This is a genomic window from Thermodesulfobacterium hydrogeniphilum, assembly GCF_000746255.1.
Lineage (GTDB): Bacteria > Desulfobacterota > Thermodesulfobacteria > Thermodesulfobacteriales > Thermodesulfobacteriaceae > Thermodesulfobacterium > Thermodesulfobacterium hydrogeniphilum.
On the sequence record NZ_JQKW01000001.1, the window covers coordinates 1 to 82,179 of the forward strand.

75 protein-coding genes and 2 pseudogenes are annotated in these 82,179 nt (G+C 30.6%); 42 read left to right on the forward strand and 35 right to left on the reverse strand.

The features are described 5' to 3' along the window. The 4 genes and pseudogenes from CC87_RS00005 to CC87_RS00015 all read right to left on the reverse strand — a co-directional run. A partial coding sequence (locus CC87_RS00005) for a hypothetical protein (RefSeq protein WP_038054805.1) occupies positions 1–211 on the reverse strand: 211 nt, incomplete at its 3' end. A gap of 108 nt (positions 212–319) precedes the next feature. Then, positions 320–784 carry a KUP/HAK/KT family potassium transporter gene (locus CC87_RS09385; protein WP_425427659.1) on the reverse strand — a complete coding sequence of 155 codons (465 nt, stop codon included), beginning with the start codon at positions 782–784 and terminating at the stop codon, positions 320–322. A gap of 60 nt (positions 785–844) precedes the next feature. After that, positions 845–2,150, reverse strand: a pseudogene (locus CC87_RS09390) (KUP/HAK/KT family potassium transporter); the annotation flags it as partial. A 7-nt stretch (positions 2,151–2,157) separates the two neighbouring features. Then, on the reverse strand, positions 2,158–3,360 hold the full coding sequence (locus CC87_RS00015; RefSeq protein WP_038054807.1) for a bifunctional 3,4-dihydroxy-2-butanone-4-phosphate synthase/GTP cyclohydrolase II: 1,203 nt from the start codon (positions 3,358–3,360) through the stop codon (positions 2,158–2,160). 88 nt (positions 3,361–3,448) lie between these two features. Between CC87_RS00015 and murJ the strand changes: the two genes are divergently transcribed. The 7 genes from murJ (at position 3,449) to CC87_RS00050 (ending at position 9,697) form a co-directional block, all read left to right on the forward strand. Next, positions 3,449–5,005, forward strand: coding sequence for a murein biosynthesis integral membrane protein MurJ (gene murJ / locus CC87_RS00020; protein ID WP_051920342.1), 1,557 nt, complete (start codon positions 3,449–3,451; stop codon positions 5,003–5,005). A gap of 156 nt (positions 5,006–5,161) precedes the next feature. Next, entirely contained in the window at positions 5,162–5,821 is a 660-nt protein-coding gene (locus CC87_RS00025) for a YkgJ family cysteine cluster protein (protein WP_169740250.1), read from the forward strand. Next, positions 5,821–6,594 (forward strand): iron-sulfur cluster-binding protein, encoded by a 774-nt coding sequence (locus CC87_RS00030; protein ID WP_038054812.1) that lies wholly within the window; start codon positions 5,821–5,823, stop codon positions 6,592–6,594. Before CC87_RS00025 ends, CC87_RS00030 begins: the two co-directional genes overlap by 1 nt. Next, a complete protein-coding gene (locus CC87_RS00035) occupies positions 6,578–7,435 on the forward strand; it encodes a dihydroorotate dehydrogenase (RefSeq protein ID WP_038054913.1) in 858 nt (285 codons plus the stop codon). Before CC87_RS00030 ends, CC87_RS00035 begins: the two co-directional genes overlap by 17 nt. A gap of 15 nt (positions 7,436–7,450) precedes the next feature. Beyond that, positions 7,451–8,335 (forward strand): Hsp33 family molecular chaperone HslO, encoded by an 885-nt coding sequence (gene hslO / locus CC87_RS00040; RefSeq protein WP_038054814.1) that lies wholly within the window; start codon positions 7,451–7,453, stop codon positions 8,333–8,335. Next, complete coding sequence (locus CC87_RS00045) at positions 8,332–8,622, forward strand: LapA family protein (protein WP_038054816.1); 291 nt, start codon at positions 8,332–8,334, stop codon at positions 8,620–8,622. Before hslO ends, CC87_RS00045 begins: the two co-directional genes overlap by 4 nt. Position 8,623: 1 nt before the next feature. Beyond that, a complete protein-coding gene (locus tag CC87_RS00050; protein WP_038054818.1) occupies positions 8,624–9,697 on the forward strand; it encodes a serine hydrolase domain-containing protein in 1,074 nt (357 codons plus the stop codon). Positions 9,698–9,709: 12 nt separating this feature from the next. Here CC87_RS00050 and proC read toward each other — a convergent pair whose 3' ends face one another. Then, positions 9,710–10,531, reverse strand: a complete 822-nt coding sequence (gene proC / locus CC87_RS00055) for a pyrroline-5-carboxylate reductase (protein ID WP_038054820.1) — start codon at positions 10,529–10,531, stop codon at positions 9,710–9,712. Between the two features lie 304 nt (positions 10,532–10,835). On the opposite strand from proC, the gene tmcD reads away from it, so the two are divergent. From tmcD to nrfD, 7 genes are all read left to right on the forward strand, one after another. Next, positions 10,836–12,092, forward strand: coding sequence for an electron transfer complex subunit TmcD (tmcD, locus tag CC87_RS00060; RefSeq protein ID WP_038054822.1), 1,257 nt, complete (start codon positions 10,836–10,838; stop codon positions 12,090–12,092). A 21-nt stretch (positions 12,093–12,113) separates the two neighbouring features. After that, the gene (gene tmcC, locus CC87_RS00065) at positions 12,114–12,785 is read left to right on the forward strand and encodes a TmcC family electron transfer complex membrane anchor subunit (protein ID WP_038054824.1); all 672 of its coding nucleotides are present in this window, start codon (positions 12,114–12,116) and stop codon (positions 12,783–12,785) included. A gap of 21 nt (positions 12,786–12,806) precedes the next feature. After that, entirely contained in the window at positions 12,807–13,703 is an 897-nt protein-coding gene (locus CC87_RS08955; protein WP_051920343.1) for a 4Fe-4S dicluster domain-containing protein, read from the forward strand. A gap of 27 nt (positions 13,704–13,730) precedes the next feature. Next, the gene (locus tag CC87_RS08960; protein WP_051920344.1) at positions 13,731–14,231 is read left to right on the forward strand and encodes a heterodisulfide reductase-related iron-sulfur binding cluster; all 501 of its coding nucleotides are present in this window, start codon (positions 13,731–13,733) and stop codon (positions 14,229–14,231) included. Between the two features lie 11 nt (positions 14,232–14,242). Continuing rightward, the gene (hmcA, locus tag CC87_RS00075; RefSeq protein WP_038054826.1) at positions 14,243–15,913 is read left to right on the forward strand and encodes a sulfate respiration complex hexadecaheme cytochrome HmcA; all 1,671 of its coding nucleotides are present in this window, start codon (positions 14,243–14,245) and stop codon (positions 15,911–15,913) included. Between the two features lie 141 nt (positions 15,914–16,054). Further along, positions 16,055–17,086, forward strand: a complete 1,032-nt coding sequence (locus CC87_RS00080; RefSeq protein ID WP_038054828.1) for a 4Fe-4S dicluster domain-containing protein — start codon at positions 16,055–16,057, stop codon at positions 17,084–17,086. Further along, complete coding sequence (gene nrfD, locus CC87_RS00085) at positions 17,073–18,290, forward strand: NrfD/PsrC family molybdoenzyme membrane anchor subunit (protein WP_051920345.1); 1,218 nt, start codon at positions 17,073–17,075, stop codon at positions 18,288–18,290. The genes CC87_RS00080 and nrfD overlap by 14 nt, the downstream gene beginning before the upstream one ends. Before the next feature lie 6 nt (positions 18,291–18,296). Here nrfD and CC87_RS00090 read toward each other — a convergent pair whose 3' ends face one another. From CC87_RS00090 to CC87_RS00100, 3 genes are read right to left on the reverse strand one after another with little or no spacing between them, the layout of a single operon-like run. Next, a complete protein-coding gene (locus tag CC87_RS00090) occupies positions 18,297–19,235 on the reverse strand; it encodes an inorganic phosphate transporter (protein WP_038054830.1) in 939 nt (312 codons plus the stop codon). A 13-nt stretch (positions 19,236–19,248) separates the two neighbouring features. Then, positions 19,249–19,890: a TIGR00153 family protein gene (locus CC87_RS00095; RefSeq protein WP_038054832.1), complete on the reverse strand. Its 642-nt coding sequence runs from the start codon at positions 19,888–19,890 to the stop codon at positions 19,249–19,251. A gap of 14 nt (positions 19,891–19,904) precedes the next feature. Continuing rightward, positions 19,905–20,306, reverse strand: coding sequence for a CBS domain-containing protein (locus CC87_RS00100; protein WP_038054834.1), 402 nt, complete (start codon positions 20,304–20,306; stop codon positions 19,905–19,907). 145 nt (positions 20,307–20,451) lie between these two features. Between CC87_RS00100 and CC87_RS00105 the strand changes: the two genes are divergently transcribed. The 4 genes from CC87_RS00105 (at position 20,452) to CC87_RS08500 (ending at position 25,246) form a co-directional block, all read left to right on the forward strand. Continuing rightward, positions 20,452–21,465 (forward strand): DUF445 family protein, encoded by a 1,014-nt coding sequence (locus CC87_RS00105; protein WP_038054836.1) that lies wholly within the window; start codon positions 20,452–20,454, stop codon positions 21,463–21,465. 140 nt (positions 21,466–21,605) lie between these two features. Beyond that, positions 21,606–22,973 carry a (Fe-S)-binding protein gene (locus CC87_RS00110; RefSeq protein ID WP_051920346.1) on the forward strand — a complete coding sequence of 456 codons (1,368 nt, stop codon included), beginning with the start codon at positions 21,606–21,608 and terminating at the stop codon, positions 22,971–22,973. A gap of 85 nt (positions 22,974–23,058) precedes the next feature. After that, positions 23,059–24,270, forward strand: coding sequence for an inositol monophosphatase family protein (locus tag CC87_RS00115; protein WP_156955545.1), 1,212 nt, complete (start codon positions 23,059–23,061; stop codon positions 24,268–24,270). Then, positions 24,257–25,246 (forward strand): diguanylate cyclase, encoded by a 990-nt coding sequence (locus CC87_RS08500; protein ID WP_051920347.1) that lies wholly within the window; start codon positions 24,257–24,259, stop codon positions 25,244–25,246. Before CC87_RS00115 ends, CC87_RS08500 begins: the two co-directional genes overlap by 14 nt. Here the strand turns inward: CC87_RS08500 and CC87_RS00125 are convergent. The 4 genes from CC87_RS00125 to CC87_RS00140 are packed head-to-tail and all read right to left on the reverse strand — an operon-like array spanning position 25,191 to position 29,684. After that, complete coding sequence (locus tag CC87_RS00125; RefSeq protein ID WP_038054838.1) at positions 25,191–27,179, reverse strand: ribonuclease catalytic domain-containing protein; 1,989 nt, start codon at positions 27,177–27,179, stop codon at positions 25,191–25,193. The two genes, CC87_RS08500 and CC87_RS00125, sit on opposite strands and share 56 nt — an antisense overlap. Continuing rightward, entirely contained in the window at positions 27,157–27,900 is a 744-nt protein-coding gene (gene hisA / locus CC87_RS00130; RefSeq protein WP_038054841.1) for a 1-(5-phosphoribosyl)-5-[(5-phosphoribosylamino)methylideneamino]imidazole-4-carboxamide isomerase, read from the reverse strand. Before hisA ends, CC87_RS00125 begins: the two co-directional genes overlap by 23 nt. Position 27,901: 1 nt before the next feature. After that, the gene (locus CC87_RS08505; RefSeq protein ID WP_051920348.1) at positions 27,902–28,558 is read right to left on the reverse strand and encodes a hypothetical protein; all 657 of its coding nucleotides are present in this window, start codon (positions 28,556–28,558) and stop codon (positions 27,902–27,904) included. 34 nt (positions 28,559–28,592) lie between these two features. Further along, positions 28,593–29,684, reverse strand: a complete 1,092-nt coding sequence (locus tag CC87_RS00140; protein ID WP_038054843.1) for an SLC13 family permease — start codon at positions 29,682–29,684, stop codon at positions 28,593–28,595. A 213-nt stretch (positions 29,685–29,897) separates the two neighbouring features. On the opposite strand from CC87_RS00140, the gene CC87_RS00145 reads away from it, so the two are divergent. From CC87_RS00145 to CC87_RS00180, 8 genes are all read left to right on the forward strand, one after another. Continuing rightward, positions 29,898–30,803 carry a CBS domain-containing protein gene (locus tag CC87_RS00145; protein ID WP_051920349.1) on the forward strand — a complete coding sequence of 302 codons (906 nt, stop codon included), beginning with the start codon at positions 29,898–29,900 and terminating at the stop codon, positions 30,801–30,803. Next, positions 30,781–32,877, forward strand: coding sequence for an acetate--CoA ligase alpha subunit (gene acs, locus CC87_RS00150; protein WP_245605469.1), 2,097 nt, complete (start codon positions 30,781–30,783; stop codon positions 32,875–32,877). The genes CC87_RS00145 and acs (CC87_RS00150) overlap by 23 nt, the downstream gene beginning before the upstream one ends. 23 nt (positions 32,878–32,900) lie before the next feature. After that, positions 32,901–33,953, forward strand: coding sequence for a DRTGG domain-containing protein (locus CC87_RS00155; RefSeq protein WP_038054845.1), 1,053 nt, complete (start codon positions 32,901–32,903; stop codon positions 33,951–33,953). A gap of 10 nt (positions 33,954–33,963) precedes the next feature. Further along, positions 33,964–35,277 (forward strand): amidohydrolase, encoded by a 1,314-nt coding sequence (locus CC87_RS00160; RefSeq protein WP_038054929.1) that lies wholly within the window; start codon positions 33,964–33,966, stop codon positions 35,275–35,277. A gap of 156 nt (positions 35,278–35,433) precedes the next feature. Further along, positions 35,434–35,832, forward strand: coding sequence for a CBS domain-containing protein (locus CC87_RS00165; protein ID WP_038054847.1), 399 nt, complete (start codon positions 35,434–35,436; stop codon positions 35,830–35,832). Between the two features lie 57 nt (positions 35,833–35,889). Continuing rightward, positions 35,890–37,866, forward strand: a complete 1,977-nt coding sequence (gene acs / locus CC87_RS00170) for an acetate--CoA ligase (RefSeq protein ID WP_038054848.1) — start codon at positions 35,890–35,892, stop codon at positions 37,864–37,866. A 73-nt stretch (positions 37,867–37,939) separates the two neighbouring features. Continuing rightward, positions 37,940–39,103: an iron-containing alcohol dehydrogenase gene (locus tag CC87_RS00175; protein ID WP_038054850.1), complete on the forward strand. Its 1,164-nt coding sequence runs from the start codon at positions 37,940–37,942 to the stop codon at positions 39,101–39,103. A gap of 84 nt (positions 39,104–39,187) precedes the next feature. Beyond that, on the forward strand, positions 39,188–40,234 hold the full coding sequence (locus CC87_RS00180; RefSeq protein WP_051920350.1) for an NAD(P)-dependent oxidoreductase: 1,047 nt from the start codon (positions 39,188–39,190) through the stop codon (positions 40,232–40,234). Here the strand turns inward: CC87_RS00180 and CC87_RS00185 are convergent. Both CC87_RS00185 and CC87_RS00190 read right to left on the reverse strand, forming a co-directional pair. Continuing rightward, positions 40,225–40,887: a 2,5-diamino-6-(ribosylamino)-4(3H)-pyrimidinone 5'-phosphate reductase gene (locus CC87_RS00185; protein WP_038054852.1), complete on the reverse strand. Its 663-nt coding sequence runs from the start codon at positions 40,885–40,887 to the stop codon at positions 40,225–40,227. The genes CC87_RS00180 and CC87_RS00185 overlap by 10 nt on opposite strands. After that, a complete protein-coding gene (locus CC87_RS00190; RefSeq protein WP_038054932.1) occupies positions 40,880–41,506 on the reverse strand; it encodes a CDP-alcohol phosphatidyltransferase family protein in 627 nt (208 codons plus the stop codon). Before CC87_RS00190 ends, CC87_RS00185 begins: the two co-directional genes overlap by 8 nt. A 139-nt stretch (positions 41,507–41,645) precedes the next feature. Here CC87_RS00190 and CC87_RS00195 point away from each other — a divergent pair, with 139 nt between their 5' ends. Then, the gene (locus CC87_RS00195) at positions 41,646–42,284 is read left to right on the forward strand and encodes a DedA family protein (RefSeq protein WP_051920351.1); all 639 of its coding nucleotides are present in this window, start codon (positions 41,646–41,648) and stop codon (positions 42,282–42,284) included. On the opposite strand, the gene lolA is transcribed toward CC87_RS00195, so the two are convergent. Further along, on the reverse strand, positions 42,268–42,918 hold the full coding sequence (gene lolA, locus CC87_RS00200) for an outer membrane lipoprotein periplasmic chaperone LolA (protein WP_156955546.1): 651 nt from the start codon (positions 42,916–42,918) through the stop codon (positions 42,268–42,270). The two genes, CC87_RS00195 and lolA, sit on opposite strands and share 17 nt — an antisense overlap. Further along, the gene (locus CC87_RS00205; protein WP_038054855.1) at positions 42,857–44,932 is read right to left on the reverse strand and encodes an FtsK/SpoIIIE family DNA translocase; all 2,076 of its coding nucleotides are present in this window, start codon (positions 44,930–44,932) and stop codon (positions 42,857–42,859) included. Before CC87_RS00205 ends, lolA begins: the two co-directional genes overlap by 62 nt. Positions 44,933–45,058: 126 nt before the next feature. Here CC87_RS00205 and CC87_RS08510 point away from each other — a divergent pair, with 126 nt between their 5' ends. The 5 genes from CC87_RS08510 (at position 45,059) to CC87_RS00230 (ending at position 51,789) form a co-directional block, all read left to right on the forward strand. Continuing rightward, on the forward strand, positions 45,059–46,177 hold the full coding sequence (locus tag CC87_RS08510; protein ID WP_051920352.1) for a sensor domain-containing diguanylate cyclase: 1,119 nt from the start codon (positions 45,059–45,061) through the stop codon (positions 46,175–46,177). Positions 46,178–46,311: 134 nt separating this feature from the next. Further along, positions 46,312–46,950, forward strand: coding sequence for an EAL domain-containing protein (locus CC87_RS00215; protein WP_038054857.1), 639 nt, complete (start codon positions 46,312–46,314; stop codon positions 46,948–46,950). Positions 46,951–46,972: 22 nt separating this feature from the next. Next, a complete protein-coding gene (locus CC87_RS00220) occupies positions 46,973–48,931 on the forward strand; it encodes an aldehyde ferredoxin oxidoreductase N-terminal domain-containing protein (RefSeq protein ID WP_038054859.1) in 1,959 nt (652 codons plus the stop codon). 190 nt (positions 48,932–49,121) lie between these two features. After that, positions 49,122–50,057: a hydrogenase small subunit gene (locus tag CC87_RS00225; protein ID WP_038054861.1), complete on the forward strand. Its 936-nt coding sequence runs from the start codon at positions 49,122–49,124 to the stop codon at positions 50,055–50,057. 34 nt (positions 50,058–50,091) lie between these two features. After that, positions 50,092–51,789, forward strand: a complete 1,698-nt coding sequence (locus CC87_RS00230; RefSeq protein WP_038054863.1) for a nickel-dependent hydrogenase large subunit — start codon at positions 50,092–50,094, stop codon at positions 51,787–51,789. Between the two features lie 47 nt (positions 51,790–51,836). Here the strand turns inward: CC87_RS00230 and hypD are convergent, their stop codons facing one another. From hypD to CC87_RS00275, 9 genes are all read right to left on the reverse strand, one after another. Next, on the reverse strand, positions 51,837–52,961 hold the full coding sequence (gene hypD / locus CC87_RS00235) for a hydrogenase formation protein HypD (protein WP_038054865.1): 1,125 nt from the start codon (positions 52,959–52,961) through the stop codon (positions 51,837–51,839). Then, positions 52,924–53,163: a HypC/HybG/HupF family hydrogenase formation chaperone gene (locus CC87_RS00240; protein ID WP_038054867.1), complete on the reverse strand. Its 240-nt coding sequence runs from the start codon at positions 53,161–53,163 to the stop codon at positions 52,924–52,926. The genes hypD and CC87_RS00240 overlap by 38 nt, the downstream gene beginning before the upstream one ends. Before the next feature lie 4 nt (positions 53,164–53,167). Continuing rightward, the gene (locus CC87_RS00245) at positions 53,168–53,767 is read right to left on the reverse strand and encodes a CDP-alcohol phosphatidyltransferase family protein (RefSeq protein WP_038054869.1); all 600 of its coding nucleotides are present in this window, start codon (positions 53,765–53,767) and stop codon (positions 53,168–53,170) included. Further along, positions 53,755–55,290, reverse strand: a complete 1,536-nt coding sequence (locus CC87_RS00250) for a YifB family Mg chelatase-like AAA ATPase (protein ID WP_038054871.1) — start codon at positions 55,288–55,290, stop codon at positions 53,755–53,757. The genes CC87_RS00245 and CC87_RS00250 overlap by 13 nt, the downstream gene beginning before the upstream one ends. A gap of 96 nt (positions 55,291–55,386) precedes the next feature. After that, positions 55,387–55,755, reverse strand: coding sequence for an ATP synthase F0 subunit C (gene atpE, locus CC87_RS00255; RefSeq protein ID WP_038054873.1), 369 nt, complete (start codon positions 55,753–55,755; stop codon positions 55,387–55,389). Between the two features lie 85 nt (positions 55,756–55,840). Continuing rightward, positions 55,841–56,593 (reverse strand): F0F1 ATP synthase subunit A, encoded by a 753-nt coding sequence (gene atpB, locus CC87_RS00260; protein WP_038054875.1) that lies wholly within the window; start codon positions 56,591–56,593, stop codon positions 55,841–55,843. 18 nt (positions 56,594–56,611) lie between these two features. Further along, a complete protein-coding gene (locus tag CC87_RS00265; RefSeq protein WP_038054879.1) occupies positions 56,612–57,046 on the reverse strand; it encodes a hypothetical protein in 435 nt (144 codons plus the stop codon). After that, the gene (locus tag CC87_RS00270; RefSeq protein ID WP_038054881.1) at positions 57,034–57,303 is read right to left on the reverse strand and encodes an AtpZ/AtpI family protein; all 270 of its coding nucleotides are present in this window, start codon (positions 57,301–57,303) and stop codon (positions 57,034–57,036) included. Before CC87_RS00270 ends, CC87_RS00265 begins: the two co-directional genes overlap by 13 nt. Before the next feature lie 131 nt (positions 57,304–57,434). Further along, on the reverse strand, positions 57,435–61,631 hold the full coding sequence (locus tag CC87_RS00275; RefSeq protein ID WP_038054883.1) for an acyl-CoA dehydratase activase: 4,197 nt from the start codon (positions 61,629–61,631) through the stop codon (positions 57,435–57,437). A 168-nt stretch (positions 61,632–61,799) separates the two neighbouring features. On the opposite strand from CC87_RS00275, the gene rlmD reads away from it, so the two are divergent. After that, positions 61,800–63,095 carry a 23S rRNA (uracil(1939)-C(5))-methyltransferase RlmD gene (rlmD, locus tag CC87_RS00280; RefSeq protein ID WP_038054885.1) on the forward strand — a complete coding sequence of 432 codons (1,296 nt, stop codon included), beginning with the start codon at positions 61,800–61,802 and terminating at the stop codon, positions 63,093–63,095. Here rlmD and CC87_RS00285 read toward each other — a convergent pair. After that, positions 63,016–63,840, reverse strand: a complete 825-nt coding sequence (locus tag CC87_RS00285) for an RNA methyltransferase (RefSeq protein ID WP_038054887.1) — start codon at positions 63,838–63,840, stop codon at positions 63,016–63,018. The genes rlmD and CC87_RS00285 overlap by 80 nt on opposite strands. A 479-nt stretch (positions 63,841–64,319) precedes the next feature. On the opposite strand from CC87_RS00285, the gene CC87_RS00290 reads away from it, so the two are divergent. The 8 genes from CC87_RS00290 to CC87_RS00325 all read left to right on the forward strand — a co-directional run bounded on the left by CC87_RS00290 (position 64,320) and on the right by CC87_RS00325 (position 72,125). After that, positions 64,320–66,320 (forward strand): CoB--CoM heterodisulfide reductase iron-sulfur subunit A family protein, encoded by a 2,001-nt coding sequence (locus tag CC87_RS00290; protein WP_084222145.1) that lies wholly within the window; start codon positions 64,320–64,322, stop codon positions 66,318–66,320. 14 nt (positions 66,321–66,334) lie between these two features. Then, complete coding sequence (locus tag CC87_RS00295) at positions 66,335–66,883, forward strand: 4Fe-4S dicluster domain-containing protein (RefSeq protein WP_038054889.1); 549 nt, start codon at positions 66,335–66,337, stop codon at positions 66,881–66,883. 19 nt (positions 66,884–66,902) lie between these two features. Beyond that, on the forward strand, positions 66,903–67,799 hold the full coding sequence (locus CC87_RS00300) for a CoB--CoM heterodisulfide reductase iron-sulfur subunit B family protein (protein ID WP_038054935.1): 897 nt from the start codon (positions 66,903–66,905) through the stop codon (positions 67,797–67,799). 1 nt (position 67,800) lies between these two features. Next, positions 67,801–68,220: a hydrogenase iron-sulfur subunit gene (locus CC87_RS00305; RefSeq protein WP_156955547.1), complete on the forward strand. Its 420-nt coding sequence runs from the start codon at positions 67,801–67,803 to the stop codon at positions 68,218–68,220. Beyond that, positions 68,213–69,190: an NADH-quinone oxidoreductase subunit B family protein gene (locus tag CC87_RS00310; RefSeq protein ID WP_038054891.1), complete on the forward strand. Its 978-nt coding sequence runs from the start codon at positions 68,213–68,215 to the stop codon at positions 69,188–69,190. Before CC87_RS00305 ends, CC87_RS00310 begins: the two co-directional genes overlap by 8 nt. Positions 69,191–69,192: 2 nt before the next feature. Beyond that, positions 69,193–70,659 carry a Ni/Fe hydrogenase subunit alpha gene (locus CC87_RS00315; protein WP_038054894.1) on the forward strand — a complete coding sequence of 489 codons (1,467 nt, stop codon included), beginning with the start codon at positions 69,193–69,195 and terminating at the stop codon, positions 70,657–70,659. 43 nt (positions 70,660–70,702) lie between these two features. Next, complete coding sequence (locus tag CC87_RS00320) at positions 70,703–71,149, forward strand: hydrogenase maturation protease (RefSeq protein WP_038054896.1); 447 nt, start codon at positions 70,703–70,705, stop codon at positions 71,147–71,149. A 136-nt stretch (positions 71,150–71,285) separates the two neighbouring features. Continuing rightward, positions 71,286–72,125 carry a molybdate ABC transporter substrate-binding protein gene (locus CC87_RS00325; protein WP_038054898.1) on the forward strand — a complete coding sequence of 280 codons (840 nt, stop codon included), beginning with the start codon at positions 71,286–71,288 and terminating at the stop codon, positions 72,123–72,125. 210 nt (positions 72,126–72,335) lie between these two features. Here CC87_RS00325 and amrA read toward each other — a convergent pair whose 3' ends face one another. From amrA to CC87_RS00355, 6 genes are all read right to left on the reverse strand, one after another. Continuing rightward, a complete protein-coding gene (amrA, locus tag CC87_RS00330) occupies positions 72,336–72,887 on the reverse strand; it encodes an AmmeMemoRadiSam system protein A (RefSeq protein WP_038054899.1) in 552 nt (183 codons plus the stop codon). 1 nt (position 72,888) lies between these two features. Beyond that, positions 72,889–73,689, reverse strand: coding sequence for a DsbC family protein (locus CC87_RS00335; protein ID WP_038054900.1), 801 nt, complete (start codon positions 73,687–73,689; stop codon positions 72,889–72,891). A gap of 35 nt (positions 73,690–73,724) precedes the next feature. Further along, positions 73,725–74,252 (reverse strand): nitroreductase family protein, encoded by a 528-nt coding sequence (locus tag CC87_RS00340; RefSeq protein WP_038054901.1) that lies wholly within the window; start codon positions 74,250–74,252, stop codon positions 73,725–73,727. Next, a complete protein-coding gene (locus CC87_RS00345) occupies positions 74,218–74,928 on the reverse strand; it encodes a flavodoxin family protein (RefSeq protein WP_038054902.1) in 711 nt (236 codons plus the stop codon). Before CC87_RS00345 ends, CC87_RS00340 begins: the two co-directional genes overlap by 35 nt. Next, positions 74,928–75,833, reverse strand: coding sequence for a spermine/spermidine synthase domain-containing protein (locus tag CC87_RS00350; protein WP_038054903.1), 906 nt, complete (start codon positions 75,831–75,833; stop codon positions 74,928–74,930). The genes CC87_RS00345 and CC87_RS00350 overlap by 1 nt, the downstream gene beginning before the upstream one ends. An 81-nt stretch (positions 75,834–75,914) precedes the next feature. Next, a complete protein-coding gene (locus CC87_RS00355; RefSeq protein WP_038054905.1) occupies positions 75,915–76,835 on the reverse strand; it encodes a DnaJ domain-containing protein in 921 nt (306 codons plus the stop codon). Between the two features lie 393 nt (positions 76,836–77,228). On the opposite strand from CC87_RS00355, the gene CC87_RS00360 reads away from it, so the two are divergent. Next, positions 77,229–79,841, forward strand: coding sequence for a plasma-membrane proton-efflux P-type ATPase (locus tag CC87_RS00360; RefSeq protein ID WP_051920353.1), 2,613 nt, complete (start codon positions 77,229–77,231; stop codon positions 79,839–79,841). A gap of 1 nt (position 79,842) precedes the next feature. Here the strand turns inward: CC87_RS00360 and CC87_RS00365 are convergent, their stop codons facing one another. The 3 genes and pseudogenes from CC87_RS00365 to CC87_RS09075 all read right to left on the reverse strand — a co-directional run. Next, a complete protein-coding gene (locus CC87_RS00365) occupies positions 79,843–80,397 on the reverse strand; it encodes a deoxycytidylate deaminase (protein WP_051920354.1) in 555 nt (184 codons plus the stop codon). Between the two features lie 2 nt (positions 80,398–80,399). Beyond that, the gene (locus CC87_RS00370) at positions 80,400–81,638 is read right to left on the reverse strand and encodes a serine hydroxymethyltransferase (RefSeq protein WP_038054907.1); all 1,239 of its coding nucleotides are present in this window, start codon (positions 81,636–81,638) and stop codon (positions 80,400–80,402) included. A 74-nt stretch (positions 81,639–81,712) separates the two neighbouring features. Beyond that, positions 81,713–82,179, reverse strand: a pseudogene (locus CC87_RS09075) (hypothetical protein); the annotation flags it as partial.

The following is an 82,179-nucleotide window of genomic DNA, read 5'->3' on the forward strand; positions in this document are numbered from 1 at the left end:
TTCCTTCACCGAGGGCTATAGAGTAGATAAGAGAGAGGAGATAGTGAGAATCAGAAGGACCTCTATTGCGTTGTTTGAGCTTTATGTTTTGATCGAGGAGTTTGGGGAGACCGAGATATGAAGCGAAACGAGCGAGAAAAGTAATGCCACCTTTTGAGGTAAGAAGTTCATCAGTGAAGTCAATTTCAGGTTTTGGTGGTATAATATTCATAGGGGCACCTCCTGGGTGAAAGGTGTTATTTGGCTATATAATAATTTATACCCCAGGTTTGGTGCCCTTCCAACCTATTTTATCAGGGAATTTTGGGATATACTAAATCTAAATTTCTACTCTTGTTATTACTCCATGAATTTTTTCAGGAGGAAAATTATAAAACTCTACAAAACTTGGAAAAGCTTTTTTCATAAAAGCAAAAATATTCCAGAGAGTCTTTTTTGATTTTATACTTTCTACTCCATAAAAAATTATTCTGTTTTCTATATTTATTCTTTTTAACTCTTTTTCTATATCTAAAACCTCCATGTATCCATATTTTATCTCTGCATGTTTCAATCCTGTGCAAAGATCATCCTTTAAAGAAGTTTCTATTCCAAAAGGTTCTTCTTTTTGTACCAAAGAAAGAAAGACATTTGTTTCATAAATTATACCATGGTCAAATAAAGTTTTCACAATATAGGGTGTTACTTTGCTAATATCACGAATAAGAAAAATAGCAGTTCCTTTTATTTTGGGATAACTCTTATAAATTTCACAGAATTTTGTTATAAAAACTTCAAAAGGCATGAATTTTAAAGTTTTATATAATTGTTTTTGTCCTGAAGTGTATATTAATATAGTTGATAAAGGAATACTTGCAAAAATTAAAGACCAATAAGCTCCGTGAGGGATTTTATAAAAATTTGATATCCAAAAAATTGTATCTATAAAAATAAGCAAAATAGAAATAAGAGTATGGAAATATTGTTTTTTATGGAAATAAATAATAGCTAAGAATAAAGCAGTAATAATCATTACTATGTTTACAGAGAACCCATAAGCGGCTGCCATATGTCCAGATTTTTCAAAAATTAAATACATAAAAATTACACCTATCATTAGACCCCAATTAGCTGAAGGAATATAAATCTGAGTGCTTATGTTAGTAGAGGTGTGCTTTATATAGAGCATGGGAAAAATGCGAACGTTAATAGCTTGAAAAACTATAGAAAATACACCGCTTATTAAAGCCTGTGAAGCTATAATACCTGCTGAAATCACCAGAATTAAAAAAGGTATATATAAAGTGTTCCCAAGAAGCTCCTTTGCAGATAAAAAGAAAGGGGAAGCATGGTTACTCAGAGGATAGGACAAAACATAAGAGGTCTGGCCAAGATAATTACATACCAAAGCAAAAAAAAACAAAAATCCAAGCCTTTCTTATAGCGTCTCTTCCTAAATGCCCCATATCTGCATATAAAGCCTCTCCTCCTGTAGCTGCTAACAATACTTCAGAAAGAGCTATTAAACCTCTAAAAGGATGGTGCAAGATGAATTCTATAGCATACCAGGGATTAAAAGCTTTTAAAACATGAGGATTTTTCAAAATATAATGCATTCCTATTAACCCTATGCTCAGAAACCATAAAAACATTATAGGTCCAAAGTACTCACCTATTTTCCCAGTTCCTCTTTTTTGTATAGAAAAAAGAAACAAAGTTATAATTATAGCAATCATAATTATTTCAAATTGAGCAAAGCCTTTAAAAGCAGGGATCAATTTTAAGCCTTCTACAGAGCTTAATATGGTAATTGCTGGAGTAATTACTCCATCACCTAATAAAAAACTCAATCCTATAAAAACCAATATTCTATAAATTTTGCGAAATTTTATATTATGAGTAAGTGAATTAGCTATTTCTCCTAAAACAACTGTTCCGCCTTCTCCTCTTAAACTTAAATTCATAGCAAGCCAGGCATATTGAACCGTCACAAGAAGTAAGAGAGTCCATATTATAAGTGAAGAAACTCCGATTAATTCCTGAGGAGATGGTTTTGTTAATAAAATTATTATAGCTAAGGTATATAAAGGACTGGTGCCAATATCACCAAAAACAGCCCCTATTGCTCTTAAAACAGGAATAAAAGAAGAGATTTTAAAACTTTTAATCATTTAAAATTTATTTTAAACAAGAAATCAGATGTCCCAATTTTTCTTTTTTAGTTTTCAAATATTTATAATTTTCTGGTCTTGGTGGAATTTCAAGAGGAACTCTTTCAATTATTTTCATACCATATCCTTCAAGTCCTACTATTTTTCTGGGATTATTAGTCATCAGACGCATCTGTTTTACTCCAAGGTCCCTTAATATTTGAGCACCAATCCCATAATCTCTCAGGTCAGGTTTAAAACCAAGAGCAATATTAGCTTCTACAGTATCCTTGCCTTGATCCTGCAATTTATAGGCTTTTAATTTATTTAAAAGTCCTATACCTCTTCCTTCTTGTCTTAAATAAAGAAGAACTCCCTTTCCTTCTTTACCTATTAATTCCATAGCCTTATGAAGTTGAGGACCGCAATCACATCTTAAAGATCCAAAAACATCTCCTGTAAGACATTCAGAATGAACTCTCACCAAAACAGGGTTATCATCTATTTCCCCCATTACAAGAGCTATATGAGTAGCGTTATCTATAAAATTGCTGTATGCAATGAGTCTAAAAATTCCGTATTTGGTAGGAAGAAGTGTTTCAACTTCTCTTTTAACCAGAGATTCATTTTTGATACGATAAGCAATAAGATCTCTAATAGTGATTATTTTTAGACCATGTTTTTCTGCAAATTTTTCGAGATCTGGAAGTCTTGCCATGGTTCCGTCATCTTTCATAATCTCGCATATTACACCAGCTGGTTTAAGCCCAGCAAGTCTGGCAAGATCAACCGATGCCTCAGTATGTCCAGCTCTAACCAGCACCCCTCCTTTTCTTGCAATAATTGGAAAAACATGCCCTGGAGTAATAATATCCTCTGGTTTACTGTTATCATCTATTACCAATTTTATAGTATAGGCTCTATCATGAGCAGAAATCCCTGTAGTTATACCATGTCTGGCATCTATAGAAACAGTAAAAGCTGTCCCAAAAGGATCCATACCTCTTCTTGGTTGCAAATTTAATTGCAATCTATCAGCTATTTCCTGTGTAATAGCTAAGCAAATTAAACCTCTTCCATACTTTGCCATAAAATTTATAGCTTCAGGTGTAACCTTCTCAGCAGCTAAAATAAGATCACCCTCATTTTCTCTATCCTCATCATCTATCACTATAATCATTTTACCTTGTTTTATATCTTCTAAAGCTTCTTCTATAGTGCTGACAGGCATATATAGTATCACCTCCGACTTTTGTTTTAAAAATTTAAAAATTGTTTTAATATAATAAAACCCAATAAATTTTTAGCAAGAGAAAAAAATGAAAAAAATAGAAAGTATCACTAAATCTGCAAGCTCAGTAACCATAGCTGTTTTTATAAGTCGCATTCTTGGCTTAGTAAGAGAACAGATCTTGGCATATTTTTTTGGTGCTGGTAAAAGCATGGATGCTTATGTGGTAGCTTATCGTATTCCTAATCTTTTAAGAGATCTTTTTGCAGAAGGAGCCCTGGGATCGGCTTTTGTAAAAGTTTTTAGCTCAAGCTTAGAAAAAGAAGGAACATCCAAAAGCTTTAGAATAGCTCAAACTCTTATTTCTAATTTTTTAATAATCCTTTTTATAGTGGTATCTTTGGGGATAATCTTTTCCAATCAAATTGTTTCTCTTATTGCCCCTGACTTTAAAAAGGATCTTGACAAATTTGTGCTTACTGTAAGGCTCACCCAAATAATGATGCCTTTTCTTTTATTTATAAGTCTTTCCTCTATTCTTGCAGGTATGTTAAATTCTTTTAGGATTTTCTTTTTACCTGCTCTTTCTTCAGGCCTATTTAATTTTACTTCTATTTTAGTTGGGGTAATAGGGTATTTTCTTTTTGTTAGATTAGGTATAGAACCAATTTATGCTATGGCAATAGGTGTTATTTCAGGTGGTTTTTTACAATTTTATTTTCAGTATCCTTTAGTTAAAAAAAAGGGATTTTCTTTTTCTTTTTCTCCAAATTTTAAAGATCCCTATTTTAAAGAGATTTTAAGACTTATTTTCCCTGTCATTTTTGGCCTGTCAGTTGTTCAAATCAATATTTTCATCAATACTTTTTTTGCCACTTCCTGCGGAGAGGGAGCGATCTCATGGTATTCCTATGCCTTTAGAATAATGTATGTTCCCTTAGGACTTTTTGGAATAGGTCTTTCTCAGGCACTTTTACCAGAGCTCTCCAAACAAATTGCCAGGAAAGAGTTAGTTTTAGCAAAGGACACCTTTTATAGGTCTTTAATAGTTTCCTTAAGTTTATCCATACCTTCTGCTATAGGACTATATGTTTTATCTCACCCTATTATTACTGTGCTTTTTGAAAGAGGAAATTTTACTGCTTATGATACCTTACAAACTGCTGGTATTTTGCAAATTTTAGCTATTGGGCTTCCATTCTATGGACTTTCTAAAACTGCTGTGCCTTTATTTTATTCCTTGGGTAGAACTATAATTCCTGCTTTTGGAAGTGTAATCGCTGTAATTACCAATGTGATTACAATTTTGCTTACTATAAAAACCTTGGGCATAAAAGGAGTAGCACTTGGAACAAGCTTGTCTTTGGTTTTTCAATCTTTTTTTCTGTTAATAGTAGCCTTTTTAAAACTAAAAGCTCCTGATTTTAAATTTATGATAAAAAGTTTTTTAACTCTATTTGTAGCTTCTTTTTGTTTAATAAGTGTTTTAAAGATTTTAGATATTTTTATTGATAATGTAATACTGTTTCTGGGTTGTTCATTGTTTTTAGGAGCACTGGTTTTTATAGGTATATGTAAAATTTTAGGCCCAAGAGAAACCTATATGTTTTTTATAAGATTATTCAAAAATTTTATAAAAAAATAGCCTTGACGAGCTTCTAAAAAAAATTAAATTTTCTAAAGAATAAAATTTTTAAGGAGGAGAAAAATTAATACAGTTTTAGATTTTGCTATACCCGAGAAAGTAAAACTTCTAAAAACACTTTATGATTATATAGATAAAACTTATAAAGAATATCCTTTGGTTTGCAAGCCAGGATGTAATTTGTGTTGCACTCAGAAAGTTTATGCTACATCAATAGAAGCTTATTATATTTTGGATATTCTTTCAGAAGAAGAGATAAAAATTTTGGAAAAAATAAGCAATTATCCACGTCCTAAGATTACCAATAATCAAACTATTCTTTGTTATATGCATGGTACAGAGCCACCTCAAGAAGAACTGTTAAAAGATTTAAAACCCTGCCCGTTTTTAGATGAAAAAGGTCTTTGTAAAATTTACGAAAGACGCCCTCTTATGTGTAGACTTATGGCTTCAATTGTTCCATGCAGTCAGGGTATGGCAGAACTTCCACCTTTTCTTTTTCAAATAAGTACTATAGCTATGCAACTTGCGGAAAATATAGATATTGGCGGAGTTTATGGAAATATTTTTGATCTTTTGAAGTTTTTACATTATTATAAAAAAGGAGAAGCTGAAGAGGTCCCAGATTACCTTTTAAATAACTTAGAGGTGGATGAGCTTCCTATTTTACCTGAAGAAAAAGATCTGAGAAAATGGGTGGGAACATTATATAGAACCCCTGTTGAAGAGAAAATAACCTTTAGAGATCTCTTAAGAGAATTGAGAGAGGAATTTCAAAGTTATGAATCTTTAACTTTCTTAAGGGATATAATTTAATGCATTTTGGGAAGGTTTCAATTCATAAAAGAGAATCTGAAAATATATACTTGCTTGGTATAGAAACCTCAAAAGAAATTATAAAAAACTTTCAGCCTGGTCAGTTTATAAAAATAAAAATTAATTATAGATTAGATCCTCTGATTCCAAGACCTTTTACTGTTCATGCTGTAGAAGAGAACAATTTTTATATTCTTTATCAGATAAAAGGAAAAGGAACAAAGGCTTTGAGTAAGTTAAAAGAAGGTGAAGAAGTAGAATTTTTGGCACCTCTTGGAAAGCCTTTTCCTGTGCTTCAGAATTATGTTATCTGTGCTGGAGGAATAGGAATAGCTGGCTTTGGATATCTTTTGCAATGTGCAAATTCTAAGAATAGATTTAAGCCACCTGATGCAATCTTTTACGGAGCAAGAAGCAAATCAGAACTTGTTCGACTGGAATTTTTGAGTGAATTTAAAATTCCTTTGGAAATAGCTACAGATGATGGATCAGCAGGTTACAAAGGTTTTATTACAGACTTGATAGAAGAGGAATTAAAAAAAGAACATAAAGATATTTTAGCTTGTGGACCTCTGCCTATGCTAAAAAAAATAGCTGAAATTGGGAAAAAATATAAAGTAAGAACCTATCTAGTTATGGAAACTTTTTTAGCTTGTGGAATAGGATTTTGCAGAGGCTGTGTAATTCCTTTGAAAAAAGGCGGCTATATACATCTGTGTGTGGATGGACCTACTTTTTTGGCAGAGGAGATAGATCTTGAGACTATCAGTTAATTTAAATGGCTTAAAATTAAAAACACCTTTGATGCTTGCTTCAGGAACTTGGGGACTGGGAGATAATATTGATAAATTCTTTACTAAGGAAGAAGTTGAAACTTATATAGGAGCTTTCGTTACTAAGGGGATTTCTGTAAATCCAAGAGAGGGAAATCCTCCTCCCAGACTTTGTGAAACGCCCTGCGGTCTTATAAATTCTATAGGTCTTGAAAATCCCGGTATAAAGGAATTTAAAGCCAAATATTTACCTATGTTGAAAATCTATAATATTCCTATAGTTGTCAATTTGCACGGAGAAAAAATAGAAGAATTTTTAGAGCTGGTAGAAGCATTAAAAGAAGAAGAGATAGAAGGAATAGAGCTCAACATTTCCTGCCCAAATGTTAAAAAAGGTGGTATTTCTTTTTCTTCAGATCCAAAAGCTGTAGAAGATTTGGTAAAGGAAGTAAGAAAATCTTGGGACAATTTTTTTGCTGTTAAACTTTCTCCAGTAGGAGCAGTTTTTGAAATAGCTGAGATTTGTCAAAAACAAGATGTAGATGCTATAGTAGTTGCAAATACCTATCCTGCTTTAGGAGTAATCAATTTAAAGCCTTTAAAAATTATAAAAGGTGGGCTTTCAGGTCCTGCTATAAAACCTTTAACTTTAAGACTGGTTTATGAACTTTCTCAAAGGATTGATATTTCTATAATTGGATGCGGTGGTATAATCTCAGGAAAAGATGCCTTAGAATACCTTTTTTGCGGAGCAAGAGCCTTTCAAATAGGAACTGCAAATCTTATAGACCCAAGAAATGTTATAAAGATTATAGAGGAACTGAAGACTTTTGAAATATAAAAAGAGGATTAAAAAATGGCTTATGTAATCAGAGCTTTACCTGTTAAAAAAAGTTTTAGAGCCTTTGCTGTGGAATGTAGAGATGTGGTAGAAACTGTTAGAAAATTGCAGGGATTAAGTCCTGTGGCTTCAGCTGCCCTTGGAAGAGCTTTAGCAGGTGCAGCTCTTCTTTCCGCAGATTTAAAAATCGGTAAAATCTTTATTCAAATAAACGGAAAAGGTCCTTTAGGAGAGATCTTGGCAGAAGGAGATTATCAGGGAAATTTAAGAGGAACAGTTCAACATCCTGATGTGTATATAGAAATTAGAGATAAAAAGTTACCTGTAGGAAAGGCTGTAGGCAAAGATGGTTATATTTCAGTAACAAAAGATCTCGGACTAAAAGAGGTTTATCAAAGTTCTACCAAGCTTGTTTCTGGAGAAATAGCAGAAGATTTAGCCTATTATCTTACTGTCTCAGAACAAATACCCTCAGCTGTGGCTTTGGGTGTTTTGGTAAATACAGATGGAAGCATTTTAGCAGCAGGAGGGTATTTAATTCAAAAAATGCCAGATGCAACCGAAGAAGAAATAGAAGAGCTGGAAGAAAAGTTAAAAAAATTACCACCTGTTACAACTCTTTTATCCCAAGGAAAAGCACCAGAGGAAATTTTAAATATGATTTTTCCAGAAATAGAAATCTTGGAAAAAAGAGAGCTTCAGTATAAGTGCACTTGCAATATGGAAAGGGTAGAAAATAGTCTAATAGCTCTTGGCAGAGAAGAACTGGAAAATTTTATAAAAGAAGGGAAACCTGTAGAGGTAATTTGCCATTTTTGCAGAACCAAATATACTGTTTCTTTAGATAGAATAAAAGAGCTTTTAGAAGAAATAACTAAAAAGGAGGAACAGAAGAAATGATATTTAGATTAATTTTATGGATAGTTATAATTTTATTGATAGTTTTTTTTGTAATTTTTAATGTAGAACCCAGGGTTCAAGTTCATCTCTTCCCAGGAGCTACCTTAGAAAACATACCCTTAGCTTTAGTAATTATTATTAGCTTTATTTTAGGACTCCTTTCAGGAGTGATTTTATCTCTTTCTCAAATCATTAAATACAAATTAGAAATAAGAAAATTGCAAAAACAAAACAAATGGAAAGCTGAAATTCCATCTGAAACAAAATCAGAAGAGGAAACCAACTGAGGTGCTTACCAAGCTTTTTGAAGTCATTAAAAAAGCTGTAGAGGATGAAATTTTCCCCGGAGCAGTAGCAGGAGTATCTTATAAAAATAGAAGATACATTGTAGGCGGAGGTTATAGAGCTTTAGTTCCTTTTTTAGAACCAGTAGAAGAGGATAATATTTTTGATCTTGCTTCTCTTACCAAGCCTTTAGCTTTAGCTTTCACTTTTATGTATCTTTTGAAAAAGGATCCTAAAATTGATTTATATTCTCCTATAGGTGAATATTTACCTATTAAAAAACCTTTATCAGAAATTCCTGTTTACAGGTTTTTAAATCACACCGCTGGTTTAAAGGCTTGGTATCCTTTTTATGAAGAATTATGGCAAAATAAAAGTCTTGATAAATTGGAAAGGTTGATAAAAAAGATAGAAGAATTACCTCTGGAATATACTCCAGGAACCAAAAGTGTTTATTCAGACCTGGGATATTTTCTATTAACTTATTTATTAGAAAAGGTATACGAAACAGATTTTGAAAACCTTTTTGAAAATGCAAAAAAAATAATAATTTTCAGTAAGAAAGCTCTTTTAAGTTTTAAGCCTCTTGAAAAAGGTATAGATCAGGAGAAAATAGTTCCTACTTCTGTATGTCCATGGAGTAAGAAAATTTTAAGAGGCTTGGTAGAAGATGAAAATACCAGAGCTATTGGAGGAGTTTCAGGAGTAGCAGGACTTTTCGGTAATATTTATGGAGTCCTTGATATTCTGGAATTTTTAGTATCTGCTTACAAAGGTTTAGATAAAGAACTTCCTTCTGAAATAGTTTCTAAATTTATAGATTTTAGAGAAAAAAATTTAGAATATACTCTTGGATTTATGCTTCCCAGTGAAGAGGAAAGAGAGTTTTTAAAAGATAAAATATCTTCTCATACTTTAAGACATACAGGTTTTACAGGTTGTTCTTTTTTTGTAGATTTTGAGAGAGAAATAATTATAGTCTTATTGTCTAATAGAGTTCATCCAGATAGAAATAATATTAAAATTAGAAGATTTAGGCCCTATTTTCACAAAATAGTAGTAGAAAATTTATTGTAATAATATTTTGAATTATTTTAAAAATTCGCTTAATTCTTTACTTCTAAGGTAAGCTTTGTATACAGCAGAAATAATAATTCCAGAAAATCCCTTTTCATAAAGTTCATTTAAAGCAGATATAGTGGTTCCTCCTGGGGAGGTAACCATAGATTTTAATTGATAAGGATCTTTTTTTGCTTTAGTCATTAATTCCACTGTTCCTATAATAGTTTGCAAAGCAAGCTTTTCAGACAAAGGACGGGGAAGTCCTGCTCTTACTCCTGCATCAATTAAAGCCTCTATAAAAAGAGCTACATAAGCAGGCCCACTTCCTGAAAGAGCTGTTACAGCATCTATTAAAGACTCATCTACAATTACAGTTTCTCCTATAGTAGAAAAAAGAGTTTCAGCTATTTTTAAATCTTCATCAGTAGCAAAAGTTCCTTTAGCAATAGCACTTATACTTTTATGAACCAAAGCACAACTATTTGGCATTATCCTTATTAGTCTTGTTTTGTAAGGGAGAATGTTTTCATAAAAACTTATGGGAAGTCCAGCAGCTATGGTTAAAATAAGATGATTTTCTGTAATAAAAGGTTTTATTTCTTCCAGAACTTCTTTCATTACTTGAGGTTTTATAGCTAAAATAATAAGGTTTCTGTTATTTACAACTTCTGGGTTATTATCTGTGAGAGATATTTTGTAGAAATCATCTAAATACTGTCTTCTTTCTAAAAAGGGTTCTGAAACCAGTATTTTTTCTGGGGTAAATATATTTTTGTCAAGAAGTCCTTTTATTATAGCTTCTGCCATCTGACCACCACCAATGATACCTATATCTTTTAAAAGTTGCATAAAATCCTCCTATAATTTAGATTGTTTATTTTTAATATTATAACGTTTTTGTTTTTTGACAAATATTATTTAATTAATTGTTGATTATTTTAATATTATAACATTTTTGTTTTTTCACAAATATTATCTAAAATAAAATTATCTAAAATAAAAAAAATAAGAAAAAAAATTAAAAATCTAAAAAAAATAAGATAATATAAAGATAAATAGTTTTTATTTGGACTTAAAGTTCTTTGACTTTTAAAAATAAATAAATAAAATTCTTTAATTTGAAATAGGACTGGTTTAAATAATGGGAGGATTTATGGAAGAGAAAATAGATTGGGGAACAAAAGAAAAGGTTATAGCAGACATTAACAGTTGGAAGGGGAGGTTTATTGATATAAGAGAGTTAACTCCATCTCATGATGGAGAAAAAATTGCTGCTATAGTTCAACCTGAGACTCGTAAATTTACTTTATGTATAAATGGGAAATTACAAGAGAACCTGTTTGATAGGATGTATTCACTTAGATTTAATTTAGAAAATCAGCCTATCTGTCTTGTTTATGCTGACTTTCAATGGACTGTTCTTGTTGGGGATACAATGTGGGAAAACGGTTTTGATATGATGTGGAATCTTACTTTAAGTCCAGATACTAAAAGTATAGCTGTTAATATAAGAACTGCTGAGATGACAAGTGGAGTATGTTTAAATGATGTTCCTTGGGAAAACACTTTTTTTGAAGCAAGTGATGTAGTTATCAGTCCAGATGGCAAGAGAACAGCTTCACATGTTCAGATCAGACAAAGAGAAGAGCTTAATATACACTGGTTTTACCAGAAAAATTTTACTGTAGCTGTAGATGGAAAAGCTTGGGATAATTCTTTTTTAACGACCTGGGGTGCTACATTTAGTAGTGATAGTCAACATGTAGCTTCAGTTGTTATGACAAGTGATGCAGCTACTTATAGTATTGCAGTAGATGGTATTCCTTGGGATAAAGAATTTAGTGGATGCTGGGAACCTATTTTTGTCCCAGGAACTTTAGATGTTATAGCACCTGTTGAAACTCCCCGAGGTTGGACTTTGGCAGAGAATGGAGCTATTATATGGCCTTATTTTCACCAGGTTTATTCTCCTAAGGTGAGTCCTGATGGTAAAAGATTAGCAGCTATAGTAGTGCCAGAGGTTGGTAAATGGACAGTAGCTATAGATGGTAAGCCCTGGAAAAATATTTTTAACCAAATGATTTTTAATCCAATTTTTAGTCCTGATGGTAGTAAAGTAGCTACTATCGCTAAACATAATAATAAATATTTAGTAGTAGTAGATGATAAAGTCTGGCCGGATTCTTTTGAAAATGCTTGGGATCCTGTTTTTTCACCTCAGGGTGACAAGGTAGCACTTAGAGCTGAAAAGAAGGGTAAATTTTTTATTGTGGCGAATGGAAAAATTGGTAAAACAGCTTATGAATGGTTATGGGATCCCATTTTTAGTCCCGATGGTTCTAAAATTCTTATAAGAGGAATAGAAAACGGTAAATATGTTAGAAGAGTGCTTTCTATTGATGAAATATAAAATTAAGAGAGGGATGAGAATATGGGTTTTTTAGAGAGTGTAGCATTTTATAATTTTTTAAGAGGCCCTATGGTATGGTTAACTTTTATTATTTTTATTTTAGGAAGCATATATAAAATCTTTTATCTAATTAAGCTGGGTAAAGAAGAAAGAGTTATCTTTCCTTTTTTGAGTATGAAAGCTACTATTAAATCTGTTTTGCACTGGTTAATACCTTACGGTTCAAGAAACTGGAGATTAAGACCCTTTTTTACTATTTTAACATCTCTTTTTCATATATGTTTAATATTTACTCCTATTTTCCTTTTGGGTCATAATCTTTTATTATATGAATCTTGGGGAATTTCCTGGTGGACCTTACCTGAAGCTTTAGCGGATATAATGAGTATTGTAGTAATAGTAGGGTCTGTTTTATTCTTTTTAAGAAGAATTTTTAGTCCTACAGCGAGATTTGTCACTACTTTATCTGATTATATTTTTATTGGTATATGTTTTTTTACTTTTCTTACAGGATTTTTAGCTCATCATCAATTACTTCTTTCTTATAGAGCTATGTTAAATTTACATATAATATTTGGTGAGATTATGTTAATATGTATTCCTTTTACCAGACTTGTTCATATGTATTATTTCTTCTTGACAAGAGCTTGGATGGGTTCTCAATTTGCATGGTGGAAAACTAAAGATTGGTAAAATAAAAAGGGGGATTTGAATATGAATGAGTTTGCTATTGAAAGATATTTGAATAGGATAATAGAGGAAAGGGAACAGGGAGAAAAAGAGAAATATGTTAGTCCTTATTTTCCAGAATATGTAAGAGAAGTAGTTCCTGACATGGGACTTGATGAGAGGGTTTCCCAATTAACCACTGAACAAATAGAAAGAGTAATTAAAAGAGTAATAGGAAAACAGACAGCTAGGTTAAAATCAATTATAGAGACTTGTATGCATTGTGGTCTTTGTTCAGATGCATGTCAGTGGTACATTTCCAATGATAGGGATCCAACTTACGCACCTGTAGCTAAAATTAGGATGACTCTTGGAGAAATGATAAAGAGAAATTTCAAGGTAGATCCTGAGTTTATAAAATTTTGTGCAAGAGTGGTTTTTACTGAATGTAATATATGTCATCGTTGTAGTATGTATTGTCCTTTTGGTTTAGATATTACTGCAATTATTAGATTGGTAAGAAGAATTTGTTTTATTTTGGGTGTAGTTCCTCAACGTCAACTTGACCAAGCTCAGACTCATATAACATTTTTGAACCAGGTATGGTTATCGCAAAATGATTATTTAGATACACTTTTCTGGCGTGAAGAAGAAGGTATTTATGAATTAAAAAATCTTAGAATACCTATAGATAAAGAAGGAGCAGAAATTCTATGGTTTCCGTTAGGAGCAGAGCCTAAAACAGGTGTTGATCACATTGATAGATTTGCCAAAATAATGGCTGTAGCAGGTGTTGATTGGACTATGACTTCTAAGGATACTTGGGATAGTAGTAACATGTCCATGTTTATTAATGATTATTTTACTATGGAAAGAATTGTAAGAGGTCTTTATGAAAATGCTAAACGATTGCGAGTTAAACGAATAGTTTTAACGGAATGAGGGCATCCAAGGTACGCCACAAGTTATGTGGCGGCGCAGTTATTAGGATTTAAAAATTTACCTTTTGAAGTTTTGCAACCAGCAGAATTTTATTATGAACTTTTAGTAACAGGGAGACTAAAAATTGATCCAGCTAAAAGAATTAAAGAACCTGTTACTGTGCAAGATCCTTGTAATGTTATTAGAAGAGCTGGAGCAGCAGAAAAGCTTAGATATGTTATAAAAGCAGCTTGTGAGGATTTTAGAGATATGTATCCTAATAGAGAACATAACTTCTGTTGTAATTCAGGAGGGGGACTTGCAGCTTTATCTAATTGGAGTGCACATAAAGGAAGAGGTAATAGAGTAAAAGCTGAACAAATTTTAAGAACAGGAGCTAAAATAGTAATAACTCCTTGTCATAATTGTCATACTGGAATTAAAGATGTAATAAATTATTGGAAATTACCTGTAAAAACTATGTATTTAGATCAGTTATTAGTAAGCACTATGGTAATTCCAGAAGAGTTAAAACCTGAAGAAGGATAAGGAGTAAAATTATGAAAAAAGAGACATGGTTTTTACTATTATTAGGTACTGTTTTGTATCTTATTGTTATAATTTATGGAATAAAACAAGTTTATACTGCACCTATTCCGCCTTCTAAAAAAGTAGAAGTTGTTAAGTCTGGAAATAAAATAGCAATAGCTCATAGTGAAATATTTGGGGTGTTACAAAGACCACCGGTTATTTTTGATCATCAAAAACATGTAGAAGTAATTGAAAAAGAAGGAAAAAAAGAATGGGATACTTGTAAGACCTGTCATAGAGTAAAAAGAGATAAAAAAGATAAAAAAGAATTTTTAGTTTTTGATTTTCCTAAGGAGATTAGTAAAAAAGATTATAAAGGTTATATGAATGCTTATCATAAGGAATGTATAGGATGTCATAAACAAAGAATGAAAGAGAATAAGAAGACAGGACCTGTTACCTGTGGTGATTGTCATAAAGAAAATGTTAATATAGCTAAATTTAAATATCCTGTTATGGAATTTGATTTTAAACTTCATGATGAGCATGAAAAGAAACTTAAAGATAGAACCAAAAATAAAACTGTAAAAGAAACTTGTAAATTATGCCATCATACTTATGATTTAAAAACAAAAAAATTGGTATACCAAAATGGAACAGAAGAATCTTGTTATTATTGTCATGATTTAACTGTCAAAAAGAGAGGTCCTGAACTTTCAAAGATCTTAAAAATAACTTCTAAAGAAAATGATAATATTAAGAAAGTTTCTCATATTAGATGTCTTAACTGTCATCTTGAGATTAAGAAAGAAATAGCTCTTTCTAAGGTTAAGGCAGAAAAAGTTCCACCTATAAAATGTGTAAAATGTCACACTGGAAAATATAGAAGTATTGAAGATCTCAAAAATATTCCTCGTCCTGATAGAGGACAGAAGGATATTATATTTATAAATGTCAAAAATGCTAAAATGAAAGGAGTTCCTTTTGATCATAAGGCGCATGAATATGCTCATAAAACCTGTCGTGAGTGCCATCATGAACGATTAAAACCTTGTAAAGATTGTCATACTCTTAAAGGCAGTCCTAAAGGAGATTATATTAATTTAGCTGAGGCTTATCATTCTATATTTTCTGATTATAGTTGTGTAGGTTGTCATAATAGGAAGATAGCTCAAAATAAAGACTGTATGGGATGTCATATTTTTATACCTGCTATGGATGTTGCTGCCAAGACCCCTGATAAAGAGATGTGTGCTAAATGTCATACAGGTAAAAAGCAGGTGGTATTACCATCTTTAATTTCTACTGCTAAGCTTGATCCAAAGGTGGTAAAATCTGATATAGAAATAAAAGTTCTTGAAAAAGATTTTAAGCCTGCAAAATTTCCTCATCGTAAAATTATAGATGATTTAGTAAAAGTGTCTAATAATGACAAATTAAGCAGATATTTTCATGGAAATCTACAAACTGTATGTAGAGGTTGTCATCATCAAAGTAAAAAGGAGGCAGAAGTAGGTAATTATAAACTACCTGCTTGTATTAATTGTCATTCTATAGGGTTTGATCCTTTGAATCCTACAAAGCCTAAATTGATGGCTGCTTATCATCAGCAGTGTATAGGTTGTCATGATGCTATGAAATTAAAAAAACCTACAAGAAGATGCACAGATTGTCATGCTAAAAAAGAAAAAAATAAATAAGGAGATAGGGATATGTATATAATTGAACAACTTTTTACAGGGCATGGTTTTGAATATGTAGTAGCAGTTACAGCAATGTTTATTTTTATCTTTATATATTATCTTCTTAATAAACCAGCTTATTAAAGAGGGGGGATTTATATGAAATTTAATAGAAGAGATTTTTTGAAAAAAACAGGGATACTCGCAGGAGCTCTTCTTACAGGTACTCCTGCAGTTTCTCAAGCATATAAAAAGGATAAAAAAGATGTAGATCTTTCTATTTATTCTACTGATAATAAAGCCAATTCAAAAGTCTGGGAAATATATGAAGAAAGGAAAAAAAAACATATACCACCTCCCAAGGAACCTTATGGAGTGTTAGTAGATGTATCCAAGTGTATAGGATGTAGAAGATGTGAGTGGGCTTGTAATAATTGGAATAAAAATCCTAATAGACCTATAGAGGAATTTGAAGCTTCTGTATCTCAAGAACCTTCAGTATTTGATAAAAGAAGAAGACCTCATGCAGGACAATTTACTGTAGTTAATAGATTTAAGACTAAAAGTGGCAAAACTGTATATGTTAAAATTCAATGTATGCATTGTGTTACTCCTGCATGTTATGCTGCTTGTTTTGTAGAAGCTTTTAGAAAGACACCAGAAGGTCCGGTTATTTATAATCCTCATGTATGTATAGGATGTCGTTATTGCATGGTAGCTTGTCCTTTTGATATTCCATCTTATGAGTATTATGATCCTTTAACTCCGGAAGTTACTAAATGCACTATGTGTTACGATAGAATTGTAGAGGGAAAGGTACCAGCTTGCGTAGAAGCTTGCACTGCTGGAGCTTTAACTTTTGGTAAAAGGAGTGAGCTTATAAAAATAGCTAAAGAAAGAATTGCCAATAATCCTGGTAAATATGTTAATCATATATATGGAGAAAAGGAAGTAGGTGGTACAAGCTGGTTATATATATCACCTGTTCCTTTTGAAGAAATAGGTTTTAGAACAGATTTAGGAGAAGTTCCAATTCGTCAATATAGTGATCAATTTTTATTTATGGTAAAAATGTTTGAAATAGTAGGAGCTTGGCCTTTAGTTTTTGGAGCTTATTATCAACTTTCTAAACATAAGAAAGGACACAATTCTACAAATGAAGAGAAAGGAGAAAGCCATGGAAAGAAATAAGAATTCTTCTTGGTTTAGAGAAAAAATTCTTATGGGAAAGACTTTTGGAGAGTATATTAGAGATTGTTTAACTCCTTGGAATATAATAGCTTTGATATTTTTGATTTTAGGAATTTATGCGATGATTTATAGATTGGTAGCAGGGTTTGGCCCTACTACCAATCTTTCTGATGAATATCCATGGGGTTTTTGGATTGCTTTTGATATTTTAGTAGGTATTGCTTTAGCAGCTCCAGGTCTTACTATTGGGACAGCTGTTCATTTGTTTGGTTTAAAAGATTATCATCATTTTGCCAGACCTGCTATTTTGTCAAGTTTGGTTGGATATATTTTTGCAGTATTTGCTCTTTTATTTGACCTTGGTAGGTATTATCGTGTATTTTATTTAATTGGTTGGTCTTGGGGTTTTAGTTCTATTCTATTCCTAATTGGTTGGCATTTCTTTCTTTATATTAACATTTCTATAATTGAATTTGCTCCTGTAGTATGTGAATGGTTAAATTTAAAAAGAGCAAGGGAATTTTTTAATAAACTTGCTATTTGGGCTACTATTTTTGGAGTAATAATTGCTGGAGGTCACCAGTCTGCACTTGGTGGTTTATTCTTGGTAGTTCCTTCAAAATTACATCCACTTTGGTATTCAGCTTTATTACCTCCATTTTTCTTACTTTCAGCAATTTGTGCAGGAATATCTGTAGTCATTTTTGAAAGTAGTATTACTCATAGAGCATATAAACACTTAATCAAAGACTATGATCCTGTAGATTTTGATGCTAAAATAATAGGATTAGGAAAGGCTGTTGCATATGGGCTTTATATTTATTTAATTTTAAAACTTCTTGATTTTGCTCATTATGAAAAATGGCATTATTTAAAAGGTTTTTATGGTTTCTGGTATTTATTTGAAGTAATTGGCTTTTTCCTTATACCTGCCCTTATTTTGACTTATGCTGTAAGATATAAACAAGCTTTTTGGGTCAGAATCAGTGCTGTTTTAGTTATGTTAGGAATTTTACTGAATCGTTTTAATGTGTGCTTATTAGCTTATAAATGGTATTTACCTGCTTCTCAGAAATATTATCCAGCCTGGACAGAGGTTGCTTTAAGTGCAGGTGTTATTACCATGTTAATTTTAGTTTATAGATTTATTCTTAATCGTATGCCTGTGCTTTATGAACATCCAGAATTTAAATCTGAACATTAAAAATTATTAAAAGATTAAGATCAATTTAGTAAAAAGAAAAGAAATTGTGAAGGCACTTAAAAGAGTAAGAAGCCAATTTATAGCAATTCTTTTAATAAGATTTAATTTAATAGTTTGTAATCCTTTGGTTATACCAACACCACTAAGTGCACCTATAATACAATAAGTAGTAGAAACAGGCATACCAAATAATGTAAATAAAAATATACAAATACCAGCACTAAATTGGGCTATAAAACCAGAGAAAGGATCAAGAGGAATAATCCCTTTTCCTACGGTTTCTATAACTCTATAACTCATAGTTATTGCACCTAAGAAGATAAAAAAAGAAGCTAAAAAATAAAGAAGTATTATATTTATAGGAATTTTTATATAAACAATAGGACCAAGCACTGTGGCTAATTCATTAGCTCCGGTGTTATAAGAAATAAGAGAAGCACTTAAAAGAAGAAAAGACCTTAGAAGTTTTTCAACTTCAAAAAAAGGAATTTTAGAGATCAATTTTTCTGCAAGAATATATAAAAAAAATCCCAATATACAAGCTATAAAAGGAGATATTATCCAAGAGATAAATATTTTAACTAAGGAAACAAAATTCACAGAATGATTCAAAGCAAATCCGGAGCCAATCAAACTCCCTATAATTACTTGATGAGTTGAAAGAGGCAATTTTTTCCAATTAGATAATAAAATCAAAAAAGAAGAAATTATAAGAGCTAAACTAATTATAAAAGGACTTGCTTCTATTAAGTTTTTTCCTACAGTTTTCATTACTTTATCACCATTTAATAAGACACCAGTAAAAACAAGGATTCCAAAAAGAAAAACAGCTTTTTTAAATCTTATTATTCCAGCTCCAATAGAAATACCAAGAGCATTAGAAGCATCATTTGAACCTATTCCAAAGGCAATAAGAAAGCTTGAAATTATGGCAAGTTTTATCATAAGAACTAATTTTTTATTTTAAACTTAGATCAAGGATATAAAGATAATCACTTGCATCTTCAATAATATCGCTTATACTTACTAATGAATCTACAAACTCTGCAATTGTTTTTCCTTCCCAAAAGTTAACCTGTTTAGCTAATTCTGAGTTTCTTAATTTCTCACTAATATCCAATTTTATGTCATCTACCTTTTTTTCATAGATTCTAATAGCAAGTTTTTTTTCTCTGAGATTATCCTTTTTTGTTAAAGCTTCAAATCCCTTTATAAGAATTTGACACATTTCAACATTTATATCAGCTACCTTTATACATTCCTCTTTTATTTCTTTATAAATGTCAAGTTTAAAATATCTAAAATCAAAAGCGCAAAGATTAAGATAATTAAAAGCTTTTTCAGTAATTTCTATAAAAGCACAAAGGTTAGGTCTAATATAAGGTAAAAAAGCTCCTTCATAAATCATAGATATAATTTCTCTTTTTAAATAATCTGCTTCTCTTTCAAGATTTTCTACACAATAAGTTTCCTCTATATATTCTTTTGTAAGAACTTCCTTTAAACATTGAGTAGCTGAACAAAGAGTGTTTAAGTAATCTTTAATTTTTTCAAGAACTTTTTTTTCTAATTTTCCACTACCCCAAAATTTTTCTAACATATTCTTACCTCATTTTATTTTTTAGCTTTTTCAATTAGAATTTCAGCCAAAATATCAAAAAAAGAGACCAAACCTATAATTTCATTATTTTCATTTTTAACAAAAACTCTGGCTATATTGTTTTTTAACATCAAATTTAATATCTCTTCTATATTTGTATCCTTAGAAACAGCTATAATAGGTTTAGAAGCTATATTTCCTATTTTAATCTTAACAGGGTCTAATTTTTGAGCTAACACTTTAAATATTATATTTCTTACGGTAACTACTCCATAATCATCTTTTGAGTCTTTGGGTAAAACTAAAAGAGAACGAATTCTTTTATCTATTAATCTCTCTATAGCATCATAAACTGTAGCATCAGATGAAATGGTTTCTAATTTTGTATTCATGATCTCACTTACTTTCTTTTCCATAAAGCCTCCTTTTAGTTGTTAATTTTTATAGAAATTTTATTATAAGAAAAATACCTCAAAAAACAACTTTTACTTAGATTTTTTAAAGAAAAAATTTAAAACCTATTTGAATTTTAATTAAACTTTTTATAATTCTAAAATTAGAATGTTTGCCAAAAAGAACTTTAAAAATTACCAAAAAAATCAAATAGGAAATATTTCTTTGATTATTGCCTGTTCAGGTTTTTTGACTCTTGAAATTTTTCATATTTTTTGGGGAATAGATGGTTTTTTATTTAGACTTTTAATGACAGGCTTTGAGGCATCTACTGTAGGTGCCTTTGCAGATTGGTTTGCTATAAGCGCGCTTTATCGCAAAATACCTATTCCGCTTATAGGAAGACATACCAATATAATTTTGCGTAATAGGGAAAAACTTGAAGAAGGTATTGTAAAGGTTGTCTTAAACGAATGGCTTTCTAAAGAAGCATTGAAAGAAAAACTAAAAGAGACCAATTTAGTTTTAATATTAAATGATTTGTTTTCAAAATGTGATGGGGAAAAAGTTGTGGATAAACTTAATCTTTATGAAGATGAAATAAAAGCAAAAATATGTGAGGTTATCATCTCTTACTTAGAGACTCAGCTTGAGAAAGAGGAATTAAGAGATTATCTTATACAATTTATTAATAAAACCTTTGAAGAAAATAGTATGCCTAAAAAATTTTTTATAGATCTGGGGAAAAAATTTAATCTTATAAATGCTGAAAAAATTAGTGAGAAGATTTTAAACCTTCTTAAAGAGGAAATGATTAAAATAAAAAATGATCCATCATCTAATTTAAGAATATCTTTAGAAAATCTTATTAGCAAAGTTTTGAGAAAAATCCCTGATTTTTTAAAATCTGGCTTTGCAATTCTTCAAAAAGAGCCTCAAAAATTAGAAGAAATAAATAATTTTTTAAGAGACTTTTTAGAACCTGTTATAGATGATTTACAGCCCAAGATAGGAGAAATTGTAAGAACAAGCTTGAAAAAGCTTTCTGATGAGGAACTTATAATTTTTATAAAGCAAAAAATTGATTATGATTTACAATATATCAGACTTAATGGAGCTGTAGTTGGAGGAATAGTAGGTATAATCTTGGCATTGATTAAAGAATTTTTTCATATGTTTTAAAAATCAAATTATAAATCTCAAATATAAAACTCCTTATATAAAAATCCTAAATTATTAATGTTCATTTTATTGAAATTTTTTATTTGACATATCAATAAAGTATTTTTATTAATTATCAAAAAATGCAGGAGGAGGAAAAAATGGAAAAAACTTTGGGTAATAAATCAGAAATAGCTGAAGAGAAATATGTAAGTCCTTATTTTCCTGAATATGTAAGAACTCGTATAGATGATCCTGGATTAGATGAAAAGATTAAAGGACTTACTTCTGAAAAAATAGAAATGGTAATAAAATCAGTAATAGGAAATTCTTCTGCGAAGATAAAAGCTGCTATAGAGACTTGTATGCATTGTGGTCTTTGTTCAGATGCATGTCATCATTATTTATCCAATGATAGGGATCCAACTTACGCACCTGTAGCTAAAATTAGGATGACTCTTGGAGAAATGATAAAGAGAAATTTCAAGGTAGATCCTGAGTTTATAAAATTTTGTGCAAGAATAGTTTTTACTGAATGTAATGCTTGTCACCGTTGCAGTATGTATTGTCCTTTTGGAATTGATATAGCAGCTTTAATAGGAAAAGTCAGAAGGATATGCTTTTTACTCGGAATAGTTCCCTATATTTTAATGGATACAGCTCAAAGCCTTGCTACAACCCTTACCCAGCTCTGGATTTCTCAAGCAGATTGGATTGATACTGCTCAATGGATGGAAGAAGAACTAAGTGCAGAGATTAAAGAAGCTTACATTCCTATTAATAAAGAAGGGGTTGATGTGTTGTATATTCCTTTAGGAACAGAACCTAAATTAGTGCCTCAGTATATAGCAGTTATGGCTAAAATTATGTCTTATGCAGGAGTTAATTGGTCCTATTCTTTACATGATTATGCTCAAGCAAGTATGTTTGTCCAGGATTTAATTACTATGCAAAGAATTGCTAAAGAAATTTTTGAAGAAGCTAAAAAATTAAGACCTAAAAAGATGGTAGCTACAGAATGCGGACATGCACTTTATGGCACTTTTATAATGGCTCCTCCACTTTTAGGTTATAAAAACCTACCTTTTGAGGTATTACATGCTGTGGAATTTTATTATGAACTTGTAAAAACAGGGAGATTAAAGATCGTTAGAAAGATCAAAGAGCCTGTTACTGTACATGAACCTTGCAATTTGGTAAGAAGAAAGGGTGCTGGAGATAAATTGAGATATCTTGTTAAAGAAATGTGTGAGGATTTCAGAGAAATGTATCCTAGTGATGGACACAATTTCTGTTGCAATGCTGGAGGATCAGTAATTGCATGTGGGCCTCCTTGGAAAAAAGCAAGGGTTAAAAATGCAAGAGTAAAAGCAGAACAAATTAAAAATACAGGTGCTAAAATAATTATTGCTCCCTGTCATAACTGCCATACTCAAATACATGATTTGATAAAAGCTTACAATATTGATGCTGAGGTTAAATTTATGTGGGATATATTGTTTGAAACTATAGAAACTCCTTTTGTTTAAAAAATAATTATTTATTATCTATTATAAAAATAAATTCAAATCTTATTCCTCTTGAAATTTTAAATAATCATAATATTTTTAAGTTATGAATTTAGAAAAGATATTTCCTTTGATTAAAATTTTAGTAAAAGATACAGGAAAATTTTTAAAAAAAGCTTTTTTTTCATCTCCCGAAGTATATCATAAAGGAATTATAGATTTAGTTACTTCTGCAGATTTAGAATCTGAAAAGCGTTTAAAAGAAGGTATAAAAGAAATAACTCCAGATATATTAATTTTAGCAGAAGAAAGTTATACAGGTAAAGAAGAAATAAAAAACGAATATTATTGGTTGATAGATCCTTTAGATGGAACAACTAATTTTGCTCATAAAATCCCCTGGTTTGCTATTTCTGTTGCTTTGATGAAGAATAAAGAGCCAATTTTGGGGATTGTTTATAATCCTATTACAGAAGAATTTTTTTATGCATTAGAGGAAAAAGGAGCTTTCTTAAATGAAGAGCCTATTAAGGTTTCAGGAACAGACAAATTAATAGATTCTCTTTTATGCACAGGTTTTCCAGTTTCTAAGATTTTAGAAAAACCAGATCTATTTATACCTCTTTTTAAAGATTTTATGACAAAATGTCAAGGGGTTAGACGTTTTGGCTCTGCAGCTTTGGATCTTGCTTATGTGGCTTGTGGAAGATATGAGGGTTTTTGGGAACCCTATTTAAAACCATGGGATACAGCCGCAGGTTCTCTTTTGGTGAAAGAAGCAGGAGGTAAAGTTACTGATTATTTTGGCAATCCCTATAATCCTTTCTTGAATACCATAGTTGCTTCCAATAAGAAAATTCATGATCAGATGATAGAAATAACCTCAAAGTATCATCCTGAGTATTTTAAACTTCATAAAAATCCTTTTCCAACTGTTGATATTATTATAGAAGTAGAAGATAAAATTGTCCTTATTTACAGAAAAAATTATCCTCAGGGATGGGCTTTACCAGGTGGTTTTGTTGATTATGGAGAAACTTTAGAAGAAGCTGCTATAAGAGAAGCTAAAGAAGAAACTAATTTGGATATAGAAATTTTATATCTCTTAGGATGTTATTCAGATCCAAAAAGAGATCCCAGATTTCATACTGTTACTACAGTTTTTGTGGCTAAAGGAAAAGGAGAGCTTAAAGGTCAGGATGATGCTAAATTAGCACGGTTATTTAAAGTAAATGAAATACCATGGAATGAATTGGTTTTTGATCATGCAAAAATTTTAAAAGATTATCTTAATAAAAAATTATATGGATCTAAATAAATGGATTAATCTTATAAAAAAAGATCTTAAGGAAGAAATAAGAGTAGGAATTAATGATCCAGAAATAATAGTTGAATTATTTTTAGAAGAGATCTTAAAAGAGTTTGATATAAAAATTGATAAGATAAAAGATATTAAAAGTTCAAAAAATATTTTAAATTATGATTTTTATCAAATATTGATCTTAGTAAATTCTGAAAAAGAGGAAGACTTTTCTATTGTTGAAGAAATAAGGAAAAAAAGTCCTTTCACTAAGATTTTGATAGTTTCAAATTTTTTAAAGGAGAAAGATATAGGGAGATATTTTGAAGAGGGAGTAGATGAGGTTATTTTTAAGCCTTTTAGTTTAAATGAATTTAGAGCCAGATTAAATAAACTTTTTAAAGAGTATTATTTAGATAAAAAGTTACAAAAAATTGCTATAGAGGATGGACTTACAGGAGTTTACAATAGGCGCTTTTTTGATGAAACTTTGAAAGAAGAGGTATATAAAGCTTTAAGACAGAAATATCCTCTTAGTTTGATAATGATAGACCTTGACAATTTCAAATGGTATAATGACAATTTGGGGCATCAAACAGGCGATAAATTGCTCAAAAAATTGGGAAGAGCTCTTATTAGTAGCGTTAGAGATAAAATAGATAAAGTTTGTCGTTATGGAGGAGATGAATTTACTATTATTTTACCTTATACTTCTTGGAAAGAAGCAGTTATTGTGGTAAAAAGGATTTGTAAAAACTGGGAAAAAGAAAAAGATTTTAAACTTACTACATTATCCATAGGAATAGCTCAGTTGATAAAAAGAGGATCTTTAGAAGAATCTTTATTGGACTTACTTAAAAGGGCAGATAAAGCCATGTATCAAGCTAAAAAAGATAAAGATAAATCAGAAAATAAATGGAAAGTAGATGAAGATAGTATCAAACTAATTTTAAACGAAGCACCTCAAGACGAGGTTGAACTTTTTCAATCTTAACAGTAATTTCCTGTCCAGGTATAAGATTTTTTTTAAAACCTATGAGGTCTCCTGTAATATTATAATCCACTAAATAAATTTTAGCCTTTTTATTTTGCACATTTAAAACAAGTCCTTTTAAAGGTTGATTTTGCATATAGAGTTGCAAATATTTTAAAAGAAAATATTTTTCTCTTTTATTTTGAATAAGAATAGCTCTCTGTAGATTATTGGTTAATTCTGGAAGAATTTTTAAGATTTCTTCTTCTGATAGAGGTTTTAATCCTAATAAAAAGAATTTTAATTGGTATTGAATTAAAAGATCTAAAAATCGCCTTATAGGAGAAGTTAGAGTGGTATAACAATCAACACCTAATCCTGAATGATAGGCAGGTTGAGTGGATAACTCAGATTTGGCTAAAAATTTTAACTGTAAAAGCTTGGAATAAAGATTTTCTTCAAAATTTTCTATAATTTCAGAGGGTTGAGGTTGGGAGCGATAAATAGCAGGAATGTGATTTTTATATAGAAACTCAGCTGTTAATGTATTTATAAGAATCATAGCTTCAGCAATAAAATAACGAGCCGGTGTCATAACAAGCTTTTGAACTGTGATTTCCTTTTTTTCATTAATTTTTATTTGAATTTCAGGTAGAAAAATAGCTAAAGCTCCTTTTTTTTCTCTTTTCTTTTTAAAATACATAAAAATAGAATAAAGTTTTTGCCAGAACTTATTTCCTTGAGAGAGATAATCATCTACATCTTCATAGGTGAGTCTTTTTTTTACCTTTATAAGGGATAAAATCGGTTTAAAATCAAGGATATTATATTTTTGATCCAGAATAATTTTAAAAGTAATAGCAGGTCTTAAAGTATCCTGTTTCAAGCTAAATTTTCCATGAGAAAGGGGAAAGGGTAGCATAGGGAAAATCCCATCTGGCAAATACAAAGTAGAAGCTCTTTCTAAAGCTCCTTCCCATAAAGCAGATCCTGGTTTTATAAAACCAGCCACTTCAGCTATATGAATATAAAGTATGTATTGATTTTCATTTTCTTCAAAACTCAGGGCATCATCAAAATCTTCGGTATCTTTAGCATCAATTGTAAAGGTTTGTAAATGGGTTAGGTCTTCTCTATCATCCAAAGAAAATGAAAGATTTTCAAGTTCCTTCGCTTCTTTTAATTCTTTTTCTGAAAAAGTTAATGGATACCTTGTTCTTAAAATTTCTAAATTTTCATCCTCATCAAAAACTTTTATTTTTACCAATAATTCAAAAATCTTATTTTGATTAGCCAGGTTTAGGCGTTTAAGCACTTCTTGAACCAGCTTTCCAGAGGGAGTTTGGTTTTCCCATAAAACATAACCTTTTAGTGCTTCAATCCAGAAATTTCTAACTCCTTGGTTAAAAATTTCTATATTTCCTTTTTGTAGAGCCTTTATAAATTCTTCTCCTTCATTAAGTTTTTTTAATCTTTCAAGCTCGCGCTTTTTTTGAAGAAGTAAACGTTCAACTTCTTTTTGAGATAAAATCCCAAGTATATTAGGTTCTTTAAGTTTAAAATAAAGTTTTTCTTCTAAGGTTTTTCTAATAAAACCTGCTATTTCATCTTCATCAGGATCTCTTCCCAAGATTAAGTCTACTAAATCCTTGGCAGGAATTTCCTCGGTTTCATTAACTATAATTTCCCAGATTTCTTTTAAATCAAAAGTTTCCTTTAATTTTTCTCTATTTTCCTGTTTTTCTTTAAGAGCTGTAATAATTTGATTTAAATCTTTTAAAGATTTAGGTTTTTCTTCATAAGAAATAAGAGCAGAGTAATTGATAAGTTCTTCTTTGCCTGAGGGTAAAATAATATGAAGCCTTTTTTCTTTAACCTCTTTTATGTAGACCGTGGTGATTTTATTTCTATAAAAAATATCGGCGAATCTATTATTCAGAAAAGTTAGATCCATTTTCAGCTATCACCAAGGCCTCTTTAAGATTTAAAGTACCTTCATACAAAGCTCTTCCTGTAATAGCTCCCATTAAACCTTTTTTTTCATAAGGTTTTAGTTTTTTAATATCTTCTATAGTTGAAACTCCTCCTGCTAAAATAATAGAATGAGATGAAACCTCAAGAGCCTTTTTTAAACGTTCCAACTCTATTCCTTTTTGTGTTCCGTCTCTTTCTATAAGAGTAAGAATAATAGCAAAAAGTTCAAAATTATTTAAGAATTTCAAAAATTCTAAATAATTTATTTCTGAAATTTTTAGCCATCCTGAAATAGCAATTTTATCACCTTTTACATCTACACTTACTATTATTTTTTGAGGATATTTTTGGGTAATTTTTTCTAACCACTGAGGAGATTCAATAGCTTTGGTTCCAAGAATTACCTGAGAAATTCCATTTTCTAAATAAATTTTAATATCTTCTTCTGTTCTTATTCCCCCTCCTACTTCAACAGGAATATTTACACTTTGAGCTATTTTTAATATTAGATCTTTGTGAATGGTTTTTCCTTCTTTAGCTCCGTCTAAATCTACTATGTGAAGTCTTTTAGCACCTTCTTTTTCAAAAAAAATAGCGTATTTTAAAGGGTTATCTCCATATATTTTAGTTTGGCTATAATCTCCTTGAAAAAGTCTAACGACTTTATTATTTCTTAAGTCTATAGCTGGGATAACAAACATTTTATTCCTCTTTTAAAGGAAAGGTTTGAAGGACCAAATCCAAGCCATTACTGGCTAATTCTTCTGCAGTAAGCCATTTAAATTTTTTATAAATTCTGATATCTAAAATATTTTCACTTAAAGGTTGTTGAGTTTTGTCAAAATATCCATTCCATAAAATTTTTCCTGTAAAACCATCATAAAGCACCAGAGCAAAAGCTACACTGGCGGGTTCTCTTACAGAAAAAGAACTTCCTTCTCTTTCTTTAAATCTGTAAATTCTTCCATAGAGTACAGCTTGAGTATCAGTTTTTTTAGCAAGATTTTTTATAATTTCAGGTAAGCTTGAGGTTTCTTCTAAAATTTCAGCCATAAGATTTTCAAATTCATTTTGAGATAAATATTTGAACTTATAAACCAAAGAGAACTTTACTAATTTTAAGCGTAATAACCGATTCATTGTTTCTTTGGCATAAGGCTCTATATATCCTGGGATAATATTTTTTACTGGGCAAAAGAAAATATTTTCTGTTTTTTCAGGGCAGGTATCAAAAGGTAATACCAAAATAGACTTTATATTTTCAGCCATTTCAGGAGGCAAATACTGTCTTTTTGGTTGAGAACAGCCGTTTAAGATAAGAATTAAAAAGGATAAAAAAATAGTTCCAAATAAACGCATATAAAACCTCTATATAAATTTTTATAATTTTTTATTATATCATACAAATTTTTAAAATAAAATACAAAGCTATACCTAAGAAAAAAGCTATGTATTCTATAACATGAAATTTCAATAGAAATATACCAGAATTTTTAGTATCATTTTGTGCAACATAGATTTTATATACGATTAAATTAGCTAAGGATCCAAATAAACTGCCAAATCCTCCCACATTAGTTCCCCAAAGAAGGGCTTTCCAGTTTGTTGTAAATTTTGCAAATAATAATGCTACTGGTACATTACTCATAATTTGACTGGCAAGGGCAGAAAACAAAAATATATGGGTAGAATGAATAATTTCAGAGGATAATAAAAACTTTACATTCTCAGCAAAACCAAAAAAACAGAAAAAAGTAAATAATAAAGCATAATCAATTTTTAGAGATTTTCTATTAAAAAGTAATGCATAAATGATTATTAAAATATTAGTTGAAACCGGTAAAATATGGAGCACTGTTAATAAAACTATAATAAATAAAAATATATAAACATATACACTTTTTTTGTTTAAATTTTTTTCAATGTTAAGTTTCTTAGTATAATTATTATCGGTTTTTATAAAAAAAGAAAAAACTATAAGAAATAAAAGAAAAAATAATGAAAAAGGGGCAATAGCAGTAACAAAAACTACTGGATCTAAATTATAAAACCAATAAATAAAAAGATTCTGTGGATTACCAAAGGGAGTTAAAGCTGACCCTGCGTTAGCAGCTAAGGTTTCAAAAATAACTATAATATCTTTATGTTTTATTTCAAGTGATAAGGTCAAAGGCACAATTACAATTAAAGCAACATCATTGGTGATAAATATTGAAAGGAAAAAAGTAGCTGTTATCAGTTTTAATGGAATAGCTTTTCTTTTTTGAATAATTTGAGAAACTTGTGATATAATACCACTAAGTTCAAGACCTTTTATAGTGATAAAAAGTGAAAACAAAATAAATAATATCTGAAATTCACTTAAAGAATAAACCGGTAAGCGCTTCACATAAATAGAAGTTAGGATCAGACCAATTAAGGATGAGATTAAAAGCCATTCTTTTAAAATAAAACCTATTAAAGTGCTTTCTGTTTCTTTTTTCATAATTTTTTATATCATACATAATTTTTAAAAAAGTGGAGAGTTATAAAATTACAAACGATTAAATTTTTTAGTAGATTTTTAAAAAATATTGTTAAAATTTTAAATAAAATTTTAACATTGCTTAAAATTTTAAAGTATTTTAATATTTGACAAAATTTTAAATTAAACTTAATATTTAAATATTAGAACATAAAATAATATAGGAGGTATATTATGGGACAATCAAAAAGTTTATTGTATCCTTATTTAAAAGAAGTTAAAACAATACCTCCTAAGTCTCCGATTATAAATGCTTTAAAATCTATGGTAAATATAGGATTTAGAAGAGTTCCTGTAGTAGATCCAGAGATTCAAAAAATTATGGGTATTATTACAGCTACGGATTTGTTAAATTTCTTAGGAGGAGGGGAAAAGAGCAAGATAATTTTAGATAAATACGAAGGGAATTACTTTAAAGCCATAAATGAAAAAGTTGAAGAAGTAATGACAAGGAATCCTATTTGTATAAACGAAAATGGATATGTAGAAGATGCCATAGAAATTTTAATAAAAAAGAACATAGGAGGTTGTCCTATTGTAGATGATGAAAATAGAGTAGTAGGTATGTTTACTGAAAGAGATGCTTTAACATTTTTGATTTTACAACGTAAATTAGATGGATATGTGAAAGGATATGCTAATTTTAATTTGATAACTATTACACCTAACACTTCTGTAAAGGAGGCTCTTAATGTAATTATTTCTAAAAAAATTAGAAGACTTCCTATAGTTGAAAATAAAACCATTAGAGGAGTTCTTGTTACTATGGATTTTTTAAAATATTTCAGTAAAAATGTATTTGGGGATTTACAAACTGGAGACATTAATGAAATTTTAAATAAAAGTGTAAGAGAAGTTTTTATAGATTCACCTTTTGAAATAAAACACAGAAAATTGCTTGTATTTAAAGATGATGATAAAATTTTAGATGTAGTAAAAAAAATGATAGAAACAAATAAAGGCTTTGCTCTTGTTACAAGAAATGATTGTTTAGAGGGGATTATTACAGAGAGAGATATAGTTAGATTTATTTATCAAATGATAAAAGGGGAAGAAGATGTTGTTAAACTTTATTTTTAATCCTGAAACTATTGCTGTTATTGGGGCTTCTGAAGATGAAAAGAAAATAGGACATGTTGTTTTAAAAAATTTAGTTCAGCAGGGATACAAAGGCAAAGTTTATCCTGTTAACCCTAAGAGAAAAGAAATTTTAAATATAAAGTGCTATCCTTCGGTTTTGGAAATACCAGAGAAAATAGATTTAGCTATTATTGTGGTTCCTGCAAAAGCAGTTCCTTTTGTGATGAAAGACTGTGCTCAAGCAGGTGTAAAAGGTGTAGTGGTTATCACAGCAGGATTTAAAGAAATAGGAGAAGAAGGGGCAAAATTAGAAAAGGAAATAACAGAAATTGCAAGAAAAGCAGGAATAAAAATGGTAGGTCCTAATTGTTTAGGAGTTATCAATACTTTAATTAATATGAATGCTACATTTGCACCAGATTTGCCTCCTAAAGGAAAAATTTCTCTTTTTTCTCAATCAGGAGCTTTAGGTGTAGCTTTAATAGATTGGGCTATAGAAAATAAGTTTGGATTTGGAAAATTTATAAGTCTTGGGAATAAAGCAGATTTAAATGAATGTGATTTTTTAGAATATTTTGGAAATGATCCTGATACAGATATTATTTTAGGATATATTGAAGATGTTAAAAACGGGAAAAGATTTTTAGAAGTAGCCCAAAGAGTTGCTAAGATAAAACCAGTTATAATTATAAAATCAGGAGCTACAGAAGCAGGTGCCAGAGCAGCTTCTTCTCACACAGGAGCTTTAGCAGGTTCTGATAGAGCTTTTACAGAGGCTTTTAAAAAAGCTGGAATCATAAGAGTAAATGGAATTCAAGAACTTTTTGATATAGCAGAAATTTTTAAAGTGAAAAAATTCCCTAAGGGTAGAAGACTTTTGGTAATTACAAATGCAGGGGGTCCTGGGATTATAGCAGCAGATACTGCTGATAAATTAGGAATTAAACTTGATCCTATGAGTAGAGAGTCCATAGAGACTCTTATAGATAAACTTCCTCCTACAGCTTCTTTATATAATCCTATTGATGTAATAGGTGATGCAACTTCGGAAAGGTATAAAGTGGTTTTAGAACAAGCTATTAAAGATCCCGTAGTAGAAGGAGTATGTGTTATTTTAACACCTCAAGCAGTTACAGATGTAGAAAATATAGCTAAAGAAATTGCAGATAAAAGCCAAAAAACAGACAAACCTATTTTTGCCTGTTTTATCGGAGGTAGAAAAGTAAAAGAAGGAATTTCACTCTTAAAAAAAGTGGAAATTCCCTGTTATCAAGATCCATCTACAGCTATAAGCGCTTATAGAAAGCTTGTAGATTTTATAGAATTCAAAAATAAAAAAGAATTAGAGTATATTAAGATAGATATTCCAGAAGAAAATAAACAAAAAGTGAGTCTTATTTTAGAAGCTCTTCAAGATGCAGGTGTTACAGCAGTAGGGGATGAAAATGCTACCAAAATATTGTCTTTATATGGATTTAAATTTCCTAAAAGGTCTCTTGCCAGAACTCCAGAGGAGGCTGTAAAATTAGCAGAAGAGATAGGTTATCCTGTTGTTATGAAAATCTCTTCACCTCAAATTCTTCATAAAACAGATGTGGGAGGGGTTAAACTTAATTTAAGAAATGCAGATGAAGTATATAATGCTTTTATAGATATCACTCTTAATGTTAAAAGATTTATGCCTAATGCTTATATAAAAGGAGTAATGGTTTGTGAAATGATTACAGAGGGTAAAGAGGTAATTCTTGGTGTTACTTATGATAAAACTTTTGGACATATGATTATGTTTGGTTTAGGAGGAATTTATGTAGAAGTTTTGAAGGACGTTTCCTTTAGAATAGTTCCTGTGGCTAAACAAGAAGCCTATGAAATGATAGAAGAAATAAAAGGTAAAAAGCTTTTAGAAGGGGTAAGAGGAGAAAAGCCCTGTGATAAAGAGGATATTGTGGATAAAATTTTAAGGTTATCTCAGTTAGTTATGGACTTTCCTTTAATAAAAGAGATAGATATAAATCCTTATGTAGTAAAATATAAAGGTGGAATAGCTTTAGATGCAAGAATAATAATAAGTTAAAAATAATTAGGGGGGATTTTAACATGAAACCCATTTTTTTAATTTCAAATAGACCTTTTACTGGAAAAAATTCCTTAGCTTTAGCTCTTGCTTTAATTTTAAAAGAAAAAAAATACAAAGTGGGATATATGAAAATTTTTGGAAAAGTTCCAATAAAACAAGAGAATAAAATAGTTGATGAAGAAGCTTTTTTTATTCATAAAATGTTGGAATTAAAAGACCCTGTGGAATGGAGTTCTCCTTTTGTGTTTACTTATGAAATTCAATATAAACTTTTTGAAGAAGATGGATTTAATTTAGAAAATCAAATTTTAGAAGTGGTAAATAAGCAAAAGGATAAAGATTTTCTTTTTATGGTAGGAGGAGACAATATTTTTGAAGGATATAGTTTAGGAATTGATAGTTTTAGATTGGTAAATAAATTAAATGCCAAAGCTTTGGTAATCCAAAATTGGGAAGGGGAAACTTCCATAGATGATATTTTAGGTATAAGAGATATGTTAAAAAATAATTTTATAGGAGCTGTATTTAATAAAATACCTCCAGAACAATATATTTATATTCAGGAAACCATAATACCTTTTTTAAACTCACAGGGTATAGATGTTTTTGGTGCCTTTAAAAGAGATAAATTATTGGAAGCGATAACAGTAAGAGACCTGTTAGAGGTAGTAAATGGAGGTATTGTGTGTTGTGAAGACAAGCTGGATGAACTTATAGAAAATATTAGTATAGGTGCTATGGATCCTGACAATGCATTTAAATATTTTCTAAGAACACCAAATAAAGTTGTAATTACAGGTGTGTATCGTACAGATATTCAGGTATTAGCTTTAGAAACCTCTATTAAATGTTTGCTTCTTACAGGTGGTTTACATCCTAATGAAATAGTGATAAACTTAGCTAAAACTAAAGGTGTACCTATAATTGTTACTACTTTGGATACCTTTACAACAGTGGATAGAATACAAAAAATTTTTGGTAAAACTATGTTAAAAGAAAAAGGTAAAGTTTTAAGAACAAAAGAAATGGTTGCTAAAGGATTTGCTTTGGAAAAATTTCTTAAAAAATTATAGAAATAATAATATGGAAGGAAAGATTATATCAGCTAAATGGATAATTCCTTCTGCAGAGGATAAGCCTTTAGAAAATTCCTGTTTGGTGATAGAGAAAGATAAAATTATAGATTTGGGATCTAAAGAAAAAATTGTTTCTAAATATCCTAATTTTCAAATAGAATCTTTTGAGAAAGGTCTTATTTTTCCTGGATTGGTTAATGCTCATACTCATGTTCCTATGACCATTTTAAGAGGTCTTGCCGAGGATCTTGCTTTGATGACATGGCTTACTCAATATATTTTTCCTGTAGAAGCTAAACTCAAAAGAGAATGGGTTTACTGGGGAACTAAACTATCTCTTATAGAAATGATCAAATCTGGAATAACTTTATTTTGCGATATGTATATTTTTGAACCTGAGGTAATAAGGGCTACAGAAGAATCAGGGTTAAAGGCACTTTTAGGAGAGGGGCTTTTTGACTTTCCTTCTCCTGGATATGGACCTTTAGAAAAAGGTTTGGGTCTTACAGAGGATTTATTAAAAAACTTTCAAAATCATCCCAGCATTAAAATTGCTGTATCTCCTCATACTCTTTATACCTGTTCTCCTGAAACTATAAAAAAGTGTTTAAAAATAGCAGAAAAATATAGTGCTAAATTTCATATTCATTTATCAGAAAATAAAGAAGAAGTGGTAGAAGTCCAGAAGAAATATGGTAAAAGACCTGTAAAATTACTTTACGAATTAGGGGCTTTTTCAGAAAATCTTATAGCTGCTCATTGTGTTAAACTAACCCCCGAAGAAATAGAATTGTTAGCTGAAAATAAGGTTAATATAGCTCATTGTCCAGAAAGTAATTTGAAATTAGGTTCTGGAATTGCACCTGTGCCTGAGTTATTACAATATAAAGTAAATATAGCTTTGGGAACAGATGGACCAGCCAGTAATAATGATTTAGATATATTTTCAGAAATGAAAACTGCTTGCCTGATCCAGAAAGGTTTAAGAGAGAATCCAACCATAATTACAGCTAAGGATGTATTTAAAATGGCTACTGAATGGGGAGCTAAAGCTCTTGGTTTTGAAAATTCAGGTAAACTTTTACCAGGGTATAAAGCGGATTTAGCTGTTTTAGACCTAAACAATCATTCTTTACAGCCTGATTATAACCCTTTAGCACTTTTGGTTTATAGTGCTAAAGGAGGTTATGTTTCTGATCTTATGGTAAATGGTAATTGGATAATGAAAAATTATCAAATTTTAACCTTAAATGAAGAAGAAACAAAAGTAAAAATAGAAGAGATTAAAAAAGAAGTTTTATCCATTATTTCTAATCTTTAAAAATTGGTTTTAAAAAATTCCATAACTTTCTAATAAATTATTCCATTATTTCCGAACAAGTGAAAATTATAACAAAAATATTGAAATTTGAGAAAAATGAGAAAGATTAGTATTATAGGTTATGTTGGTTATTTTAACAAAAAGGAGGAGGTTGAAATGATAGAGATTGAGAAAATTAGAGTAAAAGATGTAATGAACACCCCTGTAGTAACCATTTCAGGGAATGCTACTGTTAAAGAAGCAGCAGAAAAAATGGTTAAAACTGGTTACAGAGGTCTTGTAGTAGAAAGAGTTGATGAAGAGGATGCTTTTGGAATTATTACTTTGGCAGATATTGTTTATAAAGTTATAGCAAAAGGCTTACCTTTAGAAAAAGTAAAGGTATTAGAAGTAATGACCAAACCATGCATCACAGTCCCAGATTATTATGATATTAAGTATGCTGCCAAACTTATGGCTATGGCTAATATTGTAAGACTTCCTGTTATGTCTGGCAATGAATTAGTAGGTATCGTTACTCTTAGAGATCTTATTAAACCTTTTATAGGAAAATGATTGGAATTAAAAAAAATAAAATAAAATAAAATAAAAAATTTAGACAGGAGGTGAAAAATGCCGGAACTTGAATCTTTATTAAAAGAAAGTAGAGTTTTTTATCCACCTCAAGAAGGTAAAGATCAAGCTTATATTTCTTCACGTTATCAATATAGGCAAATTTATCAATATTCTTTAGAAGATCCTGATGAATTTTGGGCTGAAAGAGCTAAAGAATTAATAACTTGGTTTAAATACTGGAACAGAACCTGTTATTGGGATTTTTATAAACCAGAAATAAAGTTTTTTGAAGGTGGAAAACTTAATGCCTGTTTTAACTGTGTAGATAGACATTTAGAAGATCCGGCTGTTAAAAATAAAGCCGCTATAATATGGCAGGGAGAACCAGATAGAGAAATAAAAGTTTACACTTATCAAATGCTTCATAGTGAGGTATGTAAATTTGCTAAAATATTAAAGAATTTAGGAGTAGAAAAAGGAGATAGAGTTACTATTTATCTTCCTACTATGCCTGAAGCTATAGCAGCAATGCTTGCCTGTGCACGCATAGGTGCTATTCATAGTGTAGTATTTGGAGGATTTTCAGCTGAGGCATTAAAGGTTCGTATTCTTGATGCTCAAGCAAAAGTTTTAATTACTTGTGATGGAACTTATAGAGCAGGAAGAAGAATTTCTCTTTTAGATAGAGCAGAAGAGGCTGTAAAAGATTGTGATTGTATAGAACATTGTATAGTAATAAATCGTTTTGGAGATCCTATAGAGCTTAAAGATAATAGATGTATTTTATACGATGATCTAAAAAAAGATTTAAGCATTTCTGAATATTGTGAATATGAAGTAATGGATGCAGAAGATCCTCTTTTTATTCTTTATACTTCAGGGACCACAGGAAAACCTAAGGGGGTTTTTCACACAACAGGAGGTTATTTAGTTTACGCTGCACATACTACACAATGGGCTTTTGATTTAAAACCTGAAGACATTTTTTGGTGCACAGCTGATATTGGATGGATAACAGGACATACCTATGTAGTATATGGGCCTTTAGCTCTTGGAGCTACAGTATTTATATATGAAGGAGTTCCTACTTATCCCAATCCTGGAAGGTGGTGGGAATTGGTAGATCGTTATCAGGTTACTATCTTTTATACTGCTCCTACTGCTATTAGAGCTCTTATGCGTGAAGGAGAGGAATGGCCTAAAAAATACAATCTTTCCAGTTTAAGACTTCTTGGAACAGTAGGAGAGCCTATTAATCCTGAAGCCTGGCTTTGGTATTATAAAAATGTAGGACATGAGCGCTGTCCTATTGTAGATACTTGGTGGCAGACAGAAACAGGTGGGCATATGATAGCACCTATTCCTTATGCTGTTCCTCAAAAGCCAGGTTCTGCGACATATCCTTTGCCTGGAATTGAACCAGTGATTTTAAGATCAGATGGAACAGAAGCAGATATTAATGAAGGTGGTCATTTATGTATTAAAAGAGCTTGGCCAGGTATGGCAAGAGGTGTTTGGGGTGATCCTCAAAGATTTAAAGAAGTTTATTTTAGCAGATTCCCAGGATATTACTATACAGGAGACGGAGCTCGGAAAGACGAAGATGGATATTTCTGGATTATGGGAAGATTGGATGATGTTATCAATGTTTCAGGACATCGTTTGGGAACCATGGAGTTAGAATCTGCTTTTGTAGAACATCCTGCAGTAGCAGAGGCAGCTGTAGTAGGATTTCCTCATGATATAAAGGGAGAAGGTATTTTTGCTTATATTGTATTAAAAGAAGGTTATGAACCTTCTGAAGAGCTCAGAAAAGAATTAGTACAACATATTAGAAAAGTTATTGGACCTGTAGCTACACCTGATTATATTCTTTTTGCTCCAGGTCTTCCAAAAACAAGAAGTGGAAAAATTATGAGAAGAATTTTAAGAAAATTAGCTGCTGGTCAATATGAAGATCTGGGAGACACTACTACCCTTGCTGAACCAGAAATTGTAGAAAAATTAAAAGAGCTTAGAGAGAATTTAAGTTAAATATTGTTAAATTTTATAATCTAAAGACCTATAGGGAGAATCCCTATAGGTCTTTTTATTTTTGGAGGTGTTTATGAAAAGTTTTGAGTTTCAATTACCTACTAAAGTAATTTTTGGAAGAGATGCCTTAAAAAAAATTCCCAAGGAAGTTTCTCAAATAGGTAAAAAAGCTTTATGGGTTTATGGTAAAGACTCTATTAAACGGTACGGACTTTATGAAAAGATAAAAGATTTATTAGAAAAATCTAAAATAGAGTATATAGAATTTGGAGGGATCAAATCTAATCCTCTTTTATCTAAGGTCTTAGAAGGTGTAAAAATAGCAAAAGAAAACAAAATAGATTTTATTTTAGCTACAGGAGGAGGAAGTGTTATTGATACTGCTAAAGCTATTGCCTGTGGATATTATAATGAGGAAAAGATCTGGGATTTTTATGAAAGAAAAGCATTTCCAGATAGAGCTTTACCCTTGGTTACAATTTTAACTATAGCAGGAACAGGTTCAGAGCTCAATAATATAAGCGTAATAGTAAATGATGAAACAAGATTAAAACTTTCTATGAGTTCGCCTGTTTTATTTCCTAAGATCACTTTTTTAAATCCTGATTTAACTTTAACAGTGCCTCCTGATTATACAGCTTATGGTGCCTTTGATGCTTTTTCTCATGTCTTTGAAATTTTTATAAGCAGAGAATACAAAAAAGAATGTCTCACAGAAGATTTTATGATTATGCTTATGAAAAACATTATAAAATGGTCTGTAAAAGCAGTAAATAAACCCGATGATTATGAAGCCAGAGCTAATATAATGTGGGCTTCCTCTTTGGCTTTGTGCGGTCTTACAAAATCCGGAATAGGAAGATATAGATTTATTATCCATGCTATAGAACATACTTTAAGTGGAATTTACGATTTACCTCATGGATTAGGATTGGCTATTCTTACTTTAGCTTGGTTGAAAAAAAATAAAGAAAAAGATATGGTTAAAAGATTTTTTGAAAAGGTTTTTGATTTAACTATAAAAAAAGATAAATCAAAATTAGATTTAGGCATAGAACTTTTTGAAAGCTGGTTAAAAGAATTGAGATTACCTTTGAATTTAAAAGATCTGAAAATTCCTAAGAAAGATCTGGATTATTTAGTAGATAAGGCTTATCAAATTTTTACCATCTGGAAAGTAGAGGAATATAGCAAGGAATCAATTAAAGAGATTTTAGAGACTGCCTACTCAAATTAAAATCATTCTAATTTTCAAAAATAACTTGTCTTTTAAATTAATTTAGTATAAGATAAATATTATAAAACATTTTAGGAGAATCTTATGTCGTATAAAGTATACTTTTTTGAAATAGAAAAAGCTTGGGAGAAACAGTTATATCTTAAAAAACTAAAAGAAAAATTACAAGATCTTTTTGAAGAAATGGATATAACTTTTACCAATGATTTTTTAGACGAAAATACCTGTCAGAATTATCAGGATGTAGATATTGCTGTAATACAAATAAAATCCCATGTTACGGAAAATGTAATAAATCAATTACCTAATCTGAAATTTTTGATTACAAGAACTACAGGAACAGATCATATAGATATTTTAGCCTGTCAGAAAAAAGGTGTAATTATAGCTAATTGTTCTCACTATGCTTCAACTACTGTAGCTGAATATACTATAGCTTTAGTTTTTGCTTTGGCCAAAAAATTAAAGCCAGCTATTGAAAAGAGTAAAGTTTTAGATTTTTCCAAAGAAGGATTATTAGGAATAGATCTTATTGACAAAACCATAGGTATTGTAGGCACAGGGAGAATAGGAAGTGAGGTAGCAAGAATAGCTCATGGAATTGGTATGGAAATTTTGGCTTACGATATTTCTCCTTCACAAGAATTGGCTAAGAAATATAATGTTAATTACGTAGATTTAGATACTTTATTAAAAAGATCTGATGTTATAACGATATTGATTCCTTATTATCCCAAAACTCACCATTTAATAAATAAAGACAATATTAGATTAGTAAAAGATGATGCTATTTTTATTAATACAGCCAGAGGTCCTATAGTAGATACAGAAGCTTTAATCTGGGCTTTACGCAACAATAAATTACAAGGAGGAATTGCTTTAGATGTTTTTGAAGGAGAAAAGGTACTTTTAGAAATATCTAATTCACTTAACAAAACTTTTACATTAGAAGAATATGAAAAGGCTTTAAAAGTTTTATATTTATTAAAATTTCCTAACACAATCTTTACACCGCATGTAGCTTTTTATACAAAAGATGCTATTGAAAGAGTTATAGACTGGGTGGTAGATAATATTTACCAGTTTCTTACTTATAAAACATTACCTAATAAATATAGGTTTTATTTTTGAACTTTCCATTCACTAATTAAAAATTTGTCAATTATAAAATGATTAACAATTTCCAACCTGAGAATTTTTTTAAGACTTTTAAAACCTTCTCCACCTACTAAAGTAGGAACATTTTCTCCACCTATAATAACAGGTAGATGTATAATTCTAATTTCATCTATATAGCCTTTTCTTGCAAGTTCCCAATTTATAGAAGCTCCACCTTCTACCATAAGTTTTTTTATTCCTCTGTTATAAAGTTCTGGAAGGAGGATATCAAAATCTACCAAATCTTCACCTGCGATAATAACTTCAGCACCCAATTTTTTAATTTTTTCTATTCTTTCTTGAGGTGCTCTTTTGGTGGTAACTATAATAGTAGGAGCTTCCTTAGAGAAAATGCTGGCATTTAAAGGAACATTAGCAGTAGAACAGGGAATAATACGAATTGGATTTTTACCCTCTACATATCTTACAGTAAGACTTGGATCATCAGTTCTTACAGTTTCGCATCCTACCATGATACCATCAACATTTGCTCTAATACTGTGGAGATATTTATAAACTTCTGTAGTCATTATACTCATAAGTTCTTTGCTTGAAGCACCTCTATACAAAGTTAATTTACCATCTATAGTAACTTCTGAAGTTATAATAATATATGGTCTATTCATCATAGGTTCTCCCAAAATTTTTATAAAGATAAATTATTCTGCTTAATAGAGAAAACAGAGTAAGTATAGTAATAATTTTTATACCATAACTTAATCCTATAGGAGCATTCAATTTTTCTAAAATAGTAAAAATAATAAGACTTATATGAGTTTCTGGTCTGCCAAAGAATCCTACATTTTCTAAAGGATCTTGGATTTTTCCTTTAACTTTTACTTGATACCCTATTTCTGCATATACTACAGGCTTAATAAAGGAATGCAAAAGAGAAGCTGTTACTGCTACAGTTGCCCAAAAAGGATCAGTATAAAGATAACCTACTATTCCAAGAATTAAACCATCTACCCATTTATCTGCAATCCAATCAAAAACTGCCCCAAATTTAGTGGGTTTACCTGAAAGCCTTGCAACTGTTCCATCTGTTAGATCTAAAATCCCTGAAATAAAGAGAAAAGTTGCAGCAATAGTGAGATTTTCATAATAATAAGCTAAAGCAGAGGCTGTTCCAAATAAAAGCGAAAAAAAAGTTATTAAATTTGCAGGAATATTTAATCTAAAAAGAACTACTCCAACAGGTGTATAAAATTTTTTTAAAACTTCTCTTTTTTCTGTTAAATTCATAAAATAAAATTCTATTATTAAAAAAATAAAAGTCAAGCATATTGTATAAGAATCAACTTTTTCTAAACTTGTTATTTTGACTTTTCTTTGTAAAATAGAAAAACATCTTTATATTTAAAAAATAATACCTTTAAAGTGTATGGAAATAATTTTTCAAATTATTCACTATTTATTATCTTTTTTTGAAAGTAGTAGTTATTTAGGAATCTTTTTTCTTATGCTTTTAGAATCTACTTTAGTTCCTATCCCAAGTGAATTAATAATCCCTCCTGCAGCCTATTTAGCTTATCAAGGAAAGATGTCTTTAATAGGAGTGGTAATTTCTGGAATATTAGGTAGCCTTGTAGGAGCATTAATAAATTATTATTTAGCTTTAAATTTTGGTAGACCTGCTTTTTTACATTTTATTAAAAAATATGGAAAGTATGTACTTTTAACAGAGTATTCTTTCCAAAAAATGGAAAAATTTTGGGATAATCATGGGCATATCAGCACATTTATTGGAAGACTTCTTCCTGGATTAAGACATGTCATTTCTATTCCTGCAGGTTTTGCCAGAATGGAATTATTTTTATTTTGTCTCTATACCACCTTAGGAGCTTTTCTTTGGTGCAGTTTTTTAGCCTTTTGTGGCTATTTTTTTGGTAAAAATGAGATTTTGTTGAAAAAATATATACATAAAGGCTCTTATGGAATAGTTATTTTTTGTATCCTCTTGATAGGATTTTATGTATGGTTTAAACTTAAAAAGACTGAAAAGACTAATAACCATTTATGATTTGAATATTCTCAGAGAAGTTCAATATAAAAAGCTTATTATCTAAGTTAACATTATATCTTATTTGATTAAAAATTATTCTTATCTTTTCTCCTGTAGAATTAATGAAAGTGAATTCCTTTACTTCTCCTGTATTTGGACTTACAACAAAAGAGATTTTTTCTACTTTTTTGTCCTTGTAGGCTGGTAAAAAGCTGACTTTCCAAAAATTTTTATTTAAAACTTTAAAAGATTCTAATTTAAGGTCTTCTTTAATATTTCCTCTTCCACTCATAAAACCAAGAGCTAAGCGAGAAGAGATCGCCTTTCCTGAGGGATATACAAAGGCTTGTTTTTCTTCAGGATAATAAATATATATATTATCTCCATCAGAAATTATTAAGAATTTTTCAGGGCTTTTGTATTCCCAGCGAAATTTTCCAGGCTTTTTAATCCAAAGTCTACCTGTTCGTATTTCTTTGTTTCTATCAGGGAAATATGTTTCCTGTAAAAAATCAGCTTGAATAGTTTGAATATTTTCATAAAAGTGTTGTATTTTATTTAAAATTTGTTCAATATTTTGAGCAGGTAACTTACAAGGGTTTACGAGGGCCCAGCACAGGACGAGGACGAACACCATCACTCGGACCAACAATTCCTTCCTCCTCCATTTTTTCTACTAACCTCGCTGCTCTATTATAACCTATTTTTAATTTTCTTTGAAGCATGGAAACAGAAATTTTTCCATATTGATAAGCAATCTTTAAAGCTTCCTCATAAAGCGGATCATCTATATCTGTTCCTTTAACATTTTCATTTTCTTCTTCAATCTCAATATTAGCTAAATATTTTGGCTTACCTAAGGATTTTAAATACTCTGCTAATTTTTTTACTTCTTTTTCAGAAATATAAGGGCCATGAATTCTTTCTAAATAAGAGGAACCCGGTGGCATAAAAAGCATATCTCCTGCTCCAAGAAGTCTTTCTGCACCCTGAGTATCAAGTATAGTTCTGGAATCAACCTTAGAAGTAACCTGAAAAGATATACGAGCAGGGAAATTTACTTTTATAAGACCTGTAATTACATCCACAGAAGGTCTTTGAGTAGCAACCAATAGATGTATTCCTGCTGCTCTTGCCATTTGAGCAAGTCTGGTAAGCAGAGTTTCTACTTCTTTAGAAGATACAACCATCAAATCTGCCAGTTCATCTATAACCATTACAATATAAGGCATTTTTTCCTCAAAATTTTCATTATAAGATTCTAAATTTCTGGCACCTACTTCTTCAAAAATTGTATATCTTCTTTCCATTTCATTAACTAACCATCTTAAAGCTTTGGTTGCCAGTTTGGGTTCTAAAACTACAGGATGAAGTAAATAAGGAATATCTTCATATACAGAAAGTTCTATCCTTTTAGGATCTATCATTAAGAATCTAATTTCTTCTGGAGTGCTTTTATAAATAAGACTTAAAATTACACTGTGTAAAAAAATACTTTTTCCTGAACCTGTGCTCCCTGCAATTAAGAGATGAGGCATTTTTCTTAAATCAGTTACTATTGGATTTCCAGAAATATCTTTACCAAGTGCTATAGTTAAAGGAGAATTGGATTTTTGGAAAACTGGGCTTTGTAAAATTTCTTTTAAATAAACCCATTCTCTTTGAGGATTGGATATTTCAATTCCAATAACACTTTTTCCTGGAATGGGAGCAACAATTCTTACACTTTTAGCAGAAAGCCCTAAAGCAAGATCATCTACCAAGCTTTGAATTTTACTTATCTTTATTCCAGGAGCAGGTTTGAATTCAAAAACTGTAATTACAGGTCCAGGGAAAATACCCACTACTTCACCCTCTATACCAAATTCCTTCAATTTAGAAACAAGAAGAAGAGCCCTTTCTTTTAATTCTTCAGGCTTGATTTTATAAGAAAAAGATGGAGGATCTTCCAGAATTTCCAAAGGAGGAGGTAATTTCTTAGGAAGATCTTCTGGTATTTCTTCTGTTTCAGATTCCTGATTATTTTCAATTTTTTGTTCTATAGTTGTTTTATATTTATTTTCTTCAAGATCGGATTCTTTTTGAAAATCAGATTTTTTAGAAACTGTATCTTTATTTTTAAAGAAAAAATAATAAATCTTTTTTAAAAAAGATTTAAAATTGAAAATAAAGACTTTTTTAGGAAATCGTAGCCCTATAAAAACAGCAATAATAAACAATAATATAATAAAAAGAAAAAATCCCAAAGTTCCAATAAAAGAAATCAAAAAAGAGGATAATTCTCCTATTAATCCTCCATTAAGAGGATATTTGTTAAAAAGATAGGTATTTTTAATTCTAAGAATTCCAAAAAGGTAGGTTAAACTGAGGGAAAAGCAGATTAGAATAAGAAACAAACTTCCAAAAATTCTTTTAAAAGAAACTCCGAAAAGATATAAAATTAAACCTAAAATCATAAAAGGAGGGATGAAAACCGAGGAAAACCCAAAAATAAAGTATATTAAAGAAGATAAATAAGCTCCTAATACACCTCCTAAATTTTTTATTTCTTCTGCTCCAAAAACTCCAATACCAGGATCATAGGGATTAAAGGAATATATAGAAATTGTTAAAAAGCTTATGATAAAAAGGATTAAAATGTATATAATAGTTTTTTTATTAAACATAATTATAAATTATAAAAATTATTTACTGTTTATATAGGTTTGAATATTTCAAAAAATTTTTATAGTATTATAATTATAAATCTCTTTTTTTGAAATAACAATTTATTAAACCAAAAATAATTAAAAATGAAATATCAAATAGCTTTTTATATTAACAGAAAAATTTTAAAATCAAGAACAAGGGTTTTTATTTTTTCAATATTTTTAACTTTAGCTATTTCAATTTCCACTATATTTGTTGTTACTAAATGCATTTATGATCAGGCTTTATCTCTTTCTACTTTGTATATTCATCATGAATTAAATTTTTTTGAAAAATTGATAGATCTTTATTATCCTGGAGAATGGGAGATTAGAGATGGTAAACTTTATAAAGATGGAATTCAAATAAATCATAATTATCAAATAGTAGATCTTTTTGAAAAACTTTCTGGGGATACTGCAACTATATTTCAAAATGATACCAGAGTTACAACTACTATAAGAGATAGTTCAGGAAAAAGAATTATAGGAACAAGAGTTAGCAAACCCGTAGCTAAAAGAGTTTTGGTAGAAGGGAAAGATTATTACGGTATAGCTGATATCTTAGGTAAAAAATATATAACAGCGTATAGACCAATTAAAGACAAAAATGGTAATATTATAGGGATTTTATATACAGGTGTACCTCTTTCATATTTTGATGATATAAAAAGAAAACTTTATTTTATAATAGGGGTTCCTTATCTTCTTTTGGTAATAATTTTTATAATAACTATATTTTTTATTTTACAATGGGCTAAAACTCAAAGTTTATCTATAACAGATCCTTTAACAGAGATATACAATAGAAGATACTTTATAGAAAGATTAAAAACTGAGATGGAAAGAGCTAAAAGGTATAATATCCCTTTGTCTTTAATTATAATTGATTTAGATGATTTTAAAAAAATAAATGATACTTATGGTCACATGGTAGGTGATAAAGTTCTCAAGGCTGTAGCTCAAACCTTGAAAAATAGACTTAGAAAGACAGATATTTTAGCTCGTTGGGGAGGAGAAGAATTTATTATTTTATTACCCAATACTCCTCCTGAAAAAGCGGTCTTTTTAGCTGGAGATTTAAGGAAAAAAATAGAAGAAATGAAAATTCCTGGTGTTAAAAAAATTACAGCAAGTTTTGGAATTACAGGATATTGTATAGGAGATGATATAAATTCATTAATAAAAAGGGCAGATGATGCCATGTATGAAGTGAAAAAATAGGAAAAAATCAAATTTACTTAAAAAAATGTGAAAAATAACATGTATCAATAAATCAAAAGGTTCTAAAACTTGATATAAATGTTAAAATTAAAATTATTAAAAATTAAATTTTTAAAAATTTTTTAAAATAAAAAATGAATAAAATAGAAGAATTTTTAAAAAAAGAAGAATTTTTAAAAACTTTAAATGAATATATTAATAGTTTTTCAAGGGAAAATATATTCTTAATTTACCTTGATATAAATGATTTTTTCTTAATTAATGTTAATTATGGATTTGAAGTAGGGGATCTTGTTTTAAAAGATTTTGCTAATTATCTAAGAAAGAGCTTTGAAAATTTTGATATTTTATGGGGTTGGCTAAGTAATGATCAATTTATATTAGCTGTTTTTGAAATTACTGAAAATTCCTTAGTTAATTTTTTAGATGCCTTTCAGTTATTGGATGAAGAATTAAAAAATAAAAAAATAAAATTGGCTATAGATGATTTTGAAGCAGGTTATGCTTCTTTTTCTTTTTTGCTTAAAATAAAAGCTGATTTTTTAAAAATTGACGGAGTTCTTATTAGTCAAATAAATAAGTCTTTTAAATATAGATCTGTTATTAAAGGGATAGTATTTTTAGCTAAGGAGCTTGGTTTAAAAACCATTGCAGAATTTGTAAAAACTAAAGATGAAATAGAAATATTAAAAAACTTGGGTATAGATTATTTACAAGGTTTTTTTCTATCAAGGCCTTTATCTTATGAAGAATTTAAAAAAGTTGTTAATTAAAAAATAAAAGGAGAATAAGTCTATGGTTACTTATAAAGTTTTATTTATAGATGTAGAAAAAAAAGACTGGAAAATCAAAGAATATCCTATACCTCCATATTTAGGGGTAGTAGATATAGGAGTAAGAATTCATTTAGAGGAGTTAGAATCTTGGAAATATGATATCTTAGATTCTAAGAATGCTTTATTTTTAGGAACAGGGCCTTTTGCAGGGGGAAAAATATTTGGAACTCATAGAATGGTAGCAATATTTAAAAGTCCAGAAAGCTATGGTCTTCATGTTTCTGAAGTAGGAGGTGTGGGTTATAAATTTATAGGATCTGGAATTAATGGAATTGTTATTATAGGTAAAAGTCCTAAGCCTGTTTTGATTTTTATTGAAGGTAAAGAAAAAACAGAAGTTAATTTTAAAGAATTGGAGGAAGAAGAGCTTTACCAAATTTTCAAAGAATATAAAAATGAGACAGGAGCTTATGCTTTAACTTTATGGTTACTTGAAGAATATAACAAATTTTTTTTAGAAAATAATGCCAGAGCCATAGTAGTAGGACCTGGGGCATTTCAAACCAGATTAGGGGCACTTGTTTCTATAGATGTTAACCCTGCAAAAAAGGAACTAATCATAGGAAGTGAAGATTTTGCAGGGAGAGGAGGAGCTGGTTCAGTTTTAGCTCAAACTCACAATGTAGTGGCTATTATCGCAGGAGGAAATATAAAACCTGATTTGCCTAAAACATTTTTGAGTATTAAAGAGTTTAATAAATACTTTAAAAGTATTACAGGAAGAGATTTTATTTCTGCAGTTAATTCTGCTACTGTTAAATATAGATTTAATCCTAAAATAGGAACAGGAGGAACTTTTGGTTCAAATTACCCTCATTATAAAGAGTGGCTTTTAAGTTTTGGTTATAACAGCATTTACTTGAAAAAGAATTTTAGAAAAAAAATAGCAGAACTTATTCTTGAGAATTATTGGAAACCTTTTAAAGAAAAAACTTCTGAAAGATCCAAAGCTTGGAAAACTTGTGGGGAGCCTTGTCCAGTAGCTTGTAAAAAAATATGGAATACCAAAAAGGTGGATTATGAACCTTTTCATGGTATAGGACCGTTAATAGGGGTTTTTGATTTAGATATAGCTTCTCACATAGTTGATTTTATGGATAAAACAGGTATTGATGCTATAGGAGCAGGTCATATTGTTATCTTTATTTTAGAAGCAATAAATAAAGGCCTATTAAAACCTGAGGAGGTAGGTATTACATGTTTACCTAATTTGGATCCTTTCATTCTAAATCCTGAAAGATGGAAAATAAATGGAAAAATAGCTTTAGAAATTTTAAGTAATCTAATAGAAAAGAAAACCGAGGTTTTAAAACTTATAGCTGAATTAGGTTTAAGAGAGGCTATTCAGAAATTGAATATAAAATATGAAGAAAGAATAGAAAAAATAGGACTTTCTTTTTATGATATAGCTATTTATCAACCCTATGGAGAAAAGGGATATATGACACCTAATTTTTACTGGACTCCTGGATTTGTTCTTCCAATTTTTGTTACAGGAAAATACTGGACTGAATATTCTTTAGCTTTTGGCTCACCAGAAGAGTTTGCCAAGTTAGTATATGAAAGAGCTATAAAAGAGCTTGGTATTTCTAATGCAGGTTTTTGCAGATTTCATAGAGGTTGGGCTGAAAATTTTTTGGAAAATATTTATAAACTAATTGGAATTGAAGATTTTGAAGAAAAAATGAAAGAAGTTTACAAAAATATAGCTCTTTATAATATCAAAGCCAAAGCTATTCCTCAGCATCTGGAAGGAGAAAAAGGTATAGATATTTTTTATACTTTAGCTGAAGAACTAAATGTTCAAAGCTGGGCAGATAGGTTTATAAAAGATAAAAGACGAACTTATCAAGAGTGGTTTGAACGATTTTTTATTACTTACCTTGGTTTTATTGGTTTGAGTTCTAAAGAAATTTAAAAATATAAAAGTTTAATAAAAAAAGAAAATTGGCAATTAATTTTAAATAAATTCAAATAATTTCAAATTGTTCAAATTTTTATAAATAACTTTTTAATAATTTTGAATTTTGATTAAAAATTATTCTTGCCTTTTTTCACAAAAAGATATAAGATAAATATTACTAAATTCTACTTTAAGGAGGTTTGACATGTTAAGATTTGGAGAAATAAGTAGAAGAGATTTTCTTAAAATATGTACTATTGTAACAGCAAGTATGGGTTTACCATATTCTATGGTAGATAAGGTTTCAGCAGCTTTAAAGAAGGGGCCCAAACCTACTGTTATTTGGCTTCATTTTATGGAATGTACTGGTTGTACTGAATCTCTTTTAAGGGCTTCACATCCACCTTTAGCAAGATTTCTTTTGGATATTATTAATTTAGAGTACCATGAGACTCTTATGCCAGCTGCAGGAAAGCAGGCTGAAGAAGTTTTACATGAAGCCATGAAGACCTATAAAGGTGAATATATCTGTGTAGTAGAAGGAGCAGTTTCTACGAAGGATGGAGGTATTTATTGTAAGATAGGAGGTAAACCTGCTATTGAAATTTTAAAAGAAGTTACAAAGGATGCAAAATTAGTAATTGCTTTTGGAACTTGTGCAGCATTTGGTGGAGTTCAGGCAGCTAAACCAAATCCAACTGGTGCAGTAGGAGTAGGAGAGGTTATAGGTAATAGTAAGCTTATAAATATACCAGGTTGTCCACCTAATCCTTACAATTTCCTTGCTACAGTAAGTTATATTTTAACTTTTGGTAAACTTCCTGAGCTTGATCATTTAAGAAGACCAAAATTTGCTTATGGAAGGCTTATTCATAATCATTGTGAAAGAAGAGCTCATTTTGATGAAGGAAGATTTGCCGAGAAATTCGGAGATGAAGGATATAAAAAGGGCTATTGTTTATATAAACTTGGTTGCAAAGGGCCAATTACTTACTCTAATTGTCCTGTTCAAAGATTTTGTGATGTAGGGGTATGGCCAGTCGGTGCTGGTCATCCTTGTATAGGTTGTACAGAACCTAATTTTTGGGATAATGCTTTTCCTATTTATAAGCCGGTTATGGATATAGAAGGAGAAAAATAATAAAATTTTAAAAATATAAAAAGGAGGGGAAATTATGGCTCAAAGGATAACAATAGATCCGCTTACAAGAATTGAAGGACACCTTAGAATAGATGTAGAAGTAGCAGGAGGAAAAGTCGTTAATGCCTGGTCTTCTACTCAAATGTGGAGAGGTATAGAAGTTATTTTAAAAGGGAGAGATCCAAGAGATGCATGGGCTTTTACTCAAAGAATTTGTGGAGTTTGTACTACTGTTCATGCTATAGCATCTGTAAGAGCAGTAGAAAATGCTCTTGGGATGGAAATTCCTCTTAATGCTCAATATGTAAGGAATATTATTTTATGTGCTCATGGTATACATGACCATATGGTTCATTTTTATCATCTCTCCGCTTTAGACTGGGTGGATATAATTTCTGCTTTAAAGGCTGATCCTAAAAAAACTGCAGAACTTGCTCAAACTATATCTGATTGGGAAGGAAATAGTGTTACCTATTTTAAAAGTATAAAAGAAAAATTACAGAAATTTGTAGAGAGAGGGCAGATTGGTCCTTTTACCAATGGTTACTGGGGACATCCTCAGATGAAACTTCCTCCTGAAGTCAACTTATTAGCTGTAGCTCATTATCTAACAGCTCTTGATTATCAATTTAATGCAGACAAAGTAGTTGCTATTTTGGGTGGTAAAAATCCTCATATTCAGACTGTAATAGTAGGTGGTGTTGGGTTAGCCATTAATCCTGATAATGAAGCTACTTTAAATATGGAGAGACTTGACTATATTCGTGAATTACTGTTAAGAGTAAAAGAGTATACTCAAAAAGTATATCTCAATGATGTAATTGCTATTGGATGTCTTTATAAAGACTGGTTTAAAATTGGAAGAGGTGTTACCAATTACTTAGCTGTTCCTGATTTACCTCTTGATACCAAAGGCACCAAATTTGATCTTCCTGGTGGAACTATTTTTAATGGAGATCTTTCCACTTATCATCCTATTAAGAGCTTTAATGATCCTTATTTCAGAGATAATATTACTGAGACAGTGGCTCATTCATGGTATAAAGATACTGGTCCAAGACATCCTTGGCAAGGAGAAACAATTCCTAATTATACAGATTTTGATCCTAATGGAAAATATAGCTGGGCTAAAGCTCCTCGTTTTAAAGGGGAACCTATGCAAGTTGGGCCATTAGCTCAGGTTTTAATGGGAATTGCTTCTAAACATGAACCTACTATGAAATGGGTAAATTACGCCATTGAAAAAGCCAAAACACTTGGAGTTAATCTTACTGTTAATGATCTGCATTCTACTATGGGAAGACATTTAGCTAGAGCTATAAGAGCTGCAGTTTTAGCTGATCTTGCTTTAAAACATCTTGATCTATTAGAAAAGAACATAGCTAAGGGAGATTTAGAGATCTGGAATGAGGTAAAATTTCCAAGAAGAGAAATCAAAGGGTTTGGTTTCCATGAAGCTCCTAGAGGAACTCTTTCTCATTGGGTTGTAATTGAAAGAGGAAAAATCAAAAATTATCAGTGTGTAGTTCCTTCTACATGGAATGTAAGTCCAAGAGATGAAAAAGGAAAAAAAGGACCTTATGAGGCAAGTTTAATTGATAATCCTATAGTTGATCCTGAAAAACCTTTAGAAGTATTAAGAACTATTCATTCCTTTGATCCCTGTATCGCCTGTGCTGTTCATGTTTTAGATTCTAAAGGTAAAGAAATTAAAAGAGTGAAAGTGTTATAAAAAATAAAAAAGGCGGGGAATTCCCCGCCTTTTTTATTTTTTAGATCTTAGATCTTTCTATATTTAAAATAAGCTAAACAAGCTCCTTCTGAAGAAACCATACAAGGACCTATAGGGTTTTGTGGATTGCATACTTTTCCAAAAAGTTTACAATCTGTAGGTTTTTTAAGACCTTTTATAACTTCTCCGCATAAACATCCAGGATTTTCCTTAGGAGGATGTAAATTCACTTTAAAAGCCTTTTCTCCATCTAAAAATTCATATTTTGGAGAAATAGCATAAGCACTATTGGGTATTTCTCCTAAACCCCTCCAGGGGAAAGTTTTTCTAATGACAAAAGCTTCATTTAAAAATTCCTTAGCTTTAATATTTCCTTCTTGAGTTACAGATCTGGTATATTGTATTTCTACTTCACATCTATTTTCTTTTATTTGTTTAACAATCATATAAATAGCCTGTAATAAATCTAAGGGTTCAAAACCAGCTATTACTATAGGAGTCCCATATTTTTTAACTATAGGTTCATAAACTTTACTTCCTGTAATAGTGCTAACATGGCCAGGACCTATAAAAGCATCTATAGAAGGTTTTTCTTTGCTTTGCAAAAGAAAATCTAAAACAACCAAAGCTAAAATATGATTAGAAATTATCCATAAATTTTTAATTTTCAAATCATAAGCCTGTTTAATTAATACTGCGGTATGAGGAGCAGTAGTTTCAAATCCTATAGCAAAAAATATGATATTTTTATCTCGATTTTCTAAAGCTAACTTTAAGGTTTCCATACAAGAAGAAACAGGTTTTATATTATACCCTTCAGCTCTTAATTTTAAGAGACTTATTTTATTAGACCCTGGAACTCTCATTAAATCACCATAAGTACAAAAAATAGTATTTGGAATTTTGGCTAATTCAATAGCCATATCTACACGTTCTAAAGCTGTTACACAAACAGGACATCCTGGACCATGTAAAAAATTTATATAGCCCTTTAAGAGTTCATCTAAACCATTTCTTAAAATAACATGAGTATGTCCGCCACAAAATTCCATTATATTTACAGGTTTACCATAATTTTCTATTTCTTTTTTTATAGTTTGAACTAATTTTTTAACTCGTTCGGGGTCTTTAAAATTATTCCATAATTGGCTGAGTTCTTTTGAGTATTTCATCCCAATACCTCAGAGTTTCTTCAGCTTCTTCAGGATTTAATTTCTTAATAGCAAAACCTACATGAACTAAAACCCAATCACCTTCTTTTACAGGTTCAGGTAGCAAATGTAAAGCTATTTCAGTTTTTACTCCTTGAACTTCTGCTATAGCTGTCCATTCATCTTTTATTTCTATAATTTTATAAGGGTAGGCTAAACACATAAAATCACCTCTTTTTTTGTTTATATTGTTTATATACATATAAAATTCTTTGTAAAGCTGTAAAATGGGTGAAAATAGAAATAAAAATTAAAAAAAGAGTACAAAAATCAAACAAGAGAGCAAGTATAAGAAGAAACAATCTTTCAAATCTGGTAAGAAATCCTATTTTACATTCAAAGCCTGCTCCTTCTGCCCTTGCTCTGGTATAACTAACCATTAGAGAGCCGGTAATACCTAAGAAACTTAATAAAACCCCATAAAATAAATTATTGATTAAAAAATAATAAGTAAAAGCTAAGAAAACAAAAATTTCTCCATATCTATCTAAGGTAGAATCTAAAAAAGCTCCAAAATGAGTAACTTGGTTTGAGAAGCGTGCTAAAGCTCCATCAATTGCATCTAAAGGAGCAAAAATTAAAAGTAAAATACCAGCAATTAAAAATTTTCCACAAGCTATAAAATAGGAACTTATAACAAAACCTGTAAAACATAAAATAGTTATAATATTAGGATGAATTTTTAAATTTGCTAATACTTTTACTATAGGTAAAAGTAAAGGTTGAGATAATTGTCTTACTGTATCATTAAAGCTTAATTTTGCCATAAAGACCTTTCCAAAACTCTATATTGGATAGCTTCTGCAAGATGTTGTTTTAATATTATTTCACATTCTTCTAAATCTGCAATAGTACGAGCAATCTTTAATATTTTATGGATAGCTCTGGCTGAAAAACTAAATTTATCAGCAGCTTTTTCCAAAAATTCCTGAGCTTTTAGTTCTAAGACACAAAATTTTTTAATTTCCTTAGGTTTTAACCTGGCGTTTGTTTTTAAAGGGGAATTATATCTTTTTTCTTGAATTTTTCGTGCTTTTATAACTTTTTCTCTAATAGCTTTAGAATTTATTGAAGAATTTTTAGAATTTTCTTTTAAAAGGTCTTTAAAATCAACTGCTGGTATTTCTAAATGAATATCAATTCTGTCAATAATAGGCCCTGAAATTTTATTTCTATATCTTTTAATTTCTTGATAAGTGCATTGACATGGTTTGGTAGGATGACCATAATAACCACATCTACAGGGATTCATGGCACATATAAGCATAAATTTAGAAGGATAAGTAACTGTAAAATTTGCTCTTGTAATAGTGACTTTTCCATCTTCTAAAGGTTGTCTTAAAGCTTCTATGACATCTTTTCTGAATTCTGGAAATTCATCTAAAAATAAAACTCCATGATGTGCTAAACTTATTTCTCCTGGTTTAGGAGGTGTTCCTCCACCTATTAATCCTACCTCAGAAATTCCAAAGTGAGGATTACGAAACGGACGGGTTAAAATAAAAGATTTTTCAGAAGATAAAAGCCCTGCTACAGAATAAATTTTAGTAGTTTCTAAAGCTTCTTCATAAGTTAAAGGAGGGAGAATAGTAGGAACCCTTTGAGCTAACATGGTTTTTCCTGCTCCAGGAGGCCCTATCATTAAAAGATTATGTCCTCCTGCTGCAGCTATTTCAAAGGCTCTTTTAGCCATTTCCTGTCCTAAAACTTCTGCAAAGTCCTCTTCATATCTTTCTTCTAAATAAGAAATATTTGAATTATCAAAAGGTTCTGGAGTATAATCTCCTTTAAGATAATCTACCACCTCTCTAAGATGTTTAACTCCTATGATTTTAAAGTCTTTTACTAAAGAAGATTCTTTTAAATTATCATAAGGTATAATAATTTCTTTAAAATTTAATTCTTTAGCTTTTAAAACTGCAGGAAGAATTCCTTTAGTACTTTTTATTCTTCCATCTAAAGCAAGTTCTCCTATAAAAGCACGATTTTTTAATTTTTCCTTAGGAACAATTTCTATACCTGCTAATAAAGCTATAGCAATAGCCAGATCAAAACCGCTTCCTTCTTTTTTGAGATCAGCAGGAGCTAAATTGATAATAGTTTTTTTCATAGGAAACTTAAACCCTGAATTTTTAAGGGCAGACCTTATTCTTTCTCTGCTTTCTCTTATTGAACTATCTGGAAGACCAACAATAGTAATACCAGGTAATCCTAAACTAAAATCTACTTCTATTTCTACTGGAAAAGCGTCTATACCAAGAACTGAAAAACTGAAAGCTTGTGAAAGCATAATATTATTATAATTTAAAATAAAAATAAAAAAAGGCCATAAGGCTTTAACCCTATGGCCTTTTTATTTTTTAAATTTAAATTTTATCTAAACTGATTAACCACCCAAACCAAGTACATTTAAAAATTTGGGTAAAATTGGGTTAGCATAAAGTAAGATCAAAGCAATAACCAATGCATAAATTGTTAAAGCTTCAATAAATGCCAAACCGAGAATCATAGTAACTGTAAGTTTACCAGAGATTTCAGGATTTCTGGCAATACCTTCACAAGCACCACGGGTAGCATGACCCATACCTACACCACAACCAAGAGCAGCTAAACCTACACCTACAGCTGCTCCAAATACAATAGCAGCAAAAAATAAAGTGCTTCCTGCGGCATTACCTGCTGCTTCTGCTGCAAATGCAGGATTTGCAAAAGCTAAACCTAATACAAACAAAGCTAACAGAACAGCTCTTTTCATACCCTCACCCTCCTTTAAAAATTTTTTGAATTATTCAGAAAATTCTTGCCAAGAAGGTATAGCCCCCTTGGCAAAATTCTCATTTTTAATGTTCTTCTTCAACTGCTCCAGCAAAATAAGCCAAACTTAAAACTATAAAAATCAACATCTGCACGAAAGCTACTAATACACCTAAACACATAATTGGTAAAGGAGCAAAAAAAGGTCCTGCTAAAAAGGTTAAAAGACCAAGCAAAAGTTCTTTTGACATCATATTTCCAAAAAGTCGGACAGAAAGAGAAATAATTCTTCCTATATGGCTAAAAATTTCTGTAGGAATCATTAAAGGTGCTAACCAAATCATAGGTCCCATAAAACTTTTAAAATATCCCAATCCCCTGAATCTAAGACCTAATAAATGATAATATATAATTGTAATAAGTGTTAACCCAAGAGTAACATTAAGATTAGCAGTTGGACATGTGCAACCAGGTATTAATCCAATAAAGTTAGAAAAAAGAATAAAAAGAGCAAACATTACAATTAAAGGATAAACTAAAGGAACAATATTAGGTTTGCCATCCTCACCATGAGGAACATTTTCATAAGTAAAATTATATAAAGCTTCTAAAACAAATTCCCAAAAATTTTGGAGACCACTTGGAATAAATTCCATTTTCCTTGTTCCAAGAATAGCTAAAACAATTAAAAGTATAGAAATAAAATATCCATAAACCATATGAGGAGCAAAAATTTTGGCTAAAATTCCGTACTTATCAGCATGATGATAAAAATATTCCCCAGAGGGAATCCCTAATTTTTGCAAAATTAAACATAAAAACAAAATAGGTTCTTCCATATTTTACCCCCCTTACTTTTATGCTATTTCTTTTTTATTTAAAAGTTTTAAAGTCATTAATGTTAAAACAAAATATATTAAAGTAAATCCTAATAATATATATATTATATTAAAAGAAAATTTCAGCAAAAAATAAACAATTAGCCCTATAGCAGTTAACTTTAAAAAAGTCTTCAAAATTAAAATATTTTCACCTTTATAAGAAGGTTTTTCCATGTTCTCTGAATCATCAGAGGACATAACTACTGTCTCTTTAAACATTTTTATAAAATCTATCCCTTCCCTTTTGGTTGTTCTAAAATTAATAAAACCTAAAAATCCTCCAATAAAAAAAGAAATCATCCACATTAAATTTTGGCTAATTAACAACACCAATAAACTACATACACATATACTTATTAACATAAACTTTTCTACATTTTTAAAAAACCTTTCAGGATTTATTCTTTCCATTTATTTTCTTCCTCTTCCACTTCTTTCATTCGTTTTTTACTGTAATAAAATAAATTTTTAATACCCCCTGCTGCTCCCAATAAAATTCCTAAGGTAGTAATCCATGGAAAAGTTTTGCCGTGTAATAATTTTTCTTCTATAAACCATCCAGTTATAGCACCTGCAAAAATGGAGCCAACAACTGCTATACCTATTGTTAAACTATCTGTTAAAGTCTCTATTAAAAATTTTAAACTACTTTGCTTTTGCTTCTTCAAAATTATTTTACACTCGTTATAGTCTAAATTAATTTAAATCAGATTTTTTTAAAAATCAACCATCAAAAAATAATAAAATAAGTCATATATAGAAATTTTATTCCATAATTTTTTATTTTATTTTTATTTTTTTAAAATTTTGCTTTTTTACTGTTAAAAAATTCCTTTACCTGTTCTACAAAAGCCTCTATTCTCATCTTTGTGCCTAAGGACTTTTGTCCATCACAAGGAACTGTAAGAGTTGGAACTTTTTTACCTTCCTCTTCTTTTATCCTTTTTAAAATAGCAGTCACCACATTACCAGGCATACAGGCAAAAGGAATTACATTTACAATTCCATAGATCCCATTATGTAAATACTCCACAGCTTTCCCTATGGAGAGAAGAACTTCTCCTCCTTCATATTGAACATCTATATATTTTTGGGTTAATTTCATCAAATTTTCCACCTCTGGCTCTTCTGCTGTATCAAGAAAATCTTTTACTAAATTAGAAAACTTTTTCTCCTCCCACTTTAGATACTGGCTTTCAATTATATATCTTAAGACAGTTTTTAAAAGACCCAATTTTTTAGCCCATTTCTTGGAAGTATAATTTATAAAATGAATCCATTCTGTAATGGGAGGAAGCCAAACCTCAAGTCCTAAATCTTCTAAAAATCTATATAAGTTTTCGTTAGCAAAACGATTGCTTCTTACATAAATTTCTCCTACTATACCAACTACAGGTTTTTCTTCTTCCTTAACAGGGATTTTAGAAAAAGCTTTTTTAATTTCTAAAAGGATTTCTATCAAATCTCCTTTTTCTTCTATAGTTCTTTCTATCTTAGAAAGACTTTCCATATACAAATTTTCCACCTCTTTCTTATCCAAAGCATAAGGTCTGATTTCTCTTAAAAATTTATCTAAAATATCTACAGCTATAATACCTCTCCAGGCTATTTTCATAAAATCTCTTCCCAAAATATCCAAATCTTCATAAAATTGTATATCTTGCTGTAAGGAATAAACAGGCATTTTTATTCCTAAGTCTCTCAGGATTTTTTTATGAAATTGATTATACTGCCCAAACCGGCATGGACCTCCGCTATTAGGCATAAAAAAGATGCTTTTTTCTGGATTAAAATTAGGAGAATTTATCAACTTTATTAAATCTCCAGTAGTTAAAACAGTAGGATAACATTCCTTACCTGAAGTATACCTTCTTCCTAACTCCAGACTTTCTTCATCAGGTTCAGGTAAAACTTCAGCTTTAACACCACAGGCTCTAAAAGCTGCAGCTAAAATCCTGGCATGGTCACACATATAGGGAATATATACAGTTCTTCCATCTGTAGGTCTAACTCTTATCTCAAATTTTTGCCTTTTATATTCACATTTTTTTATTTTATTTTTAATGCTATCTACAAAAGCTTCTAAACGTGTAACCATTCCTGCTTCAGCACTGTGTTCATCTATTTCAAGCTCAAGAGAGGGTTTATTTCCTAATATCTCTTCAAAAAAATGCTGAATAAAAGAATCGGGTCCGCAAGAAAAATTGGTAAAAAATACAGGAAACAAATTAGGTGTTTCTCTAATAATGTGAGCAGCTAATAAAAATCTCTGTCCATATTCCCAATACATATTTTTAAAATCTTCTAAGGCTTCATAATTATCAAATTCATCTAAGGGCAACATATCAACAGGAAGTCCTACTACTCCAAGTTTTTTAATTTTATAATGAAGACCTAAATTTGCCCCTGTATCAAAAGCATTATAAGGTCTTCCTACAATTACGAGAATAACTTGATCTTTAAACTCTCTTAGAATTTCTTTTCCTCTTTTTCTTAACCAATCATGAAAGCCTTTTTGAGCTTCTTCTCCCTTTTTCCAAGCCTTTTTAGCTTTATTCACAGGAATATTTAACATTTGAGCTAATTGTTTTATTTCATCATTTATGATAAATTTAGGCCTACCAAGATGCAAAACAGGACTTATAACTTCAGTTCCTAACTCTTTAAATTTTAAAGAAGCTGGACTTATCCAAGGAACGCTCTGCACATAAGGACAAACTTTACCAACTTCAAAAATGGGATGCTCAGGTGGAAGATCTGTGATTTGGGGTAAGAAGATTTTTTTTATTCCCATATTCAATAGAGCTTTGATATGACCTAAAGCAATTTTTATAGGAAAGCAAGGTTCTGCAGGAGCAAGTTCGCACCCAATTTTAATTATCTGTTTAGAAGTAGGAGGAGATAAAACCACTTTATATCCTGCTTCTTGAAAAAAAGTAGCAAATAAAGGAAGCCATTCAAAAAATTGCAAAATTCTTGGTATACCAATAATTTTATCCTCTTTAAAATCTCCTTCTACAGGTTTCACATAGGAGAGAAGCTTTTCTTCTCTTTCTAAGGTTAAATTAGGAATGTTTTCTGGAGCTTTCCTATAATCCACTTCATACTTTTCACATCTACCTCCGTAGTAATAAGGTTTGCTTCCTTCTATACAAACTTGATGAATTTCACATTGATTAGGACAGCCTTTACACTCAAAGGTTTTGATGGTATATTTTACTTTGCTTAAATCAAATCCTCTAAATCTTGTTTCTCCTTTAGTTTCTTCTTTTGCTAAAAGTGCAACTCCTATAGCTCCTGTCACCTCATGATGAGGAGGAACAATTATGGGTTTGCCCAAAACTTTCTCAAAAGCAGCTACTACTCCTTTATTAAAAGCAACTGCCCCTTGAAAGAAGATTTTTTTGCCTATTTTTCTTCCCTCTACCACCTTATTTAAATAATTATAAACTATGGCATAACAAAGACCTGCTATTAAATCTTTTTTAGGAAGTCCTTGCTGTTGATAATGTAAGAGATCTGACTGCATAAAGACTGTGCATCTTTCTCCGAGTTTAAGAGGAGCGTTACTTTTTAAAGCTATATCTCCAAATTTCTCAATAGGAATTCCCAATTTGACAGCTTGTTCCTGTAAAAAAGAACCTGTTCCTGCAGCGCAGGCTTTATTCATTGTAAAATCTGAAACAGTTCCTTTATCTAAATAAATGTATTTAGAATCCTGACCCCCTATTTCAAAAATAGTATCAACTTCATGGTCAAGGAAAAGGGCTCCATAAGCTTGAGCAGTAATTTCATTTCTTATAACATCTGCTCCCACGAAGTCTCCTATTAAATACCTTCCAGAACCAGTTGCTCCTACACCCTTTACTATAACCTTAGAAGGAAGTTTAGCTTTAAGCTCAAGAAGTCCTTTTTTAATGCTTTCTAAAGGTTTGCCCTGATGAAGCATATAGACTTTAGCAATTAAGTTTGCGTCTTTATCTATAGCTACTAATTTAGTGCTTACAGAACCCACATCTATTCCAAGATAAACTTCTAAACCATCTTCTATTTTTACAGCCCATCTCTTTTTTTCTATTTTGCGAGTAAATTCTTCAGATAATTTTAAAGATTCAAAAGGGATTAAAACAGGATGCCTGGGTGGATTATAATTTCTTTCTTTCAGATATTTTCTCAAGATTTCAGAGCCTTTATATTCAGAGGCAGCCTTTCTTTCTAATCCATAAAGCGCTGCTCCTATAGCTCCCATTATTTTAAAATATTCTGGTATTATTAGCTCATCATCTTTAAGTTCAAAAATTTCTTTAATAGCACGTCTTACTCCAAGATTAGCAGCTACTCCTCCTTGAAAAATAAGAGGAGGTAGAATCTCTTTACCTTTTGCTAAATTACTTTTCAAATTTCTTATGATAGCAAAGCAAAGCCCAGCTATAATTTCACAATCAGGAACAGCGGCTTGTTGAAGATGAATCATATCGGATTTAGCAAAAACTGTGCATCTACCTGCTATTCTTGGAATATTTTTTGCTTTCAAAGCTAAGCGAGAAAATTCTTCTATAGTATAGCCAAGACGAGCAGCCTGTTGTTCTAAAAAAGAGCCTGTTCCTGCGGCACAAAGAGTATTTAAAGCAAAATCTTCTATTTCTGGAATGCCTCTTTCATGAGTAATAAAAATAAGCTTAGAGTCTTCTCCTCCTATATCTATAATGGTTTTTACCTGAGGATAAAAAAAAGTAGCAGCTTTAGCATGAGCTATAACTTCATTTATAAAAGCACTTCCTAAAATTTGAGAAATTGTTTTTCCTGCTGTTCCTGTGCAGGTTATACCTGAAAGATTATTATCAAATTTTTTTTCTACTTCAGAAAGAATCTTTTCTGCAGTTTCTATAGGTTGTCCATTGGTTCTTTTATATTTCCAAAAAAGTATATTTTTATTTTCATCAAGAACAGCCACTTTAGCTGTTCCTGATCCTACATCTAATCCAACATATTTCATATTGTTTCCTCCAAAAAATTGACTTTTTTAAAAAAATTAATACTTTCTTAAATTTTTTAAAGAAAAAAAGAAAAAGCAAAGCTTAAAAACAATTTTAACAAAATTTTTAAAATCAGTAAACACAAAAAACTCTTGGCAAAGCTTGGTAATATAATATATTATAAGGCTGTGAGGCCTATTGTAAAAATAGAAAAATTAGTGTTTGGTGGAGATGGTTTAGCCCGTCTTCCTGATGGAAAAGTAGTTTTTGTTCCTTATTCTATTCCTGGAGAGGTTTTACAGATAAGAATTACAAAAGATTATGGAGATTATGCTGAAGCAGAAATAGATAAAATTTTGGAAGAATCAACCTTTAGAAGGAAACCTATATGTCCTTATTATAAAATTTGCGGAGGTTGTCAATTACAGCATATCACTTATGAAGCTCAATTAAAAATAAAAAAAGAGATTCTCTATGATACTTTTAATCGCTTAGGGTGGAAAGAAGATATACCATTAGAAAAGATAGTTCCTTCTCCTAAGGAATTTCATTATAGGAATCGTCTCAGACTTCATGTAGAAAATGCTCAGTTAAAGATGGGATTTGTAAAAAGGAAATCTTATGAAGTTTTAAAAATCGAAAAGTGTTATTTGGCAGAGGGAATTTTAAATGAAATTTTATCAAAACTTTATAAAAATCCTTCCTGGGTTAAACTTTCCATTTATAGCAAAAGAGTAAAAATAGAATCCTCACCTGAAGAAAATAAAGCAACTCTTATTTTTTGGACTTCACTTAAACCTTTAGAAGAAGATATAGAAGGATTAATAGAAATTAAAGAGATAAAAAGTGTTTTTTATTGGATGAAGGGTCGTCATCCAGAAGGTCCTTTTCCCAAAGGAAGTTCCTTTGGTGGACGAAGAGTTTTTAAGAATATAGATAGTATTTTTTACTATGTTCAACCTGGGGTTTTTGTTCAAACTAACTGGAATATAAATTGTGCTATTATGGAAACTATAAGATCTTGGAATTTGGATTATGAAAATGTGCTTGATTTACATGCAGGTATAGGAAATTTTATTTTTCCTCTTTTGATTAATAAAGAAGCAAAAAAATTCTTAGGAGTAGATACAGATCTCAGAGCTATAGAAGATGGCCTTTATATTGCAGAAAAACAGGAAATAAACGGAAGATTAGATTTAAGGAATATGAGTGCTATGGAAGCTCTTTATGAAGCTTTAAAAATGGGAGAAATTTATGATTTGGTTCTTTTAGATCCTCCAAGAGGAGGATGTAAAGAGTTGTTAAGACTTTTACCAGAAGTAGCAAGAAAGTATATTATCTATATTTCCTGCGATGCACCTACCTTTGTAAGAGATATTAAAATTTTAAAAGAGAAATATGATCTTAAGAAACTGGTTCTTTTTGATATGTTCCCCCAGACCTATCATTTTGAGTTGGTTGGTCTTTTGGAAAAGAAAGTTTAAGCTCTTTCCCAAGTGCCCAAAGAAGTTGTCTGCAAAATCCTTGGACAATTTTAACTTCTTTAGAAGTGAGCTCAAGTTTTGAAAGGAAGCGTTTAATGTTGGTAAACCAGAGGATTTTGTTTTCATGAGGTATGTAATCTATAGCTTTTAAAGTGGCTTCAATGATACTATACATGATATTCAATTCTTGCTGAGTGGCTAACACGGGTTTAGGAAATTTGGGAATACTGGCTTCTTGAAAGATCTCATAAAGAATTATAACTATAGCTTGAGCTATATTTAGAGAGGCATTTTGAGTAGTGGGAATAGTTATAACTTTATCGCAATAAGAAAGCTCTTCATTTGAAAGCCCAAACCTTTCATTCCCAAAAAGAAGAGCTATTTTGTTATTTACAGAGAGTTCACAAATATAAGGAGCTAATTCCTTAGGAGTATAATAAACCATGCGTTTTCTTCCAAGACGTGCAGTAGTTCCTATAACATAATTAAAATCTTTTAAAGCAGAAGGAAGATCAGGAAAAATTTTCATATTTTCTAAAATAGTTATCCCAGCTTTAGTAGCCATAGCTTTCATTTTTTCTTCATCTATAGATTCAGGATTAACAAGAATAAGATTGGAAATGCCGAAATTAGCACAGGCTCTGGCAGTAGATCCTATATTTTCACTATACATAGGATTTACAAGTACTACAGCTATGTTTTCTAATTTTGCTTTTACGGGCTCAGAGACAGGTCTAACTTGCATAGGTTAATTTTATTCTTGTATAGGAGATTGTCAATAATAAATAGAGGTTGGTATTACAGTTTCTATTAAAAGTTAAAAAAATTTTCTTAAAGAGGTTGCTTAAAGAATTAATATTGGTATAATTTATCGCTGTCTAAATTTACCCAAAAATATACGGAACATAATACTTATCTTTATTAAAAATTTTATAAAATAAATAAAATTTATTAAAAAAATAATAAAAAATACAATATTTTATAAAAATTTATAAAACTTTTTTATCAAAAATTGAAAAAATTTTTCCTAAAGAGGTTGCTTTAAAAAATAATATTGGTATAATTTATTATCATCTGAGTATGTAATAGTATACAAAAAGTAAAATTTATCTTTATTAAAAATTTTATAAAATAAATAAAATTTATTAAAAATAATAGAAAAGAATAATATTTTATAAAAATTTGTAAAACTTTTATTAACTAAAATATAAAAGGAGGGGCAAGATGCCGAATATAGGGGTGTATGTATGTCATTGTGGCGAGAATATTAAAGGGGCAGTAAATATTCAAGAGGTAGTTGAATATGCTAAAACTTTACCAGATGTGGTTGTGGTTAGAGATTATTCCTTTATGTGCTCTGATCCTGGTCAGAATTTAATAAAAGAAGATATTAAAAAAGGCTTAGTTGATAGAGTTGTAATAGCATCTTGTACTCCAAGAACACATGAGCCGATTTTTAGATCAGCAGTAGAATCAGCAGGATTAAACAAATATTTTTGTGAAATAGCTAATATTAGAGAACAATGCAGCTGGGCTCATTGGCATGATAAAAAAGGAGCTACAGAAAAAGCCAAAAAATTAATAGCAAGTGCTGTAGCAAAAGTTAAATTAGCAAGACCCTTAGCAGATCGTTTTGAATCTGTAGAAAAGTCTGTGTTAGTAGTAGGTGGTGGTATTACAGGAATGTTTGCTGCTATTGATCTGGCTGAAATGGGCTTAAATGTATATTTAGTAGAAAAAAATCCTTCTATCGGTGGAAATATGGCAATGCTTGATAAAACCTTTCCTACTATGGATTGTTCTGCATGAATTATCACTCCTAAAATGGGCGAGGTCGCCCGTCATTCTAATATCAAATTAATCACCTATGCAGAAGTAGAATATGTAAAAGGATATGTAGGAAATTTTGAAGTCACTATAAGAAAAAAAGCTAAATATGTAGATTGGGATAGATGCACCGGATGTGGTCACTGTATAGAAATTTGTCCTACCAAAGTTCCCGATGAGTTTAACTGTGGTTTAAGCCAAAGAAAAGCAATTTATATTCAATTTCCACAAGCAGTTCCTAAAAAGGCAATTATAGATGCGGAAAATTGTCTTTATTTCAGAACTAAAAGGAAAACCGGAAAAACAGTATGTCAAATTTGTTATAAAGGAATTCCTTCTAAAGGAATAGAGGGATGTCCTGCTAAAGCTATTAATTATGATGATAAAGATGAATATATAACTATCAAAGTAGGATCTATAATTTTGGCAACAGGTTTTAAGGTGATGGATAAACATCATTTTAAAGAATATTCCCCAGATTGCCCTGATGTTCTTACTTCTATGGAATTTGAAAGAATATTATCTGCTACAGGGCCAACAGAAGGAAAGTTGAAGAGATTATCCGATGGAAAAAAACCAAATAGTATAGCTTTTATTTCTTGCGTAGGAAGTAGAAGCCAGAAATATCATACCTATTGTTCTAAAATATGTTGTATGTACATGCTCAAACATGCCAGAATATTAAGAGAAAAATATCCAGATATAGATGTTTACTTATTTTTTATTGATGTGAGAACAGCAGGAAAAGATTTTGAAGAATTTTATGTATTTACTAAACAACTTGGAGTGAAAATTATCAGAGGAGGTCGTGTATCAGGAGTAGATGTAAAGCCTGATGGTAAGTTAAGAGTAAAGGCTTATGATGTTGATTTGTGTAGTCCTGTAGAAGTAGATGTGGATATGGTAGTATTAGCCACAGCTGTTGAACCAGCTATTGATACAGAAAAATTAAGCAAAATATTTAATGTTTCTCGTGGAAGAGAAGGCTTTTTTAAAGAAGTGCATACCAAATTATATCCTGTAGAAACTTCTGCCAAAGGTGTATTTATAGCAGGATGTGCTCAAGGACCTAAGGATATTCCAGAATCTGTAGTTCAAGCAAGAGCCGCTTCTTCTGCAGCCGCAGCTTTGGTAATACCTGGTAAGATCAGATTTGAGGCTATTTTAGCAGAAGTAGATAAAGATAAATGTAGTGGATGTGGATTATGTGGTCAGTTATGTCCTTATAGTGCTATTAAACTTGAAAGTTATGATGGAGTATATAAAGCAAAAATAGAACCTGCTCTTTGTTCTGGATGCGGAACTTGTGCAGCAGCATGTCCATCTAGAGCTATAACCTTCCATGGGTTTACTACTGAACAAATAGAAGCACAAATTGATGCTTTATTGATAGCATAAAAAGGAGGGGAACAATGGAATTTGGAAGAGAAACCAATGTAATAAAACTTGATGAAGAGTTTTTTAAAGAATTTGAGACAGAATTGCAAGAAGCAGGTATGTCTATAAATGATTTAAGATCCTGTATTCAATGTGGAAAATGTGCAGGTACATGTCCAATGGCTTTGGCAGGTTTGGAATTTTTTATAAAAAAGATAGTTCATGCAGCAACCTTAGGATTGAAAGAGATCTTCTTAGATGACTCTTCAGTATGGGGATGTCAAAGTTGTAATAGATGTGTAGAGATATGTCCCATGGAAATTAAGCCCTATGAATTAATTCAAGCTATAAGAAGGGTTAGTTTTAGAGAATATGCTATGCCATCTAATACTATAGATGGTTTACAAAATTATTACAAATTAGGACATGCGGTAGTGGTAAAAGGATATGAGAATAGAAGAAAAAAGGTAGGGTTACCAGAGCTTCCTCCAACAACCTTAGGAAATAAAGAAATGAGAAAGAAATTTCAGGAGATGTTAAAGAATACAGTTTTAGCAGAAGTAGCACCATTTCCGCTTGATTAAAAGAAAAGGAGGGATTGAAATGAAAAGAATAGGTTTATTTTTGGGATGCAATATTCCTTTACGAAGACCAGATATAGAATATTCAATGAGATATGTGTTAAATGAATTAGGAGTAGAGATAGTGGAATTAGATGGAGCAACTTGTTGCCCAGCTTTCGGTACAATGCCATCCATAGATTTAGTAGGCTGGTGTGCAGGTTCAGCATGGAATATGGCAATAGCAGAGGAAAAAGGCGTTGATATGATAACAGGATGTGGAAGTTGTTATGGATCTCTAAATGAAGCTAGATATCATATGGAGAAACATCCTGAAATTAAAGAAAAAGTAAACGAGATATTAGGTAAAGTAGGTAAAAAATATAAAGGAGTAGTAAAAATATGGAATTTTTACAATTATATATATGAAGAAATAGGGATAGAAGAGGTAAAGAAAAAAGTAAAGTATCCTTTAAACGATATAATATGTGGAACTCATGTAGGGTGTCATAACTTATGGCCAAGTAAGGCATATTCTACCAATGATGATAATGTTTTTAAACCTACAAGAATAAAAGAAATATGTGAAGCCGTAGGAGGTAAAGCTCCTTGGTATAGCACAATATTGGATTGTTGTGGAATGGGAGCTTTGGGATCATTAGCCAAAGAAAAATCATGGGCATTATGGAGAAGAAAGGTAAATAAAATGATTGAAGAAATAAATCCTGAATTATTTGTAACAGGATGCAGTTCATGCTTATTAAGATATGACAATGATCAAGCTTTGATGAAAAAAGAAGGATTAATAGATTTTGAAATACCAGCAGTACATATAGCACAGTTATTAGCTTTGGTAATGGGAGCAGAACCAGAAAAAGCAGTAGGTTTAGCTGAAGTTCCAATAGATGGAATAATAACAAAAATAAAAGGAGGTAAATAAAATGAGCTGGGAACCTAAGATAATAGTGATTGCCTGTAATTGGTGTACCTATGCAGCAGCAGATCTTGCAGGTAGTTTAAAATATAGTTATCCCTCTACAGCCTATATAGTAAGAGTACCATGTAGTGGTAGGGTGGAACCAGAGTTTATAGTGGAGGCTTTAGTTAATGGAGCTGACGGAGTTTTAATTGGTGGTTGACCTCCTGGAGATTGTCATTACCGGTCTGGTAATTATAAAGCTTCAAGAAGATTTAAATTGTTAAAAAGAATGTTAAAAGAATTAGGAATAGAAGAAGAAAGAGTAAGATTAGAATGGATTTCAGGAAGTGAAGGTAAAAAGTTTGCAGAGGTAATAACAGAAATGGATGCAAAAATTAGACAGCTTGGTCCAAATCCTTTGAAGGAGGCAAAAAATGGCTAAGCCAAAATTAGCATATTATCTGGCTGGAGGATGCGCGGGTTGTGATATAGCATTATTAGATTTAGCAGATTATTTAGTAGATGTATTAAATGCAGTAGAAGTAGTATTTTTTACTCCTTCTTTGGTAGATGTCAAATATAAAGATTTTGAAGCACTACCAGATGGTTCAGTGGATGTAGGATTTTTTTCAGGAAATATAAGAAATAAAGAACATGAACATATAGCAAAATTAATGAGAAAGAAATGCAAGATATTAATAGCATTCGGAATATGTGCCTGTTTAGGAGGAATAAAAGGTTTAGTAAATTTGTATAATAATCAAGAATTGTTAGAAAAAGCGTATAAAGATACATTTAGCACGGATAATCCAGATGGAATATTACCAAGTCCAAAATTTATAATAGATGGAAAATATGAATTAGAATTACCAGAATTGACTGAAGCCAAGACCTTAGATCAGGTAGTAGAAGTTGATTATTATATAGGAGGATGTCCTCCTCATTATAATCACATTAAAAAGGCATTGACAGCTTTATTAGAAGGAGAATTACCACCAAAAGGTAGCTGGATAACTATGGGACATGCTGTATGTGAAGTGTGTCCAAGGAATCCAGTAGGAAGAGGAGAATTAAAAAAACCTGTAAAAGAAGTAAAAAGAGTGATAGAAGGCCAGTTACCAGAAGATATGTGTCTGCTTGAAGCAGGATATTTATGCTTAGGTCCAATAACACTAGGAGATTGTGGAGCAAGTTGTATAAAAGCTAATATACCATGCAGAGGATGTGGAGGTCCTATACCAGGAGTGAAAGACTTTGGATTAAGAGCAATAAGTGCAATAGCCAGTATATTGGAAAATGAAGAGTTAATAGATAAAATAGTAGATCCTATTCATTTATTTTATAGATACAGCTTAGCAGGATCTATGTTGAGAAAAAAAATTAAAAAAGAAACAAAAAATAGGGAGGTTTAAGTATGCAAAAGATAGAATTAAATCCTATGACCAGATTGGAAGGTCATGGGAAAATAAGTATATTTTTAGATGATAAAGGAGATGTAGATAATGTCTTTTTCCAGGCAGTAGAGTTTATGGGATATGAAAAATTTTTGATAGGAATGCCTATAGAAGAAGTTCCAAGAACAGTAAGTACTATATGTGGTGTATGTAGAGCAGTACACTTTATGGCAGCTTTAAAAGCAGCAGATGAAATTTATGGAACAAATCCAACCCCTACTGCTCAAAAATTAAGAGAAATATTATTCCTTGCTCATTATATAGAAGATCATACTGAAATATTATATGCAATGGGATTACCAGATTTTGTATGTGGATTAACAGCTTCACCAGAAGAAAGAAATCTGATAGGATTAATAAGGAAAGTAGGAGTAGATATAGGAAAAGATGTTTTAAAGAAAAGATTTGCAGCAGTAAGAATATTTGAAATGCTTGGAGGTAAACCCAGCCATCCAGTAGCAGGATTACCAGGAGGATGGAGCAAGAGATTAACAGAAGAAGAAAGAAAAGAAATATTAAGGTTGGCTGATGAATGTATAGAGTTAGGAAAATTTACTTTAAAAATATTTAAAGAAGTAATATTAAACAATCCTCAATATGTAGAATTAATGAAAGGAGAGGTGTATAAAGTAATAACTAATTATTTAGGCACAGTGGATGAAGAAGGGAAAATAGTATATTATGACGGTGTTCAGGTATTTATAGATACAGAAGGTAATGAGATAGGAAGATTTCGTGGCAAGGAATATTTGGATTGGATTTCAGAGAGAACCTTAGAATGGAGTTATATTAAAGCACCCTATATAAAGAAATTCGGATGGAAAGGATTTGTAGATGGGAAAGAAACAAGTTTATATAGTGTAGGTCCGCTTGCAAGATTAAATATAGGAAATGGCTATGATACACCTCTTGCTCAGGAAGCCTATGAAGAAATAGTGGAATTTTTTGGAGGAAAGCCGATTCATAATATCTTAGCATATCATTGGGTAAGAGCCATAGAATTATTACACGCAGCAGAAAGAATAAAAAAGATAGCTTCTGATGAAAGTATAACAGATGGAAATGTAAGACAGGAATTAGGTAAAGTATCAGGAGAAGGAGTAGGTATAGTAGAGGCACCAAGAGGGACTTTAATTCATCATTATAAGACAGATGAAAATGGAATAGTAACGGATGCTAATCTTATTGTAGCAACAACGCATAATAAAGGGGCTATTAATATAGCTATAAAAAAAGCAGCAGAAAATTTCATTAAAAAAGGAAAAATAAATGAAGAGATACTTAATTTAGTAGAAATAGCTTATAGACCTTATGACCTTTGTTTAGCCTGTGCTACTCATACTTTGCCTGGAAGATTACCCATTCAAATTGATATTTATAACAAAGATAAAGAATTAATAAAAAGCTTAAGAAATTTTGAAAATTGAAAATGAAAGGGGCCTCAATGCCCCTTTCATTTTTTAAAAAGTTATGAAAAGAGCTATAGTAGTTGGAATAGGTAATCCAAATTTTAGAGACGATGGTGTAGGATTTAAAGTTATAGAGAATTTAAAAGGACTGGTAGATACTGTTTGTTTTCTAAATACAGATCTTAAAGTAATAGATGCTATTTTAAATTATGATATAGCTATAATAGTAGATGGAATAAAAATAGGAACTGAACCTGGTACTGTTATAGAAATTGATCCTGTAAAAAGCTGGAAAAATGTTTATGCCAGTGGAACTCATAGTATAAATATTTTTGAAGTAATTAGAGTAGGATATCAGGTTTTTCCAGAAGAAATGCCTAAGAAAATTAAAATTATAGGTGTAGAAGTAGAAGATGTGGACACCCTTGATAAAGAATGCAGTCCTAAAGTGAAAGAAGCAATCCCAAAAGTTATTCTAAAAATTAAAGAAATTCTAAAATTATCTTAATAAAATGTATATTCCATAATTTTATTAAGATTTTAAAATATAATTAAAAACCCTTAATAATTTTCTTGACTTATTATATTTATTGCAATAATATAATAAGTATAAATAGAAAATTTGTAGAAAAAGAGGTTTAATTATGAAAATAGAACTTCCTGAAATTCCTGTAAATTACAAAGAAGACTTACATAACTTAGAATATCTTAATGAAGCAGATTTGATTCTATTTATGGCTGGAAATCAATTTATGGTAATGGAAGAATTACTTGAGGCTTTTCAAAAAGTTTATCCTGAAGTGAAAAAGATCTTTTATGAGACTTTACCTCCGGGACTTGAGTTAAAACAAATTCTTGCTGGTGGTGCGCGCTTTGGAGATATGGAAATTAGAGTGATGCCAGATATTTATACAGCAGTTAGTGAAGAGGCAATGCAGGAATTAATGAAAAGAGGTCTTATAGAAGACTACTTTATTTATCTTCATAACCGTCTTGTATTAATGGTTCCTAAAGATAATCCAACAAGAATAAAAAATTTAAAAGATCTTACAAGGGATGATGTTAGAATTTCTCAACCAGGACCCCTTGAAGATATAACTCGTTATATTGTGGAGATGTACAGAAAAGCAGGTGGAGAAGAATTAGTTCACCGAATTATGGAGGAAAAAAGAGCAGAAGGGACAACCATTTTTACTTTGGTACATCATAGAGAAACTCCTCTACGTATAGTTAAAGGAACGGTAGATGTAGGACCTGTCTGGGCTACAGAAGTAATTCATGCTCAAAATCAGGGATTGCCTGTTGAGATGGTTGATCTCGGAGAAGAGCTTGATCAAAGAGATAAAGTTAATTATTATATAACAGCTCTTACAAAAGCGCCTCATCAAGAAAATGCTAAAAAATTTTTAGATTTTATTCGCTCTAAAGAGGCACAAAAAATTTATGCTAAATATGGATTTGTTCCTCATTTTCCTATTGATTAGTTTTTTATAAATACTCCAGTTATATTCGAGGGGAGAAAGTCTGAAGTTGTCTGTATTTTGCAAAATTAAGGCCAAAGCACCTTGCTATAACAATAGCTAAAACAATTTTTCTTATACCGGGTAAATCTTCAATAAGAAGATATCCTTCTGCTAAAAAAAAGCTATAATAGATAGCTTAATATCCTTTTTTCTTTTTTTTAATTAAAAGATCTAAGAAAAATCACTCTCCTTAAAGACCTCAGCTGTAAATAGATAGATTTCTGTCTCAGGATCTTTGTAGCAATCAGGATCTAATCCGGCTTTTAAACATACATGTTCCAAAAAAGTCTTTTTGTCCCAACCGTATTCTAAAGGAACCTGAGGAAGTAAAATACCTTTGTAAAAACCTTTTATTATATAAACTCCATGTTTTCCTACTTCAATTTCTTCTACAGACCCTTTTTTAAGAGGAGATAAAACAGAAATTTCAATTTCTATTAAAGGAAGTTCTTCTTTTCTTAAAGGAGGGAAGCGAGGATCTTTAAAAGCTGCAGAAAGAGCCATTTCTTGGATCACTTCATAAAGGGGATAAAGAGGTTCTAAAATACCTATACATCCTCTTAAATGTCCTTCTTTTAAAAGTGTAACAAAAGCACCTCTCTTTTCCCAGAGATGAACATATGCTTCGGGAGGGGTTTCTTTTTTGGGTTTTCCTGCAAAATAGCTTTCCAAAGTTTTTCTAGCCAGTTTTAAACAATAGATTTTTTCTTCATTAGTAAGCATTTTACTTTTGACTCAATTTTTTATTTTCTTTTTTATTAAATTTATTTAAAATATACTTAGGGCTTAAAACACCAGATTTAATTTCTCCATCAGGAAAAACAAAAGTGGGGACAGCATATATTTTAAGATCCTTTAAAATATAATTAAAATTTTTATTAACTTTTTCTTTACCTACATTACACTGATTTGAACTTTCATACTTAGCTAAAAGATCAGAATATCCTTTTTTGTCACAGATAAGAGAAACACAAACTTTGGTAGATCCTGGATGAAGTTTTTCTAAAGGAATTAAAATAACTTTAACTTTTAGCTTACCTTCTTTTACCAATTGATCTACGATTTTTTCAGCTTTGTAACAAAAAGGGCAAAGAGGATCAGTTATTAAGTAAACTACATTAGGAGAATTTCCATAAACCATATCAACTAAGGAATCAAGCTTAGAGAGAACTTCATGATTAGCTATCCGTTTATTGATTTCTTCTAATTTATTTCTGGTTAAATTTTTTTTATTTTTAATATCAATTATGTTTCCAGTTATAATATATTTACCTTTAGAATCTGTATAAATAAGGCCCTTTTTTACTTCTGAAAGTTTTACAATGACTTCACAAAGTCCATGAATAGGAGATTTTTCAATTTTCTCAATTTTTATGCCAGGTAAAAGAGTGTCTAAATTTTTTTGGAAGGTTTTAACACTGGGACAGTTGCCTGAAGAGGTGCTTCCATTTTTGCAAGACATGAGTGTAAATAAAATTATAAATAACCCTATAAATATAAATAAATACCCTTTAAAATTTTTCATACAAATTTTCCTCCATTTTAAATAAATTTTTTTTATTATACCTCTTTTATTAAAAAATGCTTTAAAGTATATCTCTCTGATCTTTCTCTTTGATCCTTAGGATATCCAATAGCAATAAGAGCACACATTTCATATTTTTCCTGAGGAAGTCCCAGGACCTCTTTTACTTTTGACTCATTTTTTAAAATTTCTCCTAACCAGCAGGTTCCAAGCCCAAGGGCATAGGCAGCTAATAACATGTTTTGAATACAGGCACCTGCTGATTGATGATCTTTTATCTGATGATACATAGCATCTTTATTCAAAAATACTCCTATTAAAACAGGAGCATTTTTAACAATTTCGTGGTATTTTGTCAATTCTGCCAATTTTTCTTTTATTTCTTTAGACCAGACTATTACAAATCTCCAAGGCTGATTATTAAGTCCTGAGGGAGCCCAGATTCCAGCTTCTAAAATCTTTAAAATCTTCTCTTTTTCAGGAATTTTATTCTCATATTTTCTAATGCTTCTTCTTCCTAAAATGATTTTAAATACGGCTTCCTGAGATTGTTCTCTTTCCATAGTTCTCCTTTACCTCAAATTGTTTTAATTCTTGAAAAATTTCTTTTCTTATTTCTTCAAGAAGGTTTTTGTCATCTATAAAAGTTAAATTTCTTTTTTCTCCCTTTAAAATAGCTATTAATTTTGCCATTAAAAGGCCAATATTAATAGCATCCATAAGAGCTTTATCATCCCGAATAGCATTTTTACTTTTTAAAGAATAAGCTATGCCCCAGGGAGGTATAATAGCCCCCATAGAAGACATTGTAGTAATTAAATAACCTGTAGTTAATACTGCTCCTTCATCTGCTCCTACAGCAATAGCTCCTACTACTTTTCCTTCCATATAACTTGGTTCTCCATAGGCTACCATATTTTCAAGACAAGTCATTCTATCTATTAAAATTTTTAAAGGACCAGAAGGAGCAAACCAATAAACAGGAGTGGAAAAAATAATACCATCAGCCTGATAAATTTTTTCTAACAAAATTTTGCCATAGTCTTCAAAAATACAGGGAAATTTACAATTAGGATCTTCATTATGAATACAACCTATACAGGGTTTAATTTCTCCATCATAAACGCTTACAAGTTCAATTTTACTTCCTTCTCTTTGAGCCCCTTTTAAAGCAGCTAAAAGAAGCTGAGCTGATCCCCCGTCTTTGTGAGGAGAACCAAGAATTCCCAGAACTTTCATTATCTTAAAACCTCCCTCCAAAATTTGGGAAGTCCAAAAGAGGCTTTATGAACCTCATGAGAATAATAATAAGTATTAGAAATTTCTTTCCACTTAGGAACCTCAGGGTTTGGATAAGGACATCTCATGATATAAGCGTTATCTCCTCCAAAAGAAGGCACATCAGCTCTATAACAGTAAATTTCTTTTTCTGGATAAACTTTTTTAAATACCTGGTAAGTTATTTTTAAAATATTTTGCATAGTAAAAGGAGTTCCACATTGTTGAACAATAATTCCTTTAGGACAAATCTTTAAAAGCATCTGATGAAAATCTACTCCAAAAAGAGGAAGAGATAATTCCTGAGTTATTCCTGTATCACTTATGTCAGGATCTGTAGAGTCTATAATTACCATATCAAAAATTTTATTTTCTTTTATATAATTCTTAACCATTTCATAGGCATCAGCTACAATTAATTTGAGTCTTGGATCCTTGGGATTTTCAGGTAAAAGCTCTGGGAAATGTTCTTCTACAATTTTAGGGATTTTAGGATCTATATCTACAATAGTTACTTCTTCAATCTGGGGATATTTTAAAAGCTCTCTGGCAGCACCATAATCTCCCCCTCCACAAATAAGAACTTTTTTAATACTATTCTCAGGTGAGGCTTGTATAGGTATATGAACCAAAGCTTCATGATAAATAAATTCATCCCTTGTAGTAAATTGCAAGCTGTTATTAATAAATAACATTTTCCCCCAAAAGTTGTTTTCTAAAATAAAAATACTTTGCAATCCAGATTCTGCATAAGTAATAGTTCCTATATAGGAGTAAATATAATCAGTATTTACATATTCACCAAAAAGCACTTTAACACCTTTAGCTTCAGTAGGGAGTGCATCTGCCATTATTTGTTTGACCATCTGAGGACTCCTTATAAATCTTTTTAAAGAATTTATCAAAATTTTAAAACTTATAAAGTATTTTGTCAATAAATAAAGTTTTTAGAGTCCTGATTTTCTTAATTCTTCAATAAGTTTTTTCTGCTCTGAGGTTAATTTATCAGGTATTTTAGGAATTAAAGTTATATATAAATCTCCTCTTTTAGTTTCAGATAAAGGCAATCCCAGGCCTCTTAATCTTAGTTTAGCTCCTGGTTTTGTTAAAGGAGGAACCTTAGCTTTTACTCTTTTCCCATCTACAGTTTCAATTTCTATTTCATCTCCTAAAAGAAAACTGGTAAAAGGTATTTCTTTTTCTATATAAATATTTCCATTTTCTACTTTATAACCAAATTTCGGAATTATTCTTATTCTAAAAAGATATTCTTTGGTTTTTCTACCTGATTTTTTTCTAATTCTTAAAATTTGTCCATCCTGTATACCCTTAGGTATTTTAATTTTTATAGTTTCATAAGTTCCAGGAAGAACAACCTCTTTTTCTCCACCTTTCAAAACTTCTTCTACAGTAAGAGGTAGATCTATTTGTATTGTTTCATAAGTCTCCCCAAAAGGTGAAAATTCTTCTTCTCCTCCAAAATAAGTCCCAAAAAGATTGCTAAAAAGATCTCCTAAATCAAAAATAAAGGTTCTTCCTCCTTTTTTATTTTTTCTACTGAAAAATCCACTTAAATCTATACCAAGATCTTTAAAAACACTTTCAAAATCAAAACCTCTAAAAATATCTTCTGTAGAATATTTCTTTTCAAATTCAGCAGATCCATACATATCATAAAGTCTTCTTTTTTCAGGATCAGATAAAACAGCATAAGCCTCGTTTATTTCTTTAAATTTTTCTTCAGCTTCTTTATTTCCTTTATTTCTATCAGGATGATATTTCATTGCAAGTTTGCGATAAGCTCTTTTTATTTCTTCTTGGGTAGCATTTCTTGGAACTCCTAAAATTTCATAATAATCCTTAGGCATAAAATTACACCTCCTTAATCTGATTGTATTAAAAAAATAATTTCTAAAAAAAGAAAAATCAAGATTTATTTAAAAATTAATATCAAATCAATTAAAAATTTGCTATTTTAAAAAATATTAAATCAAAAATTAATAAAATTGTTAAGTTTATAAGCTTTTTGCAATTTAATAAAAGAAAGAAAATAATTTTTAACATTGACAAAATTTTAAAATAAAAATAATCTTAAAATATAAAATAAAAAATTATAAGAGATAAAAAATGTGTCATAGGGATCTTCTTTTCTGTATTTTTTATTATTTAGGATTTTTAAGCATAGGTGGAGTTTTAGGGGCAGGGATATTTATTATTTGGAAGAGTTTAAAAAACCGAAAAAATAAAAAGAGACCTAAATAATGGAAAATTTTGATATTAAAACTGATATAAAAAAGGGTCTAAGTTCTCAAGAAGTTGAAAATAGACTAAGAAAATTCGGTTTAAATGAAATTCCTGAGAAAGAAGAGCCTCTTTGGCATAGAATTTTTCGCCGTTTTTGGGGTCCTATTCCTTGGATGATAGAAATCGCTGCTGTTTTATCAGTTTTAGTTCAAAAATGGGAAGATTTTACTATTATTACTATTCTACTTTTAGTAAATGCTTTAGTTGATTTTTGGCAAGAAAATAAAGCACTTTCAGCCTTAAAAGTTTTAAAACAAAAGTTAGCTAAGAAAGCTTTAGTATTAAGAGATGGAAAATGGCAAGAAATTGAATCTAAATATCTTGTTCCAGGAGATATTATAAAACTTAAAATAGGAGATATTATACCTACCGATGTAAAACTCTTAGAAGGTGATTTTATTTTAATAGATCAATCAGCTCTTACAGGAGAATCTTTACCTGTAAGTAAAGGTAAAGGAGACACAGCTTACTCTAATTCTATTGTAAAACAGGGAGAAATGATAGCTGTAGTTATTACTACAGGGATGAATACCTATTTTGGAAAAACCGTAAAATTAGTTGTTAAAGCTGAAAAAGAAGAACGATCACATTTTAAAGAAATGGTTATAAAAATAGGAAATTTACTGATTACCATGGCCTTAATTTTGATATTTTTAATGATTTTAGTAGAACTTAAAAGAGGAACTAACTGGATTGAATTAACCAGATTTTCTTTAGTTTTATTAGTAGCTTCTATTCCAGTGGCTTTGCCAGCTGTTCTGACAGTAACTATGGCTATAGGAGCTATATATCTTGCTAAAAAACAGGTTATTGTAAGAAGATTAGCATCTATTGAAGAGCTTGCTGGTATTGATATTTTATGTTGTGATAAAACAGGAACTTTAACCAAAAACCAAATGACTATAGCTACACCTTTTACTATTAAAGACTTTAAATCTGAAGATCTGATGTTTTTTGCAGCCCTTACTTCTAAAGAAGAAAATAAAGATCCTATAGAAACTCCTATCTTTGATTGGCTTAAAGAACACAATTTGTATGAAAAAATAAAAAATTGCATTCAAAAAAGATTTATTCCTTTTGATCCTGTTAGAAAAAGAACAGAGGCTTGGATACAGTGTGGGGAAAAAGAATGGATTGTTACAAAAGGTGCACCTCAGGTAATCTTAAAACTTTGCGAAGCAAAAGAGATTGATCAAAAAGATATTTTAAAAAAAATAGAAGAATTTGCAGAAAATGGATTCAGAACGATTGGTGTTGCTTATAAAAAGCCTGAAGAAAAAACTTTTCATTTTATAGGGCTTATTCCCCTTTTTGATCCTCCCAGAGAGGATTCCAAAAAGGCTATAGAAATGGCTCAAAATTATGGTGTTGAGGTAAAAATGGTAACAGGAGATAACCTTGCTATTGCTAAATATATTGCCAGGATTTTAGGAATAGGAGAAAAAATATATAGTGCAAAAGAACTTAAAGGTGAGACCTATGAAGAATATGCTATTCTTGCTAAAGTAATTAGTAAAGCTTTCCTTAAAGTTGAAAAAAATCTCTCTGAAGAAGAAGCAGAAAAAAAGGCTAAAAAGATCGCAGAATTAGTGGAAAAAGAACTTGAGGAAAAAAAACTTCCAATAGGTATTGTTAAACAGCATGAATCAGAGATTATAAAAATTATTGAAGAAGCAAATGGATTTGCAGAGGTATTTCCAGAGGATAAATATTTTATTGTGGAAAAATTACAAAAAGCAGGACATGTAGTTGGCATGACAGGAGACGGTGTAAATGATGCTCCAGCTTTGAGAAAAGCTGATGCAGGAATAGCTGTTTCAAATGCTACAGATGCAGCCAGAGCAGCAGCTTCTCTTGTTCTCCTTTCTCCAGGATTGATGGTTATTATTAAGGCTATTAGAATAGCCCGTCAAATATTTGGAAGAATGGAAAGCTATACCATTTACAGAATAGCTGAGACTATCAGAATAGCTACCTTTATGGTTCTATCCATTGTAATTTTTAGATTCTATCCTGTTACACCTATTATGATTATAATTTTAGCTCTTCTTAATGATCTTCCCATTCTTACCATTGCTTATGATAATGTAAGCATTTCTAAAAAACCTGTTCGTTGGGATTTGTATGAAATAAGTATCATGTCTTTCTGGCTTGGTATAGCTGGGGTTATTTCATCTTTTACCTTATATGTTTTATTAAAAAAATACTGGAATTTACCTCCAGATTTAATTCAAAGTATTATATTCGCCAAATTAGCAGTTGCAGGACATGGAACAATTTATAATACACGTATAAAAAATTGGTTTTGGAGAAAACCCTGGCCCTCTCCTATTCTTTGGATAGCAACTTTTGGTACCAGGGTTGTTGGGACCTTTATAGCAGTTTATGGCTTTGATTTAGTTACTCCTATAGGTTGGGGATGGGCTTTATTTGTATGGGGTTATGCTATGATTTGGTTTGTTTTTAATGATATAGTAAAAATGGGGGTTTTAAAAATGTATTGGTCTAAAAAATTTTTATTTTCTCCTGAACATTTCACTTGGCTTAAAAAGGAGTTAAACAAAGCTTAGATTATTTAGTGGGAGGAAGCCTTCTTTTTGAAGTAGGGTATGGTAAGATTTCCTGTAAAGCCCTGATAGTTTCTTCTGAAACAGTTATTTGTTTGAAAACTTTAAGCCTTGCTTCCTTTATAGCTTCTTTCCAAAAGGTATCTCTTTCAAAATCTCTACTTTCATAATCATATTCATAATAAACCTCTTTAATTCCAGCAGAGGCAATTAGTTTTAAACATACATAACAGGGAGCTAAAGTGCAATAAATACTTGCTCCTTCTACAGAAATACCAAACCTTGCAGCTTGAGCTATTGCATTAGCCTCAGCATGAGAGGCTCTGCAAAAATTATATTTATCTATATCAGGTATTCCCTTTTCTCTTCTAAAACAATAAGTAGAGCCTCTATCAGTGCAATGCCAAGCACCAGGCATAGGACCATTGTATCCTGTAGCAAGAATTCTTTTATCTTTAACAATTACAGCTCCTGTAGGACGAGAATTACAACCAGAGCGTAAAGCCACAATTTTAGCAATAAGCATAAAATACTCGTGCCAATCAGGTCTATATACCATATTTATTTCCTGTAAAAAGGAAATTTTATACAAATTTCCTTTATTTTTTTTCTTATTTCTCTTTTTAATTTTTCATTTTCTGGATTTTCCAAAACTTCACACATATAATTAGCTACTTCTTCTACCTCTTTTTCTTTTAATCCTCTTGTAGTAATAGCAGGAGTTCCTATTCTAATCCCACTTGTAACTCTGGGGGGACGTGGATCAAAAGGAATAGCATTTTTATTTACTGTTATACCAGCTTCTTCTAAAAGCTTTTCTGCTTCAGCACCTGTTAACCCTTTGATAGAAACATCTACCAAGACTAAGTGATTATCTGTCCCTCCTGAAACAATTCTAAATCCTTTTTCTTTGAAAACTTTGGCTATTACCTGGGCATTTTTTACCACTTGTTGTTGATAGGTTTTAAACTCAGGTTCTAAAGCCTGTTTAAAACAAACAGCTTTGGCTGCAATAATATTCATATGAGGTCCACCTTGAATTCCGGGAAATACCATTTTATTTATAATCTTAGCATATTTTTCTTTACAAAGGATGAAACCACCTCTTGGGCCTCTTAGAGTTTTATGAGTGGTGGAAGTAACAAAATCAGCATAAGGGATAGGTGAGGGATGAATTCCAGCAGCAATTAAACCAGCAATATGTGCCATATCAACCATTAAATAAGCTCCTACTTCTTGTGCAATATTATAAAAAACTTCAAAATCTATTACTCTGGGATAAGCACTTGCTCCAGCTATAATAATTTTAGGTTTATGCTCTAAAGCAAGTCTTCTTACCTCTTCATAATCTATCATTTCAGTATCTTTAGAAACTCCATAATGAACCACTTTATATAATTTCCCTGAAAAATTAACAGGAGAACCATGAGAAAGATGTCCTCCATGAGAGAGATTCATAGAAAGAATAGTATCTCCTGGATTTAAAATCGCAAAATATACAGCCATATTAGCCTGTGTTCCAGAATGAGGCTGGACATTAGCATGTTCTGCTCCAAAAAGAAGTTTAACTCTATTTATAGCTAATTTTTCTACTTCATCTACATATTCACATCCACCATAATATCTTGCTTTAGGATAACCTTCAGCGTATTTGTTCATTAAGGCTGAGCCTTCTGCTTCCATTACAGCAAGAGAAGCCAAATTTTCAGAAGCTATCATTTCAAGTTGATATTCCTGTCTCTCTATTTCTTTTTGAATTAAATTCCATATTTCAGGATCAACAGAAGAAAGTACAGACATAAATACCTCCTATTTTATAATATAAAATTAATTTTATAATTGATTTGAAATTTTTAAAGACTTTCTTTAAAAAATTAAATTTCTTCCACTTTGAAGACGCCGTTAATTTGGGCTTTATTGAAGCGATTTAGATTTTTTTGGATTATAAAGCTCAGGGCTGTTAGGAAGGAGAGTGGTATTTCAAGGAGCCAGAGTTTGGAGGAGGAGAGTGTTGCAGCAATTGGATTTAAGACAGAGAGGGTTAAGAAGAAGTAGAAGGAGTATTTCCAGAATTTTTCACATTTTTGAGGGTTTTTAAGGATAAAGGGTATGGTTAAGAGATCTCTAATAACTTCAAAAGTTCTTTTGAGGTTGTAATGGGATTTTCCATAGAGTCTTGGGCGATCAATAATGGGTATTTCGCAGACATCATTGTTTTTGACACCGAATAAAGCAGGCAGGAAGCGGTGGAATCCATGAGGAATTTGGTATTTTTTGGGAATGGGAGATAGATAGGCTTTTAGAGAACAGCCATTATCTCTGACTTTAAGGCCAGTTATTT

Excerpts from the sequence above, each read along its gene's own strand:
- CC87_RS09385 (WP_425427659.1), bottom strand. The coding sequence starts at position 784 with ATGCCTTTTGAAGTTTTTATAACAAAATTCTGTGAAATTTATAAGAGT.
- CC87_RS00015 (WP_038054807.1), bottom strand. The coding sequence starts at position 3,360 with ATGCCTGTCAGCACTATAGAAGAAGCTTTAGAAGATATAAAACAAGGT.
- murJ (WP_051920342.1), top strand. The coding sequence starts at position 3,449 with ATGAAAAAAATAGAAAGTATCACTAAATCTGCAAGCTCAGTAACCATA.
- CC87_RS00030 (WP_038054812.1), top strand. The coding sequence starts at position 5,821 with ATGCATTTTGGGAAGGTTTCAATTCATAAAAGAGAATCTGAAAATATA.
- hslO (WP_038054814.1), top strand. The coding sequence starts at position 7,451 with ATGGCTTATGTAATCAGAGCTTTACCTGTTAAAAAAAGTTTTAGAGCC.
- CC87_RS00045 (WP_038054816.1), top strand. The coding sequence starts at position 8,332 with ATGATATTTAGATTAATTTTATGGATAGTTATAATTTTATTGATAGTT.
- proC (WP_038054820.1), bottom strand. The coding sequence starts at position 10,531 with ATGCAACTTTTAAAAGATATAGGTATCATTGGTGGTGGTCAGATGGCA.
- tmcD (WP_038054822.1), top strand. The coding sequence starts at position 10,836 with ATGGAAGAGAAAATAGATTGGGGAACAAAAGAAAAGGTTATAGCAGAC.
- tmcC (WP_038054824.1), top strand. The coding sequence starts at position 12,114 with ATGGGTTTTTTAGAGAGTGTAGCATTTTATAATTTTTTAAGAGGCCCT.
- CC87_RS08955 (WP_051920343.1), top strand. The coding sequence starts at position 12,807 with ATGAATGAGTTTGCTATTGAAAGATATTTGAATAGGATAATAGAGGAA.
- hmcA (WP_038054826.1), top strand. The coding sequence starts at position 14,243 with ATGAAAAAAGAGACATGGTTTTTACTATTATTAGGTACTGTTTTGTAT.
- CC87_RS00080 (WP_038054828.1), top strand. The coding sequence starts at position 16,055 with ATGAAATTTAATAGAAGAGATTTTTTGAAAAAAACAGGGATACTCGCA.
- nrfD (WP_051920345.1), top strand. The coding sequence starts at position 17,073 with ATGGAAAGAAATAAGAATTCTTCTTGGTTTAGAGAAAAAATTCTTATG.
- CC87_RS00090 (WP_038054830.1), bottom strand. The coding sequence starts at position 19,235 with ATGATAAAACTTGCCATAATTTCAAGCTTTCTTATTGCCTTTGGAATA.
- CC87_RS00095 (WP_038054832.1), bottom strand. The coding sequence starts at position 19,890 with ATGTTAGAAAAATTTTGGGGTAGTGGAAAATTAGAAAAAAAAGTTCTT.
- CC87_RS00100 (WP_038054834.1), bottom strand. The coding sequence starts at position 20,306 with ATGGAAAAGAAAGTAAGTGAGATCATGAATACAAAATTAGAAACCATT.
- CC87_RS00105 (WP_038054836.1), top strand. The coding sequence starts at position 20,452 with ATGTTTGCCAAAAAGAACTTTAAAAATTACCAAAAAAATCAAATAGGA.
- CC87_RS00110 (WP_051920346.1), top strand. The coding sequence starts at position 21,606 with ATGGAAAAAACTTTGGGTAATAAATCAGAAATAGCTGAAGAGAAATAT.
- CC87_RS00115 (WP_156955545.1), top strand. The coding sequence starts at position 23,059 with ATGAATTTAGAAAAGATATTTCCTTTGATTAAAATTTTAGTAAAAGAT.
- CC87_RS08500 (WP_051920347.1), top strand. The coding sequence starts at position 24,257 with ATGGATCTAAATAAATGGATTAATCTTATAAAAAAAGATCTTAAGGAA.
- CC87_RS00125 (WP_038054838.1), bottom strand. The coding sequence starts at position 27,179 with ATGGATCTAACTTTTCTGAATAATAGATTCGCCGATATTTTTTATAGA.
- hisA (WP_038054841.1), bottom strand. The coding sequence starts at position 27,900 with ATGTTTGTTATCCCAGCTATAGACTTAAGAAATAATAAAGTCGTTAGA.
- CC87_RS08505 (WP_051920348.1), bottom strand. The coding sequence starts at position 28,558 with ATGCGTTTATTTGGAACTATTTTTTTATCCTTTTTAATTCTTATCTTA.
- CC87_RS00140 (WP_038054843.1), bottom strand. The coding sequence starts at position 29,684 with ATGAAAAAAGAAACAGAAAGCACTTTAATAGGTTTTATTTTAAAAGAA.
- CC87_RS00145 (WP_051920349.1), top strand. The coding sequence starts at position 29,898 with ATGGGACAATCAAAAAGTTTATTGTATCCTTATTTAAAAGAAGTTAAA.
- acs (WP_245605469.1), top strand. The coding sequence starts at position 30,781 with ATGTTGTTAAACTTTATTTTTAATCCTGAAACTATTGCTGTTATTGGG.
- CC87_RS00155 (WP_038054845.1), top strand. The coding sequence starts at position 32,901 with ATGAAACCCATTTTTTTAATTTCAAATAGACCTTTTACTGGAAAAAAT.
- CC87_RS00160 (WP_038054929.1), top strand. The coding sequence starts at position 33,964 with ATGGAAGGAAAGATTATATCAGCTAAATGGATAATTCCTTCTGCAGAG.
- CC87_RS00165 (WP_038054847.1), top strand. The coding sequence starts at position 35,434 with ATGATAGAGATTGAGAAAATTAGAGTAAAAGATGTAATGAACACCCCT.
- acs (WP_038054848.1), top strand. The coding sequence starts at position 35,890 with ATGCCGGAACTTGAATCTTTATTAAAAGAAAGTAGAGTTTTTTATCCA.
- CC87_RS00175 (WP_038054850.1), top strand. The coding sequence starts at position 37,940 with ATGAAAAGTTTTGAGTTTCAATTACCTACTAAAGTAATTTTTGGAAGA.
- CC87_RS00180 (WP_051920350.1), top strand. The coding sequence starts at position 39,188 with ATGTCGTATAAAGTATACTTTTTTGAAATAGAAAAAGCTTGGGAGAAA.
- CC87_RS00185 (WP_038054852.1), bottom strand. The coding sequence starts at position 40,887 with ATGAATAGACCATATATTATTATAACTTCAGAAGTTACTATAGATGGT.
- CC87_RS00190 (WP_038054932.1), bottom strand. The coding sequence starts at position 41,506 with ATGAATTTAACAGAAAAAAGAGAAGTTTTAAAAAAATTTTATACACCT.
- CC87_RS00195 (WP_051920351.1), top strand. The coding sequence starts at position 41,646 with ATGGAAATAATTTTTCAAATTATTCACTATTTATTATCTTTTTTTGAA.
- CC87_RS00205 (WP_038054855.1), bottom strand. The coding sequence starts at position 44,932 with ATGTTTAATAAAAAAACTATTATATACATTTTAATCCTTTTTATCATA.
- CC87_RS08510 (WP_051920352.1), top strand. The coding sequence starts at position 45,059 with ATGAAATATCAAATAGCTTTTTATATTAACAGAAAAATTTTAAAATCA.
- CC87_RS00215 (WP_038054857.1), top strand. The coding sequence starts at position 46,312 with ATGAATAAAATAGAAGAATTTTTAAAAAAAGAAGAATTTTTAAAAACT.
- CC87_RS00220 (WP_038054859.1), top strand. The coding sequence starts at position 46,973 with ATGGTTACTTATAAAGTTTTATTTATAGATGTAGAAAAAAAAGACTGG.
- CC87_RS00225 (WP_038054861.1), top strand. The coding sequence starts at position 49,122 with ATGTTAAGATTTGGAGAAATAAGTAGAAGAGATTTTCTTAAAATATGT.
- CC87_RS00230 (WP_038054863.1), top strand. The coding sequence starts at position 50,092 with ATGGCTCAAAGGATAACAATAGATCCGCTTACAAGAATTGAAGGACAC.
- hypD (WP_038054865.1), bottom strand. The coding sequence starts at position 52,961 with ATGAAATACTCAAAAGAACTCAGCCAATTATGGAATAATTTTAAAGAC.
- CC87_RS00240 (WP_038054867.1), bottom strand. The coding sequence starts at position 53,163 with ATGTGTTTAGCCTACCCTTATAAAATTATAGAAATAAAAGATGAATGG.
- CC87_RS00245 (WP_038054869.1), bottom strand. The coding sequence starts at position 53,767 with ATGGCAAAATTAAGCTTTAATGATACAGTAAGACAATTATCTCAACCT.
- CC87_RS00250 (WP_038054871.1), bottom strand. The coding sequence starts at position 55,290 with ATGCTTTCACAAGCTTTCAGTTTTTCAGTTCTTGGTATAGACGCTTTT.
- atpE (WP_038054873.1), bottom strand. The coding sequence starts at position 55,755 with ATGAAAAGAGCTGTTCTGTTAGCTTTGTTTGTATTAGGTTTAGCTTTT.
- atpB (WP_038054875.1), bottom strand. The coding sequence starts at position 56,593 with ATGGAAGAACCTATTTTGTTTTTATGTTTAATTTTGCAAAAATTAGGG.
- CC87_RS00265 (WP_038054879.1), bottom strand. The coding sequence starts at position 57,046 with ATGGAAAGAATAAATCCTGAAAGGTTTTTTAAAAATGTAGAAAAGTTT.
- CC87_RS00275 (WP_038054883.1), bottom strand. The coding sequence starts at position 61,631 with ATGAAATATGTTGGATTAGATGTAGGATCAGGAACAGCTAAAGTGGCT.
- CC87_RS00285 (WP_038054887.1), bottom strand. The coding sequence starts at position 63,840 with ATGCAAGTTAGACCTGTCTCTGAGCCCGTAAAAGCAAAATTAGAAAAC.
- CC87_RS00295 (WP_038054889.1), top strand. The coding sequence starts at position 66,335 with ATGGAATTTGGAAGAGAAACCAATGTAATAAAACTTGATGAAGAGTTT.
- CC87_RS00300 (WP_038054935.1), top strand. The coding sequence starts at position 66,903 with ATGAAAAGAATAGGTTTATTTTTGGGATGCAATATTCCTTTACGAAGA.
- CC87_RS00310 (WP_038054891.1), top strand. The coding sequence starts at position 68,213 with ATGGCTAAGCCAAAATTAGCATATTATCTGGCTGGAGGATGCGCGGGT.
- CC87_RS00315 (WP_038054894.1), top strand. The coding sequence starts at position 69,193 with ATGCAAAAGATAGAATTAAATCCTATGACCAGATTGGAAGGTCATGGG.
- CC87_RS00320 (WP_038054896.1), top strand. The coding sequence starts at position 70,703 with ATGAAAAGAGCTATAGTAGTTGGAATAGGTAATCCAAATTTTAGAGAC.
- CC87_RS00325 (WP_038054898.1), top strand. The coding sequence starts at position 71,286 with ATGAAAATAGAACTTCCTGAAATTCCTGTAAATTACAAAGAAGACTTA.
- amrA (WP_038054899.1), bottom strand. The coding sequence starts at position 72,887 with ATGCTTACTAATGAAGAAAAAATCTATTGTTTAAAACTGGCTAGAAAA.
- CC87_RS00335 (WP_038054900.1), bottom strand. The coding sequence starts at position 73,689 with ATGAAAAATTTTAAAGGGTATTTATTTATATTTATAGGGTTATTTATA.
- CC87_RS00340 (WP_038054901.1), bottom strand. The coding sequence starts at position 74,252 with ATGGAAAGAGAACAATCTCAGGAAGCCGTATTTAAAATCATTTTAGGA.
- CC87_RS00345 (WP_038054902.1), bottom strand. The coding sequence starts at position 74,928 with ATGAAAGTTCTGGGAATTCTTGGTTCTCCTCACAAAGACGGGGGATCA.
- CC87_RS00350 (WP_038054903.1), bottom strand. The coding sequence starts at position 75,833 with ATGGTCAAACAAATAATGGCAGATGCACTCCCTACTGAAGCTAAAGGT.
- CC87_RS00355 (WP_038054905.1), bottom strand. The coding sequence starts at position 76,835 with ATGCCTAAGGATTATTATGAAATTTTAGGAGTTCCAAGAAATGCTACC.
- CC87_RS00360 (WP_051920353.1), top strand. The coding sequence starts at position 77,229 with ATGGAAAATTTTGATATTAAAACTGATATAAAAAAGGGTCTAAGTTCT.
- CC87_RS00365 (WP_051920354.1), bottom strand. The coding sequence starts at position 80,397 with ATGGTATATAGACCTGATTGGCACGAGTATTTTATGCTTATTGCTAAA.
- CC87_RS00370 (WP_038054907.1), bottom strand. The coding sequence starts at position 81,638 with ATGTCTGTACTTTCTTCTGTTGATCCTGAAATATGGAATTTAATTCAA.